Source organism: Streptomyces sp. SID5469 (genome assembly GCF_009862865.1).
GTDB lineage: Bacteria > Actinomycetota > Actinomycetes > Streptomycetales > Streptomycetaceae > Streptomyces > Streptomyces avermitilis.
The window spans coordinates 4,295,252-4,410,160 of the sequence record NZ_WWIN01000001.1; the positions used below are offsets into that span (position 1 = coordinate 4,295,252).

General features: G+C 71.8%; 96 protein-coding genes, 1 tRNA gene, 2 pseudogenes and 2 riboswitches (1 of these 101 running past the window's edge). Of the genes and pseudogenes, 38 read left to right on the forward strand and 61 right to left on the reverse strand.

All coding sequences use genetic code 11. The features are described from left to right. Window positions 1-391, reverse strand: the 5' portion of a protein-coding gene (locus GTY58_RS18100) for an ATP-dependent DNA helicase (RefSeq protein WP_010984894.1). The gene continues 2,195 nt to the left of window position 1, outside the view; the window shows 391 of its 2,586 coding nt (coding positions 1-391); the start codon lies at window positions 389-391; its stop codon lies beyond the left edge, outside the window. Window positions 392-869: 478 nt separating this feature from the next. Continuing rightward, a riboswitch (cyclic di-AMP (ydaO/yuaA leader) is annotated at window positions 870-1,061 on the forward strand. 7 nt (window positions 1,062-1,068) lie between these two features. Between GTY58_RS18100 and GTY58_RS18105 the strand changes: the two genes are divergently transcribed. After that, window positions 1,069-2,265, forward strand: coding sequence for a C40 family peptidase (locus GTY58_RS18105; protein ID WP_010984895.1), 1,197 nt, complete (start codon window positions 1,069-1,071; stop codon window positions 2,263-2,265). Between the two features lie 129 nt (window positions 2,266-2,394). Continuing rightward, window positions 2,395-3,360, forward strand: coding sequence for a hypothetical protein (locus tag GTY58_RS18110; protein ID WP_078234415.1), 966 nt, complete (start codon window positions 2,395-2,397; stop codon window positions 3,358-3,360). Here GTY58_RS18110 and GTY58_RS18115 read toward each other — a convergent pair. Continuing rightward, window positions 3,338-3,691: a hypothetical protein gene (locus GTY58_RS18115; RefSeq protein ID WP_010984897.1), complete on the reverse strand. Its 354-nt coding sequence runs from the start codon at window positions 3,689-3,691 to the stop codon at window positions 3,338-3,340. The two genes, GTY58_RS18110 and GTY58_RS18115, sit on opposite strands and share 23 nt — an antisense overlap. 421 nt (window positions 3,692-4,112) lie before the next feature. On the opposite strand from GTY58_RS18115, the gene GTY58_RS18120 reads away from it, so the two are divergent. Further along, window positions 4,113-5,177 carry a C40 family peptidase gene (locus GTY58_RS18120; protein ID WP_037645204.1) on the forward strand — a complete coding sequence of 355 codons (1,065 nt, stop codon included), beginning with the start codon at window positions 4,113-4,115 and terminating at the stop codon, window positions 5,175-5,177. Window positions 5,178-5,418: 241 nt separating this feature from the next. After that, the gene (locus GTY58_RS18125) at window positions 5,419-6,141 is read left to right on the forward strand and encodes a hypothetical protein (protein WP_063774052.1); all 723 of its coding nucleotides are present in this window, start codon (window positions 5,419-5,421) and stop codon (window positions 6,139-6,141) included. A gap of 345 nt (window positions 6,142-6,486) precedes the next feature. On the opposite strand, the gene GTY58_RS18130 is transcribed toward GTY58_RS18125, so the two are convergent. Both GTY58_RS18130 and GTY58_RS18135 read right to left on the reverse strand, forming a co-directional pair. After that, window positions 6,487-7,218, reverse strand: coding sequence for a response regulator transcription factor (locus GTY58_RS18130; protein WP_010984901.1), 732 nt, complete (start codon window positions 7,216-7,218; stop codon window positions 6,487-6,489). Then, window positions 7,215-8,540 carry an ATP-binding protein gene (locus tag GTY58_RS18135; protein ID WP_037644904.1) on the reverse strand — a complete coding sequence of 442 codons (1,326 nt, stop codon included), beginning with the start codon at window positions 8,538-8,540 and terminating at the stop codon, window positions 7,215-7,217. The genes GTY58_RS18130 and GTY58_RS18135 overlap by 4 nt, the downstream gene beginning before the upstream one ends. A 142-nt stretch (window positions 8,541-8,682) precedes the next feature. On the opposite strand from GTY58_RS18135, the gene GTY58_RS18140 reads away from it, so the two are divergent. Both GTY58_RS18140 and GTY58_RS18145 read left to right on the forward strand, forming a co-directional pair. Beyond that, a complete protein-coding gene (locus GTY58_RS18140) occupies window positions 8,683-10,119 on the forward strand; it encodes a PspC domain-containing protein (protein WP_010984903.1) in 1,437 nt (478 codons plus the stop codon). Further along, window positions 10,106-10,366: a hypothetical protein gene (locus tag GTY58_RS18145; RefSeq protein WP_010984904.1), complete on the forward strand. Its 261-nt coding sequence runs from the start codon at window positions 10,106-10,108 to the stop codon at window positions 10,364-10,366. The genes GTY58_RS18140 and GTY58_RS18145 overlap by 14 nt, the downstream gene beginning before the upstream one ends. A 195-nt stretch (window positions 10,367-10,561) precedes the next feature. Here the strand turns inward: GTY58_RS18145 and GTY58_RS18150 are convergent, their stop codons facing one another. Further along, entirely contained in the window at window positions 10,562-11,092 is a 531-nt protein-coding gene (locus GTY58_RS18150; protein WP_037644903.1) for a DoxX family protein, read from the reverse strand. Window positions 11,093-11,260: 168 nt separating this feature from the next. Further along, complete coding sequence (locus GTY58_RS18155; RefSeq protein ID WP_010984906.1) at window positions 11,261-12,550, reverse strand: hypothetical protein; 1,290 nt, start codon at window positions 12,548-12,550, stop codon at window positions 11,261-11,263. A 322-nt stretch (window positions 12,551-12,872) separates the two neighbouring features. Between GTY58_RS18155 and GTY58_RS18160 the strand changes: the two genes are divergently transcribed. Next, complete coding sequence (locus tag GTY58_RS18160; protein ID WP_010984907.1) at window positions 12,873-13,751, forward strand: DUF4429 domain-containing protein; 879 nt, start codon at window positions 12,873-12,875, stop codon at window positions 13,749-13,751. A 5-nt stretch (window positions 13,752-13,756) separates the two neighbouring features. Here GTY58_RS18160 and GTY58_RS18165 read toward each other — a convergent pair whose 3' ends face one another. Continuing rightward, entirely contained in the window at window positions 13,757-14,551 is a 795-nt protein-coding gene (locus GTY58_RS18165) for a class II aldolase/adducin family protein (RefSeq protein ID WP_037644900.1), read from the reverse strand. A 255-nt stretch (window positions 14,552-14,806) separates the two neighbouring features. Between GTY58_RS18165 and GTY58_RS18170 the strand changes: the two genes are divergently transcribed. Next, window positions 14,807-15,283, forward strand: coding sequence for a pyridoxamine 5'-phosphate oxidase family protein (locus GTY58_RS18170; RefSeq protein ID WP_010984909.1), 477 nt, complete (start codon window positions 14,807-14,809; stop codon window positions 15,281-15,283). A gap of 32 nt (window positions 15,284-15,315) precedes the next feature. Here the strand turns inward: GTY58_RS18170 and guaA are convergent, their stop codons facing one another. The 3 genes from guaA to GTY58_RS18185 all read right to left on the reverse strand — a co-directional run bounded on the left by guaA (window position 15,316) and on the right by GTY58_RS18185 (window position 19,038). Next, window positions 15,316-16,893, reverse strand: coding sequence for a glutamine-hydrolyzing GMP synthase (guaA, locus tag GTY58_RS18175; RefSeq protein ID WP_010984910.1), 1,578 nt, complete (start codon window positions 16,891-16,893; stop codon window positions 15,316-15,318). Between the two features lie 146 nt (window positions 16,894-17,039). Beyond that, window positions 17,040-18,320, reverse strand: coding sequence for an ATP-binding protein (locus GTY58_RS18180; protein WP_010984911.1), 1,281 nt, complete (start codon window positions 18,318-18,320; stop codon window positions 17,040-17,042). Between the two features lie 40 nt (window positions 18,321-18,360). Continuing rightward, window positions 18,361-19,038 (reverse strand): response regulator transcription factor, encoded by a 678-nt coding sequence (locus tag GTY58_RS18185; protein WP_010984912.1) that lies wholly within the window; start codon window positions 19,036-19,038, stop codon window positions 18,361-18,363. A 598-nt stretch (window positions 19,039-19,636) separates the two neighbouring features. On the opposite strand from GTY58_RS18185, the gene GTY58_RS18190 reads away from it, so the two are divergent. After that, window positions 19,637-21,133 carry an oligopeptide:H+ symporter gene (locus GTY58_RS18190; RefSeq protein WP_010984913.1) on the forward strand — a complete coding sequence of 499 codons (1,497 nt, stop codon included), beginning with the start codon at window positions 19,637-19,639 and terminating at the stop codon, window positions 21,131-21,133. A 96-nt stretch (window positions 21,134-21,229) separates the two neighbouring features. Here the strand turns inward: GTY58_RS18190 and GTY58_RS18195 are convergent, their stop codons facing one another. The 7 genes from GTY58_RS18195 to GTY58_RS18225 form a co-directional block, all read right to left on the reverse strand. After that, the gene (locus tag GTY58_RS18195; RefSeq protein WP_010984914.1) at window positions 21,230-21,859 is read right to left on the reverse strand and encodes a histidine phosphatase family protein; all 630 of its coding nucleotides are present in this window, start codon (window positions 21,857-21,859) and stop codon (window positions 21,230-21,232) included. Between the two features lie 193 nt (window positions 21,860-22,052). Then, the gene (locus GTY58_RS18200) at window positions 22,053-23,285 is read right to left on the reverse strand and encodes a hypothetical protein (protein ID WP_010984915.1); all 1,233 of its coding nucleotides are present in this window, start codon (window positions 23,283-23,285) and stop codon (window positions 22,053-22,055) included. Window positions 23,286-23,356: 71 nt separating this feature from the next. Further along, window positions 23,357-24,481: a hypothetical protein gene (locus tag GTY58_RS18205; RefSeq protein WP_171033181.1), complete on the reverse strand. Its 1,125-nt coding sequence runs from the start codon at window positions 24,479-24,481 to the stop codon at window positions 23,357-23,359. Further along, complete coding sequence (locus tag GTY58_RS18210; RefSeq protein ID WP_037644899.1) at window positions 24,478-25,467, reverse strand: hypothetical protein; 990 nt, start codon at window positions 25,465-25,467, stop codon at window positions 24,478-24,480. Before GTY58_RS18210 ends, GTY58_RS18205 begins: the two co-directional genes overlap by 4 nt. A 154-nt stretch (window positions 25,468-25,621) precedes the next feature. Then, window positions 25,622-26,317 (reverse strand): LPXTG cell wall anchor domain-containing protein, encoded by a 696-nt coding sequence (locus GTY58_RS18215; RefSeq protein WP_010984918.1) that lies wholly within the window; start codon window positions 26,315-26,317, stop codon window positions 25,622-25,624. A 171-nt stretch (window positions 26,318-26,488) separates the two neighbouring features. Continuing rightward, window positions 26,489-27,148: an ATP-binding protein gene (locus GTY58_RS18220; protein ID WP_010984919.1), complete on the reverse strand. Its 660-nt coding sequence runs from the start codon at window positions 27,146-27,148 to the stop codon at window positions 26,489-26,491. A gap of 255 nt (window positions 27,149-27,403) precedes the next feature. Beyond that, window positions 27,404-27,772 (reverse strand): STAS domain-containing protein, encoded by a 369-nt coding sequence (locus GTY58_RS18225; protein WP_010984920.1) that lies wholly within the window; start codon window positions 27,770-27,772, stop codon window positions 27,404-27,406. A 238-nt stretch (window positions 27,773-28,010) separates the two neighbouring features. Between GTY58_RS18225 and GTY58_RS18230 the strand changes: the two genes are divergently transcribed. From GTY58_RS18230 to GTY58_RS18240, 3 genes are all read left to right on the forward strand, one after another. Continuing rightward, window positions 28,011-28,943 (forward strand): RNA polymerase sigma factor SigF, encoded by a 933-nt coding sequence (locus GTY58_RS18230; RefSeq protein WP_037644898.1) that lies wholly within the window; start codon window positions 28,011-28,013, stop codon window positions 28,941-28,943. 385 nt (window positions 28,944-29,328) lie between these two features. Next, complete coding sequence (locus tag GTY58_RS18235) at window positions 29,329-30,921, forward strand: ricin-type beta-trefoil lectin domain protein (RefSeq protein ID WP_037644897.1); 1,593 nt, start codon at window positions 29,329-29,331, stop codon at window positions 30,919-30,921. A gap of 89 nt (window positions 30,922-31,010) precedes the next feature. Beyond that, window positions 31,011-31,586, forward strand: a complete 576-nt coding sequence (locus GTY58_RS18240; RefSeq protein ID WP_010984923.1) for a hypothetical protein — start codon at window positions 31,011-31,013, stop codon at window positions 31,584-31,586. 18 nt (window positions 31,587-31,604) lie between these two features. Here GTY58_RS18240 and hutI read toward each other — a convergent pair whose 3' ends face one another. From hutI to hutU, 4 genes are read right to left on the reverse strand one after another with little or no spacing between them, the layout of a single operon-like run. Further along, on the reverse strand, window positions 31,605-32,849 hold the full coding sequence (gene hutI / locus GTY58_RS18245) for an imidazolonepropionase (protein WP_010984924.1): 1,245 nt from the start codon (window positions 32,847-32,849) through the stop codon (window positions 31,605-31,607). A gap of 35 nt (window positions 32,850-32,884) precedes the next feature. Next, entirely contained in the window at window positions 32,885-34,219 is a 1,335-nt protein-coding gene (locus tag GTY58_RS18250; protein WP_010984925.1) for a formimidoylglutamate deiminase, read from the reverse strand. Beyond that, on the reverse strand, window positions 34,216-35,457 hold the full coding sequence (locus GTY58_RS18255; RefSeq protein WP_010984926.1) for an allantoate amidohydrolase: 1,242 nt from the start codon (window positions 35,455-35,457) through the stop codon (window positions 34,216-34,218). Before GTY58_RS18255 ends, GTY58_RS18250 begins: the two co-directional genes overlap by 4 nt. Beyond that, entirely contained in the window at window positions 35,454-37,118 is a 1,665-nt protein-coding gene (gene hutU / locus GTY58_RS18260; protein ID WP_010984927.1) for a urocanate hydratase, read from the reverse strand. The genes GTY58_RS18255 and hutU overlap by 4 nt, the downstream gene beginning before the upstream one ends. A gap of 150 nt (window positions 37,119-37,268) precedes the next feature. On the opposite strand from hutU, the gene GTY58_RS18265 reads away from it, so the two are divergent. From GTY58_RS18265 to GTY58_RS18285, 5 genes are all read left to right on the forward strand, one after another. Continuing rightward, the gene (locus GTY58_RS18265) at window positions 37,269-38,681 is read left to right on the forward strand and encodes a diaminopimelate decarboxylase (protein ID WP_042493223.1); all 1,413 of its coding nucleotides are present in this window, start codon (window positions 37,269-37,271) and stop codon (window positions 38,679-38,681) included. A 307-nt stretch (window positions 38,682-38,988) separates the two neighbouring features. Continuing rightward, window positions 38,989-39,384, forward strand: a complete 396-nt coding sequence (locus GTY58_RS18270; protein WP_010984929.1) for a hypothetical protein — start codon at window positions 38,989-38,991, stop codon at window positions 39,382-39,384. Continuing rightward, a complete protein-coding gene (locus GTY58_RS41660; RefSeq protein ID WP_010984930.1) occupies window positions 39,381-40,505 on the forward strand; it encodes a hypothetical protein in 1,125 nt (374 codons plus the stop codon). The genes GTY58_RS18270 and GTY58_RS41660 overlap by 4 nt, the downstream gene beginning before the upstream one ends. 38 nt (window positions 40,506-40,543) lie before the next feature. Continuing rightward, window positions 40,544-41,065, forward strand: coding sequence for a roadblock/LC7 domain-containing protein (locus tag GTY58_RS18280; RefSeq protein WP_010984931.1), 522 nt, complete (start codon window positions 40,544-40,546; stop codon window positions 41,063-41,065). 14 nt (window positions 41,066-41,079) lie between these two features. Further along, entirely contained in the window at window positions 41,080-41,454 is a 375-nt protein-coding gene (locus GTY58_RS18285; protein WP_010984932.1) for a hypothetical protein, read from the forward strand. A gap of 7 nt (window positions 41,455-41,461) precedes the next feature. On the opposite strand, the gene GTY58_RS18290 is transcribed toward GTY58_RS18285, so the two are convergent. The 3 genes from GTY58_RS18290 to GTY58_RS18300 all read right to left on the reverse strand — a co-directional run bounded on the left by GTY58_RS18290 (window position 41,462) and on the right by GTY58_RS18300 (window position 44,726). Beyond that, on the reverse strand, window positions 41,462-42,046 hold the full coding sequence (locus GTY58_RS18290; protein ID WP_010984933.1) for a hypothetical protein: 585 nt from the start codon (window positions 42,044-42,046) through the stop codon (window positions 41,462-41,464). Between the two features lie 185 nt (window positions 42,047-42,231). After that, complete coding sequence (locus GTY58_RS18295; protein ID WP_010984934.1) at window positions 42,232-43,092, reverse strand: MurR/RpiR family transcriptional regulator; 861 nt, start codon at window positions 43,090-43,092, stop codon at window positions 42,232-42,234. Continuing rightward, complete coding sequence (locus tag GTY58_RS18300) at window positions 43,089-44,726, reverse strand: aromatic amino acid ammonia-lyase (protein ID WP_107083274.1); 1,638 nt, start codon at window positions 44,724-44,726, stop codon at window positions 43,089-43,091. The genes GTY58_RS18295 and GTY58_RS18300 overlap by 4 nt, the downstream gene beginning before the upstream one ends. 142 nt (window positions 44,727-44,868) lie before the next feature. On the opposite strand from GTY58_RS18300, the gene GTY58_RS18305 reads away from it, so the two are divergent. The 5 genes from GTY58_RS18305 (at window position 44,869) to GTY58_RS18325 (ending at window position 48,728) form a co-directional block, all read left to right on the forward strand. Continuing rightward, complete coding sequence (locus tag GTY58_RS18305) at window positions 44,869-45,906, forward strand: ABC transporter ATP-binding protein (protein WP_037644895.1); 1,038 nt, start codon at window positions 44,869-44,871, stop codon at window positions 45,904-45,906. Further along, complete coding sequence (locus GTY58_RS18310; protein WP_010984937.1) at window positions 45,903-46,544, forward strand: ABC transporter permease; 642 nt, start codon at window positions 45,903-45,905, stop codon at window positions 46,542-46,544. Before GTY58_RS18305 ends, GTY58_RS18310 begins: the two co-directional genes overlap by 4 nt. After that, window positions 46,544-47,242 (forward strand): ABC transporter permease, encoded by a 699-nt coding sequence (locus GTY58_RS18315; protein ID WP_037644894.1) that lies wholly within the window; start codon window positions 46,544-46,546, stop codon window positions 47,240-47,242. The genes GTY58_RS18310 and GTY58_RS18315 overlap by 1 nt, the downstream gene beginning before the upstream one ends. 20 nt (window positions 47,243-47,262) lie before the next feature. Further along, window positions 47,263-48,201, forward strand: coding sequence for an ABC transporter substrate-binding protein (locus GTY58_RS18320; RefSeq protein ID WP_010984939.1), 939 nt, complete (start codon window positions 47,263-47,265; stop codon window positions 48,199-48,201). Between the two features lie 110 nt (window positions 48,202-48,311). Further along, complete coding sequence (locus tag GTY58_RS18325; protein WP_037644893.1) at window positions 48,312-48,728, forward strand: hypothetical protein; 417 nt, start codon at window positions 48,312-48,314, stop codon at window positions 48,726-48,728. A gap of 398 nt (window positions 48,729-49,126) precedes the next feature. Here the strand turns inward: GTY58_RS18325 and GTY58_RS18330 are convergent, their stop codons facing one another. Further along, a complete protein-coding gene (locus GTY58_RS18330) occupies window positions 49,127-50,521 on the reverse strand; it encodes a cystathionine beta-synthase (protein WP_010984941.1) in 1,395 nt (464 codons plus the stop codon). Window positions 50,522-50,666: 145 nt separating this feature from the next. On the opposite strand from GTY58_RS18330, the gene GTY58_RS18335 reads away from it, so the two are divergent. The 3 genes from GTY58_RS18335 to GTY58_RS18345 all read left to right on the forward strand — a co-directional run bounded on the left by GTY58_RS18335 (window position 50,667) and on the right by GTY58_RS18345 (window position 54,261). Continuing rightward, window positions 50,667-51,707 carry an SGNH/GDSL hydrolase family protein gene (locus tag GTY58_RS18335; protein ID WP_010984942.1) on the forward strand — a complete coding sequence of 347 codons (1,041 nt, stop codon included), beginning with the start codon at window positions 50,667-50,669 and terminating at the stop codon, window positions 51,705-51,707. 226 nt (window positions 51,708-51,933) lie between these two features. Then, window positions 51,934-53,154, forward strand: coding sequence for an acetyl-CoA C-acetyltransferase (locus GTY58_RS18340; RefSeq protein WP_037644890.1), 1,221 nt, complete (start codon window positions 51,934-51,936; stop codon window positions 53,152-53,154). A 318-nt stretch (window positions 53,155-53,472) separates the two neighbouring features. Then, entirely contained in the window at window positions 53,473-54,261 is a 789-nt protein-coding gene (locus GTY58_RS18345; RefSeq protein WP_037644889.1) for a hypothetical protein, read from the forward strand. A 42-nt stretch (window positions 54,262-54,303) separates the two neighbouring features. Here GTY58_RS18345 and GTY58_RS18350 read toward each other — a convergent pair whose 3' ends face one another. Continuing rightward, complete coding sequence (locus GTY58_RS18350; protein WP_010984945.1) at window positions 54,304-54,615, reverse strand: hypothetical protein; 312 nt, start codon at window positions 54,613-54,615, stop codon at window positions 54,304-54,306. 104 nt (window positions 54,616-54,719) lie between these two features. On the opposite strand from GTY58_RS18350, the gene GTY58_RS18355 reads away from it, so the two are divergent. Further along, a complete protein-coding gene (locus GTY58_RS18355) occupies window positions 54,720-54,950 on the forward strand; it encodes a DUF4287 domain-containing protein (RefSeq protein WP_010984946.1) in 231 nt (76 codons plus the stop codon). Between the two features lie 98 nt (window positions 54,951-55,048). Here GTY58_RS18355 and GTY58_RS18360 read toward each other — a convergent pair whose 3' ends face one another. The 9 genes and pseudogenes from GTY58_RS18360 to GTY58_RS18400 form a co-directional block, all read right to left on the reverse strand. Then, window positions 55,049-55,930 carry a Bax inhibitor-1/YccA family protein gene (locus GTY58_RS18360; protein ID WP_010984947.1) on the reverse strand — a complete coding sequence of 294 codons (882 nt, stop codon included), beginning with the start codon at window positions 55,928-55,930 and terminating at the stop codon, window positions 55,049-55,051. Window positions 55,931-56,191: 261 nt separating this feature from the next. Beyond that, window positions 56,192-57,358 (reverse strand): annotated as a pseudogene (locus GTY58_RS18365) (4-hydroxybenzoate 3-monooxygenase); the annotation flags it as partial. A 146-nt stretch (window positions 57,359-57,504) separates the two neighbouring features. Then, on the reverse strand, window positions 57,505-58,386 hold the full coding sequence (locus tag GTY58_RS18370; protein WP_037644887.1) for a hypothetical protein: 882 nt from the start codon (window positions 58,384-58,386) through the stop codon (window positions 57,505-57,507). After that, entirely contained in the window at window positions 58,380-59,792 is a 1,413-nt protein-coding gene (locus GTY58_RS18375; protein ID WP_010984950.1) for a cytochrome P450, read from the reverse strand. Before GTY58_RS18375 ends, GTY58_RS18370 begins: the two co-directional genes overlap by 7 nt. Further along, entirely contained in the window at window positions 59,789-60,211 is a 423-nt protein-coding gene (locus GTY58_RS18380; protein WP_197586458.1) for a nuclear transport factor 2 family protein, read from the reverse strand. The genes GTY58_RS18375 and GTY58_RS18380 overlap by 4 nt, the downstream gene beginning before the upstream one ends. Then, on the reverse strand, window positions 60,208-61,293 hold the full coding sequence (locus GTY58_RS18385; protein ID WP_010984952.1) for a ketoacyl-ACP synthase III family protein: 1,086 nt from the start codon (window positions 61,291-61,293) through the stop codon (window positions 60,208-60,210). Before GTY58_RS18385 ends, GTY58_RS18380 begins: the two co-directional genes overlap by 4 nt. A gap of 3 nt (window positions 61,294-61,296) precedes the next feature. After that, on the reverse strand, window positions 61,297-64,386 hold the full coding sequence (locus tag GTY58_RS18390; RefSeq protein ID WP_010984953.1) for a PEP/pyruvate-binding domain-containing protein: 3,090 nt from the start codon (window positions 64,384-64,386) through the stop codon (window positions 61,297-61,299). 3 nt (window positions 64,387-64,389) lie between these two features. Further along, window positions 64,390-65,031: an isoprenylcysteine carboxylmethyltransferase family protein gene (locus GTY58_RS18395; RefSeq protein WP_010984954.1), complete on the reverse strand. Its 642-nt coding sequence runs from the start codon at window positions 65,029-65,031 to the stop codon at window positions 64,390-64,392. Beyond that, the gene (locus GTY58_RS18400) at window positions 65,028-65,915 is read right to left on the reverse strand and encodes an AfsA-related hotdog domain-containing protein (protein ID WP_159029002.1); all 888 of its coding nucleotides are present in this window, start codon (window positions 65,913-65,915) and stop codon (window positions 65,028-65,030) included. Before GTY58_RS18400 ends, GTY58_RS18395 begins: the two co-directional genes overlap by 4 nt. Window positions 65,916-66,335: 420 nt before the next feature. Between GTY58_RS18400 and GTY58_RS18405 the strand changes: the two genes are divergently transcribed. Then, the gene (locus GTY58_RS18405) at window positions 66,336-67,178 is read left to right on the forward strand and encodes an SDR family oxidoreductase (RefSeq protein ID WP_010984956.1); all 843 of its coding nucleotides are present in this window, start codon (window positions 66,336-66,338) and stop codon (window positions 67,176-67,178) included. A 183-nt stretch (window positions 67,179-67,361) separates the two neighbouring features. On the opposite strand, the gene GTY58_RS18410 is transcribed toward GTY58_RS18405, so the two are convergent. Further along, a tRNA-Leu gene (locus GTY58_RS18410) sits at window positions 67,362-67,444 on the reverse strand. 422 nt (window positions 67,445-67,866) lie between these two features. On the opposite strand from GTY58_RS18410, the gene GTY58_RS18415 reads away from it, so the two are divergent. Further along, window positions 67,867-68,637 carry an ABC transporter ATP-binding protein gene (locus GTY58_RS18415; RefSeq protein WP_010984957.1) on the forward strand — a complete coding sequence of 257 codons (771 nt, stop codon included), beginning with the start codon at window positions 67,867-67,869 and terminating at the stop codon, window positions 68,635-68,637. A gap of 73 nt (window positions 68,638-68,710) precedes the next feature. Then, window positions 68,711-71,239, forward strand: coding sequence for an ABC transporter permease (locus tag GTY58_RS18420; protein WP_010984958.1), 2,529 nt, complete (start codon window positions 68,711-68,713; stop codon window positions 71,237-71,239). A 67-nt stretch (window positions 71,240-71,306) separates the two neighbouring features. On the opposite strand, the gene GTY58_RS18425 is transcribed toward GTY58_RS18420, so the two are convergent. The 8 genes from GTY58_RS18425 to GTY58_RS18460 form a co-directional block, all read right to left on the reverse strand. Then, window positions 71,307-72,596, reverse strand: coding sequence for a cyclopropane-fatty-acyl-phospholipid synthase family protein (locus GTY58_RS18425; protein WP_010984959.1), 1,290 nt, complete (start codon window positions 72,594-72,596; stop codon window positions 71,307-71,309). Window positions 72,597-72,800: 204 nt separating this feature from the next. Continuing rightward, window positions 72,801-74,192, reverse strand: a complete 1,392-nt coding sequence (locus tag GTY58_RS18430; protein WP_048894565.1) for an NAD(P)/FAD-dependent oxidoreductase — start codon at window positions 74,190-74,192, stop codon at window positions 72,801-72,803. A gap of 585 nt (window positions 74,193-74,777) precedes the next feature. Then, a complete protein-coding gene (locus GTY58_RS18435; protein WP_010984961.1) occupies window positions 74,778-75,719 on the reverse strand; it encodes a Ppx/GppA phosphatase family protein in 942 nt (313 codons plus the stop codon). Window positions 75,720-75,853: 134 nt separating this feature from the next. Next, window positions 75,854-76,378 (reverse strand): DUF501 domain-containing protein, encoded by a 525-nt coding sequence (locus tag GTY58_RS18440; RefSeq protein ID WP_010984962.1) that lies wholly within the window; start codon window positions 76,376-76,378, stop codon window positions 75,854-75,856. Window positions 76,379-76,406: 28 nt separating this feature from the next. Beyond that, window positions 76,407-76,883 carry a septum formation initiator family protein gene (locus GTY58_RS18445; RefSeq protein WP_037644884.1) on the reverse strand — a complete coding sequence of 159 codons (477 nt, stop codon included), beginning with the start codon at window positions 76,881-76,883 and terminating at the stop codon, window positions 76,407-76,409. Window positions 76,884-76,999: 116 nt separating this feature from the next. Next, a complete protein-coding gene (eno, locus tag GTY58_RS18450; protein ID WP_037644882.1) occupies window positions 77,000-78,292 on the reverse strand; it encodes a phosphopyruvate hydratase in 1,293 nt (430 codons plus the stop codon). Window positions 78,293-78,627: 335 nt separating this feature from the next. Then, window positions 78,628-79,311, reverse strand: coding sequence for a transglycosylase family protein (locus GTY58_RS18455; RefSeq protein ID WP_010984965.1), 684 nt, complete (start codon window positions 79,309-79,311; stop codon window positions 78,628-78,630). Window positions 79,312-79,315: 4 nt separating this feature from the next. Further along, a riboswitch (cyclic di-AMP (ydaO/yuaA leader) is annotated at window positions 79,316-79,495 on the reverse strand. Between the two features lie 176 nt (window positions 79,496-79,671). Further along, entirely contained in the window at window positions 79,672-80,631 is a 960-nt protein-coding gene (locus GTY58_RS18460; RefSeq protein WP_010984966.1) for a transglycosylase family protein, read from the reverse strand. Between the two features lie 524 nt (window positions 80,632-81,155). Here GTY58_RS18460 and GTY58_RS18465 point away from each other — a divergent pair. Further along, a complete protein-coding gene (locus GTY58_RS18465; RefSeq protein ID WP_037644879.1) occupies window positions 81,156-82,412 on the forward strand; it encodes a cytochrome P450 in 1,257 nt (418 codons plus the stop codon). 54 nt (window positions 82,413-82,466) lie between these two features. On the opposite strand, the gene GTY58_RS18470 is transcribed toward GTY58_RS18465, so the two are convergent. From GTY58_RS18470 to GTY58_RS18495, 6 genes are all read right to left on the reverse strand, one after another. Beyond that, entirely contained in the window at window positions 82,467-83,483 is a 1,017-nt protein-coding gene (locus tag GTY58_RS18470; RefSeq protein WP_042493228.1) for a nucleoside triphosphate pyrophosphohydrolase, read from the reverse strand. 212 nt (window positions 83,484-83,695) lie between these two features. Then, a complete protein-coding gene (locus tag GTY58_RS18475) occupies window positions 83,696-84,355 on the reverse strand; it encodes a SurA N-terminal domain-containing protein (RefSeq protein ID WP_010984969.1) in 660 nt (219 codons plus the stop codon). A gap of 146 nt (window positions 84,356-84,501) precedes the next feature. After that, a complete protein-coding gene (locus GTY58_RS18480; RefSeq protein ID WP_037644876.1) occupies window positions 84,502-85,329 on the reverse strand; it encodes a glycoside hydrolase domain-containing protein in 828 nt (275 codons plus the stop codon). 155 nt (window positions 85,330-85,484) lie between these two features. Further along, entirely contained in the window at window positions 85,485-87,017 is a 1,533-nt protein-coding gene (locus GTY58_RS18485) for a serine/threonine-protein kinase (RefSeq protein ID WP_037644874.1), read from the reverse strand. Further along, on the reverse strand, window positions 87,014-87,604 hold the full coding sequence (locus GTY58_RS18490) for a hypothetical protein (RefSeq protein ID WP_010984972.1): 591 nt from the start codon (window positions 87,602-87,604) through the stop codon (window positions 87,014-87,016). The genes GTY58_RS18485 and GTY58_RS18490 overlap by 4 nt, the downstream gene beginning before the upstream one ends. Before the next feature lie 155 nt (window positions 87,605-87,759). Further along, complete coding sequence (locus GTY58_RS18495; protein WP_010984973.1) at window positions 87,760-89,796, reverse strand: N-6 DNA methylase; 2,037 nt, start codon at window positions 89,794-89,796, stop codon at window positions 87,760-87,762. 702 nt (window positions 89,797-90,498) lie between these two features. Here GTY58_RS18495 and GTY58_RS18500 point away from each other — a divergent pair. Further along, window positions 90,499-91,248: a hypothetical protein gene (locus GTY58_RS18500; RefSeq protein ID WP_010984974.1), complete on the forward strand. Its 750-nt coding sequence runs from the start codon at window positions 90,499-90,501 to the stop codon at window positions 91,246-91,248. Between the two features lie 28 nt (window positions 91,249-91,276). Here GTY58_RS18500 and GTY58_RS40755 read toward each other — a convergent pair. From GTY58_RS40755 to GTY58_RS18515, 3 genes and pseudogenes are all read right to left on the reverse strand, one after another. Next, a pseudogene (locus tag GTY58_RS40755) lies at window positions 91,277-91,396 on the reverse strand (N-acetyltransferase); the annotation flags it as partial. A 61-nt stretch (window positions 91,397-91,457) separates the two neighbouring features. Next, window positions 91,458-92,177, reverse strand: coding sequence for an HNH endonuclease family protein (locus tag GTY58_RS18510; protein ID WP_010984975.1), 720 nt, complete (start codon window positions 92,175-92,177; stop codon window positions 91,458-91,460). Between the two features lie 192 nt (window positions 92,178-92,369). Beyond that, window positions 92,370-93,296: a hypothetical protein gene (locus tag GTY58_RS18515; RefSeq protein ID WP_010984976.1), complete on the reverse strand. Its 927-nt coding sequence runs from the start codon at window positions 93,294-93,296 to the stop codon at window positions 92,370-92,372. A 118-nt stretch (window positions 93,297-93,414) separates the two neighbouring features. On the opposite strand from GTY58_RS18515, the gene GTY58_RS18520 reads away from it, so the two are divergent. Together GTY58_RS18520 and GTY58_RS18525 are read left to right on the forward strand one after the other, a co-directional pair. After that, window positions 93,415-94,017 (forward strand): TetR/AcrR family transcriptional regulator, encoded by a 603-nt coding sequence (locus tag GTY58_RS18520; RefSeq protein WP_010984977.1) that lies wholly within the window; start codon window positions 93,415-93,417, stop codon window positions 94,015-94,017. Window positions 94,018-94,062: 45 nt separating this feature from the next. Then, complete coding sequence (locus GTY58_RS18525) at window positions 94,063-94,806, forward strand: SDR family oxidoreductase (RefSeq protein WP_010984978.1); 744 nt, start codon at window positions 94,063-94,065, stop codon at window positions 94,804-94,806. 117 nt (window positions 94,807-94,923) lie between these two features. Here GTY58_RS18525 and GTY58_RS18530 read toward each other — a convergent pair whose 3' ends face one another. From GTY58_RS18530 to GTY58_RS18545, 4 genes are all read right to left on the reverse strand, one after another. Next, window positions 94,924-95,310 carry a MerR family transcriptional regulator gene (locus GTY58_RS18530; RefSeq protein WP_010984979.1) on the reverse strand — a complete coding sequence of 129 codons (387 nt, stop codon included), beginning with the start codon at window positions 95,308-95,310 and terminating at the stop codon, window positions 94,924-94,926. A 59-nt stretch (window positions 95,311-95,369) separates the two neighbouring features. Beyond that, complete coding sequence (gene mfd, locus GTY58_RS18535) at window positions 95,370-98,900, reverse strand: transcription-repair coupling factor (protein WP_010984980.1); 3,531 nt, start codon at window positions 98,898-98,900, stop codon at window positions 95,370-95,372. 257 nt (window positions 98,901-99,157) lie between these two features. Continuing rightward, a complete protein-coding gene (locus GTY58_RS18540; RefSeq protein WP_010984981.1) occupies window positions 99,158-101,725 on the reverse strand; it encodes an FtsX-like permease family protein in 2,568 nt (855 codons plus the stop codon). Then, window positions 101,722-102,510 carry an ABC transporter ATP-binding protein gene (locus GTY58_RS18545; protein ID WP_010984982.1) on the reverse strand — a complete coding sequence of 263 codons (789 nt, stop codon included), beginning with the start codon at window positions 102,508-102,510 and terminating at the stop codon, window positions 101,722-101,724. The genes GTY58_RS18540 and GTY58_RS18545 overlap by 4 nt, the downstream gene beginning before the upstream one ends. A gap of 423 nt (window positions 102,511-102,933) precedes the next feature. On the opposite strand from GTY58_RS18545, the gene GTY58_RS18550 reads away from it, so the two are divergent. The 3 genes from GTY58_RS18550 (at window position 102,934) to GTY58_RS18560 (ending at window position 106,905) form a co-directional block, all read left to right on the forward strand. Continuing rightward, a complete protein-coding gene (locus GTY58_RS18550) occupies window positions 102,934-104,457 on the forward strand; it encodes an MFS transporter (protein ID WP_107083273.1) in 1,524 nt (507 codons plus the stop codon). Window positions 104,458-104,782: 325 nt separating this feature from the next. Then, window positions 104,783-105,262, forward strand: a complete 480-nt coding sequence (locus GTY58_RS18555; RefSeq protein ID WP_010984984.1) for a DUF485 domain-containing protein — start codon at window positions 104,783-104,785, stop codon at window positions 105,260-105,262. Further along, window positions 105,259-106,905, forward strand: a complete 1,647-nt coding sequence (locus GTY58_RS18560; RefSeq protein ID WP_010984985.1) for a cation acetate symporter — start codon at window positions 105,259-105,261, stop codon at window positions 106,903-106,905. Before GTY58_RS18555 ends, GTY58_RS18560 begins: the two co-directional genes overlap by 4 nt. Before the next feature lie 75 nt (window positions 106,906-106,980). Here GTY58_RS18560 and GTY58_RS18565 read toward each other — a convergent pair whose 3' ends face one another. The 3 genes from GTY58_RS18565 to GTY58_RS18575 form a co-directional block, all read right to left on the reverse strand. After that, on the reverse strand, window positions 106,981-107,880 hold the full coding sequence (locus tag GTY58_RS18565) for a cellulose-binding protein (protein ID WP_010984986.1): 900 nt from the start codon (window positions 107,878-107,880) through the stop codon (window positions 106,981-106,983). Window positions 107,881-108,173: 293 nt separating this feature from the next. Beyond that, the gene (locus GTY58_RS18570) at window positions 108,174-111,251 is read right to left on the reverse strand and encodes an SUKH-4 family immunity protein (protein WP_042493232.1); all 3,078 of its coding nucleotides are present in this window, start codon (window positions 111,249-111,251) and stop codon (window positions 108,174-108,176) included. Window positions 111,252-111,258: 7 nt separating this feature from the next. Then, on the reverse strand, window positions 111,259-112,245 hold the full coding sequence (locus tag GTY58_RS18575; RefSeq protein ID WP_010984988.1) for an SMI1/KNR4 family protein: 987 nt from the start codon (window positions 112,243-112,245) through the stop codon (window positions 111,259-111,261). A gap of 253 nt (window positions 112,246-112,498) precedes the next feature. Here GTY58_RS18575 and GTY58_RS18580 point away from each other — a divergent pair, with 253 nt between their 5' ends. Continuing rightward, a complete protein-coding gene (locus GTY58_RS18580) occupies window positions 112,499-112,999 on the forward strand; it encodes a YwqJ-related putative deaminase (protein WP_010984989.1) in 501 nt (166 codons plus the stop codon). A 75-nt stretch (window positions 113,000-113,074) separates the two neighbouring features. After that, on the forward strand, window positions 113,075-113,569 hold the full coding sequence (locus GTY58_RS18585; protein WP_010984990.1) for an SUKH-3 domain-containing protein: 495 nt from the start codon (window positions 113,075-113,077) through the stop codon (window positions 113,567-113,569). 17 nt (window positions 113,570-113,586) lie between these two features. Here the strand turns inward: GTY58_RS18585 and GTY58_RS18590 are convergent, their stop codons facing one another. Further along, a complete protein-coding gene (locus GTY58_RS18590) occupies window positions 113,587-114,906 on the reverse strand; it encodes a histidine kinase (protein WP_010984991.1) in 1,320 nt (439 codons plus the stop codon). Between the last annotated feature and the right edge of the window lie 3 nt (window positions 114,907-114,909).

The window sequence follows — 114,909 nt, forward strand, 5'->3', positions numbered from 1 at the left end:
CCGCGGCCTTGTTGGTGAAGGTGATCGCGAGGATCTGGCCGGGGTGCACATGGCGCTCACCCAGCAGGTGCGCGATCCGGTGCGTGAGCACGCGCGTCTTGCCGGAGCCGGCACCGGCCACGATGAGCAGGGGGGAACCGGCGTGCACCACGGCCGCGCGCTGGTTCTCGTTCAGCCCGTGCAGGAGCGTGGCCGGGTCCACGGCGGGGCGGGGGGCTCCGTCGCGGTAGTACGTGTCCCGGTCCGGCGGCACGTCGAACTTCCCGCCGAACAGATCGTCCGGAACCGACTCCGGTACGTGATCGTCCTCGGGCGGCGGCGGGGGCTCCTCCTCGTGGGCCCGCGAGGGCTTGAGGTCCGCCAGGAAGCTGTCATCAAAGAGGCTGCTCATCGCTCTCCGAGTCTAGGCTGCCCCACCGACAACCGGTCGCCGCCCCAGAAACTCGGTGCCCCGATGGGCCGCAATTCGGTGCCTCGAGGGACCGCGGAGGGCCGCTGAAGTCGACGATCTTCCGATTGCGATCACCCAACACCCCACCACTGTCCGCATTTGCCGCGTTACGGCCGGCGACTGACCGGAAGAGATCGGCCGGGCGAGAAGCCACCCAGCGCACGCCCCAGCAGCGCCGCACTCCCCCAGGCCCCGCCCCGCTCCACCCCACTCCACCCCACTCCCGCCACCTACCACCACGACAACGTCCGGACAACTCACCCCAGACCCATCCCGATTGCCCGCGGGCAGCGACCCCCGTGGCTAAGGTCACGAAAATGTATCGGGCATATCGCGCATCAAACTTCACACAGGCCACACGAGTTGGCTACCGTGCCCGGCAGGCCGCACGACCCCCACCGGCGAACATCGCCGGGCCGCGCGGCCTCCGCCGAGTCCGGCGTGCCGCCCGTGGCAGCTGGAGCCGGGGACCCAACCGACCTCGGGGTGAATCGGCTCAGCCGCCTTGAAGGGCTTCAACCGCCTTGAAGGGCAACGACCGTAGGGCAAACCTTCCGAAGCACGCGCCCGAACCCGACAGCTAACTCGGTAGGCGGAACACGGAAGGAGACGCCTTCATGGCGCCGCACCGAAAGCCGCGTCCCGCCGGCACGCGCATGGCAGGCATACGGACCCCGGGCCTGGCGACGGCGGCTCTGACCTCCGTGGCCCTGCTCTCCCAGACGGCCAACGCCGCGCCCCCGGCCGACGACAAGCCGAGTCTCGAAGAAGTCGAGAAGAAGGTCGACGACCTCTACCGCCAGGCCGAGTCGGCCACGGAGAAGTACAACGCGGCCAAGGAGAAGACCACCAAGCAGCGCACGCGCGTCGGCACCCTCCTCGACGAGGTCGCGCAGCGCACCCAGAAGCTCAACGACGCGCGGGAGCGGCTCGGCTCGTTCGCGGCGGCGCAGTACCGGACCGGGGCCTCCGCACCCGACACCACGACCTTCCTGCTGGCCGACAGTCCTCAGGACTATTTCGACCAGACCCAGTTGATGAGTCGGCTGACCGACCACCAGAAGGACGCCGTCGACGCCTACGTCACCGAGCAGGCCGCGACGACGACGAAGCGACAGGAGGCGTCCCAGAGCCTGGAGACCCTCACCGAGTCGCAGAGTGCGCTCAAGACGGCCAAGGCGACCGTCCAGCACAAGCTCGCCACGGCGCGCGAGCTGCTGTCGAAGCTGACCGCCGAGGAGAAGGCGCGGCTCGCGGCGATCGAGAAGGAGAAGCGGGCCGCGGCCGACCGCAAGGCGGAGGAACTGGCGCGGCAGCAGGCCGCGGCCGCGCAACAGACCGCCCAGCAGGACCCGGCGTCCGGAACCGGCAGCACGTCCGGCGCCACCGGCGCCACGGGCTCCACGGGGTCCACGGGGTCCACGGGGTCCACGGGGTCTGCCGGATCGTCGTACTCGACCAAGGCTGGCAAGGCCCTCGCCTTCGCCCGCGCGCAGATCGGCAAGCCGTATGTCTGGGGCGCCACCGGTCCCGGCTCGTACGACTGCTCGGGGTTCACCCAGGCGGTGTGGAAGGCCGCCGGCGTCACGCTTCCACGCACCACCTATGACCAGGTGAACGCGGGCACGACGGTCTCCCTCTCGAACATCCAGCCGGGCGACCTGGTCTTCTTCTACGACGACATCAGCCACGTCGGCCTCTACATCGGCAACGGCATGATGATCCACGCCCCGAAGCCGGGCGCGTACGTCCGCGAGGAGTCGATCTTCTACGACGGCGAGTCGGCGATCCACAGCGTGGTGCGGCCGGCCTAGCCCACGCATTCCCCCGCGGCGCACGCGCGTGACCGGTTTTCGTGCGCCACGCGCACGTGACCGGTTTTCGTGCGCCACGCGCGCGTGCCCCGTACCGCCATGCGCGCGTACGTCCCTAGCATCGGGCCCATGCCAGGCACCCCTCAGCCCCGCACCTGGTGGGCGCCGCTCCCGCCCGCCGACGGAGCCGCCGTGATGGCGACCGGCGTCGTGTCGGTCGGACTGCATCTGACCGGACACGAGGTCCTGTCCCGCATCGCGCTGGTGGCGGCCGGAGCGGCCTGGCTCGCGCTCGCCGCGGACTTCACCGTACGGCTGCTTCGCGAGCGGGAACGGTGGGCGGCCGAGGCGGGGACACCGGCCGCGCTCACCGCCGTGGCCGCGACCGCCGTCCTCGGGACCCGGTTGTCCGCGCTGGGGTGGCAGGGCCTGGCCGAGGCGCTGCTGGCCCTGGCCGCCGCACTGTGGCCGGGGCTGCTCTTCCTTGTCGTACGGCGCTGGGAACGGCACATGCCCGGGGTGGTGCTCCTGGCGTGTGTGGCCACGCAGGGGCTCGCCCTGCTCGGCGCGACGTTGGCGGCCGACCTGGGGGTGGCGTGGCTCGCGCACACGGCGCTGGTGTTCTTCTGGCTGGGGCTCGTCCTGTACGCCGTCGCCCTGTGGCGCTTCGACCTGCGGCAGGTCGCCGAAGGCGCCGGAGACCACTGGATCGCGGGCGGTGCGCTCGCCCTCTCCGCGCTGGCCGGCGCACAGCTCGTCGCGGCCCGCCGCAGCGGCGGCCCCTACCTCTGGAACGACGACGACAACGGCGTGCTGCGGACCGTGACGGCCGCGCTGCTCGTGCTCGCCCTCGGCTGGTACTGCGTGCTGTGGGCGGCCGAGCTGCGGTGGCCGCGGCCGGCGTACGACGTCCGGCGCTGGGCGACGGTCTTCCCGATGGCGATGACGGCGGTGGCGGTGCTGTCCGTCGCCATCGTGCTCGGCGTCCCTTGGCTGTGGGGGCCTGGGCAGGTCCTGCTGTGGATCGCGGTGGCGGTGTGGCCGGCCGTCTGCGCGGCCGCCGTCGTGGACATCAGGTCCAGAGCACCGCGATGAAGATGTTCGCCGTGGTCAGCAGGCCGACCAGGCCGAACAGCCCCTTGTCGACCTGCTCCTCGTCGCGCTTCACGTAGACCAGGCCGAGGATGACGATCAGCAGCGCCAGTTTCACGCCGATCTTGATGGTGTTGACCGAGTGGTCGTCCGCCTGGTTGAGGCCCACCAGGGCGACGCCCGTGACCAGCATGGTCAGCGCGCCGTGCAGCATCCCGGGAACGAAGCGGGCCGTGCCCCGGCCCATCGCCTTCATCTGGGTGAGGAAACCGCCGAGGAGCGCGGCGATGCCGATGATGTGCAGGCCGACGAAGAGATGGATGAGTACGTCCATGAGGCCGGAGCCTAATCAGAGGGGCTCGTGCCCCCTGACACCGGCCCACCACCCAGGGACCCCGGTCCTCGCATATATGCATCCCTTAGCACCCCGCCGCACCTGCGCGCCCGCGGAACCGCCACATCGGTCATCACCCTGCGTGAAGTCGGCGTCCCTGGTCCGGGATCACGGTCACATACGGTCACCTGGCAGTCTCCTCACGCCAGTTCCGTACATTGCGTTACGGGGCCCTCGCCGTCAGGTTTAGCGTCCTCCACCAGGTGACCGGCTCCCCACCGCCGCCCGGGCCAGGGGCGGCAGCCGGACACCACCGCCGAAAGGTCCGGCGGCGGCCTGCTCCCCCTGTGCGGGCCGCCGCCGGACGCGTAACCGCTGACCGCTCGCGTCCCGGCGGTCGTACGGAAGGATGTGGGCCCTCGTGGCAGCACACCGCAAGCCCAGACAGCGCTCCCTCGGCGGTCATACGGCCCGTACCGCCGTCACGGTCGCCCTCGCGGGTGCGGCGACCGCGACCGCGTTCGACGGGACCGGGCACGCCGAGCCGCAGCTGTCTCCGGCACAGGTCAAGGCCGAGGCGGACAAGCTGTACGAGCAGGCGGAGGCCGCCACCGAGAAGTACAACGGGACGAAGGAGAAGGCCGACAAGGCGGAGCGGCGGCTCAATGCGCTGCGCGACGAGGCGGCACGGCGGACGGAACGGCTCAACTCGGCCCGGGACGCACTGGGTTCGGTGGCGGCCGCGCAGTACCGCTCGGGCGGCCTCGACCCCGCGGTGCAGCTGATGCTCTCCTCCGACCCGAAGCAGTACCTGGACGGGGCCGCGGTCGCCGAGCGGGCCGGGAGCCGGCAGGCCACGGCCGTGGAGCGCGTACGGAAGCAGCTGCGGGAGATCGAACAGCTGCGCGGGGCGGCGCAGGTCGAGCTGGCCTCGCTGAAGTCCCGGCAGACGGAGCTGAAGCGGCAGCGGAAGACGGTCACGACGAAGCTGACCGAGGCTCGGCGGCTGCTGTCCCGGCTGACGGACGCGCAGCGGGCGCAGCTGGACACGGCGGGGGGCGCCGGGCATGCCTCGCGCTCGGCGGCGCGGGACCTGGGGCCGGCCTCCTTGTCGGCCGCGACCGCCGAGGCGCCCAACTCACGGTCGGCGGCCGCGGTCTCCTACGCGTACGCGAAGCTCGGCAGCCCCTATGTCTGGGGCGCGACCGGCCCCGACGCGTTCGACTGCTCGGGCCTGGCGCAGGCGGCGTACCGCTCGGCCGGTATCTCGCTGCCGCGCACGACCTACGCCCAGATCGACACGGGCCGCCGCGTCTCCCGCTCCGAACTCCTCCCCGGTGACCTGGTGTTCTTCTACTCCGGGATCAGTCACGTCGGGATCTATGTGGGGCACGGACAGATGATCCACGCGCCGAATCCGACCGCACCGGTACGGCTGGCGCCGATCGACGAGATGCCGTTCGCGGGGGCCACTCGGGTGGTGTGAGGACGCCTCCCGCACCGAGGCGGTCGGGGGCGCGGCGAGAGCCTCTCCCTGTCCGCGGAATGGGGGAGGCTTCCGGACAGGTACGTCGGCGCGTGGGCGTCGGGGACACGGCAGCGCGATACCGTCGGCGCGAACAGCACCGCCCTACAGCACCGCCCGACGCTCGCCCCGTTCGCGAACCGTGCTCCGTCCGTTGCCGCCGCGGCCTCGCCCCCCGCGGTGCCCGCCCGGGAAGGCCCCGATGCCCCGCTCCACGCTGCCTCCTCCGCCGCCGCCCGCGCATCTGCGGACCTGGCCGGACCGTTCGGCGCTGCTGGCCGACCGGTGGCGGGCGCTGGAGGAGCTGCGCAGACGGAGTCTTGGGGTGCACCGGGTGCTGCTGCTCTGGCTGCTGGCGGTCACGGCGATCATCGGCTGGGCGCTGCTCGTCCTGCCGTTGCAGCAGATCGAGCAGGAGGACCCCACCAGCCTCGTCCTCGGCCCGCTCTTCGCCATTCTGGGCCTCGCGGCGCTCACCCCCTCGCTCGTCACGGTCAGCCTCGCCGTCCGCCGCGACGGCCGGATACACCAACTTCTGGACGACTGGCTCCGGCTGGACAGCCACCCGCCGACGGACGCCCGTCTCCGCGCCCCCGGCCTCAGCCTCTTCTGGCTGCTCTCCTCACTCTGCGTCTGCGCGATCGGCCTGTGGTCGTCGTTCGCGGCGACGGCCGACGCCAAGCCCGGTGGGGGCACCTACGGCGATGTCGCCCTGGGGATGGGTATCGGCCTGATCCTGTGGCTGACCGGCCTCATCGGCGTGGGCAAGGCCGTACGTCATTACCGGTGGGCGGTACGGGCGTTGCGGCCGCGGCCGGGGGTGCGGTCAGGGGCGGAGCCGGCTCCCGGGTTGGGGGCGGCACCGGGGCCGGGGGCAGCACCCGGGGCCGGACCGGCGTCGGGGGAAGCGTCGAACGGTCGGTGACCTTGAGGTCCGGGAGGTACGTCTCTCAGCCGACCTCCCGCAGCGCCTCGCCGATCGCCGTCACTCCCTCAGCGGGGGCCCCGGCCGTGTCCGGTGACGCGACGCAGCCGGGCGGCAGCCCCGGCGGCCCGGCCGCCTGCGGTGCCAGGACAGCGGATGCGCCGGCTCTGTCCCTGCCCCGCCACTCCCCCGCCCGCATGTCCCGTCATCTGCCCCGGCGTTGCCGCCACGCAGGCGGAAACCGGGTGACCGGCCGCCGCGCACCCACCCCATCGTCAGACCGGTCGGGTCAGACCAGCCATGTCCTGCCGGTCGCGTCCTACTAGTCGGGGCAGACCAGCCGGGTCAGACCAGTCGGCGGGCCGTGGCCCATCTGGTCAGCTCGTGACGGTTCGACAGCTGGAGCTTCCTCAGCACCGCCGAGACATGGGACTCGACCGTCTTGACGGAGATGAACAGCTGCTTGGCGATCTCCTTGTACGCGTAGCCGCGGGCGATCAGGCGCAGGACCTCGCGCTCGCGCTGGGTGAGGCGGTCCAGGTCCTCGTCGACCGGTGGGGCGTCGGTCGAGGCGAAGGCGTCGAGGACGAAGCCGGCCAGGCGCGGGGAGAAGACCGCGTCGCCCTCCTGAACGCGGAAGACGGAGTTGACCAGGTCCGTGCCCGTGATGGTCTTGGTGACATAACCGCGGGCCCCGCCGCGGATGACGCCGATCACATCCTCCGCCGCGTCCGAGACGGACAGGGCGAGGAAACGGACCGGCTGCTCCGCGTCGGCCATCAACGGCGCGCAGCGGCGCAGGACTTCGACCCCGCCGCCGCCCGGCAGATGGACGTCGAGGAGGACCACCTCGGGGCGCGTGGCCGTGATGACCGTGATCGCCTGGTCGACGTCCGCGGCCTCGCCGACCACCTCGACGCCGGTGCGCTCGGTCTGCCCGATCTCGGCCTGCACCCCCGTCCGGAACATGCGGTGGTCGTCCACGAGTACGACCCGCACATGCCGCCCGGGGGCGTCCGCTCCGGTCACGCCGCCGTTCGGCTCGGCCGACCCGCTCGGCTCCTTCGCGTCACTCATGACGTCTTCTCCGCCCTCTCCATCTCCAACTCGACCTCCGTACCGCCGTCGGGCACCGCACGCAGCCGTGCCGTTCCGCCGTTGCGCTCCATGCGGCCGATGATCGATTCTCTGACGCCCATGCGGTCGCCGGGTATCGCGTCGAGGTCGAAGCCGGGGCCCCGGTCGCGAACGGACACGAAGACCGTCCTGCCCTCGACTTCGGCGTAGACCTGTACGGCTCCGCCGTCGCCACCGTACTTGGCGGCGTTCACCATTGCTTCCCGCGCGGCCTGCATCTGTGCGGTCAGGCCCTCGTCGAGCGGGCAGTCGCCGACTATGACGACCTCGATGGGGACACCGTGCTTGTCCTCCACCTCCGCCGCGTTGCGCCGGACCGCCTCGGCGAGGGTGTCCGGCTCGTCGGCCTCGTCCTTGCCGGTTCCCTCGGGCTTGTAGAGCCAGGCGCGCAGGTCGCGCTCCTGGGCACGGGCGAGGCGCCGCACCTCGTTCGCACTCTCCGCGTTGCGCTGGATCAGGGTCAGGGTGTGCAGCACCGAGTCGTGGACGTGGGCGGCGACCTCCGCGCGCTCCTGGGCGCGGATACGCATCAGGCGCTCCTCGGAGAGGTCCTGTGTCATGCGTACGAGGTAGGGGCCGGCCAGGAGCGCTATGCCGACCAGGACCGCGAGCGCCGCCTGGAGCACCGAGCCGAGGTGGGCAGCGGAGCCCTGTAGGACGAAGATGCCGGAGACACCGGCGGTGACCAGCAGGACACCGGCCGCGGACCGCAGCAGCGTGAGTGTGCGCCGGCGGCGGCCGACCTCCACCCAGCGGGCCCGCCGTGCGTTGTCCGCCTGGCGCCAGACCAGGGCGACTCCCGCGCCGACGAGCACGGTGGGCCAGAGATACGCCTTGGCTCCGCCGCCGAGATTCACCTTGCCGACGAAGACCATCGCCACGACGACCATGAGGAGCAGAGCGGCGATCTGTCCCTTGTCGGGCTTGCGGGCGACGAGTCTGCGACGGCCGTCCGCGGCGGTCTCGGTGGTGAGGGCAGGCGGGCGCTGGGCGTCGACGCCGCCCACGCCGAGCGGCACGAAGAACCAGAACGCGGCGTACAGCAGCGCGCCCAGCCCGTCCGCCATGAACAGGCCGACGAACACGAGCCGCACCCAGATCACGGGCAGACCGAGATGCCCGGCGAGCCCCCGCGCCACGCCCCCGAGCCAGCGTCCGTCACTGCTGCGGTAGAGCTTGCGCGGGAGCCGCGGGTCGGCGAGTGGCACTGCTGCGGCGTCCGGCATGCCATCGATGTTCACACGACCGGCCCACCCGGGCATCAGGGTCTACCCCCGAGACTCCCCTGATCTTCGAAAGACCGCTGATCGAACACTTCCCGCCGCCCCCGTCAGGGCAGATATCAGGGTTCCGCCAGGGTCATCCCGACTGCCGCCGGGCGGCCGCGGCGGCGACGATATACACATGACAGATCAGCAGCACGCGGCACCGGAGCCGGGCCCCGGTCCGGGCCCCGGCACCGGCCGTGGTCCGGAGCCCGGCGCGGACCACGGCGCCCGACCACCGGCGGCCGAGCCACGGGACGCCGCGCCGTCCGCCGGCCCGTCAGGTGACGCTGCCGCGTCCGAGGCGACGGCCCCGACGGCCCCGCCCAGGTTCCGCCGCGACCGGCGGCACAGAATGCTGGGGGGTGTGTGCGCGGGGCTGGGGCGGCAGTGCGACATGGATCCGGTGATCTTCCGGATCGTGCTCGCGGTGCTCTCCGCGACCGGCGGCCTCGGCCTTATCTTCTACGGCTTCGTCTGGCTCTTCGTCCCGTACGACGACGAGGAGGAGAACGAGGTGCGCAAGCTGCTGACCGGCCGCGTCGACGGCCCCGCGCTGGCCGCCGTCCTCTTCGCCCTGGTCGGCTGCGGCGTCTTCCTCTCCATGCTCAACAACGGCGGGGTGCTCACCTTCGCGGCGGTCCTCTCCCTGCTCCTCGCGGGCGCGGGGTACTGGTCGCAGCGGCGCGGCGCCCCCGATCCCGACCCGCTGGCCGCCCAGGCCGTGGCCGATGCCCCGCCGGAGGCCAAGGCACCACCCGTGCCCGCCTCCTACCCCTCCTGGTGGCGCGACCCGATCGTCAAGGACGGCACGCATGTGGGTGGCACGGGCTATCTGTGGGGGCCCATGGACGCCCGGGACCGGGACGTCTCGGCGGCGGTCAACATCGCCCGCGGCACCTCGTTCCGCCAGGACATACGCACGGCGCGCGAGCCGAAGCCGCGTGGTCCGCGCTGGATCGGCGGCTGGGTGTTCCTGTTCGCCCTGCTGGCGGGAGCCCTCGGCACCGGGCTGACATGGGACGACCACGCTCTCGGCACCAGTCTCCAGACCGGCCTGGCGTGCGCGCTGGCCGTGTTCGGCACAGGCATCGCGATCAGCGCGTTCCTGGGGCGCACGGGCGCGGGCTCACTCTTCCTGGCGGTGATCACGGCGGGTCTGCTCGCGGCGTCCGCGGCCCTACCGAAGGACATCAGCACGCACTGGGTGCGGACGAACTGGACACCGGCGTCGGCGTCGGCCGTGCAGCCGAGGTACGAGCTCGGCACGGGCGAGGGCACCTTGGATCTGACCCGTCTGCGTCTCGCCAAGGACCAGACGGTGACGACGGGGGCGCAGGTCGGGGCCGGCCGGCTCAGGGTCGTGCTGCCCGCCGACGTGACGGCAGAAGTGGACATCCGGGCGGGCATCGGCGACATCCAGTTGCCGGGCGACGGAAAGCAGGACGTGGACGTGGAGCCGGGCAAGCAGCAGCAAGTGACGCTCACCCCGTCCGGCACGAAGAACGGCGGCACGCTGAACCTCGACCTCGAAGTCGGCGTGGGACAGGTGGAGGTAACTCGTGCTGCGTCATGAATTCCAGCCAGGAAAGCTGATAGCGGGCTTGTTCCTCACCGTCGCGGGCGTCGCCTTCGCCGGCGATGCGGGCGGCTCATGGGAGACGCCGTGGTTCGCGATCATCCCGATGGTCACGGGCGGCCTCTGCCTGGCGGGTGCGGCGGCGTTCCTGACGCACGCGATACGCCAACGGCGCGCAGGCCACGACCATGCTTCTCCCGAGCCGGAGGGGGCGTGGCCGTCGGACCGGCCGTCGGGGGGATGAGCGTCGGGGTGACAAGCAGCGGGCCGAGGGGTCGCGCCGACGGTGACTCGACGACGGTGACTCGACGACGGGTGACGGACGCCGGAGGAGAACTTCACAGCGGCAATCGAGCGCGTAAGCGTCGGCCGACCTCGTCACGGGTAGCCGGGCCGCGTCAGCGCCGACCGACCTCGTCGGCGGAGCCAGGCCGTCGCGTCAGCGGTAGCCGGCCCCGCGTTGCCTGCGTCGTGCGCGCAGGGCCGCGTCCAGGGAGAACACGGAGGCGCCGGCGAGAACCAGGGGGAGCCAGGCCATGAGATAGGCGAGGTCGTTGCCGTAGTAGTAGGGGTCGGAGGCCCAGCTCACGGTCAGCCAGAGACTGAGGGAGATCAGGGCCCCGCCGAGCGCGGCGAGGCGGGTCAGCAGGCCGATGAGGGTGCCGATACCGACGGCCAGTTCACCTAGAGCTATGGCGTAGCCGAAGCCGACGGGGTTCTTCAGCGCGAGGTCGACAAGGGCCGGGATCGCCGAGGAGTCGCGCACCGTGCGCATCATGTCGCCGATCGAGCCTGCGCCGGACTCGGACATGAACGCGCTGTTGGTGAGCTTGTCCAGGCCCGCGTAGATGAAGGTGACGCCGAGGAAGACCCGCAGAGGCAGCAGCGCGTATCGGGTGGCGGTGTCCCGCCAGTCCCGGTCGCCTTCGAGGTAGGGGCTTTGGGTGTCGGTGCGCATGCCGTGAGCCATCGCTGGTGCCGCCTCTCGCCCGCCGGTCCGTTGCCCTCTCAACAAACCATACGTAGGGAGGGCCGCTACCGCTCAGTATCTGCGCCGTCTGTTTTCCGTCCTCGCCCGTAAATACGCACCGCCGGGCGGCACACGAACCACACCCCTCAGTCCGTGACGCCACACCCCTCAGTCCGTCACGTCGATCGTCACCCGATTCGTTTCGACCCCCGCCGCCGTGATCACCTGCACCTCCACGCGCCCCGGCTCCACATCCGCCGGCACCGGCACCGTCAGTACCGCATCCGTCGGGTTGCTGAAGCCCCCCGCCACCGGCACCAGTGGCACATGCACATGCACCGCCCCGATCCGCACCACCATCCGCGACAACCGGTCCGCCGTCTGCGCCCCCGGCGGCACGAAGCCCGCGCCCCGGATCTCGATGTCGTCGCCGGTCCGGATCGGCGCGTCCAGATCCCCCGCCTCCCGGGCCCGCACGACGGACAGGACCACCGGACGCCCGCCCTCCGCGTACTTCCCGGCGAGATACGTCGCGGCGGACACGAGCACCAGCAGCGCCAGCCCCCACGGCAGATCGGGGAGTTGGTCGGGACGCCGGGCCAGCCGTACCGCGGCGAAGGCGAGAGCCACCGCGCCCACCACCACGTACTGGATGTCCGCGAAGCTCCCCCGCCCCGAGTCGTCCGTGAGCAGATCCGCTCCGCGCGGGCGGTCGGCGCGTACCTTCTGGAGCCGCTGCCCCAGCACCCGCAGGCCCACCACCCGCCGCACCAGCACCGCGATGCCGCAGGCCACGGCGACCACGGTCACCACGCCCACTCCGCGGGCGAGTTCGAGCCCGGCGATCAGCGCGTCCCGTTCACCGGGCCCGGACGCGGCCGCCAGCTGCCCCACCAGCACGAGCACCGCGTACACCACGAACAGCACCCAACTCGCCGCGACCGCACGGGAGGTGGAGAGCCGGTTGTCCTCGCCGATGACCGGCGCCAGGGCTCCGCCGCGCGCCCGGTGCAGATAGCCCGCGCCGGTGAGCGACCCGCCCACCACCACCGCGGCGAGCAGCCCGGCAGTCCGCGCCACCGTCCACCCCGCACCGATGGCGGTCAGCGCCTGTGCCAGGAGCAGCGCCCCGACCACGCCCCAGACCACGAACGCCGTATGCCGCCACAGCCGGCCCAGCCAGGCCTCGCCCTCGACCCGCCCTCGCTCGGCGACGAGGTCCGCGGACTGGGTCAGTTCGTCCGACACCCACTGCCGCGAGGCCGACGCGGAGTACGCGACCGCCGCCGGCAGCCCCTGCCCCGACGCGAACTCGTCCCGCCTGGAGAGGAACGCGGCCACCGCACGCCGATGTCCCTCGCGCGCGCCGTGCGGACAGTCCCCGCAGGTGCACCCGCCCTCATGCGCACCGGGCCCGGTTCCACGCCCCGCGCCCTGCCTCGCCTCCTGCACCGCCACCAACTGCCGCCTTCCCGCGCCAGAACTCCAACCCACCGGACAACCGACCACCACACAGGCCCACCACCGCACAGACCCGCACCGCGACAGGCCCACACCGCGACAGGCCCACCACAGCACACCCGCACCGCACGCACCCGCATCGCCGCACGCCCACGCCGCCGCACACCAGCACCGCGCGGCCCCGTACCGCCGCGCACCCGCACAACTCCCGGCCGACGACAGCGAATTGTGCCGTACCGAACACCCCCCGCATCCGGCAGGTCCGTCAGTCCGAGTGAACTCGCGGGCCCCCTGTTGACCCGGCTGCGAGAATTTCCGTATGGCCGAGATCATCCAGCGCGACGGGAGCTGGGCCTTCGACGGCAGTACGGTCCGGATCACGCCGGGACTGCACCGCTCCGTGCCGTTGTTCCGGCAGACGTACGGGGAGGTCACCGTCCCCCTGGAGGCGATCTCCGGCATCGTCTACGAGCCCGAACGCAAGCGCGGCAGGCTGCGGCTGAGGCTGCGCGAGGGCGCCGATCCGCTGCTCCAGGCGACCGGCGGACGCCTGCCGGACGCCGCCGACCCCTACCGGCTGGCCGTGGACATCGACCGCTCGGGGGTCGCCGAGTACGTCGCCGAGGAGATCCGGCACTCGCTCCTGCTCGAGCAGATTCCCCAGGAGCCGACGAAGGCCTACCTCCTGTCCGGCCCACCCGTCCCGGTCTCCGTCCGTTCGAGTGACGGCACGGTCTCCTTCGACGGCGCCGAAGTGCGGATCGACTGGAGTGACACCTCCGAACGGATCAAGCGGGCGACGGGTCCGCGGATCATCGCGGTCGGCGATCTGGTGCAGGTCGAGTGGCTGCCCAACTCCGGTTACGAGGACGGCTTCCTGCGCTTCGTGACCCGTGAGACCGTCTTCTCCAAGCTGCCGCCGGAGAAGGACCCGTACGCCCTCGATCTGTGGGGCAGCGCCCGGCGCGATCTGCTGACGGCCCTCGTCGCCGCCGCGGTCACCGCCCGGCTGCCGCACCCCTCGACCCGCCTCGCCGACTTCGTGGAGCGCCCGCGGCTCGCCACCGCCGTACCACCCGCGGCCGACCACGACGTACTCCTGCGCCGCCTCAGGGATCTGGGCGAGCTGCACCGCGAGGGCGTGCTGACGGACGAGGAGTTCGCCGCGGCCAAGGCAGCCGTCCTCCGGGGCTTCTGACACCGTCAGCTCAGCAGGTCCGGCTCGCTCCGGCTGATGTCCTGCCACAGCGGCTGGTAGTTGATCCACGCCACCAGATCCCCGCCGAGCTGCTCGCGGGTCGCCACCGCCTGCTTGTGGTCGATCAGGACCGGCCGGCCCGCCGCCCTCGCGGTCAGCTGCACCTGGCAGGACCGTTCCATCGACACGAACCACCAGGCCGCCGCGTCCACCGAGTCGCCGACCGTCAGCAGCCCGTGGTTGCGCAGCACCAGCGCCTTGCGGGTGTCGAGCGCGGAGGCGATCCGGCGGCCTTCCTCGGCGTCCACCGCGACCCCCGTGTACGCGTCGTACAGCGCGTGGTCCTCGTAGAAGGCGCAGCTCTCCTGGGTGATCGGGTCCAGCAGGTCGCCGAGCGCGGACAGGGCGCGCCCGTGCACGGAGTGGCAGTGGGCGACGGCCACGACGTCGGGGCGGGCGGCATGCACCTGGGCGTGCACGGTGAATGCCGCCTGGTTGACGTGGTAGCGGCCCTCGATCACCTGCCCCGAGGCGTTCACCATCACAAGATCACTCACGGTCACATGCTTGAACGGCATTCCGAACGGGTTGACCCAGAAGCAGTCGCTGTACTCGGGATCGCGCGCGGTGATGTGGCCGGAGACCCCGTCCTCGAATCCGAGCCGCCCGAAGAGCCGCAGGGCGCCGGCCAGCCGTTCCTTGCGATGCGTGCGCTCGTCGTCCAGTGACTCGTACATCGGCGGCATGGCGAACTGCAGCCGGTCGGTGGGCAGGGGCAGGGGTGGTGTGGGCCCGTACATCGGTCCTCCAGGCCTGAGTTCCGTCACGGAGCGGAAGTTACCGTCGGTCAGCGCAGGAAAACAGAGCAGTTCTGTGAAGAGATCCGTGAATGCTCCCGGTCCGGCGGGGCGTGACCGCTGCCCCGGATGACGGGTCCGGCGACATCCCTGCGGACGACCCCCGTTCACAGCACTGACCCGGCCCGACGACGGGCCATGGCAGTCTGGCGGGGATACCCGACAGAAGATGTCGGGTATCCCCGCCAGACTCCCCGTATGACACAGACGAACTGGGCGGCTTTCACCACGGCGGAACCCGGGCTCGCGAATATCGCCGAGGAGCGTTTCGGGGGCTTCGCCCATCACGTCCTGGCGACCCTGCGCAAGGACGGCTCGCCCCGCACGACCGGCCTCGAAGTCCGCTTCCTGCACGGCGAACTGTGGCTCGGCATGATGCCGGACTCGCTGAAGGCGCTCGACCTGCGCCGCGACCCGCGCTTCGCGCTCCAGGCGAACCCCGGGGAGGGGGCCGGGACGGGGGGCGGGGACGTACGGATCAGCGGGCGGGCGATCGAGGTCGAGGACCCGGCGACGAAGGCCGCGTATGGGAAAGAGGTGGAACCGCCGGAGCCGTTCCACCTCTTCCGCACCGAGCTGACGGAGGTCGTACGGACCTACGTCGAGGACGACATGTATCTGGTCGTCGAGATCTGGCGGCCTGGCGCGCCGGTGCGCACGCTCAGGCGGACGTGAGCCTCGGGACTACTCCCCCTCGGCTCCCGGGACTACTCCCACTCGATGGTGCCCGGCGGCTTGCTCGTCACGTCGAGGACGACTCGGTTGACGTCCGCGACCTCGTTCGTGATCCGCGTGGAGATCTTCGCCAGGGTGTCGTACGGGAGGCGCGACCAGTCGGCGGTCATGGCGTCCTCGCTGGACACCGGGCGCAGCACGATCGGGTGGCCGTAGGTGCGGCCGTCGCCCTGGACGCCGACGCTGCGGACGTCCGCGAGCAGGACCACCGGGCACTGCCAGATCTCGCGGTCGAGACCGGCGGCCGTCAGCTCCTCGCGGGCGATGGCGTCGGCCTCGCGGAGCAGGTCCAGACGCTCCTTGGTGACCTCGCCGACGATGCGGATGCCGAGGCCCGGGCCGGGGAACGGCTGGCGCTGGACGATCTCGTCCGGCAGGCCGAGCTCCTGGCCGACCATGCGGACCTCGTCCTTGAACAGCTTGCGCAGCGGCTCGATGAGCTCGAACTCGAGGTCCTCGGGCAGGCCGCCCACGTTGTGGTGGGACTTGATGTTGGCCGTGCCCGTACCGCCGCCGGACTCGACCACGTCCGGGTAGAGGGTGCCCTGGACCAGGAAGGCCACCTCGGGACCCTCGTCCGCGATGATCTCCGCCTGCGCCTGCTCGAAGACCCGGATGAACTCGCGGCCGATGATCTTCCGCTTCTCCTCGGGGTCCGAGACACCCTTGAGCGCGGTGAGGAAACGCTCCTCCGCGTCCACGACCTTCAACTGGACGCCGGTCGCGGCCACGAAGTCCTTCTCGACCTGCTCGGTCTCGCCCTGGCGCATCAGACCGTGGTCGACGTACACACAGGTCAGCTGGGAACCGATGGCCTTCTGTACGAGCGCGGCGGCCACGGCGGAGTCGACGCCGCCGGACAGACCGCAGATGGCGCGCCGGGTGCCGACCTGCTCGCGGATGAGCTCCACCTGCTCGTCGATGACGTTGCCGGTGGTCCAGGACGGGGTGAGGCCCGCGCCCCGGTACAGGAAGTGCTCCAGCACCTGCTGGCCGTGCGTGGAGTGCATGACCTCGGGGTGGTACTGGACGCCGTACAGGCGCTTCTCGTCGTTCTCGAAGGCCGCGACCGGGACGACGTCCGTGGAGGCCGTGACCGTGAAGCCCTCGGGGGCGGCGGAGCAGGCGTCGCCGTGCGACATCCAGACCGGCTGCTCGTCGGGGGTGCCCTCGAAGAGCGTCGAGCCGGACTTGCTGACGTGCAGCGGCGTGCGGCCGTACTCGCGGGCGCCGGTGTTGTCGACCGTGCCGCCGAGGGTCGTGGCCATCAGCTGGAAGCCGTAGCACATGCCGAAGACCGGGACGCCGGCCTCGAAGATCTCGCGGTCGAGGCGGGGGGCGCCCTCCGCGTACACCGACGAGGGGCCGCCGGAGAGGATGATCGCCGCCGGGTTCTTGGCGAGCATCTCCGCGACCGGCATGGTGCTCGGCACGATCTCGCTGTAGACCCGGGCCTCGCGGACGCGGCGGGCGATGAGCTGGGCGTACTGTGCGCCGAAGTCGACGACCAGAACGGTGTCGGGGGCGGCGGCGGAGGGTGCTGATGGCACGGTTTGCCTTCCGGCGGTGAGCTAGGGCTGTGCTGCCGATTCTACCGGTTCCGTACCGGCCCTCCGGGGCTCCGCCCGGGACCCCGGTATCGGCCTGCCGGCCGGACCGCGCGCCCGCAGGCCCGCCGACCGGGCTCAGGGCCCGTCTACCGCACCGTCGGTCCCTGCTCCTCCTCGCCCTGCGGGGCCTTCTTCAGGGGGGTGCGGGACAGGAACAGGCCGAAGACCGGGGGCTGCGCCTGGAGCATCTCCAGGCGGCCGCCGTCGGCCTCCGCGAGGTCGCGGGCGACCGCGAGGCCGATGCCCGTCGAGTTCCGGCCGCTGATCGTGCGCTCGAAGATGCGGGCGCCGAGGTCGGCGGGGACGCCGGGGCCCTCGTCGGTGACCTCGACGACGGCCTGGTTGCCGGTGACCCGGGTGCGCAGGGCGACCGTGCCGCCGCCGTGCATGAGGGAGTTCTCGATCAGGGCGGCCAGGACCTGGGCGACCGCTCCCGGTGTACCGACCGCCCGCAGGTGCCGCTTCCCGGAGCTGACGACGGCGCGGCCCTCGCTGCGGTAGGCCGGGCGCCACTCGGCGAGCTGCTGCTGGATGACCTCGTCGAGGTCGAAGGAGACGGCGGAGCCGGTACGCGGGTCGCGGGCGTTGGTCAGCAGCCGCTCCACGACGTCCGTGAGCCGCTCGACCTGCGTCAGCGCGATCGTCGCCTCCTCCTTCACCGTGTCCGGGTCATCCGTGAGGGTGATCTCCTCCAGGCGCATGGAGAGCGCGGTGAGGGGCGTACGCAGCTGGTGGGAGGCGTCCGCGGCCAGGCGGCGCTCCGCGGTCAGCATGCGGGCGATGCGCTCGGCGGAGGAGTCCAGGACGTCCGCGACCCGGTCCAGCTCCGGGACCCCGTACCGCTTGTGGCGCGGCCGGGGGTCGCCCGAGCCGAGGCGCTCCGCGGTCTCCGCGAGGTCGGTGAGCGGGGAGGCGAGCCGGTTCGCCTGGCGCACCGCGAGCAGCACCGCCGCGATCACGGCGAGCAGCGCCACCGCCGCGATGATCAGCAGCGTGCGGCCAACTTCGCGGGTCACCGCCGAGCGGGGTTCCTCGACCCGGACCGTCTCGCCCTCCTCGCCCTTCTCGGTGGCGTGGATGACATCGCCGACGGGTTTGGTGCCGATGGCGATCGGGGCCTGGCCGGGCATGGTGATCTCGGCGTACCCGCCCGCGCCGACCTGGTCCTTGAGTATGTCCGCGCTGACGCTCTCGGACCCGAGGATGCGGCTGTCCACGATGCTGGCGAGGCGCAGCGCCTCCGAGTCCACCCGCTCCTGGGCGCTGTTGCTGATCGTCCTCGTCTCGACGATCACGAGGGACAGGCCGAAGACGGCGATCACCACGAGCACGACGGCGAGGGTGGACTGGATGAGTCGACGGCGCATGTGCTGCTACCCGCGAGGAAACCCGTGAGGCACGGCCGGGTCAGCTCTTCTCGAAGCGGAAGCCCACGCCGCGCACCGTCGCGATGTAGCGGGGGTTCGCCGCGTCGTCGCCCAGCTTCTTGCGCAGCCAGGAGATGTGCATGTCCAGCGTCTTCGTGGACGACCACCAGGTGGTGTCCCAGACCTCGCGCATCAGCTGGTCGCGGGTGACGACCCGGCCCGCGTCCCGGACGAGGACGCGCAGCAGGTCGAACTCCTTCGCGGTCAGCTGGAGTTCCTCGTCCCCCATCCACGCGCGGTGCGACTCGACGTCGATGCGCACGCCGTGCGTGGCGGGCGGCTGCTGGGGCTCGGCGGCGCCGCGCCGCAGCAGGGCCCGTACCCGGGCCAGCAGTTCGGCGAGGCGGAACGGCTTGGTGACGTAGTCGTCGGCGCCCGCGTCGAGGCCGACGACGGTGTCCACCTCGTCGGCGCGCGCGGTCAGGATGAGGATCGGGATGGTGTGTCCCTCGGCGCGCAGCCGGCGGGCCACTTCCAGGCCGTCCATGCCGGGCAGACCGAGGTCCAGGACGACCAGGTCGACGCCGCCCTGCATTCCGGCGTCGAGTGCGGTGGGTCCGTCCTCGCGCACCTCGACCTCGTAACCTTCCCGGCGCAGGGCGCGGGCCAGCGGCTCCGAGATGGACGCGTCGTCCTCGGCGAGCAGTACACGGGTCATGGGGTGATGGTAGTCCGCCGATGACAAGAGCCGCGGCGTGGTCGGCTACCGGGTTTTCTTACCTTGGGCTGCGAAGATGCCCCGTTTCACATCCGTCCGCGGGCGCGGTCGCGGCCACCGGGCGCCGTGCGGGACGCACGCCGTCGGGCGGGGGTGGTCCGGGCCGCCGGCTGTGGATGGTCCGGCCTGCGGCTGTGGGATGCCATTGGGGCTAGTACCTTCGAATACGTGTCCGTGGTTCCAGAATCACCTGTGATCCACGTCTCAAGTCCTTCCATATCCGGCAGTGTCGTGTCGTATGGTGACGGCAACGCCTGTAGCTACACCGGGGGCCTTTGGCGAGCACTTGACGCCGAAGGTCTCTTTTGTGTGCGGGCTGGCCTTCGCCAGCCTTGAAAGGAATGACCTGTGGCCGGGCCTCAGCGCAGCGATGCGCGTAGAGGCGTGGATCCCGGTGGTCGCCGTCCACCGCTTCGTCATCCGGAGCGGACTCCCCATGGGCGTGGGGCGGACGCGAACGATCCCCGCCGGTGCCGGCCGCCCCCCACCGGGCGCGCACACGCTCCAGCAGCGCGTCCCGACCAGCAAGGAACGACCCATGGCGTCCAGCCTGACGAAGGACTCGGTCACCCCGGGCACCCCCGGTTCCGAGAAGACCTTCTTCGGCCACCCCCGCGGACTGGCCACTCTCTTCATGACCGAGATGTGGGAGCGGTTCTCCTACTACGGCATGAGAGCTCTGCTCCCGCTGTACCTGGTGGCACCGGGCGGCCTGCACCTGAGCGCGGCCACCGCGACCGCGATCTACTCGGTGTACGTGTCGCTCGTGTACCTGCTCGCCCTCCCGGGCGGCTGGTTCGCCGACCGTGTCCTCGGCCCCCGCAAGACGGTCGCCGTCGCGGGCCTGATCATCATGCTCGGCCACCTGACGCTGGCCCTGCCGACGTCCGGCACCTTCTTCGCGGGCCTCGGCCTGGTCGCGATCGGTTCCGGTCTGCTGAAGGCCAACATCTCGACGATGGTCGGCCACCTCTACGACGGCCCGGACGACCCGCGCCGCGACGGTGGCTTCACCCTCTTCTACATCGGCATCAACCTCGGTGCCTTCGCCGCGCCGCTGATCATCGGCACCGTCGGTGAGAACGTGAACTGGCACCTCGGCTTCGCGCTCGCCGCGCTCGGCATGGCGCTCGGCCTCGCCCAGTACCTGCTCGGCAGCCGCCACCTCAGCGCCCGCTCCAGCGACGTCCCGACGCCGCTGTCCGCCGAGGAGAAGGCCGCGACGCTGCGCAAGTCGGCGATGTGGGCGGCCGTCGCCGTCGTCTTCTACGCGATCGTCGGCTTCTCCGGCCACTACACGCTCAACTGGCTGCTGGTCCCGATCACCGTCGCCGGCCTGATCATCCCGGTCATGGTCATCGCCCGCATCAAGCGCGACAAGGCCCTCGACCGCGTCGAGCAGTCGAAGATGTCCGCGTACATCTGGTTCTTCGTCGCCGCCGCCGTCTTCTGGATGATCTACGACCAGGGCGGCTCGACCCTGTCGATCTTCGCCGACTCGTCGGCCGAGAACACCATCTTCGACTGGCACTTCCCGGTCTCCTGGTACCAGTCCGTGAACCCGGTCCTGATCATGGCCCTGGCCCCGGTGTTCGCCTGGCTGTGGCTGGCGCTGAACCGCCGCGGCAAGGAGCCGAGCACGGCGACGAAGTTCGCGTCCGGTCTGCTCCTGATCGGTGCCTCGTTCTTCCTCTTCCTGGCGCCCCTGGCGATCGCCGACGGCGGTCACAAGGCCGCCGCGATGTGGCTGGTCGCGATCTACTTCGTGCAGACCGTCGGTGAGCTGACCGTCTCCCCGGTCGGCCTCTCCGTCACCACGAAGATGGCGCCCGCGAAGTACGCCTCCCAGATGATGGGTGTCTGGTTCCTGGCCGTCACCGCCGGTGACGCCACGACCGGTCTGCTCTCCATCGCCGGCGTCGACCTCAACAAGACGGGCATCGTCGCCCTGCAGGCCACGCTCGCCGCGGTCGCCGGTGTCGCGGTGTGGATGTACCGCAAGAAGGTCAAGGAGCTGATGGGCGACGTCCACTGACGCGCGCCTGAGCAGCCCTGCCGCACTCGCTTTCCTTGCTGTCGGCCGAGGGCCGTCGCACCACCCGGTGCGGCGGCCCTCGGCCGTTCGCGTCCCTCACCCGCGCAGTTCGGGCGGGAAGCCGGTCCAGCGCAGTTCGGCGGGCAGATGGGCCATGTCGTTGAAGAAGAGCACGGCGGACGGACGGCCGGGCGTGTAGCGGAGGACGGTCAGGGCGGCGTTGCCGTGGTTGAGGCCCAGCCAGCGCCAGGGCGGGGCGTCGAGGGCGGCCCGGACCAGCCAGCCGATGAGGAAGGCGTGGGTGACGACCAGTTCGTGGCGCACCTCGTCGCCCGCCACGGGGCCGGTGAACCGCTCCTGCGCCGCCCGCGCCAGCGCCGCGCCCCGCTCGCGCTCGTCCGGCGTCACGGGCGCCAGGAACGCGAGCAGCCGGTCGGCCGCGTCCGCGGGCAGCTCGGCCCGGCCGGGCACGTACGGCACGTAGTCCCCGGCCGCCTCGGCCGCCCGCACCGGGACCTCCTTCAGCCGGTCGCCGATCAGCCGGGCGGTCTGCGCCGCGCGCGGCAGCGGGCCGTGGTGGATCGCGGCCAGCGGCACGTCACGGAGCCGGTCGCCGAGGAGTTCGGCCTGGCGGCGGCCGTTCGCGGTCAGCTCGCCCGCGTCCTCGTCCGCGGTTGCCTCGCCGTGCCGGGCGAGGTAGAGGAAGCGGGTCGCTGTGGCGTTCATGTACGGGGCCTCCAGGGGCAGGCGGACGGTGGGGGGCGTTCGGTGGGGTGGTCGTTCTGGGGGACGAGTGAGGCCCTTCCCCGGTTCACGGTCACCACGGGGCACGCGAAACGCCCGTCACCACGGGGCACGCCAAGCGCCCGTCACCACGGGGCACGCCAAGCGCCCGCACCCCGCCCGCCCGGCGGCCGGGTCAGCGCACGCGCCGTCCCGGCAGGAACGTGAACACCGCTCCGCCCAGCAGGATCACCGTGCCGGCCACCAGCCCCAGGGCCTTCAGCGCGCCATGGTCACCGGCACCCGTCTCCGCGAGGCCCCCGCCGGACGAGGTACCGCCGGCCGAGGTACCACCCGACGTACCGCCGGACCCGGACGTCGACGACGAGCCGCCGCCCGACGCGCCGTTCGCCTGCTCGGTGGTGTCCAGGGACAGGGAGACCTCCGTCTTCGTCGGGGTGCATGTCGTGGTCGTGCCCAGGGCGTTGACCGTCAGCACACCCGGGGACAGCGTCGAGGTGCCACTCGCGCCCGGCTTGTACGTGCCCGTCAGGTCCGGGATCTCGATGGGGTCGCCGCTCTTGATCGCGTCGGCGTTCGCCGGCCCCTCCACCCGCACCGTCCCCTTGTCGGCGCCGCCCAGCACGACCTCCATCGACGGCTTCACGGAGTCCTTCGGGATGTCGGCGGGACTGTCCATCACCGACTTCTTGAACTGGACCGTCAGATCGAAACTCCCGCCGTTCTTCTTGGCGTTGATCTGGACGGGCGAGGTGGCGTTCTTGTCGCCGATCGGCGTCTTGCACGCGTACGGGACCGAGACCTCCTTGCCCGTGAAGTCGGTCTGGCCGCCGCTGGATCCGCCCGTGTCACTGCCGCCGGTCGCGCTCTGTGAGGGATCGGGCGTGGCGCTGGACGAACTCCCCCCGCCTGCGGTGACGTTGATGGTCGCGGCGGACTTCACGGTCTCCGTCGGCGCGCACTTGGTGTCCGTCGAGAAGGCGTTGATGGCGTACGCGTCCGGGGTCAGCGTGACCTCGCCCGGCGTGGTCAGCTTCAGGGTGCCCTTCATGTCGGACAGCACCATGGCGCCGCCCTTGGGGATGGCCGGGTTCTGGCGCGCCCCCTGCATCGCGATGCCGGCGGCCTGCGCGCCGGCCGCCTTCAGGGTGCCGCTCGGCTGCACCGAGTCCTTCGGCAGATCGATGATGTCCGGGTTCTTCGAGGCGGCCTGGACGAACTTCCACACCACCTCGACCGTGTCACCGACCTTCGCGGTGGCGGGCGCGGTGATCTCCACCTTCGTGGTGCCCTCGACGGGGTCGAGGCCGGAGGCCGCGGGCGGGACGCACTTGGTCGCGTACGACACCTCGGCGGCCTGGGCCGGCCCGGCGGTCACCCCGAGCAGCAGGCCCGCGCCGCCGAGCATGAGGGCGGCTCCGGCCGCGGTCGCTCTGCGCCCCCTCCGCTCCCCTGCCGGAAGAACTCTCCGTAGCGTGCTCACGTGTTTCCCTTCGTCGTAGGAGTCGTCGGAGACGCGGAAGACGTCGGACTCGTCTCCTCTGCGGAAGACGTCGGACTCGTCTCCTCCTGCGGTGCGGAGAGCGGACCGGCCGCCGGGGTGCCCGGATCGCCGTCCGGGGTGAACCACGGGAGGGCCGGGGTGGTGCGGGTCTCAGGAGCGGGTGCGCCCGGTTTCGGCAGGCGCAGGGTGAGTTCGGGCAGTTTCAGGACCCGGTGCCGCCCCGGTGCCCGGCGCCGCGGCCGTACCCGGTCCACCACGGCCATCCCGACGCGGAACACCGCCGCGGGTACGACGACGCAGAGCAGGATCCAGAAGAGGGTCACGCCCCATGGGCGGCCGACGCCCCACGGCTGCTCGGCGAGCACCTTGCCGCCGTACTCCAGTGAGATCGTGTAGTCGCCGTGGGCGCCCGCCGCCAGTTCCACCGGCAGCTTGATCCGGGCCTTCCCGCCGGGCGCGACCGTGCCACGCCACGGCTGCTCCTCCCACTGGGGGGCGAACACCCCGTGGGAGGTGCCGACGCGGAAGACCGGGTTCTTGACGGGGGACGTGCCGACGTTGCCGACGGTGAGGACGAGCGTGCGGGACGGCGGCGCCCCGAACCAGGTCAGCAGCCCGCTCGACCCGTCCAGCCGGGTGTCGGTGAGCACGGACAGGCGCCCGCTCGTGTCCTCCTTCGGCAGGGCCCGTACCGGATGTCCCGCGACCTGGAAGACGGCGTCGGCGTCGGCCTTCTCGCCGGTGACGGTGGCGACGTGCACCACACACGGGCACGGCTTGGGCGGCTCGGCCACCGGCAGCTTCCTGCTGAACGCCCCCTTCGCGTCGGTGGTGACCGCGCGGCCGTCCGCGTTGGCGCAGGAGTTGGTGCCGCCGATCACCCCGCGGGACGGCACGGACTGTCCGCAGATCAGCACCATCAGCAGGGCCTTCGGGCGCCAGCCGCTGCCGGTCACGGTGATCGAACCGCCGCTCCCCGCCTGGGACGTGGAGAGCCTGACGGAGGGATTGTCCGCGGCCGAGGCGGTCGCCCCCGCCCACGGGAGCAGGGCGAGCGCGAGCACCGCCACCAGCGCCGTCATCCGCACCTTGCCGCTCACTTCACCGCTCCCGTCAGCTCGGCTTCCGCACACGGCGGCTCCCCCGCGTCCCCGTCCGGCGGGCGGCGCCCTCGACGCCATGGCCGCCATGGCTGCCATGGCTGCCGCGGGGCCGCGTCCCCGTCCCGCGGGCCGCGCCCGCGACGTCGTACGACGAAACCGGCGCCCGCGGCCGCGAACGCGCCGCCCGTTCCCGCCACCGCGCCCCACGGCACGAACCGGGCCGACGCGGACGCCGAGGCGCGGGCCCCGCCCGCCGCGGTCACCGTGAGCCGCACCTGGACCGCGTCGAGCGCCGGGGTGTCCCGCCACGGCTCGCTGAGCGTGACGCGGCGGCCCGGCGGCAGGTCGAGGGACAGGGCGTGCGCGGGCCGGTCGAGCAGCGGCCCGAAGAGGCCGTCGACGTGCACCGCAAGGCTCGGGGCGAGCACGGTGTTGCCGCGGTTGACCAGCTCGTACGAGATCCGCCCGCCGCCCACCGAGACGTGCTCCACACTGAGCGCGGACAGCGTCGGCCCGCCGACCCGCAGCCGGACGCGTACGGCGCTGGAGCGGCCGCCCGCCTCCGCGACGATCGCGCCGGGGTGGTCACCGGGTGTCGTGCCCGGGGGAACACTCACCGTGAACGGCACGTCGGCGCGCGTGCGGGCGGGCACGGTCACGGACACCGCCGACGCCGCACGTCTGTGTCCGCCCGTCGCCCGGGCGAAACCGATCCACGCGCCCGTGCCGACCGGCCCGCTCCGTACGCCATCGGGGCCGTCGGCGCCGCGCAGCCGCACGGTGAGCGGTGTGCCGCCCGGGTTGAGCACGGACACGGCGTCCTCGAGGACGGTGCCGCTCTCGCCCTCCGCGTAGATGTACGGCCGCCCGGCAGTGCCGCCCGTCGCGGGCGCGACGGACCAGGCGTCGGCTGCCGCGGCGGACGGTGCGGCGGCGAGCAGGGTCAGGGCGGCAAGGCCAAGGACGTGGGAAACGTACGGCATCGGCGGCTCCTGCGGGTCGTACGCGGTGGTGGGGCCTGTCCGGTGCGTCAGGACCCGGGACACGGGAGCCCGGCAGTGGGACCCGGGAGCCCGGCCCAGGACACGGGGGGCCGGCCCGGGACACGGGAGCCCGGCCCGATGCGCCGGACATGTCCTAGCGGCGCGCCGCCTGGTTCCGGCGCGTCAGCCACAGCGCTCCGGCCGCGCCCGCGAGCAGCACGGTGCCGCCGAGGGTGCCCAGCGCGATCGCGGAGTCCTCGGGTCCGGTCTGCGGGAGCCCGCTCCCGGTGTCCGTACCGCTCTGTGTGGAGCCCGACGTACCGCCGCCGCCCGCAGCCGTGACGTCGAGGGTCAGTGACGGCTTGGGGTTGTTGCCGGGGGTGCACGTGGTCGTCGTGCCGAGCGCCTTGATGGTGAGGACGCCCGCGGTGAAGGTGACCTTGCCGGTCTTCTTCGGCGTGTACGTGCCCGACAAGTCGTTGATCTTGATAGGGGTGTCGGCGGGGATCGCGGCCGAGTTGGCCGGACCGCTCACGGCCACCGTGCCGCTGTCCGCGCCGCCCAGCTTGATCACGGCGCTCGGGTTCATCGCGCCCTTGCCCAGCTCGACCGGGCTGGACGAGACGCCCTTCTGGAAGGACATGGTGAGCTTGTAGCCGCTGCCGCTCTTGACGCTCTTGATGTCGATGGGCGACACGGCGCTCTTGTCGCCGATCGGCGTCTTGCACTGGTAGTTGACGTCCACCACGTCGGCCACGGCGGCGGGGGCGGCCATCAGCACCGCCGAGCCGGCCAGGGCCGCGGCGAACGCGAGCGCGGCGGTTCGTTTCTGGTACGTCCGGTACGACACCTCGAGTCCCCTCGTCGCCGAAGTTACTGACGGCACATCAGATCGGGCCGTCAAAGTACGCCCGGGGCCTTGTCGAGGGAAGACAAAGTGCACGCCGGATCTGAGGAGATCCGGCGCGCGCTCAGAGATGCCCGGGGAAGGGCTCGAACCGTGGGTAACCCAAGGTAAGAGTTATGCGGGGGCGCCGAGTTCCGCCCACACGGTCTTGCCCGCGGCCCCGGGGGTCCGCACAACCCCCCAGTCCAGGCAGAGCCGCTGCACGATGAACATGCCGTGGCCGCCGGGGCGGCCGGCGCGGTGCGGGGTGCGCGGGGCGGGCTGGCCCGCGCCCTTGTCGGAGACCTCGATGCGCAGCACCTTGTTGTCGCAGCTGATCCAGAGGTCGTCGGGACCCTCGGCATGCAGACAGGCGTTGGTGACGAGTTCGGAGACGACCAGCAGCACGTCCTCGGCGGCAGCCCGCTGGTCGGCGGTCGCGGCAGGCAGCCAGCCCCACTCGTACAGCGCCTGGCGGGCGAAGTCGCGGGCGAGCGGAACGACACCGCTCTGGTCGTCGAAGTTCAGTTTGCGGGTTCGGCGGGCCGCGGCGGACGACGTGCTCCCGCCTCCGCTTACGCTCCCGCCCTCGGCGGGGGGTGCATCCTCGGCGGAGGGTGCGTCCTCGGCGGAGGCAGCGGGGGTCGCGGAGGGCGTGGCGGCCGTGGAGGACGCGGAGGCCATGGCGGCCGCCTCCTCCTCGGGCGCAGCCCGCTCCGCAGACATCCCGGAAGCGCCGCCGGCGCCCGGCTCCGGGCCGCGGTCGCCCGGCGAGCAAGGCCGGGTGGTGCTCATCAGCGCTTCACCTCACCGATTCACCAGTTCACGATTCAAGACTCACTTACAGGGATCTACGGCGTTCCCGCCGATTTCGTTGTGGCTGCGGACGTAGTCAGGATGTCTCCTGCCCGAGCGAACCGGCAGAACACCCACGGATTCGGACGGAAGCTGTGACGGACGTAACGCGCCCGTCGCGCCGGAGACAGCCGGGGGCACGATTCCCCCCACGATTCCCTCCACGGTCCGACCCGCCGGCCCGACCCGCCGGGCCTAGTCGGCCAGGGCTGCCTCGAGCGTCTCGTGGACGGTGAAGACGGCATCGGCACCGGTGATCTCGAAGACCCGGGCCACCACCGGCAGCATCCCCGCCAGATGTACTCCGCCGCCCGCGGCCTCGGCCTTCAGACGGGCCCCGAGCAGCACATTGAGCCCGGTGGAGTCGCAGAACTCCAGGCGCGAGCAGTCCACCACCAGGCGCGCGAAGCCCTTTCCAAGGCAATCGTCGAGCGGTTCACGCAATAGCTCGGAGGTGTGGTGATCCAGCTCACCCGCGGGGGTCACGACGGCACTCGTGCCCTCTTCCCGCACCTCGACAAGAAGCCGGCCCGACTGTGCGCTGCCGACCGTCCCGCGGTCCATGCCGTTTCTCTCCCGACCGTCGTGGCTGTTGCTTGACGTCCTCGAACCCTACGCCTTCCCCACACGCCATGACACCCGAACAACTTACCCAAATCGGACATATCATCACGCAGCGCACTTGCGAGGGGCTCCCGAAAGCAGGTAGGGCTAGTAGGGACACCCAATCGACACGGCCGGCTTTGGAGGCGCCGCACACCGCAGTGCACGTATTGGCATCGGCGGCCATATGCCGAGAACGATGGAGGACATCATGTCACCCCGGCTCGACGAATCGCATACCCAGCGGGCGACGTCGACACGCCCTCCGGAAAACCTGGAGCACGCATCCCTCGCGGAGCACGACGGGTTCCCCGGGGAGCGCGACGTACTCGCCGGACTTCCCGAGATCCCCCCGTACGACGAGGTGGGGCCGGTCGACGCACGAGCCCTGTCCAAGACGCTCTTCGCGCGGCTGGAGTCCCTCGAAGAGGGCACCCACGAATACTCGTACGTCCGCAACACCCTGGTCGAACTCAACCTCGCCCTGGTGAAGTTCGCCGCCTCCCGGTTCCGCTCCCGCAGCGAACCGATGGAAGACATCATCCAGGTCGGCACGATCGGCCTGATCAAGGCGATCGACCGCTTCGAACTGAGCCGCGGCGTCGAGTTCCCCACCTTCGCGATGCCGACGATCGTCGGCGAGATCAAGCGTTTCTTCCGTGACACGTCCTGGTCCGTGCGCGTACCGCGCCGACTCCAGGAACTCCGCCTCGATCTCGCGAAGGCCGGCGACGAACTCGCCCAGCGGCTCGACCGCGCCCCGACCGTGAGCGAACTGGCCGAGCGGCTCGGCATCTCGAACGGCGAGGTCGTCGAGGGGATGGCCGCGTCCAACGCGTACACGGCGTCGTCGCTGGACGCGCAGCCCGAGGAGGACGACTCCGAGGGCGCGCTCGCGGACCGCATCGGGTACGAGGACCACGGGCTCGAAGGCATCGAGTTCGTCGAGTCGTTGAAGCCGCTGATCGCCCAACTCCCTTCGCGGGACCGGAAGATCCTGTCCCTGCGGTTCGTGGCGAACATGACGCAGTCGGAGATCGGCGACGAGCTGGGCATCTCGCAGATGCATGTGTCCCGGCTGCTGTCCCGGACGCTGGTGCGGCTGCGCAAGGGACTGACGGTGGAGGAGTAGGGACTCCTTCGGACCGCGGTGACTTCTGCGGTCGCGGTTTTGTGGGGTGTGCTGAGCGGGGCGTGCCGAGCGGCGCGCGCCGAGTGCGGCAAGGGTCCGGTGTCCGGCGGCGGCCGGGTGCCGGACGACTGCTGTCCGGCCGTGGCCGGGCTCCGGATACCGGCCGCCGCTCCACCGCCCCTCCGCTCCACCGCCCCCCCGCTCGACCGCTCCCGCCACTCCCGCCGCTCCACCGCTCCACCGCTCTCCGTGCACTTACCGTGGGTTACCTCTTTCCCCGCGGGTTGCCTTCCATCACTATGGTCACCCCCCATACCCGCCGGTACGTGTGCGATGTCTCAGGCATGCCCGGCGGCAGAGCCAGGGGGTGCGAGGAGGCAGGGGGATGGCACGGGCCGACCGGGGCGACGGCGACGGTGACGCCGAGGCCGAGGACGGTAGACACAGCACGGCGTCCGACGCGCGGCTGACCCAACTGCTGCGCACGGACACCGCGACCGCGTATCCGGCGCTGCGTGAACTGCGCACCCGGCACCGGCCCGCGGTCCTCGGATACGCGCGCCTGTGCACGGTGGACGACGCGGCGGCACGCCGGCTCACGGCGCAGGCGTTCGCGCTCGCCGCCCGCGACACAGCCCGCGGCTCCGACCCGCGCGGGCCCTGGCGACACCAACTCCTGCTGCTGGCGGGCCGCGTGGCCGCGTCCTGGGCGGCGGACGAGCGGGCCGCCCGCCTCGACCCGGACCTGCTCGCACACCTCGGTGCGGCGGGCTCCCGCGCACAGGTGCCGCCGCTGCTCGCCGCGTTCCAGTCGCTTCCGTCCCGGGTCCAGGGCGTCGTCTGGTACGCCGTCGTGGAGGGCGAACCCGACGACCGGACGGCCGACTTCGTGGGACTCACCCGCGAGGACGTCACGTACGGCACGGAACCGGCGTTCCAGAGCCTGCGCCAGTCCTGCCTGACGACCCGGCTGGCCGCCTCCGACGATCCGCGGTGCCAGGACTTCCGGCGGCTGATCGAGGAGTCGGTGCGCCCGGACAACCCCCGCTACAGCGCGGACCTGCACGCCCACATGGTGCACTGCGTGTACTGCGCCACCGCGTACGACGAACTCTCCGCCCTGCGGGACGACCCGCGTACGGCGCTGGCGGCGGGTCTGCTGGCCTGGGGCGGCGCGGCGTACGTCACGGGCGGGGCGGTGACCCGGCGGGCGGTCGCCGGCGGCCCGGGCCCCTCCGGACCGGGGCCGGGCGACCCCGGTCCCGGCCCGGCCCCGGGCTGGTGGCCGTCCCGCCGCTTCGTACTGGCGTCGACGGCACTCGGCGTGGCGCTGATCCCGTTCCTGGCCTACCTCCTCGTCTCGGGCGGCCCGGAGCCGGAGCGGGCGGCCAACGCCGTGGCCACCCCGTCCCGGCCGCCCGCGGTGACGGTGACGGCGACCGTCTCGGCGACCCCGTCCCCCTCGCCGTCGCACACCGCCGGCAAGTCCCCGAAGCCGTCGAGGAGTCCGTCGGCGTCGAAGACGACGCGTCCCCCTTCCCCGAAGCCCAGCCCGAAGCCCCCCGCTCCCCACCCGCCGAACGGCTCCTTCGCCCAGGTGGTGAACGCCGACTCGGGCCTCTGCCTGGACATCCGCGACGGCGTGATGGACCTGGGCACGGACGTCGTCACGGCCCCCTGCACCTCGTCCCGCACGCAGCGCTGGCGGGTCGACACCGCGCGAGGCGTCCTCCAGTCGTCCGAGGACCCGGACTTCTGCCTGGACAGCCGCGGCTCCACGGACCGGGGGGTCGGCATCTGGGAGTGCGGCGCGGTGTACGGGCGCAACGGCCGGAACCTGCGCTTCACGGTCGACGCGCAGGGGGTCATCCGCCCGGCCGTCGCCCCGGACCACGCGGTCACCCCGTACGGGGACGCGCTGTTCCTGGTGCCGGCCGAGGGCCGCGCCGCACAGCGATGGCGGGCGGGGGCGGCCTGAGACCCGGCCGGCCTTTGCGCCTGTAACCCAGGCCCTGGTAGACAGGACCGCCGTGTAGGCATGTACACACCACGGGGGATCTACAGCGCATGACCGGCATCGTCGTCTTCTTTTTCGTGGCCGCCGCCCTTTTCGTGGCCCTGGGCCTCGCCGACCAACGCAAGCTGTACTGGCGTTTCGCCGCCAGGCGTTACCGCGATCCGGAGGCCAACGAGCCGTCGGACAGCGCGTACGCATGGCAGCGGGTGCTCATCTTCATCGCCGCGGCCGTCATGGCCTTCCAGGGGTTCAAGGCGCTCGACTTCGCCGACGACAACTCGTGGAGTGCGGGCGAGCTCGGCCAGGCGGTCGAGCAGGCGGCCTCCGCCCTGGAGGAGGAACCCCACATCGACGACGAGTACTCGGACTACTCCGACCTGATCGAGCAAGAAGTCGAGGACGCGGGCGAGGACATGGGCCCCGGGTACGCCGTGAACGTCGAGCCGGCCGACTCGCGGGACGACTACGAGATCACGGCCGAGGGCACCGACGCCGCCTACTGCATGAGCGTCTCCCAGAAGGAGTCGGACGAGGGCGGTTTCACCGTCCCGGGCGTGGGCGACCAGCAGGGCACCTACGTTCCCGAGTACGACCTCAGTGCCACCACGGCCGAGGGCGCCTGCTGAACCCGCCGGGGCCGGCCGTCAGCGGACCCGGCGCCCTCGCCGCCACACCTCCGACACCAGCGGAACCCCCGGCCGGTACGCCAGGTGGACGTGGCTCGGGGCGTCGAGGAACGCCAGGTCCGCGTAGGCGCCCGGGGTGAGGTGGCCGATGTCCTCGCGGCGCAGGGCCGCCGCGCCGCCCGCCGTGGCCGACCAGAGCGCCTCGTCCGGGGTCATGCCCATGTCCCGTACCGCGAGGGCGATGCAGAAGGGCACCGAGGACGTGAAGGAGGAGCCGGGGTTGCAGTCCGTGGACAACGCGACCGTGGCGCCCGCGTCCAGGAGACGGCGGGCGTTCGGCCACTCGGCGCGCGTGGAGAACTCGGCGCCGGGGAGGAGGGTGGCGACGGTCCGGCCGCTCGCGAGGGCGTCGACGTCCGCGTCCGTCAGGTGGGTGCAGTGGTCCGCGCTCGCCGCGTCCAGCTCCACCGCGAGCTGGACGCCCGGGCCGTACGACAGTTGGTTGGCGTGGACGCGGGGGTGGAGGCCCTTCGCCCGGCCCGCCGTCAGGATCGCCCTCGCCTGGTCGCCGTCGAAGGCGCCCTTCTCGCAGAAGACGTCGATCCACCGGGCGTGCGGGGCGCAGGCGTCCAGCATCTCGCCGGTGACCAGGGCCACGTACGCGGCCGGGTCGTCGGCGTAGTCCGGCGGGACGATGTGCGCGCCGAGGTAGGTCACCTCGTCGGTGTGCGCGGACGCGATGCGCAGCGCGCGGGCCTCGTCCTCGACCGTCAGGCCATAACCCGACTTCGTCTCGAAGGTGGTCGTGCCCTGCCGCAGGGCCTCGTCGAGGTAGCGGGTGAGGTTCGCCTCCAGATCCGCGTCGCTCGCGGCCCGGGTGGCCGCGACGGTCGTGCGGATGCCGCCCGCCGTGTAGCTCCGGCCCGACATACGGGCGTTGAACTCCTGGGTGCGGTCGCCCGCGAAGACGAGATGCGAGTGGGAGTCGACGAAGCCGGGGATCACCGCCCGGCCACCGGCGTCGACCCGGTTGTCAGTGGCGGGTGCTTTGCTTGATTCACCGATCCACGCGACCCGGTCGCCGTCGATGACGACGGCCGCGTCCTGGATCAGACCGAGAGGGGATGCTCCCCCACTCTCGAATTTACTCGAGCGGGGGGACCCCCGTCCGAAGGAGGGGGAGTTGGTGACCAGGCCGGCGATGTTGGTGATGACCGTGCTGCCTGTGCCGGCGGTGTGGGCTGTGGTGACTGTGCTGCTCATGGGGTCCTCGTGGGTGGCCGGGCTGGGGGTGCGGGTCACGCGCGCAGGGCTTCGACGGCGTCCGCGAGTGCCGACGGCACGTCGGGCACGAGCGCGTGCGCTCCGTCGCGTACGACATGACGTCCGCCCACGACCGTGTGGCGCACGTCGGCCGCCGTCGCGGCGAATACGGCCGTCTCGGCGCCGAGCCGCGGCAGCGGTCCCGCTGTTCTGACCGAGTCGAGCGCGACCGTCGTGAAGTCGGCGAGCGCGCCGGGCTCCAGGGTGCCCGCGTCGTCCCAGCCGAGGGCCGCGTGGCCGTCGGCCGAGGCCGCCCGCAGAAGGGCCGCCGCCGTCCAGTGACCCCGGGTACGGGTGCGCAGACGCTCGTTCAGCTCCATCGCGCGGGCCTCTTCGAGGAGGTCGATCACGGCGTGGCTGTCGGAGCCGAGGGAGAGCGGGGAGCCCGCGCGCTGGAGGGCGACGGCCGGGCCGATGCCGTCCGCCAGGTCCCGCTCCGTCGTCGGGCACATACAGGTGCCGGTCGAGGAGCCGCCGAGCAGCGCGATGTCCTCGTCCGTGAGGTGGGTGCTGTGGACGCCGGTGGTACGCGGCCCGAGGACCCCGTGGTCGGCGAGCAGCCGGGTGGGGGTGCGGCCGTGCGCCTCCTGGCAGGCGTCGTTCTCCGCCGTCTGCTCGGACAGATGCACATGGAGCGGGGCCCGCCGCTCCTCGGCCCAGCGCGCCACCGTCGCCAGCTGTCCGGCGGGCACGGCACGTACGGAGTGGATGGCCGCACCGATCCGCGCGTGATCACGGTCCTTGAGAACTGAACAGCGTTCCGCCCAGGCGTCGGCCGTGCCGTCGGAGAAGCGGAGCTGATGGGCGTTGGGCGGTTGTCCGAAGCCGGAGGAGAGATACGCGGTGTCGAGGAGGGTGATCCGGATGCCGGCGTCGGCGGCGGCCGCGATCAGCGCCTCGCCCATGGCGTTCGGGTCGGCGTACGGGGTGCCGCCCGGGGCGTGGTGCACATAGTGGAACTCGCCGACCGCCGTGACCCCGGCCAGCGCCATCTCCGCGTACACGGCGCGGGCCAGCGCGTGGTACGTGTCCGGGGTCAGCCTGTCCGCGAAGGCGTACATGACCTCGCGCCACGTCCAGAAGGTGCCGCTGCCCACCTGGACGGTGCCGCGCAGGGCGCGGTGGAAGGCGTGCGAGTGGGCGTTCGCCAGTCCGGGGAGGGTGAGACCGCGCAGGATCTCGGCGCCGGGGGGCGGGGTGCCGACGCCCGTGCGGACGGCCGCGATCCGGCCCTGTGCGACCTCGACGGACACCCCCGGCTCGACGGCGGGGTCGAGCCAGGCGTGCTCCAGCCAGTACGTCTGCGTCACCTGCGGGCCAGCCCTTCCAGTACGTCGGCGAGTGCGGTCACCCCGGCCACGCAGTCGTCCTCGGCGGCGTACTCGGCCGGGGAGTGCGAGACGCCCGTGGGGTTGCGTACGAACAGCATGGCGGTCGGAATGGTCCCGGAGAGGATTCCGGCGTCGTGTCCCGCGCCGGTGCCCAGCACGGGGACCTTGAGGTCCGCGCCCGTGCCGGCGCCCGTTCCCGTGTCTCTGCCGAGGATGCGGGCGAGTTCGTCGCGCAGGGCGTGGTCGAACTCGACGACGGGGGTGAACGACTCGCGGACGACGTCGAGTTCGATGCCGTGGGCGTCGGCGTACTCGCGGGCCGCCTTCTCGACGCCGGTGACCACCGTGTCGAGGGTCCGCTGGTCGGCGGCGCGGGAGTCCAGCCAGCCGCGGACGAGGGAGGGAATGGCGTTGACGCCGTTCGGCTCGACGGCGATCTTGCCGAAGGTGGCGACCGCACCGGCGAGTCGGGCCTCTCGGCGGGCCGCGAGGACCGTCTCCGCGTACGACAGCATCGGGTCCCGGCGGTCCGCCAGGCGGGTCGTGCCCGCGTGGTTGGCCTCGCCCCGGAAGTCGAAGCGCCAGCGGCCGTGCGGCCAGATGGCGCTGGCGATGCCGATCCGGTCACCGCTGAGGTCGAGGGCGCGGCCCTGTTCGACATGCAGTTCGACGAAGGCGCCGATACGGGCGAGCCGCTCGGGGTCCGGGCCGATGGTGCCGGCGTCGTACCCGGCCCGCTCCATGGCCTGCGGGAGGGTGACGCCGTCGGCGTCGGTCAGCCGGTGCGCCTGCTCGACGGTGAGCTGTCCGGCCGCGAGCCGGGAGCCGACGCAGGCGAGCCCGAAGCGGGCGCCCTCCTCGTCCCCGAAGTTCACGAGGGCGAGGGGCTTGGCGAGCGTGACCTGGCGCGCGCGGAGTTCGTCGAGGGCGGCGAAGGAGGACACCACCCCGAGGGGGCCGTCGAAGGCGCCGCCGTCGGGGACGGAGTCCAGGTGAGACCCCGTGACCACGGCGTCCCCCGCGGTGGGGTCGCCCAGCCAGGCCCACTGGTTCCCGTTCCGGTCCAGCTCGTACGTCAGCCCCCGGGACTCGGCCTGCGCCTTGAACCAGGCCCGGCAGTCGGCGTCGGCGCCGGTCCAGGCGAAGCGGCGGTAGCCGCCGGAGGCGGAGCTGCGGCCGATCGGCAGCAGCTCCGCCCACATGCTGTGGAAAGTCACGCGTCGTCACCCTCGCGCATCGGGACGCGCACGCCGCGCTCGTCGGCGACGGACTCCGCGATGTCGTAGCCGGCGTCGACGTGCCGGATGACACCCATGCCGGGGTCGTTGGTCAGCACGCGGCGGATCTTCTCGCCGGCGAGCTCGGTGCCGTCGGCGACGGAGACCTGACCGGCGTGGATGGAGCGGCCCATGCCCACACCGCCGCCGTGGTGGATGGAGACCCAGGAGGCGCCGGAGGCGACGTTCACCATGGCGTTCAGCAGCGGCCAGTCGGCGATCGCGTCGGAGCCGTCGAGCATGGCCTCGGTCTCGCGGTACGGGGAGGCGACGGAGCCGCAGTCGAGGTGGTCGCGGCCGATGGCCAGCGGGGCCTGGAGTTCGCCGCTCGCCACCATGTCGTTGAAGCGCTCGCCCGCCTTGTCGCGCTCGCCGTAGCCGAGCCAGCAGATACGGGCGGGCAGGCCCTGGAAGTGGACGCGCTCGCCGGCCATCTTGATCCAGCGGTGCAGGGACTCGTTCTCCGGGAAGAGCTCGAGGAGCGCCTTGTCGGTCTTGGCGATGTCGGAGGCCTCGCCGGACAGGGCGGCCCAGCGGAAGGGGCCCTTGCCCTCACAGAAGAGGGGGCGGATGTAGGCGGGGACGAAGCCGGGGAAGGCGAACGCGCGCTCGTATCCGGCGAGCTGGGCCTCGCCGCGGATCGAGTTGCCGTAGTCGAAGACCTCGGCGCCCGCGTCCATGAAGCCGACCATGGCCTCGACGTGCCGGGCCATGGACTCCCGGGCGCGGGTGGTGAAGCCCGCCGGGTCCTTCGCGGCGTACGCGGCCATGTCGTCGAAGTCGACGCCGACGGGGAGGTAGGCCAGCGGGTCGTGGGCCGAGGTCTGGTCGGTCACGATGTCGACGGGGGCGCCCTCGGCGAGCATGCGGGGCAGCAGCTCGGCGGCGTTGCCGAGGAGGCCGATGGAGAGCGGACGACGGGCGTCGCGGGCCTCCACCGCCAGCTGCAGGGCGTGCTCCAGGGAGTCGGCCTTCACGTCCAGGTAGCGGTGCTCGATGCGGCGCTCGATGGCGCGCGGGTCGACGTCGATACAGATCGCGACGCCGTCGTTCATCGTCACGGCGAGCGGCTGGGCGCCGCCCATGCCGCCGAGTCCGGCGGTGAGGGTGATCGTGCCGGCGAGGGTGCCGTTGAACTTCTTGGCGGCGACGGCGGCGAACGTCTCGTACGTGCCCTGGAGGATGCCCTGCGTGCCGATGTAGATCCAGGAGCCGGCGGTCATCTGCCCGTACATGGTCAGGCCGAGGGCCTCCAGACGGCGGAACTCCTCCCAGTTGGCCCAGTCGCCGACCAGGTTGGAGTTGGCGATGAGGACGCGCGGGGCCCACTCGTGGGTCTGCATGACGCCCACCGGGCGGCCGGACTGGACGAGCATCGTCTCGTCCTGCTTGAGGGTCCGGAGCGTACGCACCATGGCGTCGAAGGAGCGCCAGTCGCGCGCCGCCTTGCCGGTGCCGCCGTAGACGACGAGCTTGTCGGGGTGCTCGGCGACCTCGGGGTCGAGGTTGTTCTGCAGCATCCGCAGGGCGGCTTCCTGCTGCCATCCCAGGGCGCTCAGTTCCGTACCGCGCGGCGCTCGTACGGGGCGGGGTCCTGACATGGTCTGCCTCCTAGCGGACTTATGCAGTAGATATTCACATCCTGACTTCCTGAATAGAGCTAGTCAATACATGGGGCGTGCAAGCGCCGGGGTGTCGGGGGATGTTTGCCTGGACATATGGGCGCGGAACGCGACAGGACGGGGGATGCGATGGGTGCCACCGACGCGAGGGACAACGGGGCGGGCGGGAGCACGGGGAACGCGGGCGAGACCGACGCCGCGCGGGTCGCCCGGCGGGACGAAGCCGTGCGGGCCGCCGTCGGACAGGGGCTTCTCGGCGCGGACGCGCCCATCGTCGCCCTCCTCGACGTCGCCGGGATCCGGGGCTCGGCGGCCGCGCTGCGGGCGGCCTTCGACGCGGTGGTCGCGCCGGGCACGCCGGTACTGCACGCCTTCGCCGTGAAGGCGACCCCGCTGGTGCCCGTACTGCGGCTGCTCGGGGAGGCGGGCATCGGGGCGGAGGTGGCGAGCCCCGGCGAGCTGGCGCTGGCACAGGCGGCGGGTGTGGCGCCGGAGCGGACCGTCCTCGACTCGCCCGCCAAGACCCCCGCCGAGCTGCGGGAGGCGCTGGCACTCGGGATCGCCGTCAACGCGGACAATCCGCAGGAGCTGGACCGGATCGACGCGCTCGTGCGGTCGGCGCCCAGCGGCTCACCGGTCGGGATCCGGGTCAATCCACAGGTCGGAGGCGGTTCGATCGACGCGTTGTCGACGGCCACGGCCACCTCCAAGTTCGGGGTCGCCCTGCGGGACGAGGGAGCCCGTGAGTGGATCCTGCGCGCGTACGCGGACCGCCCCTGGCTGACCCGGCTGCACGCGCACTCCGGTTCGCAGGGCATGCCGCTGTCGCTGATGGCGCGGGGCATCGCGGAGACGTACGCGCTCGCCGAGGAGATCAACCGGCACGTGGGGCGGCGGCAGATCGACACGATCGACATCGGCGGCGGGCTGCCGGTCAACTTCGGCTCCGACGCCACGACACCGACCTACGCCCGGTACGCGCGACTGCTGGCGGAGTCGGTACCGGGGCTGTTCGACGGGCGGTACGGGCTGGTCACGGAGTTCGGGCGGTCGCTGCTCGCCAAGCACGGGACCGTGGTCGCGCGCGTGGAGTACGCGAAGAGCGCGGGCGGGCGGGCCGTCGCGGTCACGCACGCCGGGGTGCAGGTCGCGACCCGCACGGTGTACGCGCCGGCTTCGTGGCCGCTGCGGATCACCGCGTACGACGCGAAGGGGCACCCCAAGGCGGGGCCCGAGGTGGTGCAGGACGTGGCGGGACCGGCCTGCTTCGCGGGCGACCTCCTCGCCGTGGGACGTGCGCTGCCGTTGCTGGAACAGGGCGATCACGTGGCCGCGCTGGACACGGGCGCGTACTACTTCGCCCACCACTACGCGTACAACTCCCTGGCCAGGCCCGGCATCTACGGCTTCGCGACGGGCGGCGTGGGCGGCGGCGCCGGCGGGAGCGGGGTCCGCTTCGCGGTCGTACGGGAACCGCAGGCCGTCGAGGAGATCGTGATGGAGTCGGGCGGGGGGCACGCTTCGGCGCTCTCGGCGCTGTGAGTCCCCCGGTCCCCTGACCGGCGCGCATCGGTACGGCGCACGCGCCGATGTGCGCGGCGCACCACACCAGGTCGCGCGCGGCACACCGCACGCCGTCATGCACGGCGCCCGCATACCCGCACGTCAGCCCACCGGTCGACCCGCCGGCGCCCCATGACCCCAACAGGCCTGTAAAAGAGCCCAGTTGACCCACCTTAGTCATTCGGGGGCATGTTCCACTGGAAAATGCCGGATCGCTCACCCCTCGCGCACACGTTGCGTAGCTTCGTTGTCACTCAGCCGTACCCGAGGCGGGAGGGGAGCCACGGTGCCCGGAATCGACGAGTGCTTGCTGGAAGCCATGCGACTGCCCGGTGCCCGGGGTGCCTCGGTGGTCGACTGGACCAGCGGGCTCGCTCTTGGCACCGTCGGGGACTCCCCCGGCGGTGACCACGAGACGACGGCGGCGGAGGCCGCCGAGCTGGCCCGACTGGCCGCCGAGCACCGGGCGTTCGCACCGGAGGAGGGTTCCGACTGGTCCGGGCAGGTACCGGTCGAGGACCTGATCATCAGCAACCGGGACAGCTACCACGTGCTGCGGTTCGTACCCACCACCTTCGACAGCAGCGTGTTCCTGCATCTGTGGCTGGCCCGCGCGGACGGCAACCTCGCGCTGGCCCGCATCCGGCTCGGCGAGATGGCGGGGCGGCTGGTGCTGGGATGACGACCGTCAGAACACCTCCGCCGCCCCCGCTGCCCGTACGGCAGCGGGCGGAGGCCCCGGCCACCGGCCTCTCGCCGATGCTGAGCCGCCTCGCCGCCGAGCGTGCCACGGGCGTACTGGTGCGCGAGCGCGGCAGCCTCTATCTGTCCGAGGGCCAGGTGGTGCACGCCGAGAGCCCCGCGACGCCCGGCCTCGACGTGCTGCTCACCGTGCGCGGCGCGCTGAACGCCGAGGGCTGGCGCGAGGCGGTCGCCGAGGCGGGCGCGCGGCGGCTGGTGGGGCGGTTCCTGGTCGACCGGGGCCGGATCTCGAAGGGCGCGCTGGAGCTGTGTCACCTGGGAGCGTTGTACGACGCGGCGTACTTCGTGCTCGGCCCCAGCAGCGCCCCGTCCCGCTTCCGCTACGGGGCGGCGCACTGGCTCGGCCCCGTCCACCCGGTGCCGGTGGCCGCCGTGGAGCGCGAGACCCTGCGCCGCCGCGAGCTGCTGCACCGCATCTGGCCCGACCCGGCGACCGACGACGCCCCGCTCGTACGGATCGAGCGCCTCGACGAGCCGACGGTCGCGCCCCGCCAGGCCGCGGTGCTCGGCCGGGTGGACGGCACACGCACGGCGGCGGACATATCCCGCGCACTGGGCAGACCGGCCTTCCACACCCTGGTCGACCTGCGTCGCCTGGCCGCCGCGGGCATCGTGGCGCCGGCCCCGGGGGCGGAGGTACCGGCGTGCCACGAGGAGCGGGAGCGGTTCGACGCGGCGATCCCGGCGGAGGCACGGGCCGCGCTAGGGGCGACGTCCCCGGCCGGAGCCCCTCCGGGACCCGCGCCGGTCACCCCGGCCGCGACGACCCCGGCCCCGGACACTCCAGCCCCGGCCACCTCGGCCGGCACCGCCACCGCGCGGACCACGCCGCCCGCGCCGCCCGCGCCCCCGGTAGCCCCTCCGGCCCCCACAGCCCTGCCGGCCCGCGGCACCCCGCCCCTCACACTCGCCCCGCCCGACCCGCTCGCCCCGCCCGACACACCCACCCCGCCCGACCCGCTCGCCCATCTCGCCCTGACGTCGACCGACCCCGACGTCTCTCTGCTGCGTCGGCTCCGTGACGCCCTGGAGGCCCTGTGATCCGCGCGCTCCGACAGCGTGCCGAGAGGAGACTACTGATGGCGGCCGAGGCCGAAGTCCTCGACGAACTCCACCGGTTGAGGTCCCGTGTGCCCCAGCTGACCGGTGCGCTCGCGGCCAGCGTCGACGGTCTGGTCCTCGCCCAGGACACCCCCGGCGTCGACCCGGACAGCCTGGCCGCGCTCACGGCGGCCGCGCTGGGCGTCGCGCTGCGGGTGACGGACGCCACCGGGCAGGGCGACTTCCGCGAGCTGCTGGTCCGCGGCGTGCACGGCTATGTGGCGACGTACGCCGCCGGAGGCACCGCCGTCCTGACGCTGCTGGCCCAGGACCGGGTCAACGTCGGCCGCCTGCACCTGGAGGGCCGCCGCGCCGGCACCCGGATCGGGGAGCTGATCGAGGCCGCGGCGGCCCGCGCCGAACCGGCGCCGCAGACACCCGCGGCCAAGGCACCCGCCAAGGCCGTCGCCAAGTCCGCCACCCCGCGGACCAGAACCGCGCGCGCTCCCGCGAAACCCCGCACCACCACGAACGCGCGCACCACCACCACGGAAAGCTGAAAGGACACCCCGTCATGACCAACACCGAAACCGCGTTGAAAGAGGCCCTCGCCTCCATCGAGGGCGCGACCGGAGCCGCCCTCGTCGACTACACCACCGGAATGGCGCTCGGCACGATCGGCGGCAGCAAGAGCTTCGACCTCACCGTCGCGGCCGCGGGCAACACCGATGTCGTACGCGCCAAGCTCCGCACCATGGAGCACCTCGGGCTCAAGGGCGAGATCGAGGACATCCTGATCACGCTGACCGACCAGTACCACCTGATCCGGCTGATCACCGGACGTGGGGGCAACGGCCTGTTCCTCTATCTGGTGCTGGATGCCAAGCGGGCCAACCTGGCGATGGCCCGGCACCAGTTGAAGAGGATCGAGGCGGACCTGGAGGTCTGACCCAGGCCTACACCAGTGCGTCGGTGCGGCGACGCGCCCCGCCCGGGGCCGCGTCGCCCGCCGCGATGCCCGTGCTGCGGTAGACCTTGACCGCCTTGCCCGCCGGTCGTCCGCCATGTGCGCCGAGCCAGTCGACGCGCACCCACAGCAGGGCGTCGCCGGCCCGCTCGCGCCGGCCGAGCCAGGCCGCCTTGAGCCGCAGTCCGGTGCCGAGCCCGGCCAGCAGCATGCCCCCGGCGGCGGGCACGGCGAAGGAGCTGACCAGCGCGGCCACGAAGGCGAGCAGCAGCCACCAGCGATGGCCCCGGCGCCAGTTGCGGACGGTCACGGCGCGGTCCTGGAGCACATCGTGCTTGCCCGCGCGTGCGGCCGCGGCGGCCAGGGCGGTGTACCGCTTCCGGCTCCCGTACGTCACGACGGCGGCCGCGACGAGGAACAGCACGGCCCCGGCCATGACGCCGATCCGGCGTCCGGTCAGCCCCGGTACGAGCACTCCGACGCCCGCCGCGAACGCCCCGCACCACCACAACGGCGCGGCTCCGGCCCTCACCACGACGGCCACCCGAGCCAGCCCCTGCCCTCCGCGCGCCATGCCCTGCCTCCTCAGGTCCCCGACTGTCCGCGGGCAGGCTAACGAGCGAAGGTGAGACGAATCTGAGAACCACGGACGAGGAGAGGACGGGTCCGCTCCCCCGGCATCCCCTCGCCGAGGCCCACTCCCCCGCGACAACCCCTCCGCCGAGGCCCACTCCCCCGCGACAACCCCTCCGCCGAGGCCTACTCCACGAACAACCCCTTCGCCGCCGCCCGCGCGTCGAACTCCTCCAGGCGTGCCTGCGCGTCCGGCAGGTCGTCGCACATGGCCTCCAGCAGTACCCGGCCGAGCAGCATGGGGGCGCACGCCGTGTCGAAGGCGAGGCCCGTGCCGACGGCGGCGGGCAGCAGCAGGTCGGACACCTTGGCGACCGGCGCGAACGCGGAGTCCGCGACCGTGACGACGGTCAGCCCGGCCTCCCTCGCGTACGCCAGCGTGTCCACGACCTCGCGCGGATGCCGCGGCAGCGCGAAGCACAGCAGCGCGCTCGCCCCCGCCCGGACGGCCGCGTCGATACGGTCCTGGACCATCGTGCCGCCCTCGTGCAGCAGCCGTACGTCCGGATGGACCTTGGCGGCGAAGTAGGCGAAGCCGTACGCCTGGGAGGCCGCCGCCCGCAGCCCGAGCACCGGCAGCGGGCGGGACGCGGCGAGCAGCCGCCCGGCACGCGCCAGCGGTCGCGGGTCGGCCAGCAGCTCCGCCAGATGCTTCAGGTTCTCGATCTCGGCCTCGACGGCCTGCTGGTACTCGTTGTACGAGGAGGTGTCCGGGGCCTGTTCGGCGGGCGCGACCTCGCGCAGATGCTTGCGCAGCGCCGGGTAGCCGTCGAAGCCGAGCGCCACCGCGAAGCGGGTGACGGACGGCTGGCTGACCCCGGCCAGCTCCGCCAGCTCCACGCTCGACAGGAACGGCACGTCGGCGGCGCGCCGCACCATGCTGTGCGCGATGCGCCGCTGGGTCGGTGTCAGCCGGTGCCCCTCGAAGAGCGCCTGAAGCCGCCCGGCCGGACTGTCCGTCATTTCCGTGTCCCTGTCCCCGCTCATGACTCGCTCCCCCTCCAGATCTCCGTGAACCGGTCGAGCAGTGCGGCCGCGGCCGTCACGTCGTCCGTGAGCGGCCGGTCGGCCGGCTCCGGGTCGAGCACCGACTCGGCGAGCTCCAGCGCCCGGCCCACCGGCAGCTCCGGGTCGGGCCGCAGGTCGCGCTGGCGCAGCGCCCGTACGGCGGCGACCAGTTCACAGCCGACGACGAGACGGTACGCGTCGCACGCCCGCAGCGTCTGGCGTGCCGCGAGCGAGGCGAAGCTGGCCTGTTCCTCGACGCCCCGGGAGAGTACAGCGTGCCCGAGCGAGGCGGGCGCGGAGAACGCGCGCAGATCGCCGAGGGCGGCTCCGGCGGCGTACTCCAGGATCATCACGCCGGAGGAGGCGGGCTCGTGGTCGGCGAGGAAGGGGCGCAGCCGGGTGTACGCGGGCTCGTTCAACGTCGACAGCCTGGACGTCGACAGGCGCGCCACCTGGGTGATGGCCAGCCTGAAGTGGTCGAGGGCCAGGGCGAGTTGGGCCTGGTAGAAGCCGCCGTGGTGGTAGGCGGCCAGGTCCCCGGGGGAGATGAGGGGGTTCTCGGCGGCGGCGTTGATCTCGACCGCGAGGACCGCTTCGAGCGCGTCGGCCGCCTCGTGTGCGGGGCCGTGGATCTGGGGCAGACAGCGGAAGCCGTACGGGTCCTGGATACGGCCGAGGGGCGGGGTCGGCCGGTCGGCGGCGCCGATCAACTCCCGCATGATCCGGGCGACTTCGGCGGAGCCGCGGTGCGGGCGGGCGGTGTGCACGGGGGCGGCGTACGCCTCGTGCGAGCCGTCGACCGCGAGCAGCGAGAGCGCCGCGACGACCTGGGTGGCGCCGATGAGCCCGCGCAGCTCGTGCAGCGCGAGCGCGGACTGGCCGAGGGTGAGGGCGTTGCTGCTGATGAGCGCGAGGGCGTCGTTGTTGTCGAGGAGCTGGGGCTCCGGAGCGCCGATCTCCCGCGCGGACGCGCCCCGCCGAAGAGCGCGCACGCCTCCCGCGTACCGCCCACCCGAAGCCCCTGCCCCCGGCCCACCGGAAGTCTCCGACCCCAACCCCCCGGAAGTCTCCGCCCGTCGCCACGGATGCTCCCCCGCGAGCGCCAGTCCCACCTGGGCCAGGGCCGCGATGTCGCCCGTGCCCACCGAGCCGAACTCGTTCACGACGGGGTAGGCCCCGTTCTCCAGCGCCTCGCACAGCGCCGTGACCACGGTGGGCCGCAGCCCCGCGCCGCCGGCCAGCAACTGGTTGACCCGCACGGCCAGCATCGCCCGCACCTGCCGCGCGGGCAGCTCCGCCCCGATGGCCCCGGCATGGCTGCGCAGCAGCCGGAGTCCGTGCCCCGCGGCCGCCTCCGTGGGCACGTCCTCGTTCCGGTTCGCGCCCACTCCGGTGGAGCGGCCGTAGACCCGGCCGGTCGCGGCGATCTGCCGGGCCGCGTCCCAGGACTCCTCCACCCGCTTCATCGCTTCGGTGCCGGGAACCGGCCGCGAAGCCCCGTCGGCGAGGCACACGACGTCGGAGACGCCGATTCCACAGCCGTCGAGGACCACGATCCCGGTCGACGCGGGGCTCACTTCCACGGTCGACGTATCCACGATCCGAGACGACATCACGCGCAAACTCCCCTCAACCCGGACATCGGATCTTGCCTGGCGGTCATAAGTAACCAGCGCTTAACGCCGGACCATTGACAATCTATTCAGACACCGAGAACTCTGCATGACGATATGCAGGCCGGGCAAGGGACACCTCATGATCCAGTTCGACGCGGTCCACAAACGCTTCCCGAACGGAACGACAGCAGTCCACGATCTCTCCCTGGAGATGCCGGAAGGCGGTGTGACCGTCCTCGTCGGATCCTCCGGTTGCGGTAAGACGACCACGCTCAGGATGATCAACCGGATGGTCGATCCGACCTCCGGCACCATCCGGGTCGGCGGCCGGGACATCCTCGAACAGGACGCCGCCGAGCTGCGCCGCTCCATCGGTTACGTCATCCAGCAGTCGGGGCTCTTCCCGCACCGCACGGTGCTCGACAACATCGCCACCGTGCCGCTGCTCCTCGGCTGGGGCCGCCGCAAGGCACGGGCCCGGGCGGCCGAGCTCCTCGACACCGTGGGCCTCGCCGCCGACGCCGGCCGGCGGTACCCGCACCAGCTCTCCGGCGGCCAGCAGCAGCGCGTCGGAGTCGCCCGCGCCCTCGCCGCCGACCCGCCGGTCCTGCTCATGGACGAGCCGTTCGGCGCGGTCGACCCGGTCGTCCGCACCCAGCTCCAGGACGAACTCCTGCGCCTCCAGAAAGAGCTGAGCAAGACCATCGTCTTCGTCACGCACGACATCGACGAGGCGGTCCGGCTCGGCGACCAGATCGCGGTCTTCCGCACCGGCGGCCACCTCGTGCAGTGCGCCTCGCCCGCCGAACTGCTGGCCCGCCCGGCGGACGACTTCGTGGCGGACTTCCTCGGCGCCGAGCGCGGCCTCAAGCTGTTGTCGCTGACCACGCTCGCCGACGTCCCGCAGGGCCCCGCCCCCGAGGGCGGCGCCTGGACCCTCGTCCTCGACGAGGCCCGCCGGCCGCAGCACTGGCGTTCGAAGGACGGTGCCGAACTCCCCGTACGACCGCTCAGGGACCGCGACTCGCTGCTCGCCGCCCTGAACGAGTCGGTCGCCTCCCCGAACGGGCTGACGGTCCGTGTCGACGCGGACGGAGTCCTCACCGGGGTGTCGTCCCGCGACGACATCCACGAGCACGCGGGCCGGGCGCACAGCGAAGCGAGCGTCGCCGCGTGAGCGTCGACTGGTCGTGGATAGGCGACCACACCGACGACCTCACCGGTCTCACCCTCTCCCACCTCCAGGCCGCCCTGACCGCCGTCTTCTTCGGCCTGCTGATCTCCCTCCCACTGGCGGTGATCGCCCACCGGATCCGCCCGCTGCGCGGCTTCCTGCTCGGCCTGTCGAACGTGCTGTTCACGATCCCGTCGATCGCGATCTTCGTCCTCCTCCTGCCGGTCTCGGGGCTGACCCGCACCACGACCGTCATCGGCCTGACCGTCTACACCCTGGTCGTTCTGCTGCGGAACACGGTCGAGGGCCTCGACTCGGTCCCGGTGAAGACGAAGGAGGCCGCCAAGGCGATGGGCACCCGCCCGCTGCGCACCCTCCTCACCGTCGAACTCCCCCTCGCCCTCCCCGTGATCATGGCGGGCGTCCGGATCGCGACGGTCATGTCGATCTCCCTGGTCTCCGTGGCGACGTACATCGGAGACGGCGGCCTCGGCCAGCTCTTCACGGACGGCTTCCAGCGCAACTTCCCGACGCCGGTGATCGTGGGCGTCGTACTGACGATCCTGCTGGCCCTGGTCGCGGACGCGCTCCTGGTGGCGGTCCAGTACGCACTCACCCCGTGGAAGAGGCGGCGCGCCTGATGTACGAACTCTTCAAGAACCTCGGCGCCTGGCTGGTCAGCGGCGACCAGTGGACCGGCCCGGACGGCATCGCGCACCGCCTCGCCGAGCACCTCCAGTACTCGCTGCTCGCCACCCTCGTCGCCGCCGCGATCGCGCTGCCCGTCGGCCTGCTGATCGGGCACACCGGGCGCGGCGCGTTCCTCGCCATCAACCTCGCGTCCTTCGGCCGCGCGCTGCCCACCGTGGGCCTGGTCGTGCTCGTCTTCCTGGCCAGCGGTCTGTCGATGTGGCCGGTGTACATCGCGCTGGTCGCCCTCGCGGTCCCGGCGATCGTGACGAACACGTACGCGGGCATGACCGCCGTCGACCCGGATGTGAAGGACGCCGCGCGCGGGCAGGGCATGCGCTGGCACCAGGTCCTCTTCCAGGTGGAGCTTCCCCTCGCGCTCCCGCTGATCATGACGGGTCTGAGGCTCGCGCTGATCCAGGTCGTCGCGACGGCCACGATCGCCGCGTACGTGTCCTTCGGCGGCCTGGGCCGCTATGTCTTCGACGGCCTCGCCCAGCGCGACCTGGTCCAGGTCCTGGGCGGCGCGGTGCTCGTCGCCGCGGTCGCCGTCGTCCTCGACCTGGCGCTCTCCGCCCTCCAGCGCTTCCTCTTCCTCCCCCACTCTCGGCTTCGCTCGAGCGGGGGGACCCCCACCCGCACCGCCTAGGCCTCAGGGAACCCACCGAAATGAATCGTCGTACTCTCCTCGGCGGCCTGTTCGCGGCCGCCTCCGTCCCCGCCCTCGCCGCGTGCAGCAGCGGTATCACCTCCCTCGACAGCCAGGGAAGCGGCGGCTCGGGCGGCGGCTCCAGCAAGGGCGGGGTCATCATCGGCACCGCCAACTTCACCGAGAACCAGGTCCTCGGCCACCTCTACGCGGCCGCCCTGGAGGCGGCCGGCGTCAGGACGACGGTCCGGCCCAACCTCGGCACCCGCGAGATCCTCATCCCCGCGCTCAGGGGAGGCGACATCGACCTGCTCCCCGAGTACCAGGGCGCCCTGCTGCACTACCTCGCCCCGAAGGCGACGGCCACGGAGGAGGGCGCGATGCAGAACGCCCTCACCGTCGCCCTCCCGTCCGGCCTCCAGGTGCTGCCGTACGGGATGGCCGAGGACTCCGACGCCTTCGTCGTCACACGGGCGACGGCGAAGAAGTACGGCCTGTCCTCCCTCGCCGACCTGAAGAAGCAGAACGGCGAGCTGGTCATCGGCGCCGCCGCCGAGGTGAAGAAGCGTCAGGTCGGCGTGGTCGGCCTGAAGGACGTGTACGGGGTGGAGTTCAAGGAGTTCAAGTCCCTGGACTCCTCCGGGCCGCTGGTCAAGGGCGCCCTGAGGAAGGGCGACGTGGACGTGGCGAACCTCTTCACCACCGACACCGACATCCAGGCCAACGACTGGGTGGTCCTGTCCGACCCCAGGAACCTCGTCCCGGGCCAGCACGTCGTCCCGCTCATCGCCGACCGCAAGGCCGACTCCACGGTCCGCAGGGCCCTCGCCGAACTCGGCAACGTCCTCACCACCGCCCAGCTGACCGAGCTCAACCGCCAGGTGGACAAGGACAAGAAGGACCCGGAGGACGTGGCGAACGCGTACGCCGAGCAGCACGGGCTGGTGAAGAAGAAGTAGGAGAAGAAGCGGGAAGGGGGGCCTGCGGGGGTGCGGCCCAGCTCGAACAGGGGGGCTACCCCCAGTGCCGCGGCGACCACGGCACGCCTACCGTGAGCGCCATGACCGGTATGGATGCCCGCGACGCCGAACTGAAGAAGGAACTCGACGCCACCCTGCACGCGCGCAGGGAGCTGGGGGACGAGTACGAGTCCGCGCTGGTGGACTCGTTCCTGGAGAAGGTGGATCAGCGCATCGACGGCGCGGTCGACCGCCGGGTGCGGCGTCAGCTGGCCGAGCAGCAGATGGTGGTGGCCCGTGGCGCACGGTCCCCGCAGGCCACGGACTCCTGGGGTGAGCGCTTCGGCTTCGGCATCGTCTCGCTCGTCCTCGCGATCCCCCTGTCCGCGATCGGCGCCACCGCCCACCTCCCCGGACTCCTGATCACCTGGATGGGCATCGTGGGCGTCAACGTGGTGCAGGCGATGCGCGTGTTCCCGTCCTTCGGCCGCCGCGGCGACAAGCCGGAACCGGACTGGGAAGGCTAGGACCGGCCTGCTGCCGGGAAAGTGTTGCGCGGGGACCGCCGCACCCCCGTTACCGGGGGGCGGGACGACGGCGGTCCCCGCGAGGGACGCGGGCCGGGTCAGGGCCAGGCTTACGCGTCCGTGGCGTCCATGGAGGTCCGGGAGCCGCTCCGGAGGTCCTTGGCGCCGTTTTCGGTGCCGGCCGGGGCGGGGAGCCGCTCCCGCCCTGCCGACATCCACCAATGTGCCGGACGCGTGTTAAGCGGGTGCTGCGCGGACGTGACGCGCTCGTACCACTTCTACGAAGTTCCGTGCCATGCCCCGCCGGACGGACCCGAAGACCCGCCCGCCGGACGGACGGACCGGATGAGCCGCCCGCCGGACGGACCCGAAGGTCCGTCCGGCGGGCGGGGCCGCGGCTACTGCTTGCCGCCGCCCTTGGCCAGGAACGACAGCAGGTCCTGGCGGCTGACCACACCGGTCGGCTTGCCCTCGACGAGGACGATCGCCGCGTCGGCCGTGCCGAGGACGGACATCAGGTCCCCGACGGGCTCGCCTGAACCGACCTGCGGCAGCGGCGCGGACATGTGCTTCTCCAGCGGGTCCTGCAAGGAGGCGCGCTGCGTGAACAGCGCGTCGAGCAGCTCGCGTTCGACGACCGAGCCGACGACCTCGGCGGCCATGACGTCCGGGTGGCCGGCGCCCGGCTTCACGATCGGCATCTGCGAGACGCCGTACTCGCGCAGCACCTCGATCGCCTCGCCGACGGTCTCGTCGGGGTGCATGTGGACGAGGGAGGGGATGGAGCCGCCCGCCTTGTCGCTGAGGACGTCGGCGACGCGGGCGCTGGGCCCGGAGTCCTCGAGGAAGCCGTAGTCGGCCATCCATTCGTCGTTGAAGATTTTACTGAGGTACCCGCGCCCGCTGTCGGGCAGCAGCACCACGACCACGTCGTCCGGCCCGAGCCGCTCGGCGACCCGCAGCGCGGCGACGACGGCCATGCCGCAGGAACCGCCGACGAGCAGCCCCTCCTCCTTGGCGAGCCGCCGCGTCATCTGGAAGGAGTCCTTGTCGGACACGGCGACGATCTCGTCCGCGACCGTGCGGTCGTACGCGGTCGGCCAGAAGTCCTCGCCGACGCCCTCGACGAGGTACGGGCGCCCGGAGCCGCCGGAGTACACGGAGCCCTCGGGGTCGGCGCCGACGACCTGGACGCGGCCCTCACTGGCGTCCTTCAGGTAACGCCCGGTACCGGAAATGGTCCCGCCGGTGCCCACGCCCGCGACGAAGTGGGTGATCTTCCCCTCCGTCTGCTCCCACAGCTCGGGGCCGGTGGAGTGATAGTGCGAAAGGGGGTTGTTCGGGTTGGAGTACTGGTCCGGCTTCCACGCACCGGGCGTCTCGCGCACGAGCCGGTCCGAGACGTTGTAGTAGGAGTCGGGGTGCTCGGGGTCGACGGCGGTCGGGCAGACCACCACCTCGGCCCCGTAGGCACGCAGCACATTGATCTTGTCAGTGCTCACCTTGTCGGGGCACACGAAGATGCACTTGTACCCCTTCTGCTGCGCGACGATGGCGAGCCCGACACCGGTGTTTCCGCTGGTCGGCTCGACGATCGTGCCACCGGGCTGCAAAGCGCCGCTCTCCTCCGCGGCCTCGATCATCCGCAGGGCGATGCGGTCCTTCACGGAACCGCCCGGGTTGAAGTACTCGACCTTCGCGAGGACGGTCGCCTGAATGCCCGCGGTCACGCTGTTGAGCCTCACCAGCGGGGTGTTGCCGACGAGACTGATCATCGAGTCGTGGAATTGCACCGTTGTCTCCGGAGCTGCAAAGAAGTGGTCGTTAGGTCCCGCCAGCCTACGGCCCCCTACACGCGTTCACGTGCCGTTGAGATTGGCCGACCGCCTCTACGGGGCAAGCAGTGGTTGTACGGCTACAAGGAGGTGGCGGCGGCGGATGACGAGCTTGTCGAGGGCGAGGGTGGCCCGGCGCATCGCGGCGGGTGCCGCGTACGGCGGTGGTGGGATCGGTCTGGTGGGCGCGGCGACGATCGGCGTCGTGCTGGCCGAGGTGCAGCTGGCCAAGCGCCATGTGGGCAACGGCAGTGCGCCGCACCCGCCGAGCGCGGAGGGCCGCTACGGATACGCGTACACCGTCCCCGGTGAACCGCCGCTCCGGCTGACGATGCTCGGCGACTCCACCGCCGCCGGTCAGGGCGTACGCCGATCGGGTCAAACTCCGGGCGCTCTGCTGGCCTCCGGGCTCGCGGCGGTCGCCGAGCGCCCGGTGGTGCTGCGGAACGTGGCGCTGCCGGGCGCCCAGTCGGACGATCTCGACCGCCAGGTCGGCCTGGTCCTCGGCGCCTCCGAACAGGTGCCCGACGTCTGCGTGATCATGGTCGGGGCGAACGATGTGACGCACCGCATGCCGGCCACCCGCTCGGTCCGCCATCTCGCCGCCGCGGTACGCCGGCTGCGCACCGCGGGTGCGGAGGTGGTCGTGGGCACCTGCCCCGACCTGGGCACGATCGAGCCGGTCCAGCAGCCGCTGCGCTGGCTGGCCCGCCGCGCCTCGCGCCAGCTGGCGGCCGCGCAGACGATCGGGGCGGTGGAGCAGGGCGGGCGCACGGTGTCGCTGGGCGACCTGCTCGGCCCGGAGTTCGCGGCGAACCCCCGGGAACTCTTCGGCCCCGACCACTACCACCCCTCGGCGGAGGGCTACGCGACCGCCGCGATGGCGATACTGCCGACGGTCTGCGCGGCGCTCGGCCTGTGGCCGGCGGAGGAGGAGCGCCCGGACGTCTCCCGCCGCGAGGGCTTCCTGCCGGTGGCACGGGCGGCGGCCGAGGCCGCGTCCGAGCCGGGCACGGAGGTCACGGCGGCGATGCCGACCGGACCGCGGGGCCCCTGGGCCCTCCTCAAGCGGCGGCGCCGGCGGCGGCTGCCGGCCGCCGACGCGACGGCCCCGGCGACACCGGCCCGGGAGACGTCGGCGTGAGCTCCGCCGGGGGCGGCCGCCCCCGGCGCCCGCTTCGGCCGGACACGCCACGCCCGGCTCCCGCCCCCGCGTCCGCCCCGGCATGCCCCTCCGCCCCTCGCATGAGCAAGCGCTTAGAAAAGTGCGGCCGGGGTCACACCTCCACCCCCGTGACCTCCTTCGTACGTACGGGTAACTTCCCAATCAGCCCTGCCCGTAGGTACACCCGTACGCCAATGGAGCCGTGATGCCCGAAGCCGTGATCGTCTCGACCGCCCGCTCCCCCATCGGCCGCGCTTTCAAGGGCTCCCTCAAGGACCTGCGCCCGGACGACCTGACCGCCACGATCATCCAGGCCGCCCTCGCCAAGGTCCCCGAGCTGGACCCCAAGGACATCGACGACCTGATGCTCGGCTGTGGCCTCCCCGGCGGTGAGCAGGGCCACAACCTCGGCCGCATCGTCGCCGTGCAGATGGGCATGGACCACCTCCCGGGCTGCACCATCACCCGTTACTGTTCCTCCTCGCTCCAGACGTCCCGCATGGCCCTGCACGCCATCAAGGCCGGCGAGGGCGACGTCTTCATCTCCGCGGGCGTCGAGGCGGTGTCCCGCAGCGTCAAGGGCAACTCCGACAGCCTGCCCGACACCCACAACCCCCTCTTCGCCGAGGCCGAGGCCCGCACCGCCGCCGTCGCCGAGAGCGCGGGCGCGTCCTGGCACGACCCGCGCGAGGACGGTCTGATCCCGGACGCGTACATCTCGATGGGCCAGACCGCCGAGAACCTCGCCCGCATCAAGGGCGTCACCCGTCAGGACATGGACGAGTTCGGCGTCCGCTCCCAGAACCTCGCCGAGGAAGCCATCAAGAACGGCTTCTGGGAGCGCGAGATCACGCCGGTCACGACCCCCGACGGCACGGTCGTCAGCAAGGACGACGGCCCGCGCGCCGGCGTCACCCTGGAGGGCGTGCAGGGCCTCAAGCCGGTCTTCCGCCCCGACGGCCTCGTCACGGCCGGCAACTGCTGCCCCCTCAACGACGGCGCCGCCGCCCTCGTGATCATGTCGGACACGAAGGCCCGCGAGCTCGGTCTCACCCCGCTCGCCCGCATCGTCTCCACCGGCGTCACCGGCCTCTCCCCGGAGATCATGGGCCTCGGCCCGGTCGAGGCGTCCAAGCAGGCGCTCCGGCGCGCGGGCCTGACCATCGACGACATCGACCTGGTCGAGATCAACGAGGCCTTCGCCGCCCAGGTGATCCCGTCCTACCGCGACCTCGGCATCGACCTGGACAAGCTGAACGTCAACGGCGGCGCGATCGCCGTCGGCCACCCCTTCGGCATGACCGGCGCCCGCATCACCGGCACGCTCATCAATTCCCTCCAGTTCCACGACAAGCAGTTCGGTCTGGAGACGATGTGCGTCGGCGGCGGCCAGGGCATGGCGATGGTCATCGAGCGCCTCAGCTGAGACCGGCTGCGCGCCGCCGGCCGAACCCGGCCGCGTGACGGGAGGCGGACCCAGCGTGACCTTCAGGCCCGGAGCCCGGGAATCCCAAGGGGTTCCCCCCGGCTCCGGGCCGTTTTGTGATCCAATCTCCCCCAGGATGTGACCTATCTCCCTCCAGGAGAGGATTCACGCAGGTCAGAGCAGTTTCACGCCGATCCCCGGGCCGAAAGTCCTGCCCGTTTCGTGACGTTACGCACTGACAGCTGCTTAGTCCGCCCTTCAAGCTGATGTAGGAAGTCGGGGGGTCGACTTTGAACCGGGAGTACGTCAGTGAGCGCCATGCCGATTGCTCTGCTGCTCACCACAGCCGCCACCGCGGTTGTGGGCGTCGCCGTCCTGCGCACCCTCCAGTCGCTGCGCCGGCAGATAGCGGCTCTGCACACCGAACTGACCGAGAGCCGCGCCGCGAGCGCGCGCGGTCTCGTGCCCGCCGCCCGCTCCACCGCCGACGCGGAGGAGATACGTGCCGCCGTGGCCGAGGCGCTCGCCGAGGAGCGGGAGCGCGAGCTGGCCGAGGCACGGGCGTTCTGGGCCGCCCAGGAGGCGCGTGACATCTCCGACGCGCCGTCCCTGCTGGGCCTGCCCGACAGTGATCTGTTCCTGCCGCGCCAGTCGGACTTCATGGGCCTGGAGCACGACAGCCTCGAGCCGGTGGCCGAGCCGGGTCTGGAGGCCGACGAGCTCTCCGGGGAGTCGCCCGAGCTGGCCGCGGCCCGCCGCCGCCACCCCTCGCACCCGGACTTCGTGCCGGTCCAGTCACCCGTCGTGGGCGACCACGAGCGCACGGTGACCTGCCTGGAAGAGCTCGCCGAGTCGCGTACCGAACTGGCCGACATCCGCCCCGGCCCGCTGGGCACCCTCGACGTCTACGTCTTCGCGGACGGTACGACCCTGTGCATGACCCCGGGCCACCGGGACACCGCCGAGCGGCTGTCCGCGGCCCTGCGCGCCGGCGACACTCCGGTACTGCTCGGCGGCTCGGGCATCTCGGGGGCGTACGCGCTGACGTTCGCCTGCGGCGAGGAGACCGTGTACGTCCTGGCGGACCGCGTCATCGCGTCGCTGTAACCGCCGCCGGAGAGCGGCCTGCGCACCGCGTCGGGAGTCGGATCAGACCCCGGCGCGTTTCTGTGCCTCGACCACGAGGGTCACCGCCTCCGCGAGTTCCTCCTCGTTACTCAGTACGAGTGCCAGATCTCGTCCGGCGACGGTGATCTGGTCCGCGGCCGCGAACATGCCCGCGTCGGGCATCTCACGGGGCTCGGCGGCGGGGTCCTCCAGCCGCTGGGCGCGCAGCGCCAACTCCCTGGCCAGCCCCAGTGCTTCGGCCGCAGCACTTCGCTGGAGCCGGCTCTGCGGAGCGGCCCGCAGCAGGTCGGCGAAATGATCCACGGCACGGGTCAGAGGCGTCGTATCAACCACGCCGCGAGACTACGCGCCGCAGCGGGACTGTTGCCAACACGCGAACGCTCAGGCACGGTGACCTGAAGGACCGGCTTACATCCCCTTGCGTCCCGGAGGCGCCGATGTCCCAAGTCTTCTCCGCGGAGACCCATCGCAACCTGCTCGCCCGCATCCCCCATTGCACCGGTCGTGAAGTGTCCGACTGGCTGCGCACCGTCGACGAAGGCCCCGCTCTCTTCCGTTTCGAGGAAAAGGTCAGCTGGCTTCGCGCCGAGCACAACCTCGCGTACGGCCACGCCAAGGCGATCATTCACGAGTACGACCTGAGGAGGGCCGCGCGCAAACTGCTCTGAGCGCGCACCGCCGAACGAACCGGCATCCGAGCACCCGCAGCACGACGAAGGGCCCGCGAACCGGAGTTCGCGGGCCCTTCACTGCCGGGGCGGCGGCGCTAGTCGTTACTGCTGAAGATGGCGACCAGCCGCAGCATCTCGACGTAGATCCACACCAGGGTCATGGTCAGGCCGAACGCGGCCAGCCAGGCCTCCTCGCGCGGCGCGCCGTACGCGATGCCGTCCTCGATCTGCTTGAAGTCGAGGGTGAGGAAGAACGCGCCGAGCAGGATCGCGATGATGCCGACGACCGCGCCCAGCGGGCCCATGCTGCGCAGTCCGCCGTCGGGGGCGACCCCGAAGACGACCAGCAGCAGGTTGACCGCCATGACCAGGATGAAGGCGATGGCGATGGCCATGCCGATGCGCGCGTACCGCGCGGTCACGCGGATCCAGCCCGCCTTGTAGACGAGCAGGGTCGCGCCGGCGACCGCCATGGTGCCGAGCACCGCCTGGAAGGGCGCGCCCGACCACTGGCTGTTGAACATCTCGCTGATGACCCCGAGGAAGACTCCCTCGAAGGCGGCGTAGGCGAGGATCAGCGCGGGCGAGGCCGTGCGCTTGAAGGACTGCACCATCGCCAGGACGAACGCGATGAGCGCGGCGCCGATCGCCAGCGCGTAGCTGGTGCTCGTCACCGGCAGCACGGCCCAGGCGAGGATCGCGCCGACCGCGACCGTGCCGAGCGTCATCGCCGAGCGCATGACGACGTCGTCCATCGTCATCCGGCCGGTGGAGACCGGAGCCTGCGGCGGAGCGCCGTACTGCTGGCCCTGCTGGGCGTACGGGTTCTGCGCGTAGGGGTTGCCGCCCTGCTGGGCGTACGGGTTGGCCTGCGTGCCGACAGCGGGTCCCCCGGCCGGCGGCGCGGTGTTGAAGCCCGCGTAGCCGTTGTCGCGGCTGAACCCCCGACGCGAGAAGACCGGGTTACTGCTCCTCATTTCACTCCTCCATGGCCACCTGGCGTGGCCTTGGCCTCAAGAGTAATAGGTAGGCAAAGGATTGACCCTACTGCTTAAGAAGGATCTTTCCCCTGTGCTGCCACGGTACGCGTGTGTCCCATGCCCGGCGAGCACTGGTACGAAGCCGTAACAGGGCGCTCGACCGGTAGTGGTCCGGTGCCCGTTCGGCGCCCGGTCAGTCATCCGCCGACGACCGGCCGGCGACCGGCCGGCGGCCGAGCGCCCGTTCGGGTCACTCCAGGGGGAACCGGTGTACCCCTCCGCGAGGTCGGCCTCGGCGGCGCGGGAGGACGTGATCCGCTCCAGGCGGGCCAGCTGGACGCGCTCCTCGAACGGCGTGGCGGCCGGCGGGCGGTGCAGCAGGGTCGTCATGTCGTACGAGAACCGCTCGGCCTGCCAGACGCGGCGCAGACAGGTCGCGGAGTACGCGTCGAGGCGCTCGCCCGATCCCGTCTCCTTCAGGTGCGTCAGCGCCCGCGCGAAGGTCACGACGTCCCCGACGGCGAGGTTGAGGCCCTTGGCCCCGGTCGGCGGCACGATGTGCGCCGCGTCCCCGGCGAGGAAGAGCCGGCCGTGCCGCATGGGCTCGTGGACGTAGCCGCGCATGGGGGTGACGGACTTCTGGGTGATCGGCCCGCGCTCCAGCCGCCAGGCGTCGTCCGTCTCGAAGCGCCGCTCCAGCTCCGCCCAGATCTCGTCGTCCGCCCAGGCCTCGGCGTCCGTGCCCTCGGGCACCTGGAGGTAGAGCCGGGAGACGGCCGGCGAGCGCATGCTGAGCAGGGCGAAGCCGCGTTCGTGGCGGGCGTAGACGAGTTCGTCGTGGGAGGGGGCGACATCGGCGAGGACGCCGAGCCAGCCGAAGGGATACGTACGTTCGAAGACGCGCGACACCTCGGCGGGCACGGCCTGCCGGGCGACGCCCCGGAATCCGTCGCAGCCCACGACGTAGTCGCACTCCAGGACGTCCTCGCGCCCCTCGTGGGTGAACGGCACGCGCGGCCGCTCCGTCCCTGCCCCCTCCACGGCGAGCGCCTCGGCGCCGAAGAGCAGCGGTCCGCCCTCCTCGAGCTGGAGCGCGATGAGGTCCTTGCACACCTCGGTCTGCGCGTACACCATCACGGCGCGGCCGCCGGCGAGCGCGGGGAAGTCGACGCGGTGCCGCCTCCGGTCGAACCGCAGCTCGATCCCGTCGTGCCGCAGCCCTTCCCGGTCCATCCGCTCCCCGGCCCCGGCGGCCCGCAGCACGTCGACGGTCCCCTGCTCGAGGATCCCGGCGCGCTGGCGCCGCTCCACGTACGCCCGGTCCCGGCTCTCCAGAACCACCGAGTCGATCCCGGCGTTGCGCAGCAGCCGGGCCAGCAGCAGTCCGGCCGGTCCGGCCCCGATGATCCCGACGGTGGTACGCATCGGCACGCCCCTTCGCGTTCGCCCGGCCCCGTGGTCGAGTGACGGAGTTCGCATGGTGAACTTTCCTTCACCATGCTGGGTGAGTTTCCGACCGGAGGGGCGAGCTGTCAATGCCCGGAACGGCCTGCGGGCCCGGCGCCGTTGTGTCATCCGTAGGTCAGGCTCAGCGCCAGGTAGCAGGCGAAGGTGGACAGGACGTAGTACGCCGGGGACGCCGCGGGCCAGCGCGGGGTCCGGGTCCGCCAGAACCGCCAGCCGGCCCGGGCCGGCAGCAGCAGGGGCAGCAGGGCCAGCGGCGTCAGCAAGGCCACCGGACGGGCCTGGGTCATCAGCAGCAGGACCGACAGCACCGGCGCGATCAGCGCCACGGCCACCGTCCCGCCGAGGCCGAGGGCATCGACATAACTGCGTTCGCCGGGCCGTGTCCGCCGGGTGATCTTCTTGGCGAACTCCATGTGGACGGTGACCAGCACGGTGATCACGATGGCCAGGACTCCCTCGCGGCCGGGGCCCGAGGACGTGTCGTGGAGGTAGCGGGCGTAGAGGTAGACGTGGAGCAGCAACTGAGCGGGGAAGCTGAACAGGAGGCTCAGGAACAGCCGGTCTCCCGGTGGCCAGCCCAGAAGGCGGTCGACGGTCAGAAAGAGCCCGCAGTAGCCGAGTTGGGCCGCCAGGACCGCGAGGGCCGTGGGGCTGCCGGCGTTGAGTGCCAGCACGAGCACCGCGCCGGCCGCGCACAGCACCAGCAGGTCCTTCATCCGCACGGTTCCGGCGGCCAGCGGCCGCTTCGGGTGGAACGCGCGGTCGTACGCCAGATCGCGGATGTCATCCACGGCGCGCATCAGCAGCAGGGTGACGGTGAGCGTGACGGCGGCTGTGAAGGTGCCGGTTCCGGGCCGCCAGGGCGGGCTCTGCGGCTGCACGGCCGCGAACAGCCCGGTGACCCCGTACGCCCACAGGAACGCGAACAGCACCGACGGCAGCGGGGGGTAACTGCCCGCCACGAAGCGGGTCCAGCGTCTCAGCACCGTCCGTCCTCCTTCGTGTGCCAGCGCACCGGCAGTTCCCACACGCCGCGCATGAACATCTGGTCGCGCCAGCGGAGTTCCGCCGGTTCGACCGCCAGTTCCAGGTGGTCCAGGCGCTCCAGGACCGCGGTCAGACCCTCCTGGAGCTCCACCCGGGCGTGTGCGGCACCCAGGCACATGTGCCGGCCGTGGCCGAAGCCGATGTGCGGGTTGGGCGCGCGGTCCGGGCGGAACTCGTCCGCGTCGGGGAAGACACCGGGGTCGCGGTTGGCCGCGTCGGTGAGCGGGATGACGACCTGGCCCGCGGGCAGGACCCGGCCCGCGAGTTCGACGTCCTCGAGTGCCACGTGCGGCTGGCCGCCGGTACCGGCGAACCACACCCACCGCAGCAGTTCCTCCACGACGGCCGGCACCGCGGACGCGTCGCGCCTGAGCCGGTCGGCGAGGCCGGGTGTGCCCAGTACCTGGAGGACGCACATCGCGAGATGGGAGGCGGTGGTCTCGCCGCCCGCCATCATCAGGCCGAAGCCGAAGACGACGATCTCCTCGTCGCTGAGCCGGGTCTCCCGCGGCGCGGACAGCAGCGACGTCAGCAGGTCGTCCCCGGGGCACCCGGCCGCGATCGCCTCGCGGCGCGCGGCCAGTTGTCCGAAGAAGTAGCCGTACATGACCTCGTGGGCGCGGGCTGCCTCGTCGGCGGAGAAGCGTCCGGCGGACATCATCACCGTCACCGACGGCAGCAGTCGGTCCAGATCGGCCACCGGCACGCCGAGCATCTCGCAGATCACCCGGTACGGGAACGGAGTGGTGAACTCGGCGATCAGGTCGACCGGCCGGCCGGTGTCCGCGGCCTGAAGGGAGTCGAGCAGTTCCGCGGCGATCCGCGCGATGCGGGGCCGGTCCTCCTCGGCTCTGCGGTGCGTGAAGCGGGACTGGACCCGGCTGCGACGCCGGGTGTGCGTGGGCGCGTCGCTGGTGACCAGCGCGAGCGCACCGGACCTGCGGGCGAACAGGGTGCCGTTGGCCCACGCCTCCCGGCTGAAACGGTCGTCGGACAGCACGGTCCTGACGTCGGCGTACCGGGTCACCAGCAGGGCCTCGCGGCCGTTCGCCAGCCCTACCGGCACCAACGGCTCGCCCCGGTAGCGGTCCAGGAGCACGGGGTCCAGGGGGATGCCGGACAGGCCGGGGAAGGGAAAGCGGGGCAGGTCCGCCGTGCTGGGGGCGTGCGGGTCCGCCGCGTGGGGGGCGGACCGGTCCGCCGTACGGGGGGCGGGGGCGGCCGGTGCGTCGGGCGGACCGGGGGCCGGAGCACCGGCTGCCGTGCCCGGGTCGGCCGGCAGCGGCAGAACGTCCGTCCCGCCGCCGGCGCCCGAGAACGGGCACCGTGCGCTCGCGCCGCTCATCGCAGCCACCCCTCGGCGGGCTCCAGCGCCTGGTCCGGCGCCCCGTGCCAGTACTCGTGCAAGGACTCGCACCGCCCGTCCGGCGCGAACCGCAGCGCCAGACAGCCCGCCGCGTTGCGGGGCGTACCGGTGGCGGGGTCGTACAGCACGCACCACCACTCCACGGCGGCCCGCCGGCCCGACACGAGGGGTTCCCCGAACCACATCTTCGCGTCCTTCTGCCGTGACAGCGTCCCGCGCCAGTGCTCGGCCACGGCCGCCCGGCCGGTGTGCGGGGCGCCGTAGGGGCCCTGGTGGTAGACGGCGTCGTCGGTGAAGAGGGCGGCTATCGCCTCCGCGTCGCGGGCACGCCACCCCGCCTCCAGCGAACCGATCCACCGGGCCACGGTCATGGTGCCCTCTGCTTGCGAGACGGTCACTTCCACTCCTTGTATGCCGACGGGCTTCCGGTGGCCCAGGACGGATTGCCGGTGATCTCCACGACCGCGCCGAACAGGGAGACCCCGAAGCTGTTGTTGATCATCAGGACCCGGTCGCCCTCGACGACCTGGCGGGTCTCGACGAGATGGTGCAGCGCGGCGAGTTGGTCGCTGGTGGTCATGTGGCCGAGGTGTCGGCCGAAGTCGAGTACGCCCCGCGCCGGGTCGATCCCCAGGGGTTCGAGCACGGCCCGGATGTACTCGGGACCCCCGGAGAGCACGTGGGTGACCCGGGTGATGTCGGACGGGCGCAGCCCCGCGTCCTCGATGGCCCGCAGCGCGATCTCGGTACGGCCCGCGTCCAGCGACTTCCTGGCGAGCGTGGCGGCCCCCGGGTTGTCGTGGGCGTAGTCGAGCACCCGGGCGACCAGGTCGATGCGGCCGGTGCGGGTCCGGTTCGGCGGGAACAGGGGGCCGCGGGGCCGGTTCATCTCCTCCAGCTCCGGCAGCGACGCCGAGACGATCGACCTGACCCGGGCGAAGCCTCCGCGGCTGGACAGGACGACCGCGGTGGCCGCGTCGCCGAGGATGGACGGCCGCTTCATGCGCGCGCCCGCCTGGTAGCGCCAGCGGTCGACGCGTTCGGTGCCGAAGTTCTCGGCGGCGGTCACGAGCGCCGCCGCTCTCGCCGGATCGGCGCTGAGGTAGCCGTGGGCCAGTTCCAGGGCGCCCAGGGCCGCGTTGCAGCCCTGCCGGACCTCCATGGCGGGCACCTGGGTGCCCACCGCGTGCCGCAGCACGTACTGGTGCGGCGTCCACAGCTCGGGGCCCTGCTCGTGCAGCGAGGCGTGCAGCACCAGCGCGATGTCGGCGGCCGGGTGCCCGGAGCGCTCCAGCGCGGTGCGGGCGGCCTTCACCGCCATCTCGGGCGGGGAGATGTTCCCGGCGACGGCGGCGCCGGTCCAGCCGCCGTTCCTGTGTTCCGCCGCCTCGTACCGGCCCTCGGCGACGGCGCGCTCGGCGGGATAGGGCCTGGGCAGGTAGCAGCCGAGGCCGGCGATGTGCAGGTTGTCCACGCGCACGGGCTACGCCTCCCCGCGCGCGGCCGTGGTGCCGTCATGACCGGGGGCCGTGCCGTCCGGGTCGCCACGTCCGGGCGCCGCACTGTCCGAGTGGTCCCGTCCGGAAGCCGTGGCGTCGTCGGCCTTACGGTGCGCGGCGTCGTCGGCATCGTCTGCGTCGTCTGCGTCGCGCCGCGCGGCTTCCGCTGCCTCGCACTGGGCTGCCTCGGCCGCCGTCAGCGGGCGTACCGTGCCCGCGTCGCCGTCGATCTCCACCCAGGCGCCGTCCGGGACGGCCGTCATGGCGTCCGTGACCGCGACCACTGTCGGTACCCCGAGCAGCCGTCCGCTGATCGCGGTGTGCGAGACCAGACTGCCGCGCTCCACCACGATCCCCCTGGCCGCCATCATCAGCGCCAGCCAGCCGGGGTCGGTCTCCTTCGCGATCAGTATCCGGTCCACGCACTGCTCGGGCGGCACCCGCGTGTCCCGGACGACCAGCGCCCGGCCACGGGCCCTGCCGCTGCTGGAGGCGATGCCGCGCAGTACGCCGTCCCGCGCCAGACCGGCCCGGGGCCGGGTGTCGCGGCGCGAGGCCAGCGCCACCGGCACCGGCAGGCCGCCGGGGACGGTGAAGTAGGCGGGCGGGTCCGGCGTGGCCGCGCGGGCGTCCTGCCGCGCCTCGCGCCGCCGGGCCACCGCGCGCAGATCCGTCTCGGGCAGGGTGCCGTCGAACGCGCCGAGTACCTCCTCGGCCTGGAGGTGCACGATGTCGGACGCCCGGTCCAGCATGCCCGCCTCGACCAGCCGTTCCGCGAGCCGCCACATCACCTCACGGGAGACGCCGTACAGCTGACTGCGGCAGAACCGGGTGTCCTCGCGGGCCTTGACACTGAATCGCAGCGAGGCGAGCACACCGCTGAGCACGGCCCGCCGCAGCGGATTCGGGCAGGCCTCGCGCAGCGCGTGCCGGGCGGCGCGCCGGGCGGCGGCCTCGTCGGCCTCGTTCGCCGCGACGGTGAGCCCCTGGGTGATGAAGGGCCGTAGCGCGGGCACGATCTGCCACGGTTCCTGGCGAGGGGTGCGCACCTCCAGCTTGAGATCGTGCAGGGCCCGGTCGCCATAGGTCCGCAGATGCCTGTCGAACTCCTCGGCGACGGCTTCGCCGTGGACCGAGGAGGCGATCTCCTCCCACACCTCCCGCTCGGGTCGCTCCAGCACGGCGGTGCGCAGCGCCGGGTCGGCGGCGACGCGTTCGGCCAGGGCGATGGAGGAACGCACCGACGCCAGAGTGCGGTTGGGCCGGCCGCCGCCCAGCAGGCGCGGCAGCAGCGCCGACCCCTCCGGCGCCCAGCGCTTGAGCAGGGAGTCGGCGCACGTCAGCGCCACCAGGGCGAAGTAACTGGACACCATGGTGATGCCCCAGCGGTGTTCGGCCTCGGCCCACATGGTGCGGTAGCGGGCGACGAGTTCGTCCGCGGTGCAGTCCTCGAAGGAGGGCCACTGCGCCATCAACTCGTCCCACCAGCGCAGGAACTGCCGCAGTCGGCGGGGTTGGGTGACGTAGGCCCAGCCGAGGCGGGGCGAGGCCCGCAGCACCTCCCCCCACGCGCGGCGGCGGTCCCCCTCGTCCGGACGGGCGTGGTCGGGCGGCTGTGTGAAGCCGAGCGAACGCTGCCACATGGGGCGGATGAGCTCGAAGCCGGGGATCTGGCCGTGCAGCGCGAACCAGGCGTCGAGCCGGTAGTACACCCGCCCGTCCAGGTGGCCGATCATCCGGCTCAGGTGGTGCTGGTTGCGCCGCAGGGACCGCTTCGGTACGCCGACGCGCCGGTAGAAGTCGGCGAAGCCGGTCCGGTAGAAGACCCGGGCCTGTGAGTACGTCAGCGCGCTGGTGACACCGGGGAAGGACTCGGTGAGGTTGTGGTTGGTCCACGGCACGGGCGGCACGGCCTCGTCCCCCGGCGCGGCCCCGGCACCCGGCACGGCCCCGGCACCCGGCACGGCGCCCTCACCGGGCACGGGCCCGGTCTGCACCACGGACCCGGTCTGCACCACGGACCCGGTCTGCACCACGGGCCTGGCCTGCACCAGGTGGATCGCACCGTCACTGGTGATGGTGCCCTCGATGTCCTGGGGGCCGCCGAACAGTTCCTCCGCGCGGGCGGCCAGCGCACCGACGCGGCGGACATCCGCGTCGGAGAGCACCGCCTTCCGGGCGAGCGGGGCGGGGACCGGCAGGACGACCGGGCCCTCGTCGGCGCGGGCCGGGTCGAGACCGACCATCACGGACTTCACGGCGAGCTCGCCGCGGACGGCACCGTCGGCGCGGTTCACGAAGAAGTGGTCGATGTCGGCCTTCTCCTGCACGATGCCCTCACCGATGCCGTGCGCGGCGGCGACGACCGCCTGTTGGGCACCGCCGCGGGGATCACGGGTGAACATCACGAACGACCGCACTCCCGGCACCATCCGCTGCACCCCGACCGCGACGCGTACCGCGGTGACGTCGACGCCGCGCCGCACCCGGTAGAGCACCGCCTCGGGGTTGTAGGCGGAGGACCAGCAGTCCACGACCCGGTCGAGGACGGCGTCCCTGCGGACGTAGAGGTAGCTGTCGGACAGCCCGGCGAACGGGTCGTCGGCGCCGTCCTCTCCGCTGCCGTCCGCCTGCGCCGCCGTACAGCCGCGTACGGCGACGAGCCCGTCGGGTCCGGCGAGTTCGTCGAAGGCGGCGAGGATCCGCCCGGCCAGTTCCGCCGGCACCCGCACGGCGCGGACCCGGTCCCGCGCGGCGCGCGCCCAGGCCATCAGGTCACCGGCGCTCGCACCGGTGCCGGGGAAGCCGGCGGGCACGGGCACCGACGCGGCGAACGCCTCGGCGGTCAGGACGAAGAAGGCGGGCACGGGAAGGCCGGCGCGGCGCATCGTGTGCTGCCGGGAGAACTTGTGCCCCACCTGGACCGGATCGGCCAGCGCGTCGGCCGCGGGCCCGGCCAGATGTGTATCAACGGGCCCGGCCAGATGGGTGTCAAGGGAAGCGGGGGCCCCCGCGTCAGTGGTTCCGCGGCCGGTCGAGCCGGTCGAAGGGGGGTGGTGGACCGTATGCGCCATGGCCTACCACACCCCCGGCAGGAGCCGTGCCCGGCCGCCCGCGTAACCGGCGTATCCGGGCACCTCCCACAGCACCCGTTCCTCGACCCGGACCCGCCAGGTGACCACGGCGCACAGGGCGAGAAGGAACAGCACACTCAGCGGGTTGAGGAAGAACGACACGAACGCGGCGTTGGCCAGCAGCATCCCGGTGTAGGCCGGGTGCCGCACGTGTCGGTACGGGCCGTGCGTGACCACGGAATGGTCGGAATAGCGGACCACGTGGTGGGAGTAGAAGCGCCCCAGAGTACGGATGGCGACCAGGCGCAGCGCGACCGCGGCGGTGAACACCACGACCGGCACGACCAGCCACGCCGACCACCCCTGCCACGGCAGCGGCCAGAGCACCGCGGACATTCCGGTGCCGGCGCGGGCGAGGGCGTACGGCAGCAGGGTGCTGTTCTCCGCGGCGGACTGGGAGGGATGCCGCACGGTGATCCTGGCCTCGGCGAGTACCCACAGCACGTACAGGCCGGCGAACAGGGCGCCCGCCAACTGCGGCGTGGAGGCGTGGTCGGTGAGCAGCAGACCGATCGCGGTCACGAACACGGCGCAGGTCACGGGCAGCAGGGCCCGCAGCGCGAGGACGACGAGGCGCTGGTTCATGCCGCCGCCTCCCGGTCGGCGCGAAAGGCACGGTAGCCGTCGGGGGACAGGCCCTTGCTGACGTAGATCAGGGAACCGACGGTGACGCCCTCGCCCTCACCCGCGACGACCTCGAAGGTGAGTCTGGCCTTGTCGTCGGACATACGCACCTGCCGCCAGCGCAGCGAAAGCGGTACCGAGGCGGGCAGGTCGAGCGGCAGGTCGGCGGTGAGCCGCAGCCACAGCATCTGTACTTCCGGCGGCCAGCCGCCCACCCGGTGCGACAACCAGGTGGCGAACTGCCGGCCGGCCTCGATGACGGACTTCACGGAGCGCAGGCCCGCCCTGCGGCTCGCCAGGGTGTGCCAGGAAGCCGGGACCAGTACGGGCGCGGTGACCAGTCCGTCGGTCGCCCGGGGTTCACCGATCATCACGTTCGCCGGGCGGGTGCGATGCACCAGCGAGGCCTGCGCGGGGGCCTCACGACGGGCGCCGGCGGCGGAGGGGCGGACCGGATCGCTGTCGGGGGTCAGTACGAACCAGCCGTCCGAGACGACGGCCGGCCCCTGCGTGACGCGCAGCGGGCGGCGGCCCTTCTCCTCCGGCGCCGCGTACAGCACGAGCTCGGGAGACAGTTCCGGCATCACCCGGAAGTTCACCACCCACTTGGCGCGTAAGCCCGGGGGCACGTCGATGCGGTCACGCACGGCGTTCGCCATCCCGCACACCAGCAGCATGCCGGGGACGTGGTCCAGCGGGTGGTCGAAGAAGAAGGGGTCCCTCCGGTCGACGGTCAGCTCCGTCAGCCACGAGTCCCCGCCGGGTGACGGGGCCGGCGGCGGCAGCAGGCCTACCCGGCTTCCGTTCCTCTCTTCTTCTCGCGTCGTCTCTATGTGCGTGGTCATCCGCATTCCTCGTTTCCTGCCTCTTCTGCTCGGCGCGTGACGTGGAGCGTGCGGTCCCGGCAGCTCGGGGCGGGATCCGCCTGCCTCTCGAACGCCCCGTCCGATGGCCGGCCGGGGGGGAGGAGGAGGCGGTCGCCGAGGGTGGACGGCTTGGTTCCGTACGTCAGTCGGACCGTTGTCGGCCCGGCGCCGGCCCAGTGTCGACGAGGCCGCTGACACGCCGCTGATCACTCCCGGAGCCCTCCTCGGAGACCCGGGCGGCCAGGTCACGCCCTCGTTCCGCGGATCAGCGGCGTGTCAGCGGCGGGGGCCACGATGCGACCCCTGTTCTTCCGACCCACGGGCCGGGTGCGGTCGTCGGCCGTGCCCGGAGCCGGGTGCGATCCCGGTGCCCGTGGCCCGACGAGAAAGGCCTGTGCGGTGATTCTGGTGACGGGCGCGACCGGCGTGGTGGGCCGCCAGGTGGCACACACACTGGCGCGGTCCGGCCGGGTGCGCCTTCTGGTCCGCGACCCGGCGCGGCTCACGGTCGAAGGGCCCGGCGTCGAGGTCGCCACCGGAGCGTACGAGGACCACGCGTCGCTGCTGCGGGCACTGAAGGGCGTCGAGGCCGCGTTCCTGGTCACCGTCGATCCGGGCGGTCAGGAGGACGGGCGGTTCCTGCGGGCGGCGGTGGCGGCCGACGTACGGCATGTGGTGAAGCTGTCCTCGTACGCGGCCGGTGAGGACGACGCCGACGACCTGATCACGCGGTGGCAGCGGAAGTGCGAGGAGACGCTGCGCTCCTCCGGGCTCGACTGGACCCTGCTGCGACCGCGCGCCTTCATGTCCAACACCCTGTCCTGGGCGGACTCCATCCGCCGGGAAGGCACCGTGCGAGCCCTGTACCCCGGCTCGGAGAACGCCTGCGTCGACCCCCGTGACATCGCCGAGGTCGCGGTGACCGCGCTGACCTCACCCGGCCACGAGGGCCGGGTGTATCCCCTCACCGGCCCCGAAGCGGTCTCCGCGGAGCAACAGACGCGGCACCTGGCGGCGGTCCTCGGCCGCCCGCTGGTCTGCCGCGAACTGACACCACAGCAGGCTGCCGCCCGGTGGGCGCGGCGCTACCCGCCCAAGGTGGTGCACGCACTCGTCCTGAGCGCACAACGCCAGCTGCTGGGCCGCAAGACGACGACCGACCCCACGTTCGCCCGGGTCACGGGCCACCCACCACGCTCCTACCGACAGTGGGCGACGGACCACAGGAACGCGTTCGCCTGAATGCGGGCATGCTCATCGACAGCGGCTGTCGACAGCGGCTCTGAAGACTTTCGGTTCGTTCGCGGCGTCACGTACGCCATAAAACGACCGCAGAGACGGCGTGCTCCCGTGGTGTTCCCGGGCCACAAAAGAAATTCGGCACCTCCCCGCCGTTCCAGCAGGTAGGTGCCGTGGCGCGGGAGGTGCCCGGAACCGGACTTGAACCGGTACGCCCGCGAGGGGCAGCGAGGTTTAAGCTCGCCGTGTCTGCATTCCACCATCCGGGCAGGCCATGGGCTCCGCATCGAGGTTCCGAGCCTATCGGGACGCATCCTCCGAACAGCGGGCGGTGGACCCGATGTTGTCTTATTTTATTGACGTCTGAGGGTGCATCAGCACCCGGTACGGGCCATCCGCACTTGCCAGTAGCCTTTCGGGCAACTCGGACCGGCGTATGCGGAATGACGGAATTTCACCGCCCGCACACGACCCTGGTACCGCCCGAACGAGCGAGGCGCACAGTCGGCGCACAGAAAGCCGCGACTGCGCCCCCTCAGGGGCGGCTGTCATCCCCAGGTATGAGACGCGCCCTGCCGGTCAGTCCCGAGTCGCCCCCGGGAACCGGAACAGCGGCTGACTACAGGGCTCCGATCGGGCCCCAGGATGGAACACGTCCCCATCATCGCCGTCCCGACAGGAGCACCCTCCCGTGACCAGCACTCCCCTCGCCGACCGGACCACCGCGGTGGCCGCCCGCGCCACGGAACTGTCGAAGGTCTACGGACAGGGCGAGACCCAGGTGGTCGCCCTGGACCGGGTCACCGCCGACTTCCGGCAGGCCGAGTTCACCGCGATCATGGGCCCCTCCGGGTCCGGCAAGTCCACGCTGATGCACTGCGTCGCGGGCCTCGACACCTTCAGCAGCGGCTCCGTGCGCATAGGCGACACCGAGCTCGGCTCGCTCAAGGACAAGCAGCTCACGAAGCTCCGCCGGGACAAGATCGGCTTCATCTTCCAGGCGTTCAACCTGCTGCCCACGCTGACCGCCCTGGAGAACATCACCCTCCCGATGGACATCGCGGGCCGCAAGCCGGACAAGCAGTGGCTCGACAACGTCATCCAGATGGTGGGCCTGTCGGGACGGCTGAGCCACCGGCCCGCCCAGCTGTCGGGCGGCCAGCAGCAGCGCGTCGCCGTGGCCCGCGCGCTCGCGTCCAAGCCCGACATCATCTTCGGCGACGAGCCGACCGGAAACCTGGACTCGCGCTCGGGCGCGGAGGTGCTGGGCTTCCTGCGCAACTCCGTACGGGAGCTGGGGCAGACCGTGGTCATGGTCACGCACGACCCGGTGGCCGCGGCCTACGCCGACCGGGTCGTCTTCCTGGCGGACGGACGCATCGTGGACGAGGTGCACGGGCCGACGGCCGACGCGGTCCTCGACCGCATGAAGCAGTTCGACGCCAAGGGCCGCACGAGCTGACGTCCCCTCACCCCCACCGCCCGGGACTGAGCCGACGTCCCCTCACCCCATACCTCCTGGACTGAGAAAACCCATGTTCCGTACCGCCTTGCGCACCGTACTCGCGCACAAGGCCAGGCTCGTCATGACCGTGCTCGCCGTGATGCTCGGCGTGGCGTTCGTCTCGGGCACCCTGGTCTTCACCAACACCATCTCGGACGCCTACCAGAAGAGCTCCGCCAAGGGCTTCGACCAGGTCGACGTCGCCATCCAGGCGGAGAGCCGCCAGGACGAGGGCGACACGATCGCCGAGCGGCCCAAGCTCACCCAGGCGCTCCTCGACAAGGCCGCCGAGGTGCCCGGCGCCGGCTCCGCCATCGGCGTCGTGAACGGCTTCACCGCCATCGCCGACCAGGACGGCAAGCTCGTCGGCAACGGCTTCCAGTCGCAGGGCGGGAACTACTGGGGGACCAAGGACCCCCGTTACCCCCTGACCGTCGGACACGCCCCCCGCGGCAAGAACGAGATCGCCCTCGACGCGAGGACGGCCGAGCGCGCCGGATACAAGGTCGGCGACACCGTACGGCTCTCCGTCGACGGCCCGGTGCTCACCCCGAAGGTCACCGGCATCTTCACCACCGACGACGGCAACGTCGCGGCCGGCGGCAGCCTCGCCCTCTTCGACACCGCGACCGCCCAGCAGCTGTTCCACAAGGCCGGCGAGTACGACGAGATCGATGTGAAGGCCGCCTCCGGGACGAGCCAGATCGCGCTGCGCAACGCGCTCGACGAGGTCGTGCCGAAGGACGTCGCCTCCACCACCACCGGCAAGCAGCTCGCCGACGACCAGGCGACCCAGATCGCCTCCGCGATGAGCGGCATGAAGACCGGCCTGCTGGTCTTCGCGGGCATCGCGCTCTTCGTCGGCACCTTCATCATCGCCAACACCTTCACCATGCTGGTCGCCCAGCGCACCAAGGAGCTGGCGCTGCTGCGCGCCGTCGGCGCCTCCCGCAGGCAGGTCACCCGGTCCGTACTGATCGAGGCGTTCGTCGTCGGCGCGGTCGCGGCCGTCACCGGTCTGGCCGCGGGCATCGGCATCGGCGCGGGCATGCGCTCCCTGATGGGCACCCTGGGCGCCACCGTCCCCGACGGCCCGCTGGTCATCTCCCCGGGCACGGTCGCCACGGCGCTGCTCGTCGGCATCCTCATCACCATGCTGGCCGCGTGGCTGCCGGGCCGGCGCGCCGCGAAGATCCCGCCGGTCGCCGCGATGAGCAGCGTGCACGCCAAGGCCACCACCAAGTCCCTGGTCCTGCGCAACACGCTCGGCGCCCTGTTCTCCGCCGCCGGCATCGCGGTCGTCCTCTACGCCACCACCCTGGACGGCTCGGACGGGCAGGCCCCGATGGGCCTCGGGGCGGTGCTGCTCATCATCGGCGTCTTCATCCTCACGCCACTGCTGTCACGCCCGCTGATCGCCGCGGCCGCCCCGGTGCTGCGTATCTTCGGGGTCTCCGGCAAGCTCGCCCGCCAGAACTCCGTACGCAACCCGCGGCGCACCGCCGCGACCGCCTCCGCGCTGATGATCGGCCTCACTCTGATCACCGGCATGACGGTGATGGCGGGCAGCCTGCAGACGTCGATCGACAAGATGGCGTCCTCCGCGATCAAGGCGGACTACGTCGTCTCGATGGCCAACGGCAACTACCTCTCCACGGACGTCGACAAGAAGCTCTCCGCGACGGACGGCGTCACCGCCACCAGCCCGCTGCGCAACGCGCCCTCGCGCATCGACGGCGAGACCGAGTACCTGACCGGCGTCAACGGCCGGTCCATCAACGACCTGACCGATCTCACGGTCCAGGACGGCGCCTTCAAGGTCGGCGGCACGCAGGTCGTCGTCGACGACGAGACCGCCGCGTCCCACCACTGGACGGCCGGTTCGCGGTTCACGGCCTCGTTCGAGGACGGCAAGAAGCAGCGGCTCACGGTCACCGGGGTGTACCAGAGCACCGAGATGATGCGCGGCATCATGCTGGACAACGCCACGCTCACCCCGCATCTGACCGACCCGTCCGACATGCAGGTCATGGTCAAGACGTCGGCCGGCGCGTCCGGCCCGGTCAAGGACCGGCTGGAGAAGGCACTCGGCGACAACCCGGCCATCAAGGTCCAGGACAAGAAGGACATCTCCAACGACATCGCGCAGATGTTCACGCTGATGCTGAACATGCTCTACGGCCTGCTGGCGATGGCGGTGATCGTCGCCGTCCTCGGTGTCATCAACACCCTGGCCATGTCGGTCTTCGAACGCTCGCAGGAGATCGGCATGCTCCGGGCGATCGGCCTGGACCGCAAGGGCATCAAGCGGATGGTCCGGCTGGAGTCCCTGGTCATCTCGCTCTTCGGCGGTGTGCTCGGCATCGGCCTCGGCGTGTTCTTCGGCTGGGCGGCCGGTGAACTGCTCGGCACCAAGATGGCGACGTACGAACTGGTCCTGCCCTGGGGCCGGATGGCCCTCTTCCTCCTGCTGGCCGCGGCGGTCGGCGTCCTGGCGGCCCTGTGGCCGGCCCGCCGGGCGGCCCGCCTGAACATGCTGACGGCCATCAAGTCGGAGTAACCGACAGCCGTACATGAGGCGGGGCCCCGTTCCGATCCCTGGAACGGGGCCCCATTTCGCGCTGTGCTCAGTTCCAGGTACGTGCCCGCAGAGGGATCCCGGAGGCGCCCGACTCCGGTGTCCTGACCGCCAGCACCTGGTTGACGCCGATGCGGTTGTGCTCGAAGGCGAGGGCGCAGGCGGCCATGTACAGCCGCCAGACACGGGCCCGGCCCGGGCTCGTCAGCCGTACGCCCCGCACCCACTGGGCCTCCAGGTTGGCGACCCAGCGCCGCAGGGTGAGGGCGTAGTGCTCACGCAGGGACTCGACGTCACGGACCTCGAACCCGGCCCGCTCCAGCTGGGTGACCGTGCTGCCGATGGGCGCGAGCTCACCGTCCGGGAAGACGTACGCGTCGATGAACTCGTCGACGGAGTACGTGGATTCGTCGAGCTGCGGCCGCCGGGCGATCTGGTGGTTGAGGAGCCGCCCGTCCGGCTTGAGCAGGGCGTACAGATCCCGCGCGTAGTCCAGGTACCGCTCGGCGCCGACGTGCTCGGCCATGCCGATGGAGGAGATCGCGTCGTACGGGCCGTCGGTCACGTCCCGGTAGTCCTGTACGCGGATCTCGACCCGGTCGGTCAGCCCCTCGTCGGCGACGCGCTTACGGGCGTACGCGGCCTGCTCCTGGGAGAGGGTGATGCCGACGACGCTCACGCCGTGCTCGCGGGCGGCGTGGATGGCCATGGAGCCCCAGCCGCAGCCGACGTCCAGGAGCCGCTGACCGGGGGTCAGACCGAGCTTGCGGGAGACGAGTTCGAGCTTGTCGCGCTGGGCGTCCTCGAGTGTGCCGTCCGGGGTGGCCCAGTAGGCGCAGGAGTACACCATGGACGGGCCGAGGACGATCTCGTAGAAGTCGTTGCCGACGTCGTAGTGGTGGCTGATGGCGCGCCGGTCGCTGCGCTTGGTGTGCAGATGGCCGCGTCTGCGGACCTCCTCGCGGGGCGGGGCGGGCGGCAGCGGGGGTCCGGCCATCCGCACCAGGCCGCTGACCGCGGCGCGTACGTCCGGGTCACGCAGGGCCTCGGTGAGGGTACGGGCGTCGTCGCGGCGCTCCCAGAGGAGCCCGGCGATCAGGTCGAGGACGGCGTAGAGGTCTCCCCGCACCGTCACGTCGCCCGCGACCCAGGCCCGGGCCAGGCCCAGCTCGCCGGGTTTCCACAACAGCCGGCGCAGGGCGCGGCGATTGCGCACGACGAGGGTGGGAGCACCGGGCGGGCCGGCCTCCGAACCGTCCCACGCGTGAATACGCAGCGGGAGCGGGGCTCCCAGCAACTGGTCGAGAAGGCTCTTCAGCCGCAGCGCGGCGTCTGGCATGGCGCACACCTCCGTGACGGTAGATCCCGGAACGTCCAACACCACGTAAACACCGGCGGAAGCCGCGCGCAGTCCCCCTTTCGCGTTACGAGTGAGCAAAATAGATGTAGCGACCATGCTTCTTTCGCCTGCGCGGGAACGCCGAAGGGGCCTCCCGCACCACGGATGGCGGAAGGCCCCTTCGGGCTGTTCGGTGACCGGAGGTCAGGAGGCCTTGGCCTTCTCCTCGGTCTTCGGCGCGACCGCGGCGGCCGGAGCCGGCGCCGGCTTGGCGGCCTCGTAGAACTCCTCGCGCGGGGACTCCAGCGCGCCCAGCGCCACGACCTCACGCTTCAGGAACATCTGCAGCGTCCAGTCCGCGAAGACCCGGATCTTCCGGTTCCACGTCGGCATCGCCAGGCCGTGGTAGCCGCGGTGCATGTACCACGCCAGCCGGCCCTTGAGCTTGATCTTCATCTTGCCCATGACGATCATCGCGACGCCCTTGTGGAGGCCGAGCCCGGCCACCGCACCCTTGTTGGAGTGCGCGTACTCCTTCTGCGGGAAGCCCCGCATACCGGAGACCACGTTGTCGCCGAGGACCCTCGCCTGACGCAGCGCGTGCTGCGCGTTCGGCGGGCACCAGGCGTTCTCGACGCCGGCCTTGCGGGCGGCCATGTCCGGCACCTGCGCGTTGTCGCCGGCGGCCCAGATGTAGTCCGTGCCCTGCACCTGGAGGGTGGTCTGGGTGTCCACGTGACCGCGCGGGCCGAGCGGCAGGCCGAAGCGGGACAGGACCGGGTTCGGCTTGACGCCGGCCGTCCACACGATCGTGCTGGAGTCGACCTCGAGGCCGTTCTTCAGCACGACGTGGCCGTCGACGCAGGAGTCCATCGAGGTGGAGAGGTAGATCTCGACCCCGCGGCTCTCCAGGTGCTCCTTGCCGTACTGGCCGAGCTTGGGGCCGACCTCGGGGAGGATCTTGTCGGCGGCGTCGACGAGGATGAACCGCATGTCCTCGCGCGACACGTTGTTGTAGTACTTGGCCGCGTCGCGGGCCATGTCCTCGACCTCGCCGATGGTCTCGGCGCCGGCGAAGCCACCGCCGACGAAGACGAAGGTCAACGCCTTGCGGCGGACCTCCTCATCGGTCGTCGAGTCGGCCTTGTCGAGCTGCTCGAGGACGTGGTTGCGCAGGCCGATGGCCTCCTCGATGCCCTTCATGCCGATGCCCTGCTCGGCGAGGCCGGGGATCGGGAAGGTGCGGGAGACCGCGCCCATCGCGATGACGAGGTAGTCGAAAGGCAGCTCGTACGCCTCACCCACGAGAGGGGCGATCGTGGCGACCTTGCGGTCCTGGTCGATGGTGGTGACCCGGCCGGTGAGGACCTCCGCCTTCGGCAGCACGCGTCGCAGCGGGACGACGACATGCCGAGGGGAGATGCTGCCGGCGGCGGTTTCGGGGAGGAAGGGCTGGTAGGTCATGTACGACCGGGGGTCGACGACCGTGACGGTCGCCTCGCCGTAGCGCATCTTCTTGAGAATGCGCCGAGCTGCGTACAGGCCTACGTACCCACCGCCTACTACGAGGATCCTGGGACGCTCCGTGGTGCTCATGCCATCGAGTATCCACCCGCCCCAGGGGGGTCGCTCGTGCGCCCCTTCACAAGCTTGGGTGAGCCCTCTGCTACACTGCGCGGCTCACGTGACCCAGGTCATGTCGATGGAGGGGAACCACCGCGCGGTGCGGACCGTTGTCAACACCGCGTGAGCTGCACTCCGGTCGTTCGAACGGGCCGAACCACCCTCCGCGCCCACCCGCCGGAAACACACCCGCAACGCTCCGCTGAGCACCCTCCCGCACCTGGTGAGCCCCCCTGAAGGGGGCAACCCACCGAATCGTCGCCCAGCAGGCCCGAAATCCTTGTGAAGAACTTCACGAAGTTTTCCGGCGGTGTGCCGCGGAGGGGGTCCGGAAGGCCCTCAGAGCGTGCTCATACGTTATCCGAACTGCTCAGGAGAGACTACCGGCGGGTAGCAAAGTGTCCCCCAGGTCACGCCCAAGGCCCCCCGAAACGCCTCACGAACACCTCGCCGGACACCTCACGAACGTCTCGCCGACGAGCGCGCGAGCGTCTCGCCGACGGCCGCGCGAGCGCCCCGCCGCCGACCTCGCGAACGCCTCGCTGACGGCCGCGCGAACTACGCGATGGACCAGGCGATTCCGTCGAGGATGTCGTGCTCGCTGACCACGACCTCCCGCGCCCCGATCCGCTCCATGATCGAGAGCAGTACGAGGGCGCCCGCGCCGATGACGTCGACGCGGCCCGGGTGCATGGAGGGGACGGCCGCGCGTTCGGCGTGGGTGGAGGCCAGCAGCCACTCGGTGATCTCGCGGACGCGGTCGTACGGGATCCGGGAGTGGTGGATGGCGACCGAGTCGTACTCCGGGAGGTTCTGCGCGATCGCCGAGATCGTGGTGACGGAGCCGGCCAGGCCGACCAGCGTGTGCGCCTCGTGCAGCGGCACGGTCTGCTCCACCAGGTCCAGCGCCGCGTCGATGTCGGCCCGGATCGCCTCGATCCGGTCGGGCGACGGCGGGTCGACTACCTGGCCGTCGTGCACCAGGTGACGTTCGGTCATACGGACGCAGCCGATGTCGACGGAGCGTGCGGCGCGCACATGGTCGTCGCCGACCACGAACTCCGTCGAGCCGCCGCCGATGTCCACGACGAGGAAGGGCTTGGCGAGGTCGTCGCGGCCGGTCAGCTCCTTGGTCGCGCCGGTGAAGGAGAACTCGGCCTCCTGGTCGCCGGTGATGACCTCGGGCTCGACACCCAGGATGTCGATGACCCCGCGCACGAACTCGTCGCGGTTCTCGGCGTCGCGGGAGGCGGAGGTGGCGACGAAGCGGATCTTCTCCGCGCCGTGCTCCTTGATGATCGCGGCGTACTCCCGGCAGGCCGCGAAGGTCCGCTCCAGGGCCTCGGGCGCGAGCCGCCCGGTCCGGTCGACGCCCTGGCCGAGCCGGACGATGGTCATCCGCCGGTCGAGGTCGACGAGTTCCCCGGTCTCCGGGTGGGCGTCGGCGACGAGGAGCCGGATGGAGTTCGTACCGCAGTCGATGGCGGCGACGCGGGTCATGGCAGTTCCTTGAGGTCGAGGGGTGAGTTCTCGGCTCCGGTCGGCGGCGATCGGCCCGTCCGGCGTTCAAGGACGGGCCGTTCAGGCCGAAGCGGGGGCCTGGGGGCGCGGCCCCCGGGGACGGGAACGGACGGTCACTCGTCGGCGGCCGGCACCACGCAGGCCCCCTTGCGCCACCACTCCGGCAGCATCGCGATCGCCTCGTCGCCCAGCGGGTTCACACCCGGGCCCGCGGCCAGGGAGTGGGCCACCAGCACATGCAGGCACTTCACCCGGTCCGGCATGCCGCCCGCGCTCGGGAAGCCCTCCAGGACCTCGATGGAGTCGCGGCGGGCGATGTAGTCCTCGTGCGCCGCGCGGTAGGCCGCGGCCAGCTCGGGGTCGGTCGCCAGCCGGTCCGTCATCTCCTTCATGACGCCGTTGGCCTCGAGGGTGCCGATCGCGGACGCGGCCCGCGGGCACGTCAGGTAGTACGTCGTCGGGAACGGCGTGCCGTCGGGCAGCCGCGGCGCCGTCTCGACGACGTCCGGCTGTCCGCACGGGCACCGGTGCGCGATGGCGCGCAGTCCGCGCGGCGGGCGCCCGAGCTGCTGCTTGAAGGCCTCGACGTCCGCGTCGGTCGGCTCGGTGCGCGGAGTGGTCGGCGGGGGCGTTTCCATGCCTGTACGTAAGTCTCTTTCTCGTTCTTCACTGGTCGGAGGCGTCGGACTTGTCGACCCCGTCCCAGACGTTGGCGTACCAGGGGCGGTCGGCCGCACCCTGCGTCGTCCGCGCCGGCTTGGCCGCGGCCGGGTCGATCACGATGTAGCCGGTCTCGCCCGGCATCACATAGTGCAGCCGCTGCCGGATCTGCTGCTCGGCGTAGGCGTCGTCCTGCCAGCGGGCCTTGAGGTCACGCAGCTGTTCGACGCGCTGCCGGGCCCGCTCCTGCTGCCGCTGGAGATCGGCGACCTCGGCGCGCTGGGACACGTACTGCCTTATCGGGTACGCGAGGGCCACGATCAGCGAGCACAGCACCAGCGCGAGCAGCGCGGCCCGGCTGGTCAGCCGGGAGCGGCGGGCCTGCCGCTTGGTCTGGGAGCGGTAGACGCGGGCCGCCGTCTGCTCGCCGAGCAGCCGCAGCCTGGTCGCGGTGGAGAACCGGTCCCGGTCCTTCACGGCCATCTCCCGCCTCCCCTTCACACGCGCGTACGTCCCCGCACACGGTACGGGACCGAGTACGGGGACGTACGTACGACGCTGCCCAAGGGCCTTGGCGGATCAGCCCTCGCTGTGCCTGATCAGTTCGCCGAGCGGAACCGGGGGAACGCCGAGCGGCCGGCGTACTCGGCGGCGTCGTCGAGGATCTCCTCGATGCGCAGCAGCTGGTTGTACTTGGCGACACGGTCCGAGCGGGCCGGGGCGCCGGTCTTGATCTGACCGCAGTTCACGGCGACGGCGAGGTCGGCGATGGTGACGTCCTCGGTCTCGCCGGAGCGGTGGGACATCATGCACTTGAAGCCGTTGCGCTGGGCCAGCTCGACGGCGTCCAGGGTCTCGGTCAGCGAACCGATCTGGTTGACCTTGACGAGCAGGGCGTTGGCGGAGCCCTCCTCGATGCCGCGGGCCAGGCGCTCCGGGTTGGTGACGAAGAGGTCGTCGCCGACGATCTGGACCTTGTCGCCCAGCTTGTCGGTGATGACCTTCCAGCCGGCCCAGTCGTCCTCGTACAGCGGGTCCTCGATGGAGACGAGCGGGTACGCGGAGACGAGCTCCTCGTAGTACTCGGTCATCTCGGCGGCCGAGCGGGACTTGCCCTCGAACTCGTACTTGCCGTCCTTGTAGAACTCGGACGCGGCGACGTCGAGCGCGAGCGCGATCTGCTCGCCCGGGATGTAACCGGCCTGCTTGATGGCCTCGATGATGAGGTCGAGCGCGGCGCGGTTCGACTCCAGGTTCGGGGCGAAGCCGCCCTCGTCGCCGAGGCCGGTGGACAGGCCCTTGGTCTTCAGCACCTTCTTGAGGGTGTGGTAGACCTCGGCGCCCCAGCGCAGGGCCTCGGAGAAGGACTCCGCGCCGATCGGGGCGATCATGAACTCCTGGATGTCCACGTTGGAGTCGGCGTGCGAGCCGCCGTTCAGGATGTTCATCATCGGAACGGGCAGCAGGTGCGCGTTCGGGCCGCCCAGGTAGCGGAAGAGCGGGAGGTCGCTGGCCTCGGAGGCGGCGTGCGCGACGGCGAGGGAGACGCCGAGGATGGCGTTGGCGCCGAGCGAGCCCTTGTTGTCGGTGGCGTCCAGGTCGAACATCGCCTGGTCGATCAGGCGCTGCTCGGTGGCGTCGTAGCCGACGAGCTCCGGGCCGATCTGCTCGATGACGGCGAGGACGGCCTTCTCGACACCCTTGCCCTGGTAACGGTTGGGGTCACCGTCGCGGAGCTCGATGGCCTCGAAGGCACCGGTGGAGGCGCCGGACGGGACGGCGGCACGACCCGTGCTGCCGTCGTCGAGGCCGACCTCGACCTCGACCGTGGGGTTGCCTCGGGAGTCCAGGATTTCCCGGGCTACGACGACGTCGATGGACGGCACGAGCATCTCCTTCTGGGATGTGACGCGAGTTACGCCGGGCCGGAGGCCCGGTTGGGCGCAGACCTGTGGAGGCCCCGCGGGATGAGCCTAACCGGCTCTGAGGGATCGGCCAGCCGGTCGACCACCTCATGGACAGAACCGAGAGTAAATTGTTTCCGAACGGAACAAAAGAGCCCCGGTATATCCGGTGCGACCGGGACAAGAAAAAGCCCCGCCCCGGTGCGTACGGGGGAAGACGCACCGGAGCGGGGGGCCCGTGGGGACGGGGGCGGCCCCTCACGAGGCCTCCACCATGGAGGTCACGTATGGGAGCGCGCTGTGGTTCAGGTACGAGCCTGTTGTCAGCTCAGGTGGAGCTGCTGGCCCGGGTAGATGAAGTCGGCGTCGTCGACGATGTCCTTGTTCAGCTTGAACAGCTTCTGCCAGCCGCCCGCGACGTGCTTCTTCTCGGCGATGGAGCTGAGGGTGTCGCCCTTGACGACCTTGTACTCGCCGTCGCCCTTCTTGACCTTCTTGCCGGTCGGGGTCTCGACGGTCTTGGCGGCCGGCCGCTCGTCCGAACGGGAGGCGCGCTGCTCGGTCGACTGGGTGGTGCTGCTCTTCGGGGTGCTCTGCTGCGGGGTGCTCGGGGCCGGCGAGCCGGCGTTGTTCGCGGCGCCCGAAAGTCCGGTGCCGCAGGTCGGCCAGGCGCCCTTGCCCTGGGCGGCGAGGACCTTCTCGCCGACCGAGATCTGCTCGGACTTGGAGGCCTGGTCGGCGGTGGAGGCGTAGGCCGTGCCGCCGTACGCGGCCCAGGTGGAGGCCGAGAACTGAAGGCCGCCGTAGTAGCCGTTTCCGGTGTTGATGGACCAGTTGCCGCCGGCCTCGCACTGGGCGACGGCGTCCCACTCGGAGGCGGTGGCGGCGGAGGCGTTGCCGGCCGCCATGAGCGGGGCGGCGACGGCGGCACCGGTGACACCGGCGATGGCGATCGCACGAGTGGCCTTGGACGGGCGGCGGTGCTTGCCCTTGCTGGAAAGCAGCATGAAGTGATCCCCTCACCGACGCCTACGAGGTGAGCTGTCGGGTTCGGGCCGGTTGAGTTGCCCGGCCGCGCGCCTTCCTCTGCCGATTCCGGCGCGCGACTTCACCCCTAGCCGGACCAGCCTCAAGTGCTGGGCCCGGCGCCTACCTTGGGTCCCCCGCTCCTGCCTGCGGCGCTTACGCGACGACTGTTCCCGTACGGCCGCTGGCAGGATTCGGCGTTGCGACCGTCGGGGCCCGCTGTGGCGAGCGATCACGACCGTAAGCAGTCGATCGCCGGAATTTCAAAGACGATCAGGGCTTCTGAGACTCATCTCTCACTCTCACCAAACCGGGACATTAGCGGTGAAAGACGGTCCGAACTACCGCTGCTTTTCGCCCGGTTCGGCAGCAAGTGCAAGGCTCTGACCGGGGACGATGACGTCCGGGTCGGCGCCGACGGTCTTCTCGTTCTCGGTGTACAGCGCGGACCATCCGCCCCTGAGCCCAAGGGAGTCGGCGATGGCCGACAGGCTGTCTCCGGGGCGCACGACGTACGCGTCGTCGGCCGCGTCGGGAGCCGCCTCGCGGGAGCCGTCGGAGCCGCGGGAGGCATGCCGGCCGGTGGAGTCGTCGGCGCGGCCGTCGGCGGCACTCTCGTCGGCCGTGTCGCCGCGGTGCCGGCCGGAGCTGGTGGACTCCGCCTCGGAGGGGGTCGAAGCGTCGCCGTTCTGCCCTGACTTGTCCGAGTCGTCACTCTTCGCCGCATCCGCGGACGAGCTGTCGGAAGTCGAAGAGCCGGACGGCGTGGCGTCGGCCTTGGCGGAGCCCTTGGAATCCTTGGCCGCGGACGAGGAGCCGGACGAAGAGGACGAGTCGGACAGGCCGGAGCTGATGCCGGAACCGGAGTCGGAGTCGGCCGTGGATCCGCTGCCGAGGAGGCCCGTGTCGACGTCGGCCGAACCGGAGTCCTGGCTGAGGCCGACAGCGATGCCGCAGGTGGACCAGGGGGAGCTGCCCTTGGCGGCGAGGACCTTCTCGGCGACGGCTATCTGCTGGGAGCGGCTGGCCTGGTCGGCACTGGGGGCGTAGTCGAGACCGCCGTACTTCTCCCAGTTCCCCTGGGACAACTGGAGCCCGCCGTAGTACCCGTTGCCGGTGTCGGCGCTCCAGGAGCCTCCGCTCTCGCACTCCGCGACCTGGTCCCACGTCGTACCGCTGGCCGCGCTGGCGCCGGTGGCGCCGAGCAACGGGATCGCGATGGCCGAGCCGGTCACGCCGGCCGCGACGAGGAGGGCCGGAGCCTGACGGGGGCGTCGGTGTCGACCGTTCCCGGAGAGCATGCGGTTGCCTTTCGCGTGACAGCAGTGAGCTGCGCGACGGTTGTGGCCAAGCGCCGCGCTTGATGCGTGAACGTATCCGTACTCGAACGCTTGTCACAAGTTAATGCCGCGCAGATCACGTGAAGATCACAGAGTTGAACGAATGTCAGTTCTCTCGCGACAGCTCTCTGTGTTAGTGCATGCGGGTACCTCACCGCCCAGCTGGGGTGAACTCCACCGGAAGCGTGCGCAATCCATGCATGACGCGCTTTCGGTGCAGCCCAAATCGACCGAATCCACCGCGAGTTGCAGTTCCTGGAGAGGGGCGAGCGGCGTCTGCCCACAGTCGGGCGGCGGGTACACCGAGGCAGCAGTGACGCCGTGCCCGTAGCCGAGGTGCTGGTTGTCACGTCGGGAGAGTCGGCACGGTGGCGGGGTCGGCACGGCGGCGGGGTCGGCACGGCGGCGGGGTCGGCACGGTGGCGGGGTCGGCCGCCGGTACGCGCCGACTCCAGCGAGAACGCGGCTCCCGGTACCGTCACCCCGTGAACGCCCCACATAGCGAACCCGAACTCTTCACCTGGGAGTTCGCCACCGACCCCTACCCTGCCTACGCGTGGCTCCGCGAGCATGCGCCCGTGCACCGCACCACACTTCCCAGCGGTGTCGAGGCGTGGCTGGTGACTCGGTACGCGGACGCCAAGCAGGCGCTGGCCGACGCGCGGCTCTCCAAAAATCCCGTGCACCATTCCGAAGACGCCCCCGGAAAGAGCAAGACGGGTATCCCCGGCGAGCGCAGCGCCAACCTCATGACCCATCTGCTCAACATCGACCCGCCGGACCACACGCGCCTCCGTCGGCTCGTCTCCAAAGCGTTCACACCCCGCCGAGTGGCCGAATTCGCGCCCCGGGTCCAAGAGCTGACCGACCACCTCATCGACCAGTTCGCGCAGACCGGAAGCGCCGACCTCATCCATGAGTTCGCGTTCCCCCTCCCCATCTACGCCATCTGCGACCTGCTCGGCGTCCCCCGCGAGGACCAGGACGACTTCCGGGACTGGGCGGGGATGATGATCCGGCACGGGGGAGGGCCGAGGGGCGGTGTCGCGCGGTCCGTGAAGAAGATGCGCGGCTATCTCGCCGAGCTGATCCACCGCAAACGGGAGGCGCTGCCGGCCGACCCCGGCCCCGGCGAGGACCTCATCTCCGGTCTCATCCGCGCCTCCGACCACGGCGAGCACCTCACCGAGAACGAAGCCGCGGCCATGTGTTTCGTACTGCTGTTCGCCGGTTTTGAAACGACCATCAACCTCATCGGCAACGGCACATACGCGCTGCTGCGCAACCCACAGCAGCGGGCGCGACTGCAGCAGTCGATCGAGCGGGGCGAACAGGACCTGCTCGACACCGGTATCGAAGAGCTCCTCCGCTACGACGGCCCCGTCGAACTGGCTACTTGGCGCTACGCGACCGAGCCCCTGGACATGGGCGGACAGCGCATCGCTTCCGGTGATCCCGTGCTCGTGGTCCTCGCCGCCGCCGACCGTGATCCCGCGCGTTTCGACGAGCCGGACACGCTCGACCTCTCCCGCAGCGACAACCAGCACCTCGGCTACGGACATGGCATCCACTACTGCATCGGCGCGCCGCTCGCCCGCCTCGAAGGCCGCACGGCGCTGGCCACCCTGCTGCGCCGGCTGCCCGATCTCCGCCTTGCCGCCGATCCCGCGGACCTGCGCTGGCGAGGCGGCCTGATCATGCGCGGGCTGCGCAACCTCCCCGTGGAGTTCACGGCCACCTGACACATGTGGCTCACCGCGTTCACGCCGCCGACCCCGGCAGGTCCGCCGCTTGTGTCAGTCCCCCGCCGCGCCCGTCTCCTCCGCCCCCCGGATCGCGTCCCGGTAGGCCCGCGCCGCCGCCCGGAGTGCCGCCTCCGGGTCCACGCCCTCCGCCTCGGCGCGCGCGGCCATCGCCAGCAGCTCGTAGCCGACGTCCTCGCCGTGCGGCAGCGGTACGTCGAGTCCCGCCGTGCGCACCCGCGACGACAGCTTCGCGGCCAGGGCCAGGCCCGGCTGGCCGAGCGGAACGCCCTCGGTCACCGAGGTCCGCTGCTTCTCCACCGCCTTGGTGCGCAGCCAGTGCTCCTTGACCTCCTCCGGAGTGGCCGCGGTCTCGTCGCCGAAGACGTGCGGGTGGCGGTGGATCAGCTTGGCGACGATGCCGCCCGCCACGTCGTCGATCGAGAACGGCTCGTCCTCGTCCTCCTCCGCGATCCGGGCGTGGAAGACCACCTGGAGCAGGACGTCTCCCAGCTCCTCGCGGAGTTCGTCGCGGTCGCCCTCCTCGATCGCCTCGACCAGCTCGTACGCTTCCTCGATGCCGTACTTGGCCAGGCCCTTGTGGGTCTGCTGGGACGACCAGGGGCACTCGGCGCGGATGCGGTCCATGACCTGGACGAGGTCGAGGAGACGGGCGCCCGGCAGGTCGTACGAGGCGGGGAGCAGCTCCAGGTCCGGCATCTGTATGCGGCCGGAGCCCGCGAGGCGGGCCAGCCCGTCGGTGAGGCGCGGCTCGCCCTCGCCGGTCGCGACGACGACCAGCGTGCGGCCGCCGGCGCAGGCGTCGACCAGCTCCTCGGCGGTCGGGGACGCCTCGTCGACCGTGATGCCCGCCTCGCGCAGATACGGCAGCTGGGGGTGCGCGCCGTCCGCGCACAGGACCCGGTCGGCACCGTGCAGCGCCTGCCAGGCGGGCCAGGACAGGAGTCCGGGTGCGACACGGTGACTGGTGGTGAGCAGGACGATGCGGCCGGGGGCGGGGGCGTCGGCACCGGTCACGTTCGAGTCGCCGTTGAGGCTGGTTGCGTTCACCCCTCGAACGTAACCCACGCCGCCGACACCACCAGCAGTTATCCACAGGCCGGGCGGTGAGCGGTTCGCCGGCGGGGCGGGACGCTCCCCGCCGCTTCACTGCCGACGGCTACGCCATTGCCGACAGCTGTTCCTTTGCCGGCGCTGCTCCATTGTCCTCGCACGCCGACCGGCCGAACCGTTTATCCACAGGCCCGTGCGCCCGTACCCCGCTACGCCGTCTGCTGGGTCGTTGTCGCCGTGACCTCCCGCAGCCACGGGGTCTTCGCGTCCACCCGGCTGCTCTTCTGCACGTCCCACGTGCCGTAGCGCGGATTCAGGGTGACGTGGAGTTTCTTGGAGGCCTCGGACATCGCCTTCCAGAACGCCGCCTTGCCGTTGACCGTGTTCATGTCGGCGCCGAGCGTGGTGGCCAGCTTCTGCGCCTCGATCTCGGTGCGGAGGCTGTCGTCGAGCCGCCCCGGTGCCACGCCGTACTGCTGGAGCCAGGCCGACTCCAGCGCCTTCGTGCCGCCCGCCTGCTGCTCCAGGGCGGTGCGCATCTGCTGGGCGTCCTTGCGGGTCACGCTGACACCCGCGTCCTTGGCCGCACGGTCCAGGACCCGGTCCAGGACCAGGCTGTGCAGGGTGTCGCGGGTGAGGCTGCCGGTCTTGGCGATGGTCTGCTCGTACTGGGCGTCGTCCGTGGTGGCGGCCCGCTGGGCCGTGCGCACCTCGTTCACCCGGCTCTCCAGCTGCGCGACCGTGATCCGTTGGCCGCCTACGACGGCCGCGGCGCCGGGGTGCGCCTCGCCGCCGCACGCGGTGAGGAGGGGAGCCGCCGCGACGATCGCGGCGGAGAGGACTAGCGCGGTGCGACGGCGGCGGTGCAAGGGAACCTCCCGAGGAGATTGTGCGACGGTGCACAAAGTCTTGCGGTGATCGATGGTAGGCAGTGGCCCAGCTCTCGGCCACCCTTTCGACCAACGATTCGCATGTCCTTCGGGCACCGCCGCACGGCGAACTCCGCCCGCGTCGGTCAACCTGTGATGGCCACCGGCGCGTCCCACGCGTCGCGGTCCACGGTGATCGTGTACCCGCCGCGCGACTCCTTGCTGTTGACCATGTACTGGTGGGCTCGGCTGTGGTTCGTCCACTGACCGGCGCCGAACGGCCAGTCCGCCGTCGTGGTGTTCTGCTTGTCCCACAGCGCGTACCAGAGGTTGCCCGGCAGGTCCGTGCGGTCGGTGGCGTCGGCGACGGCCTTCGCGCTGGAGCTGCGGAAGCCGTAGTAGCCGGTGCGGTAGGTCTTGGCGTGCAGGGCCTTGTCGAAGGCGCGTACATAGGTCAGTACGGCGTCGTTGCAGGCCTTGTCGGTGACGTCGTACGACTCCATGTCGAGGTAGATCGGGCTGCCCGCCTTCATCCCCAGGGCCGACGCCTTGGCGACCGCGTCCGCGGCGTCGGTGGCGCCGAGCGAGGCGGCAGTGGAGGCGGTGATCTTCTCCGGGCTGGAGCCGGTCTGGCAGGGCGGCTGGGCGCCGACGTACAGCGGGATGAGCTTCCAGCCGAGCGTGCTGACCGACTTGACCCACGAGGCGGTGAGGTTGGGCTGGCCGCATCCACGGTTCTTGCCGCCCACGTAGACGGCGGCGGCGCCGTAGAAGCCGGTGTGCCAGGCCTTCATCGCGGACAGGGAGGGCGCGGCGCAGGTGTCGAAGGCGCGGCCGGTGAACGTCCGCTGCGCGGGCCAGGTCGTGGCCGCCATCGAGGTCTGCGCGGCGATACCGGCTCCGGCGACGACGGCGGTACCGGCGACCGCCCACGTGATGTATCTGCGCTTCTTCGACTGCCGATGGCTGGACATGAAAGACCCCACCCCATGGTGTGTGTGACGCGGAAAACGGCGACGCGGAAAAACGGTGACGCGGAAAACGGCTCGCAACGTATCCGACGTCGCTCCCGTGTTCGGAAAACGCTGTCCCTCGGGGAACACAAAGTTCCCTCAAGGCACAGCAAAAGCTACCCGCGCACCTGTCCCAGCCATTGCAAGGTCCGCCGTACCTCCGCCACCAGCGGATGGCCGGGTCCACGCAGGCGCTCCACGTCGTGCAGCAGCCGGGCGAGGGTGTCGTGGGCGGCGACGCGGTCGCCGAGGGCGAGCAGCAAGTGGCCGATGCGGCGGCGGACTTCGAGGGAGAGTTCGGGGTCGCCCGCGACGTACTGGTTCTCGTAGTACGGGAGCAGGGCGCGGTACTCCGCGAGCGCGGCCGCCGGTTCGCCGAGCTGTTCGAGGCACTGCGCGGCGTCGTAGCGGAAGCGCAGGGACTGCGGGTCGGCCTGGCCCGATTCGGTGGCGCGCTCGTCGGCCAGGCGGCGCAGCTCGGGCAGGGCACGGCGGTACTGGCCGTCGTCCATGAGCGTGGCGGCGTACTGCTTGCGCAGGGTGCGTACGACGGGCGAGTGCTCGCCGTGCTGGGCGGCGGCCGCCGGGAGGATCGCGCCGAGGATGTCGACGGCCTGGGTGATGCGGCCCTCTCCGAGGAGCCGCTTGACCTCGTCCACGGCGCCCACGACATCGGGTTTCTCGACGGCGGGCGCGGACGCGGCGGCCGACGGCTGCGGCGCGGGCGTACGGGCCCGGTCCGGCCAGGGGGCGTGCGGGCGCAGGAAGGGACGTGTGGGGTCGAGCGGGGCGCCGGTGGGTGTGCCGCGCGCGGGGAGGAGCGGCAGCAGCTGCTCGTACGTCTCCTGCGCGGAGGCCGGCCGGTGCTGCGGGTCCTTGGCCAGCAGGCGCAGGACGAGCGCTTCGAGGGCTTCCGGCACCTCGGGGCGCAGCCGGCGCACCGGGAGCGGCGGCTCGTAGAGGTGACGGTGCAGCACGCCGAGCGCGGTGGAGCCGGTGAACGGTACGTCGCCGCTGAGGAGTTCGTGGATGAGCACGCCGAGCGCGTACAGATCGGTGTACGGGCCGACCGCGCCGCCCATCGCCTGCTCGGGGGCCATGTAGGCGGGGCTGCCGATGGGCGAACCCGTGTGCGTCAGGCGGGTGGTGTCCGTGTCCATGACCGACGCGACACCGAGGTCGAGGACGGTGACCGTGCCGTCCTGCTTGACCATCACGTTCCGCGGCTTGAGGTCGCGGTGGACGATGGGCACGGCGTGCACCGCGGACAGTACGGCGCACAGTTGCGCGGCCACCGCGACGACCCACTGCCAGGGATACGGGGTGTGCTCGGCGAGGTGGTCGGCGAGGTCGGCCCCGTCGACGTACTGCATGACGAGGAACAGCTCCTCGCCCTCGCTGCCCGCGTCGTGCACGGTGACCAGACCCGGGTGGTCGACCTGCGCGGTGACCCGGCACTCGCGCACGAAACGGCGGCGCAGCTCGTCGGCCTCCTGGCCCGCGACCTTGTCGGGGCGCAGCAGCTTGACGGCCACGCGCCGGTCGAGCCTTTTGTCGTATGCCGTCCAGACCTGGCCCATGCCGCCCTGCCCGATGAGCGTGGACAGTTCGTAGCGGCCGGCGACGGTGCGGCCGGTCGACACGGTCATCTGCCGTCCTCGTGCTTGCGCAGATAGTCGCTCAGTTCGTCGAGCTCGGCCCGCACCTGGTCGATGCGCGCGGGCGCGGGACGCTGCGGCTCCGGGGCCGGGGCCGGGGGCTGCGGCGGCGGTGTGGGGGTGTACGGGGGCGGTGTGTGCGAGATCTGCGTGGCGGCGTACGGCTGGGCCGGCGGGTAGCCGTAGCCCGGCTGGGGCTGCTGCGGGGGCATGTAGCCGGTGGTGTGCGGCGGTACGGGGCGGTCGGCGGACGGCAGAGTGCGCTGGTGGCGTATGTCGAAGACCACGAAGTACGCGGCGCTGACGGCACCGAGGATGAGCACGGAGGCGAGCGCGACGTCGCCCCGGTGGTCGCTCTCGGGGACCGAGCCGACCACGGCGAGCCCGGCGATGGACAGCGGCAGGCTCAGCCAGGCCAGCAGCCAGTCGGGCCACTTGCCGCGCAGCACCGCGACCCGGAACAGCGGGAGGCACGCGAGCAGCCCGCAGGAGAGGAACCCCGCGGCGACGAACAGCACGCGCAAGGTGATGACCGTGCCCTGACTGCGGGTGGGCGGCGGCGCGCCGTGGCCGTACATGACTGCTCCTGGGACCGGGTGAAGGCGGACGTACGAGTATCGAAGTCCGAGCGTATAGCCCGACTCCGACAAGCTGTCCCGGGTTGTACGGAACCGTTGTCGTACTGATCACCTCGCGCGCGTGGGCACGCGGTGCCCGCGCGCCCCGGAGTACGTCACTCCGGGGCGACCGACCCGTCCGTGAGACCGTCGTGCATGCCGCGCACGAGCTGCTCACCGAGGCGCCCCGCGAGGCGGAGCGCCTCCTCGAAGGCGGCGAGCGCCCGGAACCGCTCCCCGTAGCGGAGCTGCTGGTCGAGCGGGAGCCGGGGCAGTTGGAGACGGCGCACGTCGAGCCTGGTCGCGGTGGACGCGTAGCTGCTGGCCTGGCGGTTGTTGGCGGTGCCGCGCAGGAAGCCGGCGAGGAACCAGGGGTCGACCGCGGCCGGGTCGGGACGCAGCAGGGTGAGGTTGCGGCCGAGGGCGGCCCCGGCGGTCGCGTCGTCGACCACGCGCGCGATGGCGCCGCCGCCGAGGACCGGGACGACGACGTCGCCCGCCTCGACGAGGACGGGTTCCTCGGGCGAAGCGTTGTCGGTCAGCGTTCCGGAGGGCGCGGTGCCGGCGATCACGTCGTGATCGGTGAGCACGCGCGCGTGGGGGCCGCTTCCGCCGGTGCGCATCAGCAGGGCGCCACCGCGGGCGAGTTCACCGATCGTGGTGAGCGGCCAGCGGGCGGGGCCCGCGGTGCCGGTGGGGGGCGGGGTGAGGTCGGCGGTCAGGCGGAGGGTTTCGCCGAGGCGTTCGCGTACGGCCGTGAGTTCCGCCGCGCCGCCGCCCGCGGCGGGCGGGGGCAGATGGCGGGCGGGGGCCAGGTCGACGTCGTCGTCGAGGAGCTCGATGACGGGCACGGAGCGGCTCACGCCGGGCTCTTCGCGGGTGGTGCCGGTGCGGTCGAAGGGGTGCCAGGCGTCCAGGACGGCGGCGCGGACGGCCGGCCAGTCGAGACGGCCGCGGCCGTCGGCGGCCTCCGAGACGCCGGCCGTGTCCGCGAGGAGCACCTCGGGCTGCGCGGGCGCCCTTTCGGGGCGGCGCAGCACCCACAGGTGCAGCGGGATGTTGTACGGGGGTGCCGCGCCGACCGGCAGGGCGATGACCGCGCGCAGGGCGCCACGGCGCAGGAGATCGGCGCGGATGCGGCGGCCCGAGCGGCGGGAGGCGGCGGCGGGGGGCATCAGCAGGACGGCGGTGCCGCCGTCCCTGAGGCGGGCCAGCGCGTGCTGCACCCAGGCGAGTTCGGATTCCGTACGGGCCGGGAAGCCGTACTCCCAGCGGGGGTCGTAGGCGAGTTCGTCGTGACCCCAGTTGCGCTCGTTGAACGGCGGGTGGCACAGCACCGCGTCGGCTCTGAGGGTCTCGTACGCGTCGGCCCTGAGGCTGTCGCCGACCGCGGTGCGGACGGCCGCCCTGGTGTGCAGGGCGAGGCGGAGTGCGGTGAGCTCGGCGAGTTCGGGGGCGCTGTCCTGTCCGTAGAGCTCCTGGTCGGTGCCGGGGGCGACGGCGCGCAGCAGGGCGCCGGTGCCGCAAGCCGGGTCGAGGAAGCTGCGGGCGGGGCCCGCGAGGTCGGCCATCAGGGCGGCGAGGTCGCCCGGCGTGAGCGTGTACTGGCGCGGGTTGGCGTCGAGGTGCCGGCCGAGCAGGAACTCGTACGTCTGGCGGGCGCCGAGCTCGGCGGCGAGTTCGGCCGCGCCGCGCAGCAGCGGGGCCGAGGGGAGGAGTTCGGCGGGGGCCGGGGTGCGCACGGCCGGCCGGCGGACCATGCCGAAGCGGGGGGCGAGGACCTGTTCGAGGGCGGTGGGCAGCAGTTCGGCCAGGCGTTCGTCGGAGGCGGCGCTCAGCTCCAGCCAGACCGTGGGGCGGTCGTGGATCAGGAGAAGTGCGCAGCCCGCGTGGACGAGCGCCGCGACGGGGCCCTCCGGGTGGCCGACGAGCTGCTGCCAGACGCGTTCCCGTAGGGGTACTTCGGCGAGTTTGCCCTGTCGGCGCAGCCAGTCCTCGACCTCGGCGAGCGCGAAGGACGGGCTGGTCTCGGTGCCGCCGACCGGTTTGGGGAAGTCGGCGTGCCGGCGGCGCCAGTTGCTCACGGCGGCGCGGCCGACCCCCGCGAGCCGGGCGATTCCGGCGGCGGTCACCTCTGTCGCGTTGTCCTGCACCCGCCCGGCTCCCCTCTACCTGGTGTGCGTACGACCTCGTGCGTGACGCCGAGCATACCGACCTGCACAAGATCTACCGATTCACGCCCGTGTACACAACCCATTCCGTGAACCGTGTTGACTCGGTTCACAGCCTCTGTTCTTATTGACCCACCGAACGAGCGACCTCCGGAGGGGGACGGTCGCTCCGTAGCAGGGGGAGGAACTGCCGTGGGTATGAAGGGCAAGATCGCGCTGGGCGTTGTGGTCGGTGTCGTCGTGATCGGCGCGGTGTCGGCGAACGCGGGGGGGCGACGGCGACAAGGACAACGGCGGCAAGGGCACGTCGGCGTCCGCGGGCCAGAAGCCGGGCGGGAAGACCGACGGCAAGAACGGCACGACGAAGAAGGCCGTCAAGAAGGCCGCGTTCGACGGCGACGGTGACTTCGAGGTCGGCAAGGACGTCAAGCCCGGCACGTACCGCACCACCGGCAACACGGACGACCTGTGCTACTGGGAGCGCGCCAAGGACGCCCTGCACTCCATCGAGTCGATCAGGGCGAACAACAACGTCACCGGCTCCGCCGTCGTCACGATCAGCGCGAGCGACGCCTACTTCAAGACCACCGGCTGCCAGGAATGGAAGAAGACGGGCTGACCCGGTCTCCTCCCCGCACCCACCCCCACTTCACCGAATATCACGTCTCACCTCAAGGAACTGTCATGCGTCGCACCGCACTTGCCGCTCTCTGCCTCGCCGCCGCGGCCACCGCGGGACTCACCGGCTGTCTGCCCGGCCAGGACAAGGCGGACAGCAAGCCGAAGGGCCCGTTCGCCGGGCTGACCGGCGGCGAGATCGCCGACCGGGCCGTGAAGGCCACCAACGGTGCGTCGTCGCTCCGGATGAAGGGCGACGTCCCCGACGACGAGAGCGGCGGCACGATCCAGCTGGACATGGCCCTGAACAAGAAGGGCGAGTGCGCCGGCACGATGAGCATGGACGGCCAGGGCAAGGCCGACCTGATCAAGACCGACGACACCGTCTACATGAAGTACGACGAAGCCTTCCTGCGCGCCCAGAGCAAGGGCGAGCCCAAGGGGGACACCGACGCGGTCGTGGCCATGATGGCCGGGAAGTGGACCAAGATGTCGGCGAAGGGCCAGGACGCCAAGGACATCGCGAGCTTCTGCGACCTGGGCACGGTGCTCGCCGGCGCCGAGGACGTGAACTCCGACGCCACCCGGGGCAAAACGACGACGGTGGAGGGGACGCCTGCGATCGTCCTCCACGAGAAGGACGGCAAGGACCGCTACACCCTGTACGTCGCCACCGAGGGCAAGCCGTATCTGCTGAAGGTCGTCAGCACGTCCGCCAAGGACGCGGGCACGATCGCCTTCAGCGACTACCAGAAGCCGGTCCCCGCCGAGGCGCCCAAGGGCAAGGTGCTGGACCTGGACGCGCTGAGCGACTGACGCCGCCGGGCGAGGGGTGCGGCACCGGTCACAGCCGGTGCCGCACCCACACGTTGGGCTCGACGTAGACGGCGTAGCCGCGCCCCGGTTCGCAGTGCACCGGAACCAGGGCGCCCGGCACTTCGACGAGCCCCTCGGTGTCGAAGGGCCCGATTTTCGCGGGCGCCGGGCAGCGGACCGTGAGCGGCGGTGAGCGGTGGACGGAGGTGTCAGTTCGCGTGGAAGCGCTTCGGGGCCTCGGTCGGGTTGCCCCCGGAGGGGAGCTTCTGGCCGGGGCAGGTCGACAGCACCTTCTTCATGGCGGCCTTCTCCGCGGACGTCACCCACAGGTCGTACTTCTTCTTCACGGCGACCTGGGCGGCGACGTACGTACAGCGGTACGCCTTGTTCTGCGGCAGCCATGTCGCCGTGTCGCCGTCGCCCTTGCTGCGGTTGGGGCCGGCGTCGACGGCGAGGAGGTTGAGCGGGTCGTTGGCCAGGGCTATGCGCTTGCCGGCGTCCCAGTACTTGGCGCCCTTCTGCCAGGCGTCCGAGAGCGCGACGAGGTGGTCTATGTCCACCTGGCTGCGGCCGCGCGCGAAGGTGACCTGCTGACCGGTGTACGGGTCCGGGTCCAGCACCCCGGCGGTCACCTTGCACTTGCCGTCGCTGAACTTCACCTCTTTCAGGTCCCGTTTGAGGATGTCGTCCCGGGTGTCGCACCGGTTCGAGTCCGTGTCCGCCCATGCGGTACCGAACCTGCCCCGGTCGTACCCCGTCTTCGGCGCCCGCCCCTTGACGGTCAGCGAGTCGACCGCGGAGATCGCGGCACCGCCGGCCGCCGTCTCCTGCGGTCCCGAGGATCCGTTGGTCTCCTTCTTGCAGCCGCCGACGCCGCCGACAGCGATCAGCACCGCCGCGGCGGCGGCCGCCCCACCCCTCAGACGCACGCGACGCCCCTCCCCTTGCCTGTCCTGTTGCCTGTCCTGCTACCCGCTTGCCCCGTTCCCGCCGTTCCCACCGTAGCGGCCGGGGGGTGTTGGCCATACCGCCCCCAACGGGCAACAGGTGCACGCCGGGTGCGTCGCCGGTGGTGCGGCGTCTCCGGTAACTTCGATGGACGGGGATCGGCGAGGGGCGCCTCAGACCTTCCCGATCCCCAGTGTCGTCTCCGGCGGGAACAGGCCCGTGCCCAGTACCGCGACCCAGAACTCCCCCAGCAGGTCGGCGAGTCGGCCGGTCGCGTCGGCGCCCAGGGACTGCCAGGGCTCGGCGGCGAGTTCGTCGGTGTGGTGCTCGACCTGGCGGCGCAGGGCGCGGCCGGCCTCCGTCGCCACACCGTCCTCGCCCACCAGGCCCCGTGCGGCCAGCCGGTTCCGCGCGGCCGTCCACTCCTCGGACGTCCAGCCACGGCTCTCGAAGCGCTCCACCGAGGCCGCGCCTATCGCGGCGAAGGAGACCAGGGCCTCGACCGGGTCGAGGCCCGCGACGAGAAGTGCGGCGAGGTGGCCGTCGCCGCGGTGTTCACGCAGGATCGTCGCCGCGTGCCACAACTGCTGGTGCGGGGCCTCGGGCCAGGGCAGCTCGGCGTTGGCCGCGGCCAGCGGGCGTCCCGCCGTGTTCGCCGCCTCTGCCGCACGGCGGGCCAGCGCGGCCGCCTCGGCGAGTTCGGGGCTGTCCGCACGGTCGCCGAATATCGCCCGGTAGGCCCGGTCCATCGCCGCCTCCCGCGCCTTCAGCACCGCGTCCGGGCTCGCGGTGTCCCAGGCTGAGTCCATGTACGCGGCGACCATGCGCGGACTGAAGCTGTAGAAGGCGGAGGTCACGCGCTCGCTTCCGACGGCACCCAACGGCGCGGCGCGGTACGGGAAGTAGCTCTCCCAGCGTTCCTGAGTCCCGTATCCCAGCGCCGCCGCCTCGTCGAAGGCTTCCGGCGCGTAATACAGCACGGCGTGCAAGGGCTCCAGCAGATGCCAGAGCCGGCGCACGGTGCCCAGGTCGACACCGGTCCGCTCCTCGCCCCGCACCGTGCCGCCGCCCCCGCTCGCCCCGCTGGTGTTCTCGGACATGACACTCCCCCTCGACCCGATTCCCGAGCGCTCTCACGCCCGACACAACTTGACACTGACTAGATTGCCGGAGGTTGCCCAACTTGTCAATGCCTAGATTCCGCGTACGCTTCACCTCATGCCGAGCAGCCAGACCGCCGATCAGCGCGATCAACCCGACCAGCGCCCCTACCACCACGGAGACCTCCGTCGCGCGATCCTGGGCGCCGCACTCGACGTCATCGCCACCGACGGCCCCTCCGCACTGAGCCTGCGCGACCTGGCACGCCGGGCGGGCGTCTCGCACGCGGCGCCGGCCCACCACTTCAAGGACCGCACCGGCCTGCTCACCGCCATCGCGGCGGAGGGCTACGAACTGCTCGCCACCGCCCTGGCCGACGCCGATGACCTGCGCGACGCCGGCGTCCGCTACGTACGCTTCGCGACCGGGCACCCGGCGCACTTCCAGGTGATGTTCACACCGGAGCTGCTCCGCGCGAACGACCTGGAGCTGACGACGGCCAAGGCCCTCGCCGGCGAGCGGCTGCGCTCGGCCGTCTCCGACGCGCCCGCCGGCCGCGGCCCCGACCCCCGCCTCGCGGGCGTCGCCGCCTGGTCCCTGGCCCACGGCTTCGCCACGCTCCTTCTCAGCCACAACCTGGACGGACCGGTCGGCGACCAGGACCCGGAGGAGGTCTTTCGCACGCTGGCGGGAATGCTGTTCCAGTCGAAGTCGTCTTGACCGGCTTGACCTTGACACCGGCGTCAGGGTTCGACGATCCCTCCCATGAACAGCACCAGAACCGTCCTCATCACCGGCGCCGGCACCGGAATCGGCCGGGCGACCGCCCGCGCGTTCGCCGCGGAGGGGGCTCGGGTCGTCGCCGTGGGCCGCCGCGAGGCCCCGCTCGCCGAGACCACCGAAGGGCACCCCGGAATCACCCCGCTCCCCGCCGACGTCACCGCCGAGGACGCCCCCGCCCGCATCATCGACACCGTCCTCGACACCCACGGACGCCTGGACGTCCTCGTCAACAACGCGGCGATCGTCGGCACCGAATCCCTGGCGACCTACACCCGTACGTCCATCGAACCGCTGCTCGCCACGAACCTCATCGCGCCCGTCCTCCTGACGCAGGCCGCGCTCCCCGCTCTCACCGAGAGCCGGGGCGTGATCGTCAACGTCAGTACGTCCGTCGGGCAGCGCGCCTGGCCCGGCAACTCCCTCTATGCCGCCACCAAGACCGCACTCGAACTCCTCACCCGCAGCTGGGCCGTGGAGCTCGCACCGCGCGGCATCCGGGTCTCGGCCGTCGCGCCCGGCGCCATCGCGACCCCCATCGGCCGGCACTCCGGTTTCACCCCGGAGCAGAGCGCGGCGATCCGCGAGTGGCAGCTCGCGCACACTCCGCTGGGCCGCATCGGCCGCCCCGAGGAAGTGGCCTGGGCGATCACCCGACTCGCCGCGCCCGACGCCTCCTTCGTCACCGGCGTCGTCCTACCCGTGGACGGCGGCGCCGTCCTCACCTGAGCACCCCACCGTCCTCACGCGAGCACTCCACCGCTCCGCCGTCCTCACCCGAGCACTCCGCCACTCCACCGTCCACACGCGAGCACTCCACCACTCCACCGTCCTCACGCGGGAGACTCACCCACCGCCACCGCCACCGCCACCGCCACCGCGCACGGCCCCCGCCTCCCGTAGGGCCGCCGCCAGCCGTTCCCGCACCGCCAGCTGGGCCGCGATGCGCTCGTCGATGACGGCCAGACGTTCGCGCGCGACCCCGAGCGCCCTGGCGGAGGCGGGGCCGGCGGTCATGTCGCCGTCCAGGCAGGGCAGGAAGACGCGTACGTCGTCGAGGGTGAGGCCCGCGGCCAGGAGGTGGCGGATGTTGCGTACGCGCGTGACGGTCCCCTCGTCGTACACGCGGTAGCCGTTGGCGGCGCGCCGCGACGCGATGAGACCCGCCCGCTCGTAGTGGCGCAGGGCGCGCGGCGTGGCCCCCGTCGCCCTCCCCAGCTCACCTATCCGCACGCCTCACCGACCAGCACACCTCACCCACCCGCACACCTCACCACCCAGCACACCGCCCCCTACGAGCCAAGGATCGTAGTCAAGAACTCCCCGGTCCAGCCCAGCAGTTCCCGCCCGACCAGCGGCTTCCCGCCCACCTTCGCCGTCTTGGGGCGCGGCACCAGCACCTGGTGCGCGGCCGGCTTGATGACCGTGCCGGGGTACAGCCGCTTCAGCCTCAGTTCCTGCGACTCCCGCAGCTCCACCGGCGCGAAGCGGATGTTGTTGCCCTGGAGCACGATCTCGCCGACCCCGCACGCGCGCGCGTGCATGCGCAGGCCCGCGACCAGGAGCAGGTTCTCCACCGGCTCGGGCAACTTGCCGTAGCGGTCGACGAGTTCCTCCCGTACGGACTTGATGTCCTCCTCCGTGTTCACGGAGGCGATCGCCCGGTAGGCCTGGAGCCGCAGCCGCTCGCCCGGCGCGTAGTCGTGCGGGACGTGTGCGTCGACCGGCAGTTCGATCTTGACCTCGAGCGGCGGCTCCTCCTCCACGCCGCCCTCCAGCGACGCGCGGTAGTCCGCGACCGCCTCGCCGACCATGCGTACGTACAGGTCGAAGCCGACGCCCGCGATGTGGCCCGACTGCTCGCCGCCGAGCAGATTGCCCGCGCCGCGGATCTCCAGGTCCTTCATCGCCACGTACATGCCCGCGCCCATCTCCGTGTGCTGGGCGATGGTGGCCAGGCGTTCGTGGGCCGTCTCCGTCAGCGGCTTCTCCGGCGGGTAGAGGAAGTACGCGTAGCCCCGCTCACGGCCTCGGCCCACCCGGCCTCGCAGCTGGTGCAGCTGTGACAGGCCGAAGTTGTCGCCGCGCTCCACGATCAGCGTGTTCGCGTTCGAGATGTCGATGCCCGATTCCACGATCGTCGTGGACACGAGCACGTCGTACTTCTTCTCCCAGAAGTCGACGACCACCTGCTCCAGCGTCTGTTCCGACATCTGGCCGTGGGCCGTGGCGATACGGGCCTCGGGGACGATCTCGCGCAGCCTCGCCGCGGCCCGGTCGATCGACTCCACCCGGTTGTGGATGTAGAAGACCTGGCCCTCGCGCAGCAGTTCGCGGCGGATGGCCGCGCCGATCTGCCGCTCCTCGTACGGGCCCACGAAGGTCAGCACCGGGTGCCGCTCCTCCGGCGGGGTGGTGATCGTGGACATCTCGCGGATGCCCGTGACCGCCATCTCCAACGTACGGGGGATGGGGGTGGCCGACATCGTGAGGACGTCGACGTTCGCGCGCAGCTTCTTCAGCTGCTCCTTGTGCTCGACGCCGAAGCGCTGCTCCTCGTCGACGATGACCAGGCCCAGGTCCTTGAACTTCGTCTCCGACGAGAACAGGCGGTGGGTACCGATGACGACGTCCACCGAGCCCTCGCGCAGGCCCTCCAGGGTGGCCTTGGCCTCCGTGTCCGTCTGGAAGCGGGACAGCGCGCGGACGTTCACCGGGAACTGCGAGTAGCGGTCGCCGAACGTCCCGAAGTGCTGCTGCACCAGCAGCGTCGTCGGGACGAGGACCGCGACCTGCTTGCCGTCCTGCACCGCCTTGAAGGCCGCCCGGACCGCGATCTCCGTCTTGCCGTAACCCACGTCGCCGCAGATCAGGCGGTCCATCGGGACCGTCTTCTCCATGTCCTCCTTGACCTCGGCGATCGTCGTCAGCTGGTCGGGGGTCTCCGCGTACGGGAACGCGTCCTCCAGCTCGCGCTGCCACGGCGTGTCCGAACCGAACGCGTGCCCGGGAGCCGCCATGCGCGCGCTGTACAGCTTGATCAGGTCCGCCGCGATCTCCTTGACCGCCTTCTTGGCGCGCGCCTTGGTCTTCGTCCAGTCCGCGCCGCCCAGGCGGTGCAGGGTGGGGGCCTCGCCGCCGACGTACTTGGTGATCTGCTCCAGCTGGTCGGTCGGGATGTAGAGGCGGTCGCCGGGCTGGCCGCGCTTGGCCGGCGCGTACTCCACCACCAGATACTCGCGGGTCGCGCCCTGCACGGTCCGCTGCACCATCTCGATGTAGCGGCCGACGCCGTGCTGCTCGTGGACGATGTAGTCGCCCGCTTCGAGGGTCAGCGGGTCGATGGTCTTGCGGCGCCGGGCCGGCATGCGCGCGCCGTCCTTGGACACCGAGCGCTGGCCGGAGAGGTCCGTCTCGGTGAGGACAGCGAGTCCGAGCCGCGGATCCACGAAGCCGTAGTCGATGGAGCCGCAGGCGACGTGCACGAGGGAGGGGCTGATCTCGGCCAGGTCCGGGTCCAGGCGGGCCGCGATGCCCTCGCCGCCCAGCACCTCGACCGTACGGGCCGCCGGGCCGTGGCCCTCGGTGACGTACACCGTGCGCCAGCCGTCCGCGAGCCAGCCCTTGGTGTCGGCCAGCGCCTTCGCGGTGTCGCCGCGGTAGCTCTCGGGGGCGTGCATGCCGAGCTTCAGGGTGTCCGCGTCGAGTTCGTCGTCCGCGGCGAACGGCGACACCGACCACCACATCATCTCCAGCTCGCGGGCCCGGTCCCGGACGTCCGCGATGGCCCACAGGGAGGCCGCGTCGACGTCGATGGGGGCCTCGCCGCCGCCCGCGGTCGCGGCCCAGGACGCCTGGAGGAACTCCTGACTGGTGGCCACCAGGTCGGCCGCCCGCGTCCGCACCCGCTCCGGGTCGCACACGACGGCCATCGAGCCCTTCGGCAGGACGTCGATGAGCAGTTCCATGTCGTCGACGAGGACGGGCGCCAGGGACTCCATGCCCTCCACGGCGATGCCCTCGGCGATCTTGCCGAGCAGCTCGCCCAGCTCCGGGTGGGCCTCGGCCAGGGCGGCGGCCCGCTCCCGTACGTCGTCCGTGAGCAGCAGCTCGCGGCAGGGCGGCGCCCACAGGCCGTGCTCGGCGACTTCGAGGGACCGCTGGTCGGCGACCTTGAAGTAACGGATCTCCTCGACGTCGTCGCCCCAGAACTCCACGCGCAGCGGGTGCTCCTCGGTGGGCGGGAACACGTCGAGGATGCCGCCTCGTACGGCGAACTCGCCGCGCTTCTCGACCAGCTCGACCCGCGCGTACGCGGCCGCGGACAGCGCCTCCACGATCGTGCCGAGGTCGGCCGTCTGCCCTGTGCGCAGCGCCACCGGCTCCAGGTCGCCCAGGCCCTTGACCTGCGGCTGGAGCACGGAGCGGATCGGCGCCACGACGACCGAGACCGGGCCGGTCTCGGGGTCGTCGGCGCGCGGGTGGGCGAGGCGGCGCAGCACGGCGAGACGGCGTCCGACGGTGTCGCTGCGCGGGCTCAGCCGCTCGTGCGGAAGCGTCTCCCACGACGGGTACTCCACGACGCGGTCCGGCGGGAGCAGGGAGCGCAGGGCCGCCGCCAGGTCCTCGGCCTCCCGTCCGGTCGCCGTCACCGCGAGGACCGTACGGCCGGTGTCCCGGGCGAGCGCGGCGACGGTGAAGGGGCGCGCGGCCGGAGGTCCGACCAGGTCGACGTGCATGCGGTTGCCGTCGGTGGCGGCCTGCACCGCTTCGGCGAGTGCGGCGTCCTTGGCGACGGCGTCGAGCAGACCGTGCAGGCTCATGAAGGGTTCCATCCCGAGGAGAGGGCAACGCGAAGGGCCCGACACGTCTCACGGGCCGGGGGTTCTCCAGCGTACGACGCCCCGCGCCGGCATGCGCGGGGCTGTGGACAACGTCCGCTCACCTTGTGACGGGTGAGGGACGGCGGCGGGCCCGGTTCCGCAGGCGATGTGCCTCCGGAACCGGGCCCGTCCCCCGTTCCCCCGTCCCCGTCCGCGACCGCGACCGCGGCCAGGGCCACGGCCACAACCGCCGGAGGCTACTCGGTGGCGATCGCGTTCAGGACGTTCATCCGGCCTGCCCGGAACGCCGGGATCAGTGCGGCGAACAGGCCCACGAAGGCCGAGCCGATGAACACCCCGATGATCGTCGGCCAGGGGATCTCCAGGACGTTCAGGCCCTCCAGCGCCAGGAGCTTCTGGGCGGTGGTGCCCCAGCCCATGCCCAGGCCGAGGCCGAGCAGCGCGCCGAACAGCGCGATCACCACCGACTCCAGGCGGATCATGCGGCGCAGCTGGCGCCGGGAGAGGCCGATGGCCCGCATCAGACCGATCTCACGTGTCCGCTCCACCACCGACAGGGCGAGGGTGTTGATCACGCCGAGGACCGCCACGATGATCGCGAGGGCCAGCAGGCCGTAGACCATGTTCAGGAGCTGGCCGACCTGATCCTTCAGTTCCTGCTTGTAGTCGGTCTGGTCGCGGACCTGGTACTGCGGGTAGGGCTCCATGGCCTTCTTCAGCGCCGCGTACGCCTGCTTCTCCTGGCCCTTCTTCGCCTCGCCGAACATGATCTGGTTCGGCGGGATCTTGCCGGCCGGCACGTACTTCTTCATGGTCTCGATGGACATGTAGCGCGCGCCCTGGTCGATCGCGACGTCGTCGTCCGTGATCGCCGCGACCTTCAGCCTGGCCGTGCTGCCACCGGTGAAGGCGACCGAGACGGTGTCGCCGACCTTCACCCCGTGCTTCTTGGCGTAGTCCGAACCCACCGACATCGCGTCCTTGCCGTACGCCGCCGTCAGCTCGCCCGCGGTCGTCTTGCGGTGCAGGTCCTCGGCGTAGGAGGGGTCGGCCGCGGTGATCCCGGAGCCGTCGACCTTGCCGTCCGGCGTGGTCAGCTCGGCTTTCAGATCCTTGTAGCGGGTGACGTGCGCCAGACCCGGGGTGGCCTGCATGGCCTTCTCGGCCTGGGCGACGATCCGCTGGTTGCCCTGGACGATGAAGTCCGCGCCGACGGTCCTGTCGAGTTCGTCGGTCGCCGAGGCGACCATCGAGGAGCCGACCACGGAGAGGCAGGCGACCAGCGCGAGGCCGATCATCAGGGCCGCACCGGTGGCCCCCGTACGCCGCGGGTTGCGCAGGGCGTTGCGCTCGGCCATGCGTCCCACGGAGCCGAAGGCGCGCAGCAGCACCGCGCTGATGACACGGACCACGACGCCCGCGAGCAGCGGGCCGATGATCACGAAGCCGATCAGGGTCAGGACGACGCCCAGGCCGAGCACCAGCGAACCGTCGCTCGCCTTGTCGGCGGTGGCCGCCGCGTAGAGCGCGAAGGTGCCGGCGCCCGTGAGGACCAGACCGATCAGGCCGCGTACGAGACCCGCCTTGCCGTCCGCCGGGGTGCCGGCGTCGCGCAGCGCGGCCATCGGGGAGACCTTGCCCGCGCGTCGGGCGGGGAGGTAGGCGGAGAGGACGGTGACGACGATGCCGAGCAGCAGGCCGGCCACCGGGGTCGTCGCCTTCACCGTCAGATCCCGGGTCGACAGGTCCATGCCCATCGACGACATGACCTTCATCAGGCCGACCGCGATGCCGACGCCCGCGGCGACCCCGAGGAGGGAGCCGACGACGCCGAGCAGCAGCGCCTCGACGAGGACGGACCGGTTGACCTGCCCGCGGGAGGAACCGATCGCCCGCATCAGGCCGATCTCGCGGGTGCGCTGGGCCACCAGCATCGAGAAGGTGTTGATGATCAGGAAGATGCCGACCAGGAACGCGATGCCGGCGAAGCCGAGCATGGCGTACTTGATGACGCCCATGAACCCGTTGATGCCCTTGCGGTTCTCGTCGGCGGTCTCCTTCTGCGTCCGCACCGTGTACGCGCCGGCGCCGAGTGCGTCGGCGACGTTCCGCTTGAGCTGCTCGTCGCCGACGCCGGCCGCGGCCGTGACGTTGATGTGGGTGAACCGGCCGGTGGCGCCGAGCAGTTCACGCTGCGAGGTGGCGGTGTCGAAGTAGACGACGGCGGCACCGGGGTTGGTCACCTTGAAGGTGGCGATGCCGGCGATCTTCGCGCGGAAGTCGCCCGTCACCGCGATGGTGCGCAGTTCGTCGCCGAGCTTCAGGTGGTGCTTGTCGGCGGTGTCGGCGTCGACCATGACCTCGGTCGGACCGCGCGGGGCGTGACCTGAGGTGATCTGCATCGAACGCAGGTCGTTCTTCGTCCAGTTGCCCGCGATCGTCGGGGCGCCGGTGGTGGACCCCATGTTCTTGTTGTCGCTGTTGACGACGGTCACGTTCATCGAACTGACGGCGCCCTCGGCGGACTTGACGCCCTCGGCCTTCCCGGCCCGGGTCAGGGCCGAGGCGGGCATCGACTCGGGCCTGCCGCTCTGCGGGTCCTCGTCGCTCTTGGCCGCCTTCGGTGTGACGGTCACGTCGGAGGAGGTGGCCGCGAACAGCTTGTCGAACGTGGTGTTCATGGTGTCGGTGAACACCAGCGTGCCGCAGACGAAGGCCACCGACAGCAGCACCGCGACGGCCGACAGGGCCATCCGCCCCTTGTGCGCGAAGAAGTTGCGCATCGAGGTCTTCAGCACGGTCATGACGTACGCCCCCGCGCGTCGAAGTCCTTCATGCGGTCGAGAACGGCGTCGGCGGTGGGCTCGTACATCTCGTCGACGATGCGGCCGTCGGCCAGGTACAGCACCCGGTCCGCGTACGAGGCGGCCACCGGGTCGTGGGTGACCATCACGATGGTCTGGCCCAGCTCGGCCACGGAGCGGCGCAGGAAGCCCAGTACCTCCGCTCCCGCACGGGAGTCGAGGTTTCCGGTGGGCTCGTCGCCGAAGATGATCTCGGGGCGGGCCGCGAGGGCCCGCGCCACGGCGACGCGCTGCTGCTGGCCGCCGGACAGCTGGGTGGGCCGGTGCCTGAGGCGCTCGCCGAGCCCGACGGTCTCGACGACCTGGCTCAGCCAGCCCTTGTCCGGCTTACGGCCCGCTATGTCCATGGGCAGCGTGATGTTCTCCAGCGCGTTCAGCGTCGGCAGCAGGTTGAACGCCTGGAAGATGAAGCCGATCCGGTCCCGGCGCAGCCGCGTGAGCTTCTTGTCCTTGAGGCCGGTGATCTCGGTCTCGTCGAGGAAGATCTGACCGCTGGTGACGGTGTCGAGCCCGGCGAGGCAGTGCATCAGGGTGGACTTGCCGGACCCCGAGGGGCCCATGATCGCGGTGAACTGGCCGCGAGCGATGTCCACGTCGACGTGGTCGAGAGCGACGACACGGGTCTCTCCGGACCCGTACGCCTTGACGACCTGCCGAGCTCGCGCGGCAACGGCCGTACGCCCTCCAGTGCCCCCGTGCCTGGGAATGGTCACAGCCGATGTCACGGCAACTCTCCTATGTCGGTCAGCAGATGCGAAGAAGTGCGCGCGGGCCGGTCAGCGGACGACCTGCGGTGTGCTGCGCTACGCCGTTGAGTCTGGCGCCGGGAGGTGGTGTGGCGCGCTGGTGCGCAGCGCAGTCTTTTCCGGGGGTAAACCCCACCCCCGGAGCTGCGGTCCGTACGACCCCCGTACGCCCCGACCGCATAAAGCCAGGCTAAGGACCGGGCCGGTCCTTCTCCTCCTCCGGCGGAACGAACCCTCCCCGGGACCTAGTAAGGAGGTCCCCCTAGGGGCAGTCCACCGTGAGGTGGACCGGTTCTCGGGGTCGACTCCACCCTCCGGCCCATCCAAGCTCCACCCTCCCGTGGCGTGAGGGTCAAGTGAGAGGGTGTGGGCGGCGGATGGATGCAGGGGGAAAGGAATTCGGTGGACGACACCAGACCCGCACTGCGCGAGACGGCTCGACCCCCCGGTACCGACAGGCGCGGGCCCGTCGTCGCCGCCCTCATGCTCTCCATGGCGCTGGCCGCGCTCGACTCGACGATCGTCTCGACCGCCGTACCGCAGATCGTCGGTGACCTCGGCGGCTTCTCGGTCTTCTCCTGGCTGTTCTCCGGCTATCTGCTCGCCGTGACGGTCACGCTCCCCGTCTACGGCAAACTCTCCGACACCTTCGGCCGCAAGCCGGTGCTCGTCGTGGGCGCCGCCCTGTTCCTCGCCGGCTCCCTGCTCTGCGCCACCGCCTGGAACATGGCCGCGCTGATCGCCTTCCGGATCGTGCAGGGCCTGGGTGGCGGCGCGTTGCAGGGCACGGTGCAGACGCTCGCCGCGGACCTGTACCCGCTGAAGGAGCGCCCGAGGATCCAGGCCAGGCTGTCCACGGTGTGGGCGGTGGCGGCGGTCGCCGGACCGGGCATCGGCGGGGTGCTGGCGGCGTACGCGGACTGGCGCTGGATCTTCCTGGTCAACCTGCCGATCGGCGCGGTCGCCCTGTGGCTGATCGTCCGCTACCTGCACGAACCGGAGCGGAAACCGTCCGGTACCCGCCCGCGCGTCGACTGGGCGGGCGCGCTGGCGGTGTTCGCCTGCGGCGGCGTCCTGATCACGGCCCTGGTGCAGGGCGGGGTGGCGTGGCCGTGGCTGTCGACGCCCTCGATCGCCCTGTCCGGTACGGGACTCGCGCTGGCGGCGCTCGTGGTCCTGGTCGAGCGCCGGGCGGCCGAGCCGATCATCCCCGGGTGGGTGTGGCGTCGCCGGACGATCGCCGCGGTCAATCTCGCCCTCGGCGCGCTGGGGCTGCTGATGGTGGCACCGAGCGTGTTCCTGCCCACGTACGCCCAGTCGGTCCTCGGCCTGGCCCCGGTGGCCGCCGGATTCGTGCTCTCCGTATGGACGCTGAGCTGGCCGGTGTCGGCCGCGCTGAGCCAGCACGTCTACCGGCGGATCGGCTTCCGCAACACGGCGCTGCTGGGCATCGGCGCGGCTGCCCTGATCCTGCTGGCGTTCCCCTTCCTTCCGTACCCGGGCGCCGCCTGGCAGCCGGCCCTCCTGATGCTGCTGCTCGGCGCCGCGCTGGGCCTCTTCCAGCTCCCGCTGATCGTCGGCGTCCAGTCGACCGTCGGCTGGGCGGAACGCGGCACGACCACCGCGTCCGTACTGTTCTGCCGCCAGACCGGCCAGACCATCGGCGCGTCGGTCTTCGGCGCGATCGCCAACGGGGTGCTGGCCGCGCGGCTGGGCGGCGCGAGCGACCTCGACTCGGTGACCCGGGCCCTGGACGCCGGCACCGCCCCGGAGTCGACGCGCCGGGCGATCGCGGACGCGGTCCACGCGGTGTATCTGGGGGCGGCGGGTGCGGCGGCGCTGGCGTTCCTGGTGCTGCTGGTGCTGGCACCGCGGCGCTTTCCGGTGCTGAAGACCCAGCCGGCCGAAGACGATACGGCCCGCTGAGGCCCGTCCGGCGGATCAGGCCTGGACGCACACTCGGCCACGCCAGGGGACGGCCCGGCCGCCGGGCCGCACAGCGGGTGCACGGCTCAGCCGCACAGCGGGTGCCGGCTCGGCCGCACAGCGGGTGCACGGCTCGGCCGCACAGCGAGCGCACAGCTCAGGGGTAAACGCGGGTAACACCCGACGTCAGCGAAGTAAGCGCATACCGACCACTCAGTTTGGTGAAAAGCCCGCACGCCCCGACACCTCCGAGTAGCGTGCGTCGCCACCGCCCCCCGCTCCCTGCGGTCCCGCACCGGACCCGAGCCACGCAAGGAGAACCGGGATGTCCTACGACCCGTCCCCGTCGTATCCCGTTCCACCGCACCACACCTACTCCACCCCACCGCACCACGCCCACCTCGATCCTCCGGCCAACTCGTCCCCCTCCTACGCCACTTACCCCTGGCAGCCGCAACCGTCCGAACCCGCCCGGCAGCGGCAGCCGCGCCGAGCGGCCCTCGGCCACCACAGCGACCTGCGGCTCCTGCGCGGCGCCTACCGCTGGCAGCGCCGCGTGGCCACGCTCACCGCGCTCGGCTACTTCATGCTCTTCCTGCTCCTGTCCGCGTTCGCCCCGTCCTTCATGACCCGCACCGTCTCCGGCGGCCTGTCCCTGGGACTGCTGCTCGGACTGCTCCAAGTACCCGTCACCGGTCTGGCGATCGCCCTGTACGAGTACACGGCACAGCACACCGTCGACCCGATCGCCGACCGCATCCGCAAGCAGGCCGACCTGGACGCCCAGCGGGAGGCCGCACGATGAGCACGAGCAGCACACAACACGCCGCACCCGCCTTCACCGGATTCAGCAGTTCCGCGCAGGCGATGTCGCTCGTGGCGTTCACGACCGTCGCCACCATCACGCTCCTGCTGTGCGTGATGACCGGGCCCGACCGCGACGACCTCGAAGAGTTCTACACGGGCTACGGCTCCCTGTCCCCGATGCGCAACGGCCTCGCCATCGCGGGCGACTACATCTCCGCCGCGACCGTCCTCGGCACCGGCGGAGTCATCGCCCTCACCGGCTACGACGGTGTCGTACTCGCCCTCAGCACGGCCCTGTCCCTCATGCTGCTGATGTTCCTGCTGGCCGAACCCCTGCGCAACGCGGGCCAGTTCACCATGGGGGACGCTCTCGCCCGGCGCATGCCCGGACGGGCGGTACGCGTCACCGCGTGCGTCGTCACCATCGCCGCGCTGCTGCCGCTGATGCTCGTCCAACTGGCCGGAACGGGCGACCTGCTGTCGTTCATCCTCGGCTTCTCCAACGACACCCTGAAGACCGGCTGCATCATCGGCCTCGGCGCGCTGATGATCAGCTACGCGGCGATCGGCGGTATGAAAGGCACCGCCCTCATCCAGATCATGAAGATCGTCATGCTGCTCGGTTCCGGCGCCGTCGTCGCCGTGCTCATCCTGCACCGCTTCGACTGGGACCCGGGCGCCCTGTTCTCGGCCGCGGCGGCACACAGCGGCGCGGGACCGGCGTTCCTGCGCTCCGGGCTCGAGTTCGCCGGCGGGCCCAACCCGCGCCTCGACATGATCACTACGGAGCTGACGGTCGTCCTGGGCGGCGGCTGCCTCCCGCACGTCACCATGCGCATGTACACCGCCAACAGCGCACGTCAGGTGCGGCGGTCGATGTCCTGGGCGGTGCCCGCGGTGGCGCTGTTCGTGCTCGTCATCACCGTCGTCGGCTTCGGCGCGACGGCGCTGGTCGGCCGCGAAGCCATCGCCGCCGCCGACCCACAGGGCAACACGGCCTACCTGCTGGGCTCGCGGGCGGCGTTCGGCCCGGACGTGTCGTCGGCGGAGACACTCCTGTTCACCACCGTGACCACCGCGCTCTTCCTCACCCTGCTCGCCTCGGTCGCCGGGATGATCCTCGCCTGCGCCAACTCCCTCGCCCACGACGTGTTCGCCGCGCGGGTGCAGGAGATGTCGCCGCGCCGCGAGATGACCCTGGCCCGCCTGTCGGCGCTGGCGGTGGGCGTACCGACGATCCTGCTGGCCACCCTCGTCCACCACCGCAGTCTGCAGCCGCTGGTCACCCTGTCGTTCTGCATCGGCGCGTCCGCCATCGCGCCGGCCCTGGTCTACGGCCTCTTCTGGCGCCGCTACACCCGAACCGGCCTGCTCTGCACCCTGATCGGCGGCACCCTGTCCGTGGTCCTGCTGCTGCCGGGCACCAACCTGGTCACCGGTTCACCCGCCGCCGCCTTCCCCGACGCCGACTTCAACTGGTTCCCGTTCACGACGACGGGCCTGGCCACCATCCCCCTCGGCTTCCTCCTCGGCTGGCTCGGCACGCTGCTCTCGGGCCGGCAAAAGGCGGAGGCACAGCGCAGGCAGTACGAAGCCGTCGAGGGATGGATCCTGGCGGGGGCGGTGCGCAGGAGCGGATGAGCGCCCAAGAACCTTCGGCGGACGGGCATCACGGGCCCTCGGCGGGTGAGCGCAAGGGCCTCGGGCGGCTGAGCGTCAAAGGCCCTCGGCCCACTCCGCCGGGGCCCGCCCCGTCAGTGCGGTGAGGCTGCTGCGTACGTGGTCCATATGGGCCCGTACGCAGTCCCACTGCTCGCCGTGATCCCGCAGCACCCGCTCCGTCTCACGGGCGACGCGGTCCGCATGGACGCGGGCCTCGGCGAGCAGCACCCGGGCCCGCTCCTCCGCGTCCTGCTGCGCCTGCCGGGCCGACTCCGCCGCCTCCACCAGGGCCCGTTCGGCCTCGGCCAGCGCGGCCTCGGCGCGCACCACCCGCTCCGCGTGGTGCGCGTCGAGCGCCGCCGCCCGCTCGGCCGCCTCCCGCTCCGCCCGCTGCCCGCGCTCCGCGTGCTCCTTCTCCTGCTCGGCGAGCAGCGCCTCCGTGCGCTGCCGCACCTCCCGCAGCGCCGCCAGCGCCTCGCCGCGCCCCTCCTTCACCTCGCGCCGCGCCGAGATCCGCAGGTCGTCCGCCTCGGCCCGGGCCGCGAGCAGCCGCGTACGGATCCGCTCCTCCGCCTCCTCGCACACCTCGTCGGCATACGCCTGCGCGGCCTCCCGCACCCGCCGCCCCTCGGCCTCCGCCTCCTCGACGACGTCCCGGGCCTCCCGCCGCGCGGACTCCCGTACGGCCTCGGCCTCCTCCTGCCCCAGCTCGAAGATCCGCCGCGCCCGCTCGCCGAGCGACTCGTACCCCTGCGGAGCCAGCCCCGCCACCGTCTCGCGCAGCCGCAGCGCCTCCCCCTCCATCTCCCTCGCCAGCACGGTCAGCCGCGCGGCCCGCTCCCAGGCGGCGTCGCGATCCCGCGAGAGGGCCGCGGCATACGCGTCGACCTGCTCGGGACGGTAGCCACGCCGTACGGGCACGAAGCCGTGCGGCGACACCGGTGCGCTGCCCATCGTGCTCATCGTGGAACCCCTCTCCGCCATACACGGAACGCCATACACGGAACGTTCTCAACGGAACGTCATAAAACGGATTGCCGTACACAGAACGCCGTACACAGAACGTCTACACAGAATGCCGTACACGAAATGAAGATTTCGCGCACATCTTGATGGATCGGGCGTAAGTGTTCATAACGCGACACTCCGCCTGCCCGTCACGGTCGGAACGGTTCAGCGTGCGCACGCAAAAGGGTCGGGCCCGGTCATTCGACCGGGCCCGACCCTTGGATTCCCTCAGCTTCGTCCTACAACAACCCGTCCCACATCTGCTCCAGCAGCACCGACCACCAGCTCTCCGGAGAGCCGAGCGCCGCCGGATCGAGGGAGGCGAGCTGCGCCTGGAAGTCGACCGTCCAGCGGCCCGCCTGCTCCTGGTTGAGACCGAACCGCAGGCGCCACATCCGGCCCAGCAGTGCGAGACAGCGCGCGAACTCGGGCAGCCCCGTGTTCACGAACTGCGGCGATACGGGCGCACCGCCCGGCCCCGCCTCCACCGGCACGGCGACGATGTTCGCCGTGCCGTACTGGACGCAGATCGCCTTGCCGAAGTCGCTTCCCATCACGAGGTACGAACCCGCGTCCGGGCCCGGCTGCACCCCGCGCTCCTGCGCCAGCTCCGCCAGGGTCGGCACCGGACGGCCCGGCTGGGCCTGCGCCCAGAAGAACGGGCCCATGTCGACCGGCAGACCGGCCACCACCAGGGTGTGCGCCACGATCGGCGGCACCCCCTGCCGGGACACCGCGGCCTGGTCGAAGTGGAAGACACCGGGACCGAAGGCGGCCGCCAGCTCCTGCGCGATCGCCTCCGGCGGGATCGGCTGCGCCGGCGGCACCGGCGGCAGCGGCGACCGCACCGGACCCGGCCGCGCCGGACCGTCCGCCACCTGATGCAACTCGCCCTGGTGCGCGAGGAGTTCCTGCATGCCCTGCTGACGGCTCGCGTGATCCGTGCCGTACGTGGCGATGCTGGTGATCCGCGCCTGCGGCCAGCTCTCCCGGATCATCCGCGCACAGTACGCACCCGGCAGCTCGCACGACTCCAACTCCGTGTGCAGCTCCAGCACCTGCTGCGGCGGCACGTTCATGGCGCGCAGCTCGTGCAGGATCTGCCACTCCGGGTGCGGGGTGCCCGGCGCCGAACGCCGGATGAGCTGCTGCTCGGAACCGTCCTGGGCGCGGTAGCGCAGCACGGCCTGGTAGCCGGGACCGACGGTCGGCTGACCGGTTGGCGGATAGCCGTACGCCGGGGGCTGCTGACCGGGCATCGGCTGCGGCGGCATCGGCTGACCGGGCATCGGCTGCGGCGCCATGGCCTGTCCCGGCTGGGGCGGCGGCCAGCCCTGCGGCACACCCGGAGGCGTACCGGCAGGCATGCCCGGAGCACCGGGAGCACCCGGCGGGGGCAGACCGGGACCGCCGACCGGGGGACCGGCCAGCATCGTCTCGGCGTGGTGCACACCACCGGGGCCACCGGGGGCTCCAGGAGCACCGGGTGCGCCCGGAGGCATGCCCGGGGCACCGGGGGCACCCGGCGGCGGAAGCGGCGCGCCCGGGCCGCCCACCGAGGGACCGGCGAGCATGGTGGCCGCGTGATGGACGCCACCGGGAGGCGTACCGCCCGGAGTGTTCGGGGCACCGGGCGCGCCGGGAGCACCCGGCTGACCGGGAGCACCGGGCGGGCCCGGAGGGTTCGGGACGCCCGGACGGCCCGGAGCGCCGGGCGGACCGGGGGGCTGGGGCGCGCCGGGGCCGGCACCGGGCCGGCCCGGGTCGGCGAACATCGTGGCCGCGTGATGGACACCCCCGGGCGGCGTACCGCCCGGAGGGTTCGGCGTACCGGGCGCGCTCGGCGGATTCGGGCCCGCGAGGCCCTCGGGCCCGTCCGGACCCAGTTGCGAGACGAGCTGCGTCGGCACGTACCCGCCCGCGGGCGTACCCGGAGCACCGGGCCCGGACGCCGGAGGCATGGCACCGGGCGCACCCGGCGTTCCAGGCGCACCCGGAACCCCCGGCGCGCCCGGCGGACGCGGCGCACCCGCGCGCGCACCCCGAGGCGGCGCCGCCTTGCTGGTCGCGGCGTCGGCGATGTCACCGGCGTTCGGCGCGAGCGGCCGCCCCGGAACGGGCGAACCCGTCGGAGCCTGCGGAGCACCCGGAGCGTGCGGAGCACCGGGAGCCTGCGGGGCACCGGGCGGCGGCGTCCCCGGAACCGCGCCGGGACCTTGCGGATAGCCGTACGAAGGCGCACTCGGGGCCGCGCCGGGACCCTGCGGATAGCCGTACGAAGGCGCACTCGGGGCCGCACCCTCCGGCGCACCGGGACCCTGGGCCGCCGACGGCCCGGAGGGAACCCGCGGAGCACCGGGGCCCGGGGGCGGCGTGACGGGGCCCTGCGGAGCAGCGGGCACCGCGTCGTCGAGGGCCGGCGCCACCGTCGTACGCGGAAGCCCGCTGCCGCCCGACATCAGCGCCGTCTTGGCGTCCGGCGTCGCGGCCGGCGGCGGAGTGTCCTCGTCCCTCAGGTCGCCGAGGCCGCTCAGCGGCGGCGCGAACACGGTCGCGGGCAACGGCACCGAACGGTCCTCGCCCGCCTCCGCGTTGGTGTCGGTCCCGGCCCACGGGGTCGCCCCCGGAGGCGGACCCGGAACGCTGTCCTGCGGCGCCGCGTCCTGTACGTCGTCGTCCGCACCACCGGCCGCGGGCCACGGCGTACCCCCGCCGGGAGCCGCCGACGCGGCGTGCGCCCCCGGCGCGGCCGACGCACCGTGCGCGTCCGCGTTCCCGCGCGCATCCGAAACCCCACCGGACGCCCCACCGGACACCGCGGCGGCCGCCCCACCGGACGTACCACCGACCCCGGAACCCGACGCGCCACCGGCCACACCGCCGGACGCACCGCCCGAGGTACCCCCGGACGCACCGCCCGACGTACCGTTCCGCCGGTCCGGAATCCCCATCCGGTCCGCCGCCTCCTGGAGCCACTCCGGCGGGCTCAACAAGAACGACGTCTGATTCAGATCCACCCGCGCCGGAGGCACCGGCGCCGCTTCCGGCACCACCTCCGGCACCCCGTACTCCTCCTCGTACCGACGGATCACCTCACCCACCGGCAGCCCGGGCCACAGCGTCGCCTCCCCGCTGTCCCGCGCGATGACGAGCCGCTGCGCGCCCCCGTCCGAACGCGGACCGTCGGCGCGGTCCTCGGCCCACACCACGAACCCCAGCTCGAACTCCCGCACCCGCACCTCACGGTGCTGATAGCCGGGCACGTCCCCGTTGATCCATTCCTCGGCGCGCTCCTGCGCCTGCGCGAAGGTCACCATCGGACGCTCACTCCCCCACCGAAGAGACGGGAACGGCACGCGCGAAACCGCCGTCCACCATCAGATTCGCCACCGTCTCCAGCTCCGGCGGATTACCCGCGAGCCGCGACAGGAACTGGTCGAAGTCCTCACCGCACGGCAACAACAGCCGCTGCACCCGCTCCGCCGGCGGCCACGCGTCCTGATCCCGGGCATCGTCATACGCGCAGAACCAGACCGACCCGGCCCCGTCGCCCTTCACCTTCACGGCCACCAGACCGCCCTGCACGAACCCGACCCCCAGGTAATCCTTGGTCAGATGGTCCCGCAGGCACTTGTTCACATACACCAGGTCGTTGACCGCGGCCTCGTCACGCACCGTGAAGAACGGCTGGTCCACCAGCAGACCCAGCTCGGCGTCCAACGCGGCACCCACCGGCGCACAACCACCCGCCGCCTTCAGGAACGACCGGTACGCGCCCGGCAGCCGGTACCCCAGATCCTCTTCCACACCCTGGACCTGCTGCTCCGTCACCGCCACCGACGACTTCGGCAACCCGAAATGCGCCGGCCGCGTCTCCTGCAACGGCCGCGTGCCCCGCTTGTTCTGGTCCACCACGGCCGTCGCCAGACCACCGTGATGCCGCAGCAACGCCTTCACCTCGACCGGCACCAGCTCAACGCGCCGTGTCCCCGGCACGTGATGCCAGGTCCAGCCGTGCGGAGTCGCCACCGCCGGAATCGTGTCCCACAAGTCATGCCCGGACGCGGCCAGCGCCGCGTTCGCCGAGACATAGTCCGTGAGACGCAACTCATCGACACCGAAGCCCTCCGGAGGCTCCGCGATCTCCGCCGCGGCACGCGCGTAGGCCGAGAAGTCGGGATAACCGTGCTCGTCGACCCGCACACCCCTCGGGTGACGGGCAGCCCGGACCGGATCCGGGAATTGCACGACCTGCCCGGCATAGGCCGCGTTCGGCGGCGCGGCTTGCTGCCCGAGCCGACCTGTCGTCATGGCGGTTGCCCCCTGCGGCGTTCTGAATAGCTGTACGGACCTCGGATATCGACAGCCTATGCGGTACGACGACACCGGTCACCGGGCCTCCGCTTCCGTGACCAGCCGTCACCCCGCCGTGACGATACGACGACGCCCGGGCGTGTCGCGACGCCCCAGCTTCCGCACCAGCCACGGCGTTTGGCAGTCTGTGTCCCTCCGGGAGACGCGAGGGAGTCCCCCCGGAAGAATGCCAGGGGAGGGGACCACGACCATGAACGCGACACAAACGGACACATCCGGGGACCCCCGGGTCGGCTGGAGCAGCACCGGGACACCGCACGCACCCACCCTCCTCCACCGCCGCGACGGCATACTCCCCACCGTCGCCGCCGCCCTCTCCGTACGCGGCGCCACCCTCACCGGCACCGCCGCCCGCGGCGACCAGCCCCCACCGCTGCACCCCCTCGTCCAGGACTTCCTCGACACCCTCACCAGCAGCCAGCGCGACCGCTTCAGCGGACGCTGCGCCGAAGTCCTCCTGATCTCCCGCCACATCGCCGCCGTCGACGCCACCCGCACCAAACGCGCCGCCCGCAAACCGATGACCAACGGCGAAGCCCGCAAAGCCCTCAAGCAGGCCAAACTCACCGCGCGCCGCATCCGCGAGGACGGCGACCCGCTGCACGGCAGCTTCGCCACACCCTGCCGCGCCTGCACAGCCCTCAGCGACCACTTCGGCGTACGCATCGTCGACCCCACGGCACAGGGCTGACTCCCCCCACGCAACCCCGTACGCCCGCACCACGGCAACGACGCCCACCCCTGGCACTAGACGAACGAAGGGCAGATGCACGCCGACCGCACCTCCACCACACGCTTCTCCGTCCCCGTGGACGCCGCCCTGCGCACCGCGGGCTGGCAGCCGGGACGCTGGGACATAAAGCAGGCGGAATTCTGGGCCGACACCCTCCGCAGCCACACCTCCCCCGCAGGCCACCGCCACACCGTGTTCCCCGCAGCCGTCGAAGCGTGGGCGGAATTCGGCGGCCTGCACCTCACCGCGCAGGGCCCCGGCCGCCAACTCGCCCCCGCCACGCTCCACCTCGACCCGCTGCACGGCCTCCACCTGGCCCGCACCCTCGGCGACCTCGGCCGCGCCCTCGACACCGAGGTCTGCCCCCTCGGCGAGGAATCCGACAGCCGCGCCCTCGTCGCCATCGACACCGAGGGCCGCGTCTACGCCCTCGACCACACCGGCGACTGGTACCTCGGCCCCGACATCGACCAGGGCCTCACCACCCTCCTGACCGGCATCGAACCCGTACGCCTCACCGCGGGCTGACCCCCGGAAACCGGCCCTCAGGCCGCCTCCGCCCCCGCCGGAATCACCGCCGACACCCGAAAACCACCCGCGTCCGTGGGCCCGGACACAAACACCCCGCCCAGCGCGGAGACCCGCTCCTTCATCCCCACCAGCCCGTTCCCCCCGCTCGGCAGCCGCGCGGACTCCGCGGACCCCGGCTCCGGCGGCGGCCCGTTCTCCACCTGCATCGCGATCTCCGCACTCCGGTGCGCGAGCCGCACCCGCGTCTTGGCCCCCGCCGCATGCTTGTGAACGTTGGTCAACGCCTCCTGCACCACCCGGTACGCCGTCTGCTCCACCTCACGCGCATACGACCGCGCATCCCCCTCCACCGACAGATCGACCGCCATCCCGGCCGCCGCCGACTGCCCCACCAACACGTCGAGGTCGGCAAGACACGGCCCGTCCGAGGGATCCTCCACGGCCCGCGACGCGGCAGCGGCGGCGGCGACCCCGACAGCGACCAGCGGCACCGCCCGCACCCGGGACACCGTCCCGTCACCCGTCCGCAGCACCCCGAGCATCTCCCGCAACTCGGTGAGCGCCTGCCGCCCCATGTCCCCCACCAGCGCCGCGTTCTTCACCGCCTTCTCGGGATCCTTGCGCGCGACAGCCTGCAACGCCGCGGCATGCACCACCATCAGACTCACCCGATGAGCGACGACATCGTGCATCTCCCGCGCGATCCGCGTCCGCTCCTCGTTCCGGGCCCACTCGGCCCGCTCCTCCGCCCGCTCGGCCAACAGCATCAACTCACGCTCAAGACTGTCGGCCCGCTCCCGCAGACTCTCCATGAGCCGCCGCCGCGCCCCGACATACAGCCCGAGCAGCACCGGAGGGGTGGTCATCCCCAGAGCGGTGGTGATGGACAGGAAGGGAACGAACCAGTCACCGATGGTCAGATCGCCGCGCACCACACCCTGATGGGCCCGCACGTACGTCACGATCAGCATCCCGACGAACGACATACCGGCGAGCGAGCCGATGATCCGCCGGGGCAGCTCCGAGGCGGCCAGGGTGTACAGCCCCACGACCCCCATGAGGAAGCCCATCTGGGCCGGCGCGATGGCGATGGAGACGAGCACGACCGCGATCGGCCACTTGCGCCGCAGCACCAGCACCAGGCCGGCGAACAACCCGAACACCATGCCGACAGGGAGCGGCAGCGCGGCATCCCGCGCGAACCTGGCACCCTCGATCACGCATTCGACCGCGGACAGCAGAGCCAGCCCGATATCGAGCACCGCACTCCGCCACCGCGTCCACCACCAGGGCCCGGTCAAGGCCCCGGTTTCCGCTTCCCCCGTCGTGGTCATGCC

What these genes read in the sequence shown, in the direction of transcription:
- GTY58_RS18565 (WP_010984986.1), bottom strand. Translation starts at nt 107,880, where the DNA reads ATGGGCAGCGCACCGGTGTCGCCGCACGGCTTCGTGCCCGTACGGCGT.
- hutU (WP_010984927.1), bottom strand. Translation starts at nt 37,118, where the DNA reads ATGTCAGGACCCCGCCCCGTACGAGCGCCGCGCGGTACGGAACTGAGC.
- GTY58_RS18515 (WP_010984976.1), bottom strand. Translation starts at nt 93,296, where the DNA reads ATGTCCGAGAACACCAGCGGGGCGAGCGGGGGCGGCGGCACGGTGCGG.
- GTY58_RS18490 (WP_010984972.1), bottom strand. Translation starts at nt 87,604, where the DNA reads ATGTACGGCCACGGCGCGCCGCCGCCCACCCGCAGTCAGGGCACGGTC.
- GTY58_RS18290 (WP_010984933.1), bottom strand. Translation starts at nt 42,046, where the DNA reads ATGGCGCGCGGAGGGCAGGGGCTGGCTCGGGTGGCCGTCGTGGTGAGG.
- GTY58_RS18105 (WP_010984895.1), top strand. Translation starts at nt 1,069, where the DNA reads ATGGCGCCGCACCGAAAGCCGCGTCCCGCCGGCACGCGCATGGCAGGC.
- mfd (WP_010984980.1), bottom strand. Translation starts at nt 98,900, where the DNA reads ATGAGCCTGCACGGTCTGCTCGACGCCGTCGCCAAGGACGCCGCACTC.
- GTY58_RS18295 (WP_010984934.1), bottom strand. Translation starts at nt 43,092, where the DNA reads ATGAGCGGGGACAGGGACACGGAAATGACGGACAGTCCGGCCGGGCGG.
- GTY58_RS18160 (WP_010984907.1), top strand. Translation starts at nt 12,873, where the DNA reads ATGGCCGAGATCATCCAGCGCGACGGGAGCTGGGCCTTCGACGGCAGT.
- GTY58_RS18340 (WP_037644890.1), top strand. Translation starts at nt 51,934, where the DNA reads ATGCCCGAAGCCGTGATCGTCTCGACCGCCCGCTCCCCCATCGGCCGC.
- GTY58_RS18325 (WP_037644893.1), top strand. Translation starts at nt 48,312, where the DNA reads ATGGATGCCCGCGACGCCGAACTGAAGAAGGAACTCGACGCCACCCTG.
- GTY58_RS18460 (WP_010984966.1), bottom strand. Translation starts at nt 80,631, where the DNA reads ATGCTCTCCGGGAACGGTCGACACCGACGCCCCCGTCAGGCTCCGGCC.
- GTY58_RS18455 (WP_010984965.1), bottom strand. Translation starts at nt 79,311, where the DNA reads ATGCTGCTTTCCAGCAAGGGCAAGCACCGCCGCCCGTCCAAGGCCACT.
- GTY58_RS18420 (WP_010984958.1), top strand. Translation starts at nt 68,711, where the DNA reads ATGTTCCGTACCGCCTTGCGCACCGTACTCGCGCACAAGGCCAGGCTC.
- GTY58_RS18445 (WP_037644884.1), bottom strand. Translation starts at nt 76,883, where the DNA reads ATGGCCGTGAAGGACCGGGACCGGTTCTCCACCGCGACCAGGCTGCGG.
- eno (WP_037644882.1), bottom strand. Translation starts at nt 78,292, where the DNA reads ATGCTCGTGCCGTCCATCGACGTCGTCGTAGCCCGGGAAATCCTGGAC.
- GTY58_RS18150 (WP_037644903.1), bottom strand. Translation starts at nt 11,092, where the DNA reads ATGGCTCACGGCATGCGCACCGACACCCAAAGCCCCTACCTCGAAGGC.
- GTY58_RS18230 (WP_037644898.1), top strand. Translation starts at nt 28,011, where the DNA reads ATGGAGGACATCATGTCACCCCGGCTCGACGAATCGCATACCCAGCGG.
- GTY58_RS18220 (WP_010984919.1), bottom strand. Translation starts at nt 27,148, where the DNA reads ATGAGCACCACCCGGCCTTGCTCGCCGGGCGACCGCGGCCCGGAGCCG.
- GTY58_RS18400 (WP_159029002.1), bottom strand. Translation starts at nt 65,915, where the DNA reads ATGACCACGCACATAGAGACGACGCGAGAAGAAGAGAGGAACGGAAGC.
- GTY58_RS18555 (WP_010984984.1), top strand. Translation starts at nt 104,783, where the DNA reads ATGTCCTACGACCCGTCCCCGTCGTATCCCGTTCCACCGCACCACACC.
- GTY58_RS18190 (WP_010984913.1), top strand. Translation starts at nt 19,637, where the DNA reads ATGGCGTCCAGCCTGACGAAGGACTCGGTCACCCCGGGCACCCCCGGT.
- GTY58_RS18135 (WP_037644904.1), bottom strand. Translation starts at nt 8,540, where the DNA reads ATGCCCGGGTGGGCCGGTCGTGTGAACATCGATGGCATGCCGGACGCC.
- GTY58_RS18570 (WP_042493232.1), bottom strand. Translation starts at nt 111,251, where the DNA reads ATGGTGACCTTCGCGCAGGCGCAGGAGCGCGCCGAGGAATGGATCAAC.
- hutI (WP_010984924.1), bottom strand. Translation starts at nt 32,849, where the DNA reads ATGAGCAGCACAGTCACCACAGCCCACACCGCCGGCACAGGCAGCACG.
- GTY58_RS18585 (WP_010984990.1), top strand. Translation starts at nt 113,075, where the DNA reads ATGCACGCCGACCGCACCTCCACCACACGCTTCTCCGTCCCCGTGGAC.
- GTY58_RS18110 (WP_078234415.1), top strand. Translation starts at nt 2,395, where the DNA reads ATGCCAGGCACCCCTCAGCCCCGCACCTGGTGGGCGCCGCTCCCGCCC.
- GTY58_RS18560 (WP_010984985.1), top strand. Translation starts at nt 105,259, where the DNA reads ATGAGCACGAGCAGCACACAACACGCCGCACCCGCCTTCACCGGATTC.
- GTY58_RS18210 (WP_037644899.1), bottom strand. Translation starts at nt 25,467, where the DNA reads ATGCCGTACGTTTCCCACGTCCTTGGCCTTGCCGCCCTGACCCTGCTC.
- GTY58_RS18395 (WP_010984954.1), bottom strand. Translation starts at nt 65,031, where the DNA reads ATGAACCAGCGCCTCGTCGTCCTCGCGCTGCGGGCCCTGCTGCCCGTG.
- GTY58_RS18180 (WP_010984911.1), bottom strand. Translation starts at nt 18,320, where the DNA reads ATGCGCCGTCGACTCATCCAGTCCACCCTCGCCGTCGTGCTCGTGGTG.
- GTY58_RS18425 (WP_010984959.1), bottom strand. Translation starts at nt 72,596, where the DNA reads ATGCCAGACGCCGCGCTGCGGCTGAAGAGCCTTCTCGACCAGTTGCTG.
- GTY58_RS18520 (WP_010984977.1), top strand. Translation starts at nt 93,415, where the DNA reads ATGCCGAGCAGCCAGACCGCCGATCAGCGCGATCAACCCGACCAGCGC.
- GTY58_RS18590 (WP_010984991.1), bottom strand. Translation starts at nt 114,906, where the DNA reads ATGACCACGACGGGGGAAGCGGAAACCGGGGCCTTGACCGGGCCCTGG.
- GTY58_RS18185 (WP_010984912.1), bottom strand. Translation starts at nt 19,038, where the DNA reads ATGACCCGTGTACTGCTCGCCGAGGACGACGCGTCCATCTCGGAGCCG.
- GTY58_RS18345 (WP_037644889.1), top strand. Translation starts at nt 53,473, where the DNA reads ATGCCGATTGCTCTGCTGCTCACCACAGCCGCCACCGCGGTTGTGGGC.
- GTY58_RS18540 (WP_010984981.1), bottom strand. Translation starts at nt 101,725, where the DNA reads ATGACCGTGCTGAAGACCTCGATGCGCAACTTCTTCGCGCACAAGGGG.
- GTY58_RS18375 (WP_010984950.1), bottom strand. Translation starts at nt 59,792, where the DNA reads ATGAGCGGCGCGAGCGCACGGTGCCCGTTCTCGGGCGCCGGCGGCGGG.
- GTY58_RS18390 (WP_010984953.1), bottom strand. Translation starts at nt 64,386, where the DNA reads ATGGCGCATACGGTCCACCACCCCCCTTCGACCGGCTCGACCGGCCGC.
- GTY58_RS18235 (WP_037644897.1), top strand. Translation starts at nt 29,329, where the DNA reads ATGGCACGGGCCGACCGGGGCGACGGCGACGGTGACGCCGAGGCCGAG.
- GTY58_RS18435 (WP_010984961.1), bottom strand. Translation starts at nt 75,719, where the DNA reads ATGACCCGCGTCGCCGCCATCGACTGCGGTACGAACTCCATCCGGCTC.
- GTY58_RS41660 (WP_010984930.1), top strand. Translation starts at nt 39,381, where the DNA reads ATGACGACCGTCAGAACACCTCCGCCGCCCCCGCTGCCCGTACGGCAG.
- GTY58_RS18225 (WP_010984920.1), bottom strand. Translation starts at nt 27,772, where the DNA reads ATGGACCGCGGGACGGTCGGCAGCGCACAGTCGGGCCGGCTTCTTGTC.
- GTY58_RS18125 (WP_063774052.1), top strand. Translation starts at nt 5,419, where the DNA reads ATGCCCCGCTCCACGCTGCCTCCTCCGCCGCCGCCCGCGCATCTGCGG.
- GTY58_RS18140 (WP_010984903.1), top strand. Translation starts at nt 8,683, where the DNA reads ATGACAGATCAGCAGCACGCGGCACCGGAGCCGGGCCCCGGTCCGGGC.
- GTY58_RS18165 (WP_037644900.1), bottom strand. Translation starts at nt 14,551, where the DNA reads ATGTACGGGCCCACACCACCCCTGCCCCTGCCCACCGACCGGCTGCAG.
- GTY58_RS18265 (WP_042493223.1), top strand. Translation starts at nt 37,269, where the DNA reads ATGGGTGCCACCGACGCGAGGGACAACGGGGCGGGCGGGAGCACGGGG.
- GTY58_RS18200 (WP_010984915.1), bottom strand. Translation starts at nt 23,285, where the DNA reads ATGCTCGGCGGCGCGGGCCTGCTGCTCGGGGTGACCGCCGGGCCGGCC.
- GTY58_RS18170 (WP_010984909.1), top strand. Translation starts at nt 14,807, where the DNA reads ATGACACAGACGAACTGGGCGGCTTTCACCACGGCGGAACCCGGGCTC.
- GTY58_RS18480 (WP_037644876.1), bottom strand. Translation starts at nt 85,329, where the DNA reads ATGTCCAGCCATCGGCAGTCGAAGAAGCGCAGATACATCACGTGGGCG.
- GTY58_RS18500 (WP_010984974.1), top strand. Translation starts at nt 90,499, where the DNA reads ATGCGTCGCACCGCACTTGCCGCTCTCTGCCTCGCCGCCGCGGCCACC.
- GTY58_RS18335 (WP_010984942.1), top strand. Translation starts at nt 50,667, where the DNA reads ATGACGAGCTTGTCGAGGGCGAGGGTGGCCCGGCGCATCGCGGCGGGT.
- GTY58_RS18280 (WP_010984931.1), top strand. Translation starts at nt 40,544, where the DNA reads ATGGCGGCCGAGGCCGAAGTCCTCGACGAACTCCACCGGTTGAGGTCC.
- GTY58_RS18305 (WP_037644895.1), top strand. Translation starts at nt 44,869, where the DNA reads ATGATCCAGTTCGACGCGGTCCACAAACGCTTCCCGAACGGAACGACA.
- GTY58_RS18580 (WP_010984989.1), top strand. Translation starts at nt 112,499, where the DNA reads ATGAACGCGACACAAACGGACACATCCGGGGACCCCCGGGTCGGCTGG.
- GTY58_RS18320 (WP_010984939.1), top strand. Translation starts at nt 47,263, where the DNA reads ATGAATCGTCGTACTCTCCTCGGCGGCCTGTTCGCGGCCGCCTCCGTC.
- GTY58_RS18430 (WP_048894565.1), bottom strand. Translation starts at nt 74,192, where the DNA reads ATGAGCACCACGGAGCGTCCCAGGATCCTCGTAGTAGGCGGTGGGTAC.
- GTY58_RS18355 (WP_010984946.1), top strand. Translation starts at nt 54,720, where the DNA reads ATGTCCCAAGTCTTCTCCGCGGAGACCCATCGCAACCTGCTCGCCCGC.
- GTY58_RS18240 (WP_010984923.1), top strand. Translation starts at nt 31,011, where the DNA reads ATGACCGGCATCGTCGTCTTCTTTTTCGTGGCCGCCGCCCTTTTCGTG.
- GTY58_RS18300 (WP_107083274.1), bottom strand. Translation starts at nt 44,726, where the DNA reads ATGTCGTCTCGGATCGTGGATACGTCGACCGTGGAAGTGAGCCCCGCG.
- GTY58_RS18440 (WP_010984962.1), bottom strand. Translation starts at nt 76,378, where the DNA reads ATGGAAACGCCCCCGCCGACCACTCCGCGCACCGAGCCGACCGACGCG.
- GTY58_RS18195 (WP_010984914.1), bottom strand. Translation starts at nt 21,859, where the DNA reads ATGAACGCCACAGCGACCCGCTTCCTCTACCTCGCCCGGCACGGCGAG.
- GTY58_RS18115 (WP_010984897.1), bottom strand. Translation starts at nt 3,691, where the DNA reads ATGGACGTACTCATCCATCTCTTCGTCGGCCTGCACATCATCGGCATC.
- GTY58_RS18525 (WP_010984978.1), top strand. Translation starts at nt 94,063, where the DNA reads ATGAACAGCACCAGAACCGTCCTCATCACCGGCGCCGGCACCGGAATC.
- GTY58_RS18485 (WP_037644874.1), bottom strand. Translation starts at nt 87,017, where the DNA reads ATGACCGTGTCGACCGGCCGCACCGTCGCCGGCCGCTACGAACTGTCC.
- GTY58_RS18575 (WP_010984988.1), bottom strand. Translation starts at nt 112,245, where the DNA reads ATGACGACAGGTCGGCTCGGGCAGCAAGCCGCGCCGCCGAACGCGGCC.
- GTY58_RS18315 (WP_037644894.1), top strand. Translation starts at nt 46,544, where the DNA reads ATGTACGAACTCTTCAAGAACCTCGGCGCCTGGCTGGTCAGCGGCGAC.
- GTY58_RS18130 (WP_010984901.1), bottom strand. Translation starts at nt 7,218, where the DNA reads ATGAGTGACGCGAAGGAGCCGAGCGGGTCGGCCGAGCCGAACGGCGGC.
- GTY58_RS18360 (WP_010984947.1), bottom strand. Translation starts at nt 55,930, where the DNA reads ATGAGGAGCAGTAACCCGGTCTTCTCGCGTCGGGGGTTCAGCCGCGAC.
- GTY58_RS18285 (WP_010984932.1), top strand. Translation starts at nt 41,080, where the DNA reads ATGACCAACACCGAAACCGCGTTGAAAGAGGCCCTCGCCTCCATCGAG.